Below are 114,747 nucleotides of genomic sequence, written 5' to 3'. Positions count from 1 at the left end.
CGGGTCGAGGCCCAGGGTCGCGCGCGGGCCGGCCGGAGCGGCCAGCAGCAGGTCGTGCAGGTTGTGTGCGAACACGTTGATCGCTTCGGTTTCGGCGCCATCGCGCAGCTCGCCCAGCAGGTCGGTTTCCAGGTGGGTGTAGAGCTTGACCTTCCAGGTCCAGCGCACCACTTCACCGAGCCATTTGTCCGCCGGGCGGTTCTGGTTCTGGATGCCGAACTGCTGGCCGATCATGCCTTCGCACGGGTGCATCGTGCCGGGCAGCTCATCGCCGACTTTCAGAGCGGAGCTGAGAATGCCTTCGTTGCGGCCACGGAAAATCGCCAGGGCGCGGTGCGACGGCATGCTTTTCAGCGGCTCGTCGTGTTCGAAATAATCACGGAACTTGGCGCCTTCCTCTTCCTTGCCAGCGATGACGCGGGCACTGAGGATCGCTTCCTGTTTGAGGAAATTACGCAGTTTTTCCAACAGGCTGGCGTCTTCGGCGAAGCGCTCCATGAGGATGTACTTGGCGCCTTCCAGCGCAGCCTTTACATCGGCCACGCCTTTTTCGGCGTCGACGAAGCGCGCGGCTTCGGTTTCCGGCGACAGGTTCGGGTCGTTGAACAAGCCGTCGGCCAGTTCGCCGAGGCCGGCTTCGAGGGCGATCTGGCCCTTGGTGCGGCGCTTCTGCTTGTACGGCAGGTACAAGTCTTCGAGACGGGTCTTGGTGTCGGCGAGCTTGATGTCGCGCTCAAGGGCAGGGGTGAGTTTGCCTTGCTCCTCGATGCTGGCGAGGATGCTGATGCGCCGTTCGTCGAGTTCTCGCAGGTAGCGCAGGCGCTCTTCCAGATGACGCAACTGGGTGTCATCGAGGCTGCCGGTGACTTCTTTCCGGTAACGGGCGATAAAGGGAACGGTAGAACCTTCATCGAGTAGCGCGACGGCCGCTTCGACCTGTTGTGGGCGTACGCCGAGTTCCTCGGCGATGCGGCTGTTGATGCTGTCCATAAAACCACCTGACATAGTATGAAAGCAGGCTCGCAGGCACGCAGATAATGGCCTGGAGGCTGATTGAGCGGCTGGAAAATTGCCGCTGCCTGGATCAAGAAGCTGCCCATTGACCCGTGAAATCGAACAGTTACTGCACAGGGCCGGAAAAAATACCGGCCACTTACGGTAACGATTCAGACGTTGCCTGGCGCAAAACGCCGCGCATTATAACCAGCGTTCTGTCATTCGGGGGCGTTGCAGGCTGTAGGCATAAACCCCGGTTTTCTGGCAGTGAAGGAAAAATCTGCTAACAATGCACACGGTGCGTATAACGACAGCTACGCCATAATGCGCGCCGAGCTAAAAGGAGCATCCAATGAGCAGCACTGCACAAACGGCTGAAGGCGAAAAAATTCTTATCGTTGATGACGATCCGGGGCTGAGCAGCCTGCTGGAGCGTTTCTTCGTCAGCAAGGGCTACCGTGCCCGTACCGTTCCGAACACCGAGCAGATGGACCGTCTGCTGGCGCGTGAAGTGTTCAATCTGGTCGTTCTCGACCTGATGCTGCCGGGCGAAGACGGCCTGACCGCGTGCCGCCGTCTGCGCAGCGCGAATAACCAGATTCCGATCATCATGCTCACCGCCAAGGGCGATGAGCTGAGCCGTATCAAGGGGCTTGAACTGGGCGCCGACGATTACCTGGCCAAGCCGTTCAACCCCGACGAGCTGATGGCGCGGGTCAAAGCGGTGTTGCGCCGTCAGGCCGCACCGGTTCCGGGCGCGCCGGGCAGTGAAGACGAAAACGTCACCTTCGGTGATTACGTGTTGTCGCTGGCGACCCGCGAGCTCAAGCGTGGCGATGAAGTGCACATGCTCACCACCGGTGAGTTCGCGGTACTCAAGGCGCTGGTGATGAACGCGCGTCAGCCGCTGACCCGCGACAAGCTGATGAACCTCGCCCGTGGTCGTGAATGGGATGCGCTGGAGCGTTCCATCGACGTGCAGATCTCGCGTCTGCGCCGGATGATCGAACCCGATCCGTCGAAACCGCGCTACATCCAGACCGTCTGGGGCGTGGGTTACGTGTTCGTACCGGATGGCACCGCCACCAAGTGATCGGTGATTTGTAGGAGCGGGTCTGCAAGGCTCTGGTCGCACGGCCATTGCCACAGACTCGCAATCCGCAATATGCGAGCATTGCTCGCTCCTGCAAGTGTGTAGCGGTTAAAGATGAAAACCCCCGTCTGGTTCCCCCAAAGTTTTTTCTCCCGCACCCTCTGGCTGGTGCTGATCGTCGTGCTGTTTTCCAAGGCGCTGACCCTGGTTTATCTGTTGATGAACGAGGACGTGCTGGTGGACCGCCAATACAGCCATGGTGTCGCTCTGACGCTGCGCGCCTATTGGGCCGCCGACGAAGAGAACCGCGCAAAAATTGCCGATGCCGCGACCCTGATTCGTGTGGTCGGCGCCGGTGTGCCGGAAGGCGAGCAGCACTGGCCGTACAGCGAAATCTACCAACGTCAGATGCAGGCGGAACTGGGTGCCGACACCGAGGTGCGTTTGCGCATGCACTCGCCGCCGGCACTGTGGGTGAGGGCGCCGAGTCTGGGCGATGGCTGGCTGAAAGTGCCGTTGTATCCGCATCCGCTGCGCGGCCAGAAAATCTGGAACGTGCTCGGCTGGTTCCTCGCCATCGGCCTGTTGTCGACGGCATCGGCATGGATCTTCGTCAGCCAGCTCAACCAGCCGTTGAAGCGCCTGGTGTATGCCGCGCGGCAACTCGGCCAGGGCCGCAGCGTGCGTTTGCCGATCAGCGACACGCCGAGCGAAATGACCGAGGTTTATCGCGCCTTCAACCAGATGGCCGAGGACGTCGAACAGGCCGGGCGTGAGCGCGAGCTGATGCTGGCGGGGGTTTCTCACGACTTGCGTACACCGCTGACGCGCTTGCGCCTGTCGCTGGAACTGATGGGCGATCACACCGACCTCACCGACGACATGGTCCGCGACATCGAAGACATGGACGCGATTCTCGACCAGTTCCTCGCGTTCATCCGCGATGGTCGTGATGAGTCAGTGGAGGAGGTCGACCTCAGCGATCTGGTGCGCGAAGTCGCCGCGCCGTACAACCAGAACGAAGAGAAAGTGCGCCTGCGCCTGGAACCGATCCAGCCGTTTCCGCTGCGTCGAGTGTCGATGAAACGCCTGCTCAACAACCTGATCGGCAACGCCTTGAACCATGCCGGCACCGGTGTTGAGGTCGCGGCTTATGTGTCCGGAGATACCAGCGCGCCGTATGTGGTTCTGAGCGTGATGGACCGTGGCGCGGGGATTGATCCGTCCGAGCTTGAGGCAATCTTCAATCCGTTTACCCGAGGTGATCGGGCTCGCGGTGGCAAAGGCACCGGGCTGGGGCTGGCGATCGTGAAAAGGATTGCGGCGATGCATGGCGGCAATGTCGAATTGCGCAACCGCTCCGGGGGGGGACTGGAGGCGCGGGTGAGATTGCCGTTGGGATTGATGTTGCCGAGAGATGCGGTGTAACGGCGGAAAAAAAGATCGCAGCCTGCGGCAGCTCCTACACGAAATGCATTCCCCTGTAAGAGCTGCCGAAGGCTGCGATCTTTTGCTTTTAACCTTTGCCCTTGGTGCGAGTCATATTCGGCCCGCCATTCTTTTCCAGATGCTCGATGATGATCCCGGCGACATTCTTGCCAGTGGTGGTTTCGATGCCTTCCAGTCCCGGCGACGAGTTCACTTCCATCACCAGCGGCCCGTGATTCGAGCGCAGGATATCCACACCTGCCACCGCCAGCCCCATGACCTTGGCCGCGCGCAATGCGGTCATGCGCTCTTCCGGTGTGATCTTGATCAGGCTGGCGCTGCCGCCGCGATGCAGGTTGGAACGAAATTCCCCCGGTTTGGCCTGGCGCTTCATTGCCGCGATCACCTTGTCGCCGACCACGAAGCAGCGGATATCCGCGCCGCCGGCTTCCTTGATGTATTCCTGAACCATGATGTTCTGCTTCAGGCCCATGAATGCCTCGATCACCGACTCTGCCGCCGTCGCGGTTTCGCACAGCACCACGCCGATGCCCTGAGTGCCTTCCAGTACCTTGATCACCAGCGGTGCGCCGTTGACCATGGCGATCAGGTCGGGAATATCGTCCGGCGAGTGGGCAAAACCGGTGACCGGCAAACCGATGCCGCGCCGCGACAGCAGCTGCAGTGAACGCAATTTGTCCCGCGAACGGGCAATGGCCACCGACTCGTTGAGCGGGAACACGCCCATCATTTCGAACTGACGCAACACCGCGCAGCCGTAGAACGTCACCGACGCGCCGATCCGCGGGATCACCGCGTCGAAACCTTCCAGCGGTTTGCCGCGGTAGTGGATCTGCGGCTTGTGGCTGGCAATGTTCATGTAGGCGCGCAAGGTGTCGATCACCACCATTTCATGCCCGCGCTCGATTCCGGCTTCGACCAGACGGCGGGTGGAATACAGACGCGGATTACGCGACAGCACAGCGATCTTCATGCAACACCTGTGGAGGAGGTAGATACCGGGAACACCGGCTTGTCTTGTACATATTTGATGCCCGGATTGACCACCAACTGGCCATCGATCAGGGCTTTGGAACCGAGCAACAGGCGATAGCGCATGGACTTGCGGCAGGCGAGGGTGAACTCCACCGGCCAGACCCGATCGCCCAGGGCCAGCGTGGTGCTGATCACATAGCGCACTTGCGCATGGCCGTTGGAGCTCTTGATGGTTTTGCGCGTGACCAGTGGCGCTTCGCAGCGCCGGTGACGCAACTGCACCACGGTGCCGAGATGCGCGGTAAAGCGCACCCATTTCTCGCCGTCGCGTTCGAACGGTTCGATATCGGTGGCGTGCAGGCTGGAGGTGCTGGCGCCGGTGTCGATTTTTGCGCGCAGGCCCGCGACTCCCAGGCCCGGGAGCGCCACCCACTCGCGCAGACCGACAACGGTCAAATGATCAAATGTCTTCAAAGAAAAAAACCAAGGGTTAACGCTTCCAGGCCTCGTCCGGCACCTGGGCCAACGCTTTGAATGCAGGTCTGGCGAACCAGTAGCCCTGCATCAGGAATATTCCACAGTCCGCGAGGAAATCCCGTTCTCCGGCGCTTTCTATGCCTTCGGCAATGACTGTAACGTCCAACTCCGTACACATTGTGACAATCCCCCGTACGATCACCTGACGGACACGGTCCTGGTCAACATCGCGGATCAGCGCCATGTCGAGTTTGATCAGGTCCGGTTGGAAATCAGCCAGCAGATTGAGCCCCGAATAACCGGCACCGAAATCGTCGATGGCGGTCTTGAAGCCGAATTCGCGGTATTCACGCAGAATATTGGTCAAATGGCGATAATTATCTACGTGCTCGATTTCCAGGGTTTCGAAAATCAGTCGGTCGATCGGAAAGTTGTGTTTGCGTGCGGCCTCCAGTGTGCTGCGAATGCATAGCTCTGGACGGTAGACGGCGTTGGGCAAAAAGTTGATCGACAAGTGTGTCTGCATATTAAGGCTCGCCGCGCCTTCGATGGCGCGGGTCCGGTAGAGCTGGTCGAAACGGTAGCGGTTGTCTTCTGTAACCTGATTTAACACCGACAGTGCACCTTCCCCGGCCACGCCTCTTACCAGCGCTTCGTGGGCAAATACCGATTGATCGCGCAGGTCGACAATCGGCTGGTAGGCGAAGGCAAAATCGAAGTCCAGCGGCTCGCTCTGCTGGCAGCCCTGGCAACCGCCCTTGGGTGAGGTCAACGAAGTTGGAAATTTAGTCACGCGGTCACTCCAGGCCGGTCAGGCGGCGAAGATCACAGTCTATCTGGAGGGCCGAGTTCTTGCGCCCGACAGAAACGGTAGTACAGTTCCGACTACTGGCTGAGCGAGGAATTCATATGGGACAGAAGCAGGAGGAGGACGACAAGGTCCGTCTCGATAAATGGCTATGGGCAGCGCGTTTCTACAAGACCCGTGCATTGGCCAAAGCCGCCATTGAAAGTGGCAAGGTGCATTGCCGTGGCGAGCGCTGCAAACCGGGCAAGGAGCCGCGCATCGGTGATGAGTTCGAGATTCGTACCGGCTTCGAAGTGCGCACGGTGAGGGTCGAAGCATTGTCGATCGTGCGTCGTGGCGCGCCCGAGGCGCAGGCCTTGTATGCCGAGACCGAAGCGAGTATTGCCAAGCGTGAAGCAGCTGCGGCGATGCGCAAGGCGGGATCGTTGGGCGTGAGCACCGATGGCAAACCGAGCAAGAAACAGCGGCGGGATCTGTTCAAGTTTCGCGGTAGCAGCAACGAAGATTGAAACGTTGTGCCGGCCTCTTCGCGAGCAGGCTCGCTGCCACATTTGATCAAGTCGTCTGTGGCAGCGAGCCTGCTCGCGAATCGAGTACGACGCGGTATCAGGCGCTACGCACCACACTCATCCGCGACACCATCGGCAGCCTGCCCAGCAACGCGAAAATCGGCGCGGTCAGCTTCAACCAGAGGTTCGACGCGTGCCAGGCGAACGGTGTGTAGTAACCCCAGCCCAACGCCCACACCGCCAGCAGCAAGCCGCCGATGTAGTCGTCCTGACCCCAATGCGCGCCGGCCACCAGACGCGGCAGCATGAACAACACTGCCAGACCCCATACTGTTAGAAATTGTCCGACGGTGCGGCTGAACACGCCCATGAACAATGCCCAGATCAACAGCACTGAGGCATGATCACCGGGGAAACTCTGGCCGGAACGGTCCTTCAGCTCCCAGGTTTTTTCCAGGTGCGGAAAGTAATCGCTGATGTGCACGGCGCCCTCAAGCACCATTGACGGGCTGCTGTGCTGCCAGCCCATGTGATCGGCGAATTTGGAAAACAGCGCGCGGATCACCACCATCAGCAGCAGGATCGAGAAAAAGCCGAAGAACGCGCGACGCACGTCGATCGCCCTGAAGACCCAGTCGCCCTTGATCAGCAGCGTCAGCAGAATCAGTCCGACGACGATGTCGAACGGGCGCAGACTTGCAATTGCCCAGATGTGGAGCCATATCGGGTTGCTGGCCAGCGGCGCATTCAGCGAGCGGAACAGCCACTCGTCGAAAATCACACACAGCATCTGGCCGGTAGGCCATAACCAGAAAGCCAGTAGCGCCAACGGCACTACGTTACACAGAACCAGCCGGCCGAGGTTCCACCTTGATTGGAACAAACCCGGATTGTTCATAAAATGCCTCCCATGGCGAAAAAGCGCCGGCACCAAAAAAAGTGCCAGCAAGCGCAAATTTTCACGTTTTGTAATCATTTTGTCATCACATTCAGATACCCAGACCTATGACCGACCTAGCGGATACCGATTTCACTCAACGCTTCATCTTCGATGACAGCGACACTCGCGGCGAACTGGTAGCGCTGGAGCGCAGCTACGCCGAAGTCCTCGCCAAACACCCGTACCCGGAACCTGTCGCGCAGTTGCTCGGCGAACTGATGGCGGCCGCGTCGTTGCTGGTCGGCACGCTCAAGTTCGATGGCTTGCTGATTTTGCAGGCACGCTCGGAAGGGCCGATTCCGCTGCTGATGATCGAGTGCTCCAGCGAGCGTGAGATCCGTGGCCTGGCGCGTTACAACGCCGAGCAGATCGCCGCAGACGCCACCCTCAGCGATCTGATGCCGAACGGCGTTCTGGCCCTGACCGTCGACCCGACTGTCGGCCAGCGCTATCAGGGCATTGTCGATCTCGACGGCGAAACACTGTCGGACTGTTTCACCAACTATTTCGTCATGTCGCAGCAGGTTGGCACCCGCTTCAAGCTGTTCGCCGACGGTCGTCGTGCGCGCGGCATGCTGCTGCAACAACTCCCCGCCGATCGTTTGAAAGACGAAGAGGATCGCGCCGCCAGCTGGCAGCACCTCACCGCGTTGGCCAGCACTCTGAGCGCCGATGAGCTGCTGAGCCTGGACAACGAAACCGTCCTGCATCGCCTGTACCACGAAGAACAAGTGCGCCTGTTCGATGTGCAGCATTTGCGCTTCAGTTGCAGTTGCTCGCGGGAACGCTCCGGCAATGCGCTGGTCAGTCTTGGGCTGGACGATGCGCTGGCGCTGGCCGCCGAGCAGGGCGGTAAAGTCGAGATCGATTGCCAGTTCTGCAATCAGCAGTACCTGTTCGACGCGGCCGATATTGCTCAATTGTTCGCTGGCGCGGGCGTCGATACGCCGTCAGATACCCGTCACTAAAACGGTTCAGCGCAGGTAAATTCACTGCGGAATGACGGAATATCGCCGTTACGACGGGAGGACCCTACTCTTTTTGGGCTTTTCTGGCATAATCCGGCCCACTTTTTTCGCGGTAGTAGTGCACGACTTTCTACTACAAAACGTTTGGAGCACACTCGGCCACTGGCCGACGGGGAACCTCATGACGCAAGCCAATAACGCCGTGTACACCGATCTGAGTGTTGATGATCTGGTAAAAGAAGCCCTGAATCGCGGTGAAGGCGAGCTTGCCGATACCGGCGCTCTGGTTGTTCGCACCGGTCACCGCACCGGCCGTTCGCCAGTCGACCGTTTCATCGTTGAAGAGCCTTCCACCCAGGCTGCTATCGCCTGGGGCCCGATCAACCGCAAGTTCCCGGCCGACAAGTTCGATGCCCTGTGGGCTCGCGTCGAGGCCTTCAACAACGCGCAAGAGCACTTCGTTTCCCACGTGCATGTAGGCGCGGCGGAAGATCACTACCTAGCCGTGAAAATGACCACGCAGACTGCCTGGCAGAACCTGTTCGGTCGTTGCCTGTTCATCAACCCGGCCCAGTACAACCCGGCTGGCCGTGAAGAATGGCAAGTGCTCAACGTCGCCAACTTCGAGTGCGTGCCTGAGCGTGACGGCACCAACTCCGATGGTTGCGTGATCATCAACTTCGCGCAGAAGAAAGTGCTGATCGCCGGCATGCGTTACGCCGGCGAGATGAAGAAAGCCATGTTCTCGGTGCAGAACTTCCTGCTGCCGGCCGCTGACGTGCTGCCAATGCACTGCGCTGCCAACATCGGCGAAGACGGCGACGTGACCCTGTTCTTCGGTCTGTCGGGCACCGGTAAAACCACCCTCTCGGCCGACGAAAGCCGTTACCTGATCGGTGACGACGAACACGGCTGGGGCGAAGGCGTGGTGTTCAATATCGAAGGCGGTTGCTATGCCAAGTGCATCGACCTCTCCGAGAAGAACGAGCCGGTCATCTGGAAAGCCATCAAGCACGGTGCGGTGCTGGAGAACGTCGTTATCGACGACGCCAAGCACGCCGACTACGCCGATGTCAGCCTGACCCAGAACAGCCGCGCCGCCTACCCGCTGGAGCACGTTGCCAAGCGCTCCGAGAAGAACCTGGGTGGCGAGCCAAACGCGGTGATCTTCCTGACCTGCGACCTGACCGGCGTACTGCCGCCAGTGTCGATCCTCAACGAAGAACAAGCGGCCTACCACTTCCTGTCCGGCTACACCGCACTGGTGGGCTCGACTGAAATGGGTTCGGGCAGCGGCATCAAGTCGACCTTCTCCACCTGCTTCGGCGCACCGTTCTTCCCGCGTCCGGCGGGTGAATACGCCGAACTGCTGATCAAGCGCATCCGCGGTTTCGGCTCCAAGGTCTACCTGGTCAACACCGGCTGGACCGGCGGCGGCTACGGCGTCGGCCAACGCTTCAACATCCCGACCACCCGCGCGGTGATCGCAGCGATCCAGAGCGGCGCGCTGATCGGTGCAGCCACCGAACACCTCGACACCATCAACCTCGACGTGCCTCTGGCCGTCCCGGGCGTCGACACTAACCTGCTCAACCCACGCAACACCTGGGCTGACAAGGCTGCGTACGACGAGGCCGCCAAAGCATTGGCCGGTCTGTTCATCGAGAACTTCAAGAAGTTCGAAGTGAGCGACGCGATCAAGGCGGCTGGGCCGAAGTTGTAAGTAGTGGTTTGCAGTGAATAAAAAACCGCCCTTTGGGGCGGTTTTTTCATGGGCGAAGATTTGGGTAAGCTCATCTCAACGGCGATTCGTCACTTGCCGTGTAGCAGTATTCATTCATTTTTGGCGTGATACGGCCAGAGTAATGCCACTTAACATTACTGCAAAATGATCCTCTAGCTAAGGCCATTGCCGCCGTGCATGCATGACACGCAGCACTTCCACCCGGTCTTTTTTGATTGCGTAGACGATGACGTAGTTGGCGGCCGCAACGATTTCACGTGTTCCGAGGACCCTGCCCTTTCGGTACAAGGTTGGGCGCTGTCTTGCTATTTCCCCTTTTGATTCGAACATTTCATCGAGATCCGCAGCAGCGTCTGGGTTGTCCTGACCGATTCGATCCATTATCCGGTCACGGTCAGCAAGCGCTTCCGGGCGCCAGACCAACTTCATCAGCGCCCTCGTTGACGCAGGGCATCACGCTTGGCGGCGAATATTCGGCGAGCATCTTCATCGCTGATACTTGGCCTTGGATCATCGATGCTGATCTGCACCTGTCGCTTGAACCATTCCTCATAAGCGGCCGCTTCATGGGCTTGTTTCAATGCTTCAGAGCGATCCGGCCGGGCGTAGGTTTTCAGTTGCAACGGGTCATAACCGGAGGCATCCACGTTGAACTGGCTGATGCCCAAGCCCTGCAGATAGGTCACCAGCGTCTCCAGCTTCTTGAACAGGCGCGCCTGACCACTGCGTTGTGCTGTCAGTGCGCATTTACGGCTGCCTTGCCGAATCTCGACCGACCAGCCTCCTGGTTTCGCGACGATGATTGTGCCGCTCACAGAACCGTTTTCGACCAAGCGAAGGAGGGTGCTGTGATCGATGATTTCGGTGCTGGTCATAGATGCGAGCCCTTCGATGAGTAATGGCTCCCATCGTACGCAATCAATAGTAGTTTGCAAAATTTGACTCCTGATGTTGGATACGCCGTGTGCAGCGATGATGTTTCGTTTGTTGCTGGGCCGGGGCTTTCGGACTTGCAGCAGGTCGCAGCCGTCCTGTGTCAGCGGATACAGAGCGTGGGTGATGTGGGTGTCGCTGACCAAAGCAGCGACACCCATGACTATAGGTTCGCACCACCACCTCGTGATAGCCGACAAGGCATCGCGTGAAGTAGGAATGGGACGAACAGAGCGCCAGACGTTGCTACCGATTCTTCAACGCCTTTCAACGCAGATGCTGGTAACCGGAAATATCCAGCAGGCTTGTGGTCAGTCCGGTTGCAGGGCGGTAGATCGTGCCTTTGACTGCTGAAAACGGCACGCCTTTGCTGCCCAGCGAGACATAGCGCTCGCCTTTGTCCAGTTCGGTGAAATAGGTGTATGACTGGCTGTGCATCTTCTTGTAGCGGGCTTCGTCGCTGACGATGGCGCCGGTGAGGCGGCGCAGGTCGGTATCGCTCAGGTTGAGCGTTTTGCTCAGTGGCACGCCCCAGCGCTTGAGGCAGGTTTCCGCCAGATGGCGAACGATGCGGCCGGGCTCGACCAGCGCGTTGAGGTCGCCGCTGCCGCTCGGCTCGCCGCCGAGCGCCGTGGCGTTGCCAGCAAGGGTGGCGTGGCGACCGGCCATTGGATAGATCGAAGTCCTGGTGCCGGTGGCGGTTTGCGGGATCACGCAGCTGAAGCCTTTTGAGCGCTCGTCGCGGGCATAGAAGGCGACGTATTCCTTGACGTTGGATTGAAGTTTGACGCGGTTTTCCTGGAAGTTGCCAGTTCCCGGGACTGGATCAATCGCAAAGATATTCACCGGAATATGTTTGAGGGCAGCGTCCCTGGACATTGCATTGGCAAGCATATGACAACTGATACCGCCACGGCTCCAGCCGAGCAGATTGACGCGCGTCGGAATAACGCCGTCCTTGCGGAAAGTCTTGATGATCTGTTCCTGCAACTTCTGTTGCGTGATACTCCGGTCGCCATAGTTATACTGGCGCCAGAACCAGGAACCTTCCTCTTTTACATCTTCAATAGGAATACCTGCCGCTTTCAGACGGTTATATTCTGCCTCGGTAAGTTGTTTACGCTGCCAATCGCATTTGCCTTTGATGATATTCAACGCGTGCTGCACGTTTTCATCCCAGCCTTTGCCGAACAGCGTGCCGGACAAGCCGTATTCAGAGGTCTTGGTGAACAGGTCGTCGGCTTGCAGATTGCCGCTGCCAGGGCCGTCGACGACGATCCACTCGGCAAATTCGCGTCCGCTGTGGTGTGCAGCGAGCGTAGAAACGATTTCGCCGTCCCAGAAGTTTTTATGTTTGTCATCAAATTTGTTGGAGCCGGTGCCGCAGAAAAAGATTGTTAAAGTTGTCATTTCGTTGCTCTTGCTTATGTATAAGAGCAGTCAAGTTAGTTTTAGGCGGTGTTAAAAATAAAGGGCGTTGTTGTGTCTGCGTTTGTAATGTGAAGTTTGTTATATATATGTGGCTGAGTTTTTCGAAAGTATGTCGAGGCGCTTTGATTGTTAAACGCTTGGTTTTCGCTTCCCATGTATCATTCAGTATCGATTCAACCCCGACCTTTTCTCGACTCGCTGCAATCGCCCGCTAGGCTTTGGGCATGGCAGCAGTCAAAGGAGTGACAGTAAATGCACCACACCCTGGAACAGGTTTTTGGTTATCCACAGTTTCGCCCCGGTCAGGAGGCCGCTGTCAGCGCGGTGCTGGCGGGGCGCTCCGCGGCGGCAATCTTTCCCACCGGCTCCGGCAAATCGCTTTGCTATCAGCTGCCTGCGCTTTTACTGCCACACCTGACATTGGTGGTTTCGCCGTTGCTGGCGTTGATGCAGGATCAACTGGCGTTTCTCAAGCGCCACGGTATCTCCGCAGGCAGTATCGATTCGGCGCAGAGCCGCGAGGATGCCAACGACGTCATGGCCCGTGCGCGTTCGGGGGAATTGAAGATTCTGATGATCTCCGTCGAACGCCTGAAAAATGAGCGCTTCCGCAATTTTCTGCAGCAGGTGCCGATCTCGTTGCTGGTAGTCGACGAGGCGCACTGCATTTCCGAATGGGGCCACAACTTTCGGCCGGACTACCTGAAATTGCCGGACTACCAACGTCAGTTCAACATCCCGCAGGCCTTGCTGCTCACCGCCACGGCGACACCAAAAGTCATCGCCGACATGCAGGCCAAATTCGCCATATCTCCTGACGATGTAGTGACCACCGGTTTCTATCGGCCCAACCTCAACCTGCTGGTCGAGCCTGTACGCGGTCAGGACAAGCGCCGGCGTCTGGTCGAATGGATGAGCGAGCGTCCCGGGCAACCGAGCATTGTCTACGTGACGTTGCAGAAGACCGCCGAGCACATCGCCGAGCATCTTCAACGCAACGGAATTCAGGCCGAGGCATACCACGCAGGTTTGCCCCACGATCAGCGTGAAGACATTCAACGTCGCTTCATGGCCGGGCAGTCCAATTGCATTGTCGCCACCATTGCCTTCGGCATGGGCATCGACAAGAGCGACATCCGTAACGTCGTGCATTTCGATCTGCCCAAATCCATCGAAAACTACAGCCAGGAAATCGGCCGCGCCGGACGCGACGGACAGCCCTCCGACTGCCTGGTACTAGCGAATCGCGACAGCCTCAATGTGCTGGAGAACTTCGTCTACGGCGATACGCCCGAGCGTGATGGCATTCGTTATGTGCTCGATGAACTCAAAGCCTCGGTCCCGGAAGGGCAATGGGAGTTTCTGCTTGGGCCATTGGCGGATCAGAGCAACATTCGCTCGTTGCCGTTGAAGACTCTGCTGGTGCAGCTGGAACTGCGAGGCCTGATCGCGCCGCGCTACGCTTATTACGCTGAATACCGCTTCAAATATCTGCTTGAGCCTGAAGCATTGCTCCAGCGCTTCGAAGGCGAGCGCAGGGATTTCGTTGCGGCGATCATCAGAACGTCCGCGCGAGCGCGCACCTGGGCCACGGTGGATTTCGAGGCGATGTACTCGCAGTATTCTGCCGAGCGCAATCGCGTGGTGACAGCGTTGGATTATTTTCAGGAGAAGGGCTGGGTCGAGCTTGAAAGCAAGCAAATGACCGAGGTCTACAGCCTGCTGCACAGTGATTTCGCCAGCGATGCCCTGAGTGCGGAGCTGCACGAGTATTTCACCCGCCACGAACAGACTGAAGTGGCGCGGATTCACGCCATGCTTGAGGTGTTCGCCACCGAACGCTGCCTGGGTTATCGCCTGGCCGAGTATTTCGGTGACCACAATGCCCCTGAACATTGCGGGCATTGTTCGGTATGTCACGGCCAGATCGCGCGGTTGCCGGAGCCGCCGCCGTTGCCAGCACTTGTGGATAAAAACTTCGCGCAATTGTGTGGTGAATTTATCCACAGGCATGAGCAGCACACAGGCAGCCTTCCGACGGCCGAACGCCTCACACGGTTCCTGTGCGGAATCAGCGTGCCGTTGTTCACCAAACTCAAGGCGCGGGCGATTCCGGGTTTTGCTGCGTTGGAAGAGTATCCCTACGCAAAGGTCCGCGAGTGGGCGGACAGTCACTTGCTCGATTAAGCAGAGAGTCTGTGGGCGCTGCATCCATCCGCTGAATGTCGATCATCACGCTAATAAACTTCAAAAACCGCCGTTGCCTGACTAAGGTTGGAATCTGTCTTCGGGCCACTCACAAGAGAACAACATGAGCCAGACAAGCTTCGAGATTCAGCAGGCTGCCGTGATCGGCGCGGGCACCATGGGCCGTGGCATCGTCATGTGCCTGGCCAGTGCCGGCGTGAACGTGCAATGGGTGGATAACAATCCGCAGATGCTTGAGCAGGCGCTGACGACGGTCGCGCAAACTTATGCACACAACGTGCACCAGGGCCGCATTGATCAGGCCGAGGCGGATGCGCGAATGGCTCGCGTATCTGCAGCGGCGGATTACGCGGCGATCCGCAACGTCGATCTGGTGATCGAAGCGGTGTACGAGAACCTTGAACTGAAGCAGAAGATCTTTCGCGAGCTTGATGGCCTGCTCAAGCCTGAGGCGCTGCTGGCGAGCAACACCTCGGCGCTGGACATCGACGCCATCGCGGCTGCGACCCGGCGCCCGGCACAGGTACTGGGTCTGCATTTCTTCAGCCCCGCGCACATCATGAAGCTGCTGGAAATCGTGCGCGGTGCGCAGACCTCGCCAGCGGTGCTGGAGGCCGCGCTGGCACTCGGCAAGCGCATGGGCAAGGTCAGCGTGTTGTCCGGCAACTGCCACGGTTTTATCGGCAACCGCATGCTGCATCCGTATGTACTCGAAGCGCGCAAGATGCTCCTCGAAGGTGCATATCCACAGCAGGTGGATGCCGCGCTGCAAGGTTTCGGCTTCGCAATGGGGCCGTTTCGCATGTACGACGTGGTCGGCATCGATCTGGAATGGCGTGCTCGGCAGTTAGCTGGCAAGGGGCAGGATGCGCCCGAGGTTCAGGTGGATAACCGCCTGTGTGAGATGGGCCGGTTCGGGCAGAAGTCCGGCAACGGCTACTATCACTATGAGCCGGGCAGTCGCCAGGCCGAGCATGATCCCGAAGTGGACGCGCTGGTGCTGCGAGTCAGCGAAAAACTGGGTTTCCAGCGTCGCGACATCGGTCCTGAAGAAATCCTTGAGCGCTGTTTGCTGGCGCTGGTCAACGAAGGCGCGAAAATTCTGCAGGAAGGCATTGCCGGCTCGGCCCACGACATCGATCTGGTGTACTTGAACGGCTATGGTTTTCCAGCGGATAAGGGTGGGCCGATGGCGTGGGCGGATCAGCAGGGGCTAGCGGATATCCATCAGCGCTTGCTGGCGCTGGAGACGCGGCAGGGCGATCAGTGGAAGCCGGCGCGGTTGATTGGCGAACTGGCGGCGCAGGGGAAGGGGTTTGCTGATCGTTGACACCGGTCGGTTGTGCTGACGCCTTCGCGAGCAGGCTCGCTCCCACAGGTAAAGTGTTCATCAACACGATCAAATTAAATGAAGAGAATGCGAGAACCCTGCATGAATCAACGCTCCGACTACCCCCACTTCCAGCCCATTACCACACGCTGGCACGACAACGACGCCTACGGTCACGTCAACAACGTTACCTACTACAGCTTCTTCGACACGGCGGTGAACACTTATCTGATTCAGGTCGGTGGCCTGGATATTCATGACGGCGAAGTGGTGGGATTCGTGGTCAGTTCCGCCTGCGATTACTTTGCCTCGATCGCTTTCCCCGATCTGATCGAGATCGGACTGCGTGTCGGCAAGCTGGGCAACAGTTCGGTGCAATACGAACTGGCTGTGTTCAAGGTCGGCGAAAGCGAGGCGTGTGCGGCGGGGCGGTTCGTGCATGTGTTTGTCGATCGGTCGAGCAATCAGCCGGTGCCGATTCCGGCAGGTTTGCGTGGAGCGCTGGAGCGGCTGGTGGTCTAGACGCGCAAAAAAAATCGCAGCTAAAAAGCTGCGATTTTTTGTTCAAGCCTTCGCCTTAGTGGTGGCGATAGTACTTGTGATGCTTGCGGTGGCCATAGGCATGGCCGCGACCTGGATGACCACGGTCGCGGTAGTAGCGACGGTCATCATGGCGACGGTCATAGCGACGATCATCGTCGTCACTCTTGTTGCCCATGTAGTTACCCAGCGCGCCACCTGCACCGCCACCAGCGGCGGAGCCGATCAGGCTGCCGGTGGTGCCGCCGAGACTGCGGCCAACCACGTTACCGCCGGCTGCACCCAGTGCACCACCAATGGCTGCTTCGCCACGGCTGCGCTTGTCGGCGCCGACCGCACTACCACCCGCGCCGCCCAGGGCTGCGCCGATAGTGGAACCTGTATTGCCGCCTAACGATTGACCGACGACCGAGCCAAGAACCCCGCCCAATGCGCCGCCCACACCTGCTTCGGTGGTGCCTCCGGCAGAAGCGAAGCCACTGACCAGGCCAAGGGACAACAAGAGAATCGAGGAGAACTTCATAGAGGATGAGCCTCAAAGGGATGACGGCGCCGATCCTGAAGCTCTGCAATGGGCGTGACAATCAAAATCCGACGAATAACACGACTTGTATACAATATTGCAAGTTACTGTTTTTTCACCGGAACTTAACCGATTTTCGCCGGTCTTTAGCTACTTCGGACAGGCCGTTTTCATGCAAAAACGGCCTTTTTTGTGGGCGGTCGAAAATCTTTGCCACGGCATATCTGTTGACAGGTCGATGGCTTTCGCGAGCAGGCTCGCTCCCACATTTGAAATGCATTCCAAGTGTGGGAGCGAGCCTGCTCGCGAAGAGGTCATTCCAAGCGCCGGGTCAAGCCGACTTGGCCATGATCAACCCCGTCTCACTCGCCGCTTCCAGCCGGATCGCAATGAACTTGGACGTCGGCGTGTGGCTGCCATCACCCGTACTTTCCAGCGGCACCAGCGGATTGACCTCCGGATAGTACGCCGCCGCCTGCCCCGCAGGAATATCGAACGCCAACAATGTAAAACCTTTCACCCGACGCTCGCGACCATCGTCCCAGATCGACACGATGTCGGCCTTCTGCCCTGGACGGAAGCCCAGGCGAATGATGTCGGCCTCGTTGGCAAACAGCACGTCACGCTGGCCCTTCACGCCGCGATAACGGTCGTCGAGACCATAGATCGTCGTGTTGTACTGATCGTGGGAGCGCATTGATTGCAGGATCAGATCCGGCACCTGCCCGGTGGCGCGGGTGCGTTCGTGAACCAGATCTTTCGGCAACTGGTTGGCGCGGAAATTGGCACGGCCCGACGGCGTGTTCCACTTGCGAACGCCAGCCGAGTTGCCCAGATAGAAGCCGCCCGGGTTTTTGATCTTGTCGTTGAAGTCTTTGAAACTCGGGATGGTGTCGGCGATCAGTTCGCGAATGCGCCCGTAATCGGCCACCAGCCAGTTCCAGTCGACCGGTTGGCTGCCCAGCGTCGCGGTAGCGATGCCGGCAATGATCGACGGTTCCGAGCGCATCTGGTTCGACAGCGGCTGCAACTGGCCGTTGGACGCGTGGACCATGCTGAACGAGTCTTCCACGGTGACCGCTTGCGGGCCTTCGGTCTGGATATCGATGTCGGTACGGCCCAGGCACGGCAGGATCAGCGCGTCTTTGCCGTGAGCGAGGTGGCTGCGGTTGAGTTTGGTGCTGATCTGCACGGTCAGGTCACAGTTGCTCAGCGCTTCGAAGGTGCGCGAGCTGTCCGGCGTGGCCTGGGCAAAGTTGCCGCCCAAGCCGATGAATACCTTGGCGCGACCTTCGGCCATCGCATGAATCGCCTCGACCACGTTGTGGCCATTGTGGCGTGGCACCTTGAACTGGAAGCGACGCTCCAGCGAGTCGAGGAACGCCACCGGTGGACGCTCGTTGATGCCCATGGTGCGGTCGCCCTGCACGTTGCTGTGACCACGCACCGGGCACAGACCGGCGCCAGGTTTGCCGATATTGCCGCGCAGCAGCATCAGGTTGGCGATTTCCTGAATGGTCGGCACCGAATGACGGTGCTGGGTGATGCCCATGGCCCAGCACATGATCACGTTCTTGCCTTTGGCGTACATGCGCGCGGCTTGCTCGATCTCGACCAGCGTCAGGCCGGACTGCTCGACGATCTGTTCCCACGAGGTGTCGTCGACAGTGGCGAGGTACTCCAGCACATTGGCGCTGTGGGCATTGAGGAAATCATGGTCGAACACCGCCGGCTCGCCTGCCTTCTGCGCATCACGTTCCCATTGCAGAAGGAACTTGGCCATGCCGCGCAGCACTGCCATGTCGCCGCCGAGGGCCGGGCGGAAGTACGCGGTGTTGGTCGGCTTGTCGCCGTTGGTGAGCATTTCGATCGGGTGCTGGGGATGCTGGAAGCGCTCCAGACCGCGCTCTTTCAGCGGGTTGATGCATACCACTTGGGCGCCGCGTTTCACCGCTTCACGCAACGGTTCGAGCATGCGCGGATGGTTGGTACCGGGGTTCTGGCCCCAGACGAAAATCGCGTCGGCGTGTTCGAAGTCGTCGAAGGTCACCGTGCCTTTGCCGACCCCGACACTCTGCGCCAACGCCACGCCGCTGGCCTCGTGGCACATGTTCGAGCAGTCAGGAAAATTGTTGGAGCCGTAAGCCCGCACGAACAGCTGATACAGATACGCCGCTTCGTTGCTGGCGCGTCCCGAGGTGTAGAACTCGGCCTGATCCGGGCTCGGCAGATTGCGCAGGTGCTTGCCGATCAGAGCGAAGGCATCTTCCCAACTGATCGGCTTGTAGCGATCGGACTCGGCGTCGTAGACCATCGGCTCGGTCAGGCGGCCCTGATATTCCAGCCAGTAATCGCTCTGCTCCAGCAGAGAAGTGACGCTGTGCTTGGCGAAAAACTTCGCATCGACGCGACGCTTGGTCGCTTCCCAGTTCACCGCTTTGGCACCGTTCTCGCAGAACTTGACCATGCCGCTCTCCGGCGAATCACCCCAGGCGCAACCCGGGCAGTCGAAGCCGCCATTCTGGTTGGTCTTGAGCATCATGCGCAGGTTTTTCAGGGCGTTGTCGCTGGTCAGCCACGCCTGGGCCACACTGATCAGGGCGCCCCAGCCGCCAGCGGCACCTTTGTAAGGCTTGTAGCGCGGGACAGGTTTCTGGTCGGCTTGATGATGTTGGCTCACGCTTGATTCTCCATCGCGGGGCTGTACACCCGCGGCGCACTTTTCTGCGGCAGGTGGATGAGATTGAGGTTGTGGCGCCGGGCCCATTGCACGGCAAGGCCGGTAGGCGCCGACAGGCTGACCAGGGTCTGGATGCCGGCACGCAAGACTTTCTGGATCAATTCGAGGCTGCAACGGCTGGTGACAATCGCCAAGCCGCCTTCGGTGGAAATCTTCTGGCGGATCAACCCGCCGATAAGCTTATCGAGCGCGTTATGGCGGCCGATGTCTTCACGACCGAGCAGCAATTCGCCGCTGGCATTCATGAACACCGCAGCATGCACCGCGCCGCAGTGCTGGCCGAGCGGCTGGAACGCGCCGATGCGCTGGCGCAAACCGTCGAGCCATTCGATCGGTGGCAAGGCTGCGCCCGCCAACACTTTGAGCTCAGGCAGCGCCTGTTCGACGGCTTCGACGCCGCACAGTCCGCAGCCGCTGGTGCCGGCCAACTGCCGACGCTGCTGTTTGAGGTTCCAGAATGCGCGATTGGCGATGGTCACTTGCGCGTATTGCGCCGAGCCTGCGCCTGTCAGTTGCAGATCGTAGATATCGCTGGCGTCTTCGATGATGCCGCTGCCGAGGCTGAAACCGACGATGAAATCTTCGAGGTCGGTCGGTGTAACCAGCATCACTGCCTGGCTGATGCCGTTGTAGGCGATCGCCAACGCGACTTCCTCGGCCAGCGCGGTGCTGGCCGATGCCTCAAAGGGTAGATCGCTGTAGCTGTAGGTCTGGCTGGCGGCAGGCGCGGGCGTTTCAATTGCTGGCGCCGCGCAGGCTGGGCGCTTGGCGTTCATGGCATCACCGACGGTTTGATCTAGGTCAAGACTAGGCGCGGCAAGTTGTCGCGTCTAATCGCTATTACCGATCTACCGATAGATGCCGTCGATCAAGCGTCTTTTGACGATTTCTGATAAAGCGCGAAACAGGCTTCTGCCAGCGCTGAACGCGGCGCGCCACGGCGCATGATCAGCCCCAGTGGCGCGAGGGTGTGGGCATTTTCGATCGGTTGCAGACGCAGGTGATCAGCAAGGGTTTCCGCGCCGCCATCAAGCGGCATGATCGCGCAGCAAAAACCGCCGTGTACTGCTTGCAGCAGTTGATGCACGGCGTCGGTTTGCAACAGCGGTTGCGGGGTCAGGCCACGGCTGTGGAAGTTGTGGTCGATGGACTGGCGAAAATGCATGCCGCTGGTGAGCATGCACAGCGGCAGTTCGATCAGCGACTCCCAGCTCAGGGGTTCTTCGCCGAAGTTGAACGAGCGCTCGTCATAGAGCAGGCCCATGCGCGTCTCGTTGAAGGCCAGCGAATCGAAGCGCTCGCTGTCCAGACGCTCCAGATACGACACGCCAATGTCGATGCGGTTGTTCGCCAGGTGTTCGAGCACTTGCTCGGAGCTCAGCGACGACAGCTCGAAGCGCAAGTCCGGGTGCGCCGCGTGCAGTCGTTGCATCAGCGGCAAGGGATCGAAGCTCGACAGCGGCACCACCCCCAGGCGCAGCGTACCGATCAGGTTGCCGCGACAGGCCGCCGCTTCCGCCTGCAAGCCGTCGTAAGCTGCCAGCACCGTACGCGCCCACGCCAGCACGCGTTCGCCCGGTGCGGTGAAGCCTTCGAAGCGCTGGCCGCGATTGACCAATGGCAGGTCGAGTTCTTCTTCGAGGCTGCGCAAGCGCATCGACAGGGTCGGCTGGGTGATGTGGCAGCGCGCGGCGGCCTGGCCGAAATGGCGGGTTTCGTCGAGGGCGATGAGGAATTTCAGTTGCTTGATGTCCATCTTCGCTCCGGGCGGTTGGCGGGGTGTGGCGATTCTACCGCCTGCGGCGCGGCAGCGTCATTGGTCGGACCGGAACCGGGTTTGGCTGGGGTGGTCTAGGCTTGGACGACTGACCCTTTATTACATGGAGTGAATGCGATGAGCCTGTTCAGTTTTTTGAAAGAAGCCGGTGAAAAGATTCTCGATGCACTGACGCCGGACAAGGCCGAGGCCAACAGCGCAGCGCTGACCAAGCACGTGCAGGAAGCGCTGACCGGTATCGATACGTCGAAGATCCAGGTCAAGGTTGAAGGCGAGAAGGTCATCGCCACGGGTGAAGCGGCGAGTCAGGAAGAGAAAGAGAAGATTCTCTTGGCCCTGGGTAACGTCGCCGGCGTGAGTGGCGTGGACGATCAGATCACCGTGACGGGTGGCGTTGCCGCCGCCGCAAAATTTGTCACGGTCGAGAAGGGCGACACGCTGAGTGCGATTTCCAAGCGCGTGTATGGCGACGCCAACCAGTACAACAAGATTTTCGAGGCCAACAAACCTCAGCTCAAACATCCAGACAAGATCTACCCGGGACAAGTACTGCGTATTCCTGAATAACACTCGAAAGCGCTTTCGCGAGCAGGCTCGCTCCCACATTTGAAACGCATTTCAGTGTGGGAGCGAGCCTGCTCGCGATGGCAGCAACGCGACGTCAAAGCCCTGCAATCAAATCGCGGTAGTCCTCGACTGCGGCAAACTCCGCCGTGTCCTTCGGCCCTTTGCGGCTGTCCGGTTCTTTCACCGCCAGCAAGTGCGCCACGCCAAAATCCCGTGCACTGCGCAGGATCGGCAAGGTGTCGTCGATAAACAGGCTGCGCGCCGGATCAAAACCGATGTCCGCCTGCAAGGCATCCCAGAACTGCGGGTTCTCCTTGGGATAACCATAGTCATGCGAGCTGATCAGCCGCTCGAAGTAAGGCGCGAGTTCGATCCGTTCCAGTTTCAACGACAGCGAATCGCGGTGCGCATTGGTGATCATGATCACCCGTTTTCCTGCGCGTTTGATTGCATCGAGAAAGGTATCGGCATCGGCGCGCAGGGCGATCAAGTGGGCGGTTTCCTGTTTCAGTTCACGCACCGACAATTTCAGTTCCGCGCTCCAGAAATCCAGGCAGTACCACTGCAACTGGCCGGCGTGGCGCTCGAACAGCGGCTGCAACTCCAGCTCGGCCATTGCCCGGCTGATGCCGTGCACTTCGGCGTAGCGCTGAGGCAGGTGCTCGAGCCAGAAATGATTGTCGAAGTGCAGATCCAGCAGCGTGCCGTCCATGTCGAGCAGGACGGTATCGATGTCGGACCACGGTAAAGAAGGCATGGCAACGTCTCGAACGGTGAAAAGATATCCGACGCAAACAATCGGGAAAGCCGCGTTATAGTAGCGCGTTCACGCCAAGGAGCTTTGCATGCGCCAGAAACCCACCGTACTTGCCCGCGAGATCGTCGCCACCAGTCGCCTGTTTCGCGTCGAAGAACTCAAGCTGCGATTTTCCAATGGCGTGGAGCGCACTTACGAGCGTCTGGTCGGCAAGGGTGCGGGCTACGGCGCGGTGATGATCGTCGCGATGCTTGATGCCGAACACGCAGTGTTGATCGAGGAATACTGCGGCGGCACCGACGAATACGAACTGTCTCTGCCCAAAGGCCTGATCGAGCCGGGCGAAGATGTGCTGGCGGCGGCCGAGCGGGAACTCAAGGAAGAGGCCGGTTATGGCGCGCGTCAACTGGAGCATCTGACCGAGCTGTCGCTGTCGCCCGGTTACATGAGCCAGAAAATCCAAGTGGTGCTGGCCACCGACCTGTATGAAGAGCGGCTGGAGGGTGATGAGCCGGAGCCGATGCGGGTCGACAAGGTCAACCTTCGCGAACTGTCGGCGCTGGCGCAGAATCCGCAATTTTCCGAGGGCCGCGCCTTGGCGGCGCTGTATCTGACCCGTGACCTGCTGAGCCAGCGCGGGGTATTCAGCTATGAGTGAGACGTCGATGAATTTTCCCCATCCGCTGATGGCACCTGTGGTTGCGCTGGCTTTACAGGCTGGCGAGGCGATTCTGCCGTTCTGGCGTGCCGGCGTCGAAGTCACCGCCAAGTCCGATGATTCGCCGGTGACGGCCGCCGACCTGGCTGCGCATCACCTTATCGTTGCCGGGCTGACGGCGCTGGATCCGAGCATTCCGGTGCTCTCGGAAGAGGACGCCGATATCCCGCAGAGCGTGCGCGCCGGTTGGCAGCGCTGGTGGCTGGTGGATCCGCTGGACGGTACCAAGGAGTTCATCAGCGGTAGCGAAGAATTCACAGTGAACATCGCGCTGATCGAAAATGGCCGGGTGGTGTTTGGCGTGGTGACGATGCCGACCAACGGACGCTTTTACGTCGGTGGCGCCGGATTCGGTGCCTGGCGTGGTGACAAGGACGCAACGCCAGTGGCGATACAGGTGCGCGATGTGCCTGCGCCGGGCGAGGCGTTTACCGTGGTGGCCAGCCGTCGCCACTCAAGTCCCGAGCAAGAGCGTTTGCTGGCCGGGTTGAGCGCCAGTCTTGGTGAGCTGCAACTGGCCAATATCGGCAGCTCCTTGAAGTTTTGCCTGCTGGCCGAAGGTGCTGCCGATTGCTATCCGCGACTGGCGCCGACTTCGCAGTGGGACACGGCGGCGGCGCAGGGCGTGCTGGAAGGGGCGGGGGGCGAGGTGCTGGATTTGAAGGGTGAAGCGTTCAGTTACCCTGCGCGGGAATCGCTGTTGAATGAGTTCTTTCTGGCGCTGCCGGCGAAGGCTGCGTGGCGCGGACGGTTGTTGGAGTTGGCCCGAGGCTAACTGCCTGATCCGCAATTCCCCTCACCCCAGCCCTCTCCCCCAGGAGAGGGAGCCGACCGAGTTGTCTGGCGCTATGCATCGACCTGGAGAATCGAGTCGATTGTGGATTCGGCGAAGCAGGTTCAGGTCGACGTAAATCTGTAGCATCCCCGTATCGGTTCCCTCTCCCTCGGGAGAGGGCTAGGGTGAGGGGCTGTTGATCTTCAACGGTGCAAAACGTACTGCCCGGTAAATCTCACCGCCTCATCCTCACTTCCGGCATTCAGTATCCGCGTATCCAGCGTCAGCCGCGCCCGTCCATATCGCCGATACATCGCTACGAACCGTTTCCAGACTGCCGCATCCGGCGCCGGGCAGATCGCCACGGCGTCCCCGGTCACCGGCAGCGGATAACTGATCTGCCCTTCCTGAATGACAATGTGTCCTTCGGTAATCCCTTCTTCCTGCAAACGTAGATGCAACCAGCCCCAACCGGCCAGCACCGCGCCGCAGTAAAGGCTGCCGCCAAACATGGTGCTCTTGTGATTGACGTTGGGCGCGAGCGGCAGGTGCAGGCTCAGTTGCTGCTCACGCCACTCGAGCACTTTGAGGCCCATCTCGGCGGTCAGTGGAATGTCGTGATGCAGAACCGTTTGCAGATAGTCGCTTTCGCTGCTCATTCGTTGTCTTCCCCGTGGCTGCTGTCGCCGAAATTCAGACCATGTTTGCGCAGCTTGTCATGCAGGGTCTTGCGCGGAATACCCAAGGCTTCGGCGAGGCTGCGCACCGAGCTGTGCGAGCGCGCCAGTTCAGCGGCTATCAACGATTTCTCGAAGTTTTCCACTTGCTCGCTGAGGCCGCCGCTGACCACTTCTACCGGCGTGCCACCGCTGCCATCCGCGCTGTTGTCCAGTGCCAGTTCAAGCCCGAGGGCGAAGCGTTCGGCGGCATTTTGCAGTTCACGTACATTGCCCGGCCAGGTGTGGCGAAGCAGCAGGGCGCGGTGTGCCGGTTGCAGCTCGTGGGGGGGCAAGCCGTGACGGGCGCTGGCTTCATCGGCGTAATGCTGGAACAGCACCAGTGCGTCTTCGCCCCTTTCGCGCAGTGGCGGGATGCGCAGCGGCGCGACATTGAGGCGGTAATACAAGTCGGCGCGGAAGCGACCCTGATCCGCCGCTTGGCGCAGATCTTCCTTGGTCGCGGCGATGACGCGGATGTCCAGCGGGATCAACTGATTGCCGCCCAGACGCTCGACGACGCGCTCCTGCAGCATGCGCAGCAGTTTCACTTGCACGTCCATGCTCATGCTTTCGATTTCGTCGAGGAACAGCGTGCCGCCGTTGGCGAATTCGAATTTGCCGATGCGGCGTTTCTGCGCGCCGGTGAAAGCGCCGGGTTCGTGACCGAACAGTTCGCTTTCCACCACCGATTCCGCCAGCGCGCCGGCGTTGATCGCCACGAACGGGCCGTTGCGACGGCTCGACAAATCGTGCAGCGCGCGGGCCACCACCTCTTTGCCGGCACCGGTTTCGCCGAGGATCAGCACGTCAGCCTTGGTCGCCGCCAGCGCACCGATCTGCTCACGCAGACGCAGCATCGGCGTCGAATGGCCGACCAGTCGCGCGCTCAATTCGTTGCGGTCGCTCAAGGCCAGACGCAGGCTGCGGTTGTCCAGCACCAGCCGCCGTAGCGCGAGGGCGCGACGGACGCTGTCGAGCAGCGCATCGCTGGCAAAGGGTTTTTCCAGAAAATCGTAAGCGCCGGCGCGCATCGCCTGCACCGCCAGCGGTACGTCGCCATGGCCGGTGATCAGCAGCACCGGCAACTCCGGATCCTGTGCATGCAACTCGCTCAACAGTTCGAGGCCGTCCATGCCCGGCATGCGGATGTCGCTGACCACCACCCCCGGCCAGTCACGCTCCAGTTGCGCGGCCAGGCCCTTGGCTTCGGACAGCGGCAGGATTTTCAGGCCGGCCAGGTCCAGGGTCTGGCCGAGGGCCTGGCGCAAGTGCGGATCGTCGTCGATCAACACTACCTGGATGCGATTGTCGATGGTCATGCACTTCTATCCTCGGAAGGTTGCAGGCTGACTCCGGGCGCGCCGGCGCGCAGGCGCAGGGTGATCAGGGCGCCGCCTTGCTTGTGGTTGGCGAACGACAGCTCGCCACCAAATGCGCGCATCAGCGTTTCACAAATGGCCAGTCCCAGACCCAGACCCTGTGTGCGGGTCTTGGTGGTGTAAAAGGGCTCGCTGGCGCGGCCAAGGGCCTCCATGCAGAACCCGGGGCCGTTGTCGCGAATGTACAGATTGACGCCGTCGGCGGTGGCTTCGGCACTCAGCCACAACTTACGCGGCGGACCTTTTTCGGTGAGCGCATCGAGGGCGTTGGCCAGCAGATTGCCCAGCACCTGACGCAAGCGGGTTTCGCCGGCCTCGACCCACAGCGTGGCTGCGGGCAAGTCGCGGATCAGTTCGACTTCCATGCTGCGCCGACGTTTGGCCAGCAATGCCAGCGCATCGTCCAGCGCCGGTTGCAGGGCAACGCTTTCCGGTGCGTGGCGATCACGGCGGGCGAAGGCGCGCAGGTGGGCGATGATCGAGGCCATGCGCCCGGTCAGTTCGCTGATCAGCTTGAGGTTGCCGCGCGCATCCTCGGTGCGCTGATGATCGAGCAGCACTTCGGCGTTTTCCGCATAGCTGCGAATCGCCGCCAGCGGCTGATTGAGTTCGTGACTGATGCTTGCCGACATTGTCCCCAGCGCCGACAGTTTGCCGGCCTGGACCAGATCGTCCTGGGCGCGTACCAGCTCCTGCTGCGCATGCTCACGCTCGAGCACTTCCTGTTTCAAACGCCGGTTGAGGCCTTCCAGATCGCTGGTACGTTCAGCCACCCGGCCTTCCAGTTCGCGGCGCGCCTTGGCCTCGAAGGCGATGCGCTCCAGATAATGCCGGCGACGTTGCATCATCAAACCCACCAGCAGCATCACCACCAACAGCGTGGCGCCGCCGATCGCGACCACCGTGCGCACCGGACGATCGATCAGCGTGCGCGGCGCGAGAATGCTGACGCTCCAGCCGGTTTCGGCGATGTCGTGGGTCTGGGTCAGCCAGGCGTCGGCGCTCAGGTTCAGCGGCCGCGGTTCACGGGTCGGGTAGGGCTGGATCGCGGTGATCGCGGCGCGCTCGGCATCGCTCAATGCACGGGTGGAGCGGAAACGCCATTCCGGGCGCGACGTCAGGATGACCACGCCGTTATGGTCGGTCACCAGCAATTGTTCCGGGGTTTTGCCCCACAGGCTTTCGGTATGGTCGAGGTCGACCTTGATCACCAGCACGCCGATGATTTTCTCGCCGTTGCGCACAGCAGCGGCGAAGAAGTAGCCGCGTTTGGCGGAAGTGGTGCCGAGGCCGAAGAAGCGTCCGAGGCGCCCGGCCATGGCTTCGCTGAAATATGGGCGGAAGGCGAAGTTGCGGCCGACGAAGCTGTCGCGTTTGTCCCAGTTCGACGCCGCCAGCGTCTGGCCGGATGTGTCCATCAGGTACATCACTTCAGCGCCGGTCTGCGCGGCGATGTTTTTCAGCAAGCGATTGGCGTTGCCTTGGGTCACGCCGTCGTCCGGCGCACCGAGCACCGCGCGCAGGGCCGGCAGGTCGCCGAGAATCTGCGGCAACACTTCATAGCGATGCAGGGTGCCGAGCAGGTTGGCCACGTACAGATCGAGGGTCTGGCGATTCTGCCCGGCGAGTTCGCTGCGGTAATAGCGCTCGGCAAGATGTTCCAGCGGCCACAGTAGCGGCGCCAGGCACAGGGCCAACAGTGCGAGGCTGCGCCAGCGAGGTCTGCGGGGGAGCGGTGGTTTCATGTGCCGGATACGCCTGTAGGGACAGGCGCATTATGCCCGGCCTCAGGCGAAGACGTCAGCGTCCTTGAGCAGCGCGGCCGCCTGGTCCTTGGCCGACAGCTTCGGCGCTTCGTCCAGTTGCCAGTCGATGCCCAGCGCCGGGTCGTCCCAACGAATGCTGCGTTCGGAGGTCGGGTCGTAATAGTTGGTGGTCTTGTAGAGGAACTCTGCGAACTCGCTCAGCACCACGAAACCGTGAGCGAAACCTTCCGGTACCCACAGCTGGCGATGGTTTTCCGCCGACAGGCGCACCGCCACCGATTTACCGAAATGCGGCGAGCTGCGACGGATGTCCACCGCCACGTCGAGCACCTCACCTGCGGTCACACGGACCAGTTTGCCCTGGGTGTTCTGCAACTGGTAATGCAGGCCACGCAGCACGCCTTTTTGCGAGCGCGAATGGTTGTCCTGCACAAACTGCGTTTCCAGACCGGTAGCGTCCTGAAACGCCTTGGCATTGAAACTCTCGTAGAAAAAACCGCGCTCGTCGCCGAACACCTTGGGTTCGATGATCAGAACACCGGGCAGATCGGTGGTGATGACATTCATGAGGATTTCCATAGACAGGTGTGAATGGCCGACATTCTTGCGCAAAGCGCTGCGGGGCGCGAGTGTTGGGTTTGAAATGGAGCGTTCATTGAAGCCGGGGGTTGCGTAACCGCCAAGGCAATGGCGATATAAGCGCCTAATAAAATTTCAGGGGTCGTTTCATGCCGCTCGCCACGTTGATTCATCGCGCCAGTTTGCCAGGTCCGCAGGTTTCAGAGGCGCAGGCGCTGCAATGGCTGGCCGAATATTACGGGTTCAGCGGCACGTTGCAGGCGCTGGGCAGCCAGCAGGATCTGAATTATCGCGTCGACAGCGCGCGTGGACGCTTCGTGCTGAAAGTCTGTCGTGGCGATTACGCCCTAGTGGAGCTGCAAGCCCAGCATGCGGGCCTCAAGTATCTGGCCGAGCACTCGGCGATCAAGGTGCCGCGCGTCATTGCAGCCAATAACGGTGCCGATCTGTTGTCGTTGCAAGCCAATGGCGAAACGGTGCATGTGCGGTTGCTCGAGTACATCGACGGGCAGCCGTTGACCGATTTCGATCATCTTGGCCAGGACGTGGTCGCCGGGTTTGGCCGACTCTGTGGCGAGATGGATCTGGCCCTGGCAGGTTTCGATCACCCGGGTCTTGAACGCACCTTGCAGTGGGACGCGCGTCACGCCAACGCTTTGATCAGTCATCTGTTGCCGGTGATCACCGACGCGCAGCAGCGTGCGGCGATCAGCGCTGCCGCCGAGCAGGCCGAGCGCCGTTTGCAGCCGTTGCTGGACAAACTGCCGGTGCAGGCGATTCACATGGATATCACCGATGACAACGTCGTCTGGGCGCGCGATGCCCGGCGGCATTGGCAGTTGCAGGGTGTGATCGACTTCGGTGATCTGGTGCGCACCTGGCGTATTACCGATCTGTCGGTGACCTGTGCGGCTTTGCTGCATCACGCCGATGGCGATCCGTTTGTCATCCTGCCGGCGGTCCAGGCGTATCACGCGGTCAATCCGTTGCAGTACGCTGAGCTGCAAGCGCTGTGGCCATTGATCGTGGCCCGGGCGGCGGTGCTGGTGCTCAGTGGCGAGCAACAGGTGAGCATCGACCCCACCAATACGTATAGCCGCGACAATCTCAGTCACGAGTGGGAAATCTTTCGCGTCGCGACATCGGTGCCACAGGCGCTGATGGAAGCGGCGATTCTCACAGCCGTGGGACAGACCGTGCCAGAGGCCGAAAACACAGAATTTGCACCGTTGTTGCCAGGGCTGGTCGGGCGTGAATTTGCGCTGATCGATCTGGGCGTGTTGAGCCCGCACTTCGAGGCGGGCAATTGGGAGCAGCAGGGCATTGATCAGCGCTTGCTGACAGAGGCCGCAGCGGTGCACGGGCTGGCGGCGACGCGTTATGGCCAGTACCGCTTGTCACGTACCCGCCCGGACAGTGCGACTGAACCGGATACGTTCCCGTTGCATGTCGAATTGCGTGTGCCGACCGGAACCGAAGTGCAAGCACCGTTCGCCGGCATTCTGAAGCAAGCGGCAAACGGTGCGCTGCAACTCGATGGCCCACAGTTCAGCGTTCGCCTGTGGGGCGTGACGCCTGTTCTTGAACATGGGGTGGCAGTTGATAGAGGCCAGAAACTCGGTGAAGTCACTGGGCCGCTGATTGTGCAGATGTGCCGAGAAGCAGAGCTCGACGCGCCGCTGTTCTGCACGCCGTCCCGTGCATCGGCGTGGCAAGCGTTGTGCCCGTCACCGGCGATGCTGCTCGGGCTGGCCTGCGACGCCGAGCCTGAGCTGGACGCGAAAACCCTGCTCGAACGCCGCGATGCCAGTTTTGCCCGCACGCAAAAACACTATTACGTTGACCCGCCGCGTATTGAACGCGGCTGGCGCAATCACCTGATTGATATGCACGGCCGATCCTATCTGGACATGCTCAATAATGTCGCGGTGCTCGGCCACGGCCACCCTCGGATGGCGGCGGTCGCGGCGCGGCAGTGGTCGTTGCTCAATACCAATTCGCGTTTCAACTACGCGGCGGTCGCCGAGTTTTCCGAGCGCTTGCTGAAGCTGGCGCCGAAGGGCATGGATCGCGTGTTCCTGGTCAACAGCGGCAGTGAGGCCAATGACCTGGCGATTCGTCTGGCCTGGGCCTACAGCGGCGGGCGCGACATGATCAGCGTGCTCGAGGCGTATCACGGCTGGACGATCGGTGCCGATGCGGTATCGACGTCGATTGCCGACAACCCGAAAGCGCTGGAAAGTCGCCCGGACTGGGTGCACCCAGTGCCGGCGCCGAACACGTATCGCGGCGAATTCCGTGGCGCCGATTCGGCGCCGGATTACGTGCGCAGCGTCGAGCATCATCTGCAAAAACTGGCCGAGCAAAAGCGGCAACTGGCCGGTTTCATCTGCGAGCCGGTCTACGGTAATGCCGGGGGTATTTCTTTACCGCCGGGCTATTTGCCGCAGGTGTATGAAAAGGTCCGCGCGCAGGGCGGGGTGTGCATCGCTGACGAAGTGCAGGTCGGTTATGGGCGCATGGGCCATTTTTTCTGGGGCTTCGAAGAGCAGGGCGTGGTGCCGGACATCATCACCATGGCCAAGGGCATGGGTAACGGTCAGCCACTTGGCGCGGTGATCACTCGCCGGGAAATCGCCGAGGCGCTGGAGGCCGAAGGCTATTTCTTCTCGTCGGCGGGCGGCAGTCCGGTCAGTTGCCAGATCGGCATGGCGGTGCTGGATGTGATGGAGGAAGAAAAGCTCTGGGAAAACGCCCAAGTCGTCGGCGGCCACTTCAAGGCGCGCCTGGAAGCGTTGATCGATAAACATCCGCTGGTCGGCGCGGTGCACGGCTCCGGGTTTTATCTCGGGCTGGAACTGATCCGCAATCGGCAGACGCTGGAGCCGGCGACCGCCGAAACTGCGTTCCTGTGTGATCGCTTGCGTGAGCTGGGGATTTTCATGCAGCCGACCGGCGACGATTTGAACATTCTCAAGATCAAGCCACCGATGGTGACGTCGCGCCAAAGCGTGGATTTCTTTGTCGATATGCTGGATCGGGTGTTGAGCGAAGGACTGTAAGCAAGGCACATCCCCTGTGGGAGCGAGCCTGCTCGCGAAAGCTGCGTATCAGTCGCCACATGCGGTGACTGACACAGCGCATTCGCGAGCAGGCTTGCTCCCACATTTTTTTGGTTTGAAGTTCGATTTGTATCGATTTAATTGGCGTTGAAACAGAGATATTCCTTCTTTACAGCTTTTAAAGCCGATATTTATCGGTTATAAAGTCGCCATTGCTCCGGCATGGTGATCTCTTGTCCGGTGCGCGCGTTTTCTTTTCGGTCGAATTCTTCGACTGTCAAAGCACTAGCCCGGAGATGATTCATGAGCCGTATCGTTACCGTCGCCGCCACGCAGATGGCCTGTTCGTGGGACCTGGAAGCCAACCTCGAAACCGCTGAAAGACTGGTCCGTGAAGCCGCCGCCAAAGGCGCGCAGATCATCCTCATCCAGGAACTGTTCGAGGCACCGTACTTCTGCCAGAAGCCCAATCCGGACTACCTGCAACTGGCGACGACGGTTGAAGAGAACGTCGCCATCAAGCATTTCCGGAAAATTGCCAAAGAGCTACAAGTGGTGCTGCCGATCAGCTTCTACGAACTGGCCGGGCGTGCACGCTTCAACAGCATCGCGATCATCGACGCCGACGGCAGCAACCTCGGGATTTATCGTAAAAGCCACATTCCGGACGGCCCGGGCTATCACGAGAAGTATTACTTCAACCCGGGCGACACCGGCTTCAAGGTGTGGAATACCCGTTACGCGAAAATCGGCGTCGGCATCTGCTGGGACCAGTGGTTCCCGGAAGCGGCGCGCAGCATGGCCCTGCAAGGCGCGGAAATTCTCTTTTATCCAACCGCGATCGGCAGCGAGCCGCACGACAAGACCATCTCTTCACGCGATCACTGGCAGCGAGTGCAGCAGGGCCATGCCGGCGCCAACCTGATGCCGCTGATCGCCAGCAACCGCATCGGCAACGAAGAACAGGACGGCTACGACATCACCTTCTATGGCTCTTCGTTCATCGCCAATCAGTTCGGCGAAAAAGTGCAGGAGCTGAATAAAACCGAAGAAGGTATTCTTGTGCACACGTTCAACCTCGACGAGCTGGAACATATTCGCAGCGCGTGGGGTTCATTCCGCGACCGCCGGCCGAATCTGTACGGCGCGTTGAAAACCCTCGACGGTTCCCTGGAGTCCTGATGACCACATTGAAAAGTACCCCACGCGCCGATGGCTTCTACATGCCGGCCGAGTGGGCGCCACAGACCCAGACCTGGATGATCTGGCCCGAGCGCCCGGACAACTGGCGTCTGGGCGGCAAACCGGCGCAGGCCGCGCACGCCGCCGTGGCCAAAGCCATCGCCCGTTTCGAGCCGGTCACGGTTGCCGTCTCCGCCGGCCAATACGAAAACGCCCGCGCGCGCCTCGATGTGCCGAATATCCGCGTGGTGGAGATGTCCAGCGACGACGCCTGGGTTCGCGACAGCGGCCCGACCTTCGTGATCAATAACCATGGCGAAGTGCGCGGTGTGAACTGGGATTTCAACGCCTGGGGTGGTTTCGATGGCGGCCTGTATGCACCGTGGAACCGCGATTCGCAGGTCGGCGGCAAGATCCTCGAGATCGAGCGCAGCCCGCGTTACCGCACCGAAGGTTTCGTGCTCGAAGGCGGTTCGATTCATGTCGACGGCGAAGGCACGCTGATCACCACCGAAGAATGCCTGCTCAACCGCAATCGCAACCCGCACCTGAGCCGCGAAGAAATCGAAGCCGTACTCAGCGACAATCTGTCTGTGGACAAGATCATCTGGTTGCCGGATGGCTTGTTCAACGATGAAACTGACGGCCATGTGGATAACTTCTGCTGCTACGTGCGTCCGGGCGAAGTGCTGCTGGCGTGGACCGATGATCCGCAGGATCCGAACTACCCGCGCTGCCAGGCCGCAATGAAAGTGCTGCAAAGCAGCACCGACGCCAAGGGCCGCCCGTTCACGGTGCACAAAATGCCGATTCCGGGGCCGCTGTACGCGACCGAAGAAGAGTGTGCCGGCGTCGATGCGGTGGACGGTTCGCAGGAGCGCAATCCTTCCGTGCGTCTGGCTGGTTCCTACGTGAACTTCCTGATCGTCAACGGCGGTATCATCGCGCCGAGCTTCGACGACCCGATGGATGCCCCGGCCAGGGAAATCCTGCAGAAGCTGTTTCCGCAGCACGAAGTCGTGATGGTGCCGGGCCGTGAACTGTTACTGGGTGGCGGCAATATTCACTGCCTTACCCAACAGCAGCCAGCGCCGTACAAAGAGTGAGTTGAGTCGTAACAGCTTGAGTTGATTCACAAATCAGCCAGGCAATGATTAGCTCGCTCAGCATCAAAGCAAGCCCGCGGCCCGTCAGGACCGCGGGCTTGTTTGTATCCGCCGGTCGACATTCAGGTCGCCTTGGCATACCTCTTGTATTGCTCCTGATGCACTAGGGAGGGCGGGGAACTTCAACAGTTCTGTCACAAACCTTGGATAACGTAGCCGCTCACGAACGGGGAGAGAGCGCTGAAATGAACGCCGAAGTGAACGTAATCAGCGAGCGGACTGTGCATCCCATGGCCGTCAACGGCGAATCGCTCCAGCTTGTCGCGCACTGGTTGAAGTCCAATGGAACGCGTCAGATCAGACAACCTGATCCGCGCCGGATGATGATCGAGCGTTACCCCGCTGGCCTGTTCAGCGAGGCCGAGCTGGAAGCCTTGTGGGATGTGATGGAAGGATAAGAACAATAGGGATTGGTAAAAGCGCTGCCGGGATGGCGGCGCTTTTTTTGTCTGATTTTTATCCACAGGTATTCAAAAGTGGGAGCGAGCCTGCTCGCGAAGGCGTCAGCACTGCCAATGACTTTGTTGACTGATCCAGCGCTTCGCGAGCAGGCTCGCTCCCACAGTTCAAACTCCCTGATTAATCCGTTTTTTCTGCAACCGCCCAGCAAAAAAATTACGTTTCTTAGACGTTTTTCGCCTATTTAAAGACGATTCTTGAAATTGACACACAGTTCAGGGCGCGGCTACGATTCGGCCCAACGCCTGTGGCTAACCGCCATGACTCAAAATAAGGAGCAGGCCCGCCATGACGTTAACGTCGGCGGGCTTTTTTGTTTCGGGGTGAATACAAGAGTGCAGAAAGCGCCGTTTCAGCCGTTCGACACAGCGCGTTTCAACCCGTAATAAGGAAAACAAAATGTTGAACAAGCGAATCAGTCTGATCGCACTGGGGATGTTGAGTGCTACACAGGCCATGGCTAACGACCAGGCCGAATCCAAGGGTTTCGTTGAAGACAGCAGCCTGAAAGTACTGTTGCGCAACGCCTACATCAATCGTGATTACAAAGACGGTAACAAGGACAAGGCCGAATGGGGCCAAGCGGCCATCGGTACGTTCTCGTCGGGCTTCACTCAAGGCACCGTAGGTGTCGGCGTGGACGCTTTCGGTCTGTACGCATTGCGCCTGGACGGCGGCAAGGGCCGTAGCGGCGCCGGCGGCATCGACTTCTTCAAACAGGAAAATGACGGTCGTGCGAACCACGACATCGCCAAGGGCGGCGCAGCGGTCAAATTCCGTGTTTCCAACACCGTGTTGACCTATGGCGACCAGATGCCGGCCCTGCCGGTGCTGAGCTACGACAACGTGCGTCTGCTGCCGGAAAGCTATACCGGTACTTTGATCACCTCCCGTGAGATCCAAGGCCTGGAATTGAACGCCGGCCGATTCACCGCCGAGTCGCGCAAAAGCGATGAGGGCCGTGACAGCGGCGGTCTGAAGTCGATCAACGTGTTGGGCGGCAGCTATCAGTTCACCGAACACTTCAAAGGCGCGCTGTATGCGTCCGACGTTGAAGACGTCTTGAAGAAACAGTACGTGAACGCCAACTATGTGATTCCGTTCAACAAGGATCAGTCCCTGACCCTGGACTTCAACGGCTATCGCACCAAGCTGGACAGCTCGTACGTACGCGAAAACACCGTGCCGGGCGAAAGCATCGTCACTGGTCGCGACAACAAGATCTGGAGCCTGGCAGCCACCTTCGCCACCGGCCCGCACTCGTTCACCGTGGCGCATCAGCGTTCCACTGGCGACAGCAACCTGGGCTACGCCTATGGCGGCTACCAGAAAGACCAGGGCCGTGTCGGCGACGGTGGCAACTCCATCTACCTGGCCAACTCCTACTGGTCTGACTTCAACGCCGAAGACGAACGCAGCTGGCAGCTGGGTTACGGCCTGGATTTTGGTTCGTTCGGCGTTCCGGGTCTGAGCTACAACTTCGCTTACGTGCGCGGCGACAACATCACCACGTCTACCAGCGAAGGCGGCACCGAGCGTGAGATCTTCAACCAGTTCAAGTACGTCGTGCAAAGTGGCCCGGCCAAAGACCTGAGCGTGAAGTTGCGCAGTTCGATCCTGCGCGTGTCGCAGAAATCCAGCGAGTACAACGTCAGCGGTAACGAACTGCGTGTATTCGTGGACTATCCGATCAACATCTTCTGATGATCGATCCGCTGTAAGAAAAATGAGAAAACCCCGATTCGTTCGGGGTTTTTTTTTCGCCGGTTTTTCAGCGCAAACCGTAAATAACCGGTGTTTTTGTCATGTAAAAGTCGTTTTTCAAGCGCTGCAGATTTCGTTTCAAGCAGTGCTTCAAATGCCTGAAATTCTTTCTCATGGACGCAAATTCTCCACCCAATAGATTAGGGCGTTCAACGCAGCGGAGAATTTGGTAATGATCGTTTTGAACAGAGAAGTGGGCGAATCGCTACGGCGCGACAAGTTTGTCAACGTCCAGGGTGGTGACTTCAATCTCTACGGTCATTTTGCCGACTTCGTCAGACTGACCAAAAGTTGGGAAAATATGGAGCCTGACAGCTACTACGGTCAGGCCGAAGCCGGCATGCGTTACCGTCGTTACAGCGACTTTGAATACAACCCGAAAACCCGTGAGCTCAAGCAACTTGAGCATCGCGCTTACGTGCAATCGAAAGAGAACAACGCTTACGTCGGTGGCGTGGTGCGCCACTTCCAGGACTTTTCCGAAGAAGTGATCTCTTCGCCAGTGATGCGCAGCCTGATCGACACCGATTTTGAAGTGTACAAAAGTGTGCTGCCGGAAGAGTTGCACGATGAAATCTGGCAGTGCCAGATCCATCAGATCCGCATCGAGATCAAACCCGGCAAACAGCTGGAAATCACCCCTGAAGGCATTCATTGCGACGGCTATCCGTTCAGCGGCGTGCACTTCTGGGGGCGCAATAATGTCGAGGGCGCTGAGAGTCGTTTGTATGACATTCATCAGCAACAGCTGGCGGCGACCACCTACGAGGAAATTCTCGATACCACCTATTTCCTTGATCGCGACATGCGCCATTACGTGACCCCGGCGCGCAACACCCACACCCATGCCATGGCGTACCGGCAGATTCTGGCGATTTCCTTCTCGCGGCCCGGGACCGCTTTCGACATTGTTCGCTAATCAGATCACCCCAATCGACGGCGTCGAGTGCTCGACGCCAGTGGTACTGCGCCGCGCCACCGCCAAGGATGCGCAACGCATGGAGCGCTTCTTCCGTCAGTTCGATGAAGTGTCGTTCTGCGAATGGCAGGACGCCAAATGCCTGCGCGGCGTGTTGATCCAGAAAACCACCACGGCGTATCTGGCTTTCGATGTCGAGGGCGAGATCGTCGGCGCGGTACTCGGCGGCATGCTCGGCAGTCGCGGCACGATCAACCATCTGGCCGTGAGCCCGCGCTACCGCAGCCAGGGCGTGGGCCAGCGTCTGGTCGAAGCAGCGTCGTCCGACATGAAACGGGTCGGGGTGCTGCGGATGTTTCTGTTCGTCGACGATGCTAACCTCGCGGGCAAGCGATTCTGGACTGCCCAGGGTTTTTGCGAGCCTCATGGCGAAAGAACATTTGAGAGGGATCTATGAATGAAAGGTCCGGCAGCGCGCCGCTGATGGCGACTCATCAGCCGTCGCGCACGTTTGCCGAAGCCAGCCCGGTGGTCGCCGGGTATTTCACCGTGTCGTTTGTCTTCGGGCTGATGGCGGTCAATGCCGGTCTGCCGATGTGGCTGCCAGTGGCGATGTGCTTGTTCGTCTATGCCGGCGCCTCGCAGTTCGCTGCGCTGGCGCTGATCTCCAGCGGCGCATCGCTGACCACCATTGTGCTGACCACGTTTCTGATCAATGCGCGGCACATGCTGATGTCGGTGTACATGGCCAAAGCCCTGCGTGCATTGGGCTTGAGCCGCATGGAGCGTTGGGCTTACGCCGGTGGCCTGACGGATGAATCCTTCGCCTTTCACAGCGTCAAGCTCGGTACAGGCGCACCGGTCAACGTGCGTTACCTGATCGGTTTCAATCTGTTCTGCCACACCTCGTGGGTGCTCGGCGGTTTGCTCGGTGCGGTCTGCGCGCAGTACGCGGCGCACTTGATCAAATATCAGCTCGATTACGCGCTGACGGCGATGATGCTCTACGTGCTGGTCTCGCTGTGCAACACGCGTAACAAACTGATTGCGGCCGCTGCTGCCGTGGTCTGCATGGGCGCACTGAGCCTGATCGGCAGTTCGCCCTTCAACGTATTTATCGCCACGTTTGTGGGCTGCGGAGTGGGTGTATGCCTGACCAAACGTTCCTGATTCTGGTGGTGGTGCTGATGATGGCGGTGACCTTCCTGCCGCGCGCATTGCCGCTGCAGATCAACACCGAACACTGGCCGCCGTTCGTGGCGCGGGCGCTGGAATATCTGCCGGTGGCGATCGTCGCTGCGATCAGCCTCACACCCCTGTTGATCAAGGATCGGCAGATCCAGCTCGATCGCCCGGAATTCTATGCTGCAATTCCGACGTTGCTATGTGCGTATTTCAGCAAAAACCTCTTTCTCAGTGTGGCGGTGGGGACGGCTGCGTACATTGCGCTCGGCTCGTTCATGTAGCGGCAGATCAACGACATCGTTCAGCGCCTGATGCGACAACTCCGGGTTGTTTACCGCCAGGCGTACTTCGAGGAAATCCTCGAAACCGGGAAAAATCGTCAGACCGTTCTTCTGCGCCGCTTCACGCGAGACCATGCCGACCGCATCCATCTGCGTGATCAACGACAGCGTCAGGGTTTCGCTGCAGGAATAGACCATGCGCTGGCCGTTCTCGTGATTGCCCAGTCCGGCGTCGAGAAAGCGCAGAAAACTGTGGGAATACGGACAATCTTCCGCAGGACGCACCTGAAACTTGTTGCCCAGCAAGGTCAGCGGATCGTTTTCCTGACCGCAATGCGCACCGACCACCTGCACCTGAACCTCCGGCAGGACGATGCTCGGCAGCCCCGGCCGCTGCGGGCCGATCAGCACGGCAAGGTCGAAATCTTCGTTCTTCAGCTTGCTGAGATTTTCCATCGACTCGGCGTAGCTGAACTCCATCTGATAATCGGGAAACACCTCGATCAGGCGTCCGATCATGCGCCGGTTGAAATCAGGCGACAGGGTGTTGTTCAACGCCACCTTCAACGTGCGCTGCCCGGGCACCTTCAGCGCCTCGACCTTTTCTTCCATCTGTCGCGTGGCGATCAACACTTTGTCGATGTAAGGCGTGAGCTCCGTGCCTTGCGGCGTCAGCGTCAGGCCCTTGTTGGAACGGCGAAACAAGCGGAAACCGAACTGCTCTTCGACCTTGTTCAACTGTGCGGCCAACGCCTGCACGGTCAGGCACGAATGCTCGGCTGCGGCCGACAACGAGCCGGTCTGCACGATGCGCATGAGGTTGCGTAAGGTTCTGCTATCCATGGGTAATGCCCTCTGAAGTGGGCTGGGTATTGTTGTGTACGAAACGACCGAAACGGCGCCATATGCCGGCTATATTCCTGCACCTGAGCATAGTTGTCGCGGATTTAGTAGCGAATTGATTTCCCCGCCGATGGCTGGAGGCTGACAGAGGATCGGGGTTTTTGGTGGGATGGGGGTGATGGAGATCAAAAAATGTGTGCAAGCAGTATGGATTTTTCAGTCTGCACGGTTGTTCATCAGTGTATTAATTTTGAGTAAATGTACAGATATGTACTAACCTCAAGGCATGATGATTTCTCTGGAGGCGGCCAAATGCCAACTTCATCTACTGCGTTAAACCCACGCGAACAACTCGACGCCCCCGAAGCCGGCCGCGTTGCGCTGAAGTTCTTCTTCAACCTCATGGAGCACTGGGGCTGCAATGCCGAGCAACAACGCACCCTGCTCGGAGGAGTCGGCAACACCACGTTCTATAAATACAAACACCTGCCAAACATACGCCTGCCCCATGACACCCTCGAGCGCATCTCTTACCTGATGGGTATTCACAAGGCGTTGAGCATCATCTTCAGCAATAGCCGCGAGCGCGCCTACGATTGGGTCAGCAGCCCCAACACGGCGGCACCGTTCAATGGCAAAACCGCCCTGGATTACATGCTGGCAGGCCGGGTGGTCGATATCGCCGATGTGCGCCGCTACCTCGACGGAGTGCGCGGTTGAAAGCGCCGGCGCCGGTGGATGTGCCATGGCCGCGGGCGTATCGCATCGTCAACAGCAGCTTCCCGCCGATTGCACTGTTCGAAGACGTCCTCGACCCCGAGGACCTCGAAGTTGCCTACGCCATCGAAGCACTGACCAATGATCGGCTGGTCGAACAGGCCGGCGTCCTTGCCCGCGTACGTCCCGAAGATCGCCTGTCCGGCCCCGGTTCCAGCCCGGTGATGGCCGCGTTCACTCACGTCGGCAAACGCAGCCGTTTCAGTGACGGCACCTTCGGCGTCTATTACGCCGCCAGCAGCCAGAGTGCGGCCATCGCTGAAACCTGTTTTCATCAGGAACGCTTTCTCGCGGCGACCCGGGAAGCCGATCTCGAATTGACCATGCGTACTTACATCAATCAGGTGATCAAGCCGCTGCATGACGTTCGCCATGGCTTTGATCATCTGCATCAGCCTGATCCTGAAGCCTATGGCCCATCACAACTGTTCGCGCAACGACTGCGCGACGCCGAGTCGTGGGGCTTGCTCTATAACAGCGTGCGGTTGCCCGGGCATGAGTGCGTTGCGGCGTTTCGGCCGCCGGCGGTATCGATTCCGAAGCAGGGCAAGCATTTGCGCTATGTCTGGAGCGCAAGTGAGGGCAGAATTTCGTTTGTATTCGAGATCAGTCAGGTCTGAATTATCGCTTTGACTTCGTCGAGCGTTGTGACGGGAATGACGCTGGATGGAATTCGCGAAGAGGGCGACAAGTTGTAAACGGCAAATTTACTGTCGATGACTTTGTCGGACATGAGTTTCAGAGATGGAAGAATTCTGGAATGAAAATGCTGGTCCAGCCCGCACGGGGAGATAGAGCTTCCATCAGTCTCGTAAAAACGCCCGGCCGACTGGTTCATATCCGCTCCCACCAAAATCACCTTTGAAAAGCCTGCGTGATAGGCAAGTTGGAGTGCGAGATACAAGACTGTGCGGGCATCAAAAAAACCATGGGCCAGGTTTTTGCTGAACCCGATACTGCGGTTTCGGCTACCCCAAACAGCTCGATTACGTACCAGATCCTGGTTGTTGCGAAGTAGCCATTCAGTCAGGGTTGGTTTGGGCGCTTTCTTCAGAAGATAGAGATCACCTGTCGGTTCAACGGCCAGTTCCTGGGCCTGGCGAGCCCAGAGAGCTACTCGCTGACTGGTGCGCATCGCATAGGCAAACAAGTCAGGCTGTTGTAGCGAAAAACTGGTGTCGGTGCATGCGTAGAAGAACGGCTTGATGCCTGTTCCCATGAACATGGATATCGCGCCGTTCACCGTGATCATCGGGATATCGGCAAACTGTTCAATGGGAAAGTCCTTCGCGGAGTTACCCGACGCGATAATGAATACAGCGCCTTGAGCAATGTTTCGACAGTCAGAAAAGTCCCTGATTTGCGATCGTGCGCAGCCGTTTGGCGTTTCTGATGTTGAGTTCATCGATGGTCTCTTGGTCCATGTCATGCATTCAGTCCGTTGTGCTGACGTGATGAAGCGAGATGACTCTTCTATAGCGCCGCGCTTTGTAAGTGAGTGTTGCGCTCGGCGTTAGTTCCCGTTTGGCTGCTGGGCAGCCGAGGCGTTGGCCAAGAACGCTCCAGTGGCTGGCGGGTTATCTGGATAGATGCAGGAGGGAAGTCGGTTATGTCCGCGCATCAAGGGATCTTGAGGAAGGCCGGCATGTTTTCGGCAGGCCTGAAATGCAAAAAGCCCTCGCATCAACGAGGGCTTCGAATGGCGGTTTGCATCAATGCCTGTCTGGTGGCGCATCCATTACTTTCACCACATCATCGATCAGTGCCTTGCTTGGCTCCTGCAGATACTGCGAGGCATAAGCGCGGACGTTGCAGGATTGGGAGCAGGGGCGCAGGTAACCGACGGGTGCAGCGCAGACTCTCTTGCGGGTCGCAAGTCAGCATCCTGAGGCGTTGCGGGATTTGCATCCTGCCTGATCCCCATAGTTGACTTCTTGGCTGACTCAGAAACAACAAAGCCCCTGCATTTCTGCAAGGGCTTTGTTTTGTATGGTGCCGGCACCAGGAGTCGAAGCAGATCCTAGTAAATTGATTTATAAATAATTTTATTTGGTATGGCTATCCTCTTATCCCTATTTCTACCCTTTTGATTTGAAATGCCGATGAGGGCGCATGGGCTAAGAGATAGGCTGTCTAGAATTGAAGCGCGTTAGTTCATAAATCAAAAAATTTGACTTAGTGTTTATAGCTGACGGTGTAGCAAAAAGTGTTGAGGGGCAGAATGGATGTGGCTCCGATCCGACGGCATTTGAATGCGAGCTCATAAATCAGTGATTAAAACGGATTTAGGTCTGAGTTGCAAGGCGGCATAGTTAAGGCGCTTTCGTCAGATGGTGGTTTTGAGTATTGGGGCATGGAGTAGTTACAATATGACCTTCAATATCGAAGGTTTAACAACTGGACAGGAGAACCTGTGAGGTTCAGCTTGTTGATACATCTGCACTTAGCGCTTTTGAGTGGCTCAATACTACTCTGCACCTGGATCTTTCGCATGGCTCTTCAGGATGGAGCCATAGGTGATTGATGTGAATTTCACCTGCTGCGCTGCTTGTACCTGGCAATACGAAGGCCCGCCTATGAGTTGACTGGCAGACAATATCTCCCAATGCGCTGTTTGGCAGGGGTGCAAGCTTGCCACTTGAACCAAGCTCACTACTGAGTGCTGGATCTGCCAGAGCAGCAGCAAGTCCGTCTGGTAAAACGCATATGTTGCGTACGTAACCAACCATCATTGCGCGGTCAACAGCCCATGCATAGTCACCATTTACGAAGCGGATGAGTCCGGCTCGGCAGTACGTACTTGGTACTGGGTGGGTAGAATCGACAGGTTTGCACTCTATGAAAATTGCAGTTGGGACAGAGTTGTTGGAGGGGATCTGACCCTTGATGGGGCGAAATGTAAGGTCAGGTTGCTTGTCCAAGTGCTCGCCATCAAAACTCCGGATGTTGCCCTCTCGAACTGGGGTTTGAAGCAGAGATAATCCGGGAATCGCATCATCGTCTGCGGCATCTAATTCACCGAGGATCATATATAGTTTTTCAGTGATTTCATCTTCGGTGGAATGACAAATTGAGAAGTTACCCTCTCGGACTTCGTCTAGAAGATACTGCCATGCTAAAGATATCGCATTCTGGACAACGACTATGAGTGCTGTCGGAATTGCTTTTGGCAATTGGTCAGCAGGTGCTCTGCACCTGGCACGGGTCATCAGGCCGCTCATCGCTTGGATCGCTCCTCCAGCAATGCTCCGTGCTGCCAAATAATATCTGAAGCAAGAAGGCGAGCTTGAGTCTGGGTCCAGTAGCGATATCTATCTAATAAGCCAATAGTTATTGAGGCCTTTTGCTCGTCAATGATTGTCAATCGGCTAACTGCGAGATTATCTGCTTGCTCTATCCAATCTGATGGCAGGGTGGCTAAACTTTCTTCACCTAGAGAAATTGATATAAACTTCCAAGGGAGCTTTGTTTTATTTGGTAGAAATTTTACGCTGACTTTTTTATCGTTGGTTCCTAGCACATTGGCCAACTCATTCTCTACTCGAGTGCAAAAAAGTTTTCCCTGCTCAGCAGAAGCTGGAGTGAGAGCAATTTTCTTTGAAATTGGGAATGGAGATCGTGTGGACAAAGTGTCTCTGATCACCTCGGCATCACGTTTCCCAAGTCCGTATAGCATTAGCACAGCTTTATCGAGTTCTTCCCAATTTGGCTGATCTATAGTCAAATTAGACGCAGCGCTTTCAATCGAAGCACGTACAGCGTGGGACAAATTTTCTGGAGGGACAAATGGAAACTCCTCCACATCTCGAACTTGGAGGGCCTCTCGTTCCAGGCCAAATTTCCCGCTCGCCATCAGGGTGAAGTATTCAAAAACTTGGCTATGGATCAAAACCAAGAGATATTGAGTCAGAAATTCGCCTTGTTCATGACCAGCGGCCGAGAAGCCATAATAGGACTCTGAGTAGGCGAGGTCTGTGTCAGATATTAAAGCTCTCCCCCGCGATCGGTCTGCTCGATTGCCCTCTCGGACCAGTACGAGTGGTGCACGATAAATTTCGGGCTGACGAGGCCGATGCAACCCGCTGGGTTGATAGGAAGGCAGTTCCAGCGTTTTAACAACAAAAGGGTGTCTTGAATAATGTGCGCCTATGTTAGGAAGATCCTTTAGGAAGGCGTCATCGTTTGAGCGGCTAGCAACCTGGTAGCCTTGACTGGAGTATAGGCCGCACTCGGAACTCCAATATTCCCCGATAGTGATCTTTGTATATTCGCGTATGCGCCGGATGATAGAGACATCCAGTGTTGATCCACGGTATAGAGTTTTGATGAGGTCAGGCTGTTCAGCAGCCAAGCTCAGCGAAACAGGTTCCGCATCATTTGCATCAATACGCATACGCCCTTTTGCATTGAGCTCAGGGTCCTCATCTGGGCTAACTAAAATAAACTGGTCGTCTATTTCGGCCAGCCGATTATCCGCAAATAATAGGCAAAAGGGCTGATCTACGTTTGGCCAAACTCTACTTTGTCGAAGGGATGCACCGTTAAGTATTCCTGTGACAGCCAGAGAATTGAAAATGGCCTTGCGAGCGGCGAAGCCTGCCGGGGACATCTTGAACAGCCAGCGTCCTGCTAGGGCAAGGGCTATCCGACCCCCGGGTTTAGCCCAGTCCATCGCTCCCCAAACGAAGGGGAGGTCGGGGACACGATCTGGGTTCCGATATTTTTGAGCAATGTCAACTAACCCACGACGCAGAGCAATCTCTCGGCAGCGCTCGGTGAAGATATGATCAACTTCTTTGTAAGCAGGCGTAAGGCTAGTCCAAGGCGGGTTGCCAACGACAAGGTCAAATGCACCCCGGTAAATTTCTGGTACATGTTTCCCAAGACTACCAGCCATCGGCCTTATGGTTAAAGTGTCAGCCTCCGGATCGGCGACATCAATTAGAACCCGGCCCTCTAGTTTCTCAAAGGTTAGCGCTTCTACTGGAGTAGGGGCGGGATCGAGCTCGAGTGCAGTTAGATAAAGAGCTAGGGCCGCGAGGGTTCTCGCGTGAGTATTTATGTCGAATCCGACTAACTGGTTGTTAAGTATTTCCCTCAGCACACGGCGGTCTGGGCGCGAGCCTGTCTCAGCAAAACGCTTTTCAGCTAGTTGACGGAAAGCCGCTACTAGGAAAACACCAGCTCCACATGCAGGATCCAGAACTCGTGCATGAGATCCCTTGCTATGGCCGTATAGAGCTTCCGCGACCATGTACTCGGCGATGTGTGACGGTGTGTAGTACACACTTGTATTGCGTCTAGCCTCAGCATCAAAGCGGTACATCAGTTCTTCGTAGGTTTCGCTGAGTAGTCCTACAGGAACGTGATCGAAATCCAGATCCCCCCAATTTAACGGTATTTGAGAGGCGCCAGGTCCGATAGGTAGGTCTAGCCCTAGGATTGCCTCAAGGGGGCGAACAGTCCTATTACCGAGTCGCTGTATTAGATCTCTGAAGTACTCAGGGTAGTTACGGGTAGGGAGCTTCAGAATATCGCCGTTGAATATCCGATCTAGCCACGCATTTGTCTCAGCGAGACTCTCCGCACTACTAAAACATGCCTCAAGGGACCGAGCGTTCAGAGATATATGAGGTAAATGGCGCTCATCAATGATTTTCCTTCCCATGAGGTAACGGAAAAAAAGAGCCCGTCCAGTGAGCGCAATGCTTTCATCAGTTGTAAGGCCGAGGTCTTTTAGCTCTTGTCCTGCGTCTGTCATAAGCCCAAACAGCACATCTCGCAAGAGAATGCGGGAGGGCGTCGCTAGGTCCTCGCCTTGCGCAAGCCTTGGTAGCACGCTGATGGATTCTGGTTGTTCGACGCAGAAGATGGTCGGCTCAAGGTCAGGTGTTGGTCGTAGATCGGTCGAATAAATATCCAGTCTGCCAGGAGACAGGATGCCAAGCCAGGCAGGGTCGCCACGCATTGCCAGCTTTCGGCGAAGCTCAGCAATTTTTTCAATGGACTTGCGAGGGCCGGACAGACGAGTTGCGTCAATTACATACAGAAGAGGTTGCGACTGTTCCTCGACGATAGTATCGACCATCGGCATGCCGCCGTGACGTACAAGATCGACATAGCGCAGTACGCGAGGATCATCTACCTGAGAAAGCTCAACGCAGTCGGCAGTTCTAGCGCCAAATTCGACCAAGCGCTCGGAAGTGCTCATCGGATTTTGGCCGACATGCTACCGACCAATGCCAGTTGACGCTGCGGGGGGGCAACTCCGAGAAACACACTGATCCGTTCACGCTCTTCAGCTAGGTCGAGGACCAAGCCAGGTTCGCTAATCGTGGTAGAGGGCAGGCTATATACCGAACCATCTTTGAGTCTGATGAAGACCAGATCGTCCGTGCCGATTACTTTGGGCTCAATCAAATACCTGTGAATGCCAGCAGAGAGTTTAGACAACTCACGGCTTTTGATTCCGTAAATATCTTCTAACTTTTGCAATGTCGCCATGGTTAGAAGGTCGGCTACATTGAATCGACGGGCGCTTCTTTCGGATGTTTCGATCAACGAAAATGGCGGCAGCCGAGTCCAGGCATGCACACGCGAACGGCAAATCCCGCCCAGTGCTTGGCAGATGTCCTTGACTGTGAAGGAGATTGCGCCGGTCACAACTGCCTCAAAAAAAAACAAATCTGTTTGGATTCTAAGACAGATTGATCAGATTTCATAGAGAAGAATCCCCTAACCATCTGATGAATAGACTCTCTTGTATTTTCCTCAGCGCTCACTAGCCGCATGTCTACGCGCCGAGGTTTCGTAGAGTTCGCATTCTTAGACGCAGTGGTCGAGTTCAGGCAGCTCACCGACTGATTGCAATACGTTCTCTCTGGGTAGCTCCGGCGCTGGACCATCCCAGACACACACCTCGGATGCCCGCTCTAGGTTGATAGCTAAGTTCTCCTAACGTCTGAACTGCCAGGGTTTCCCTAAGCGAAGAGCGAGCAAGTTCATGGTCAGTTGATAGTAATAGCGTGTCGATTCCGCGTGATGATTGACGTGCTGATTTAGAAACCAGTCAAGATGCTTTTGCTGCCATGCCCATGGATTATCTTGCTCCCCGCGTTCAGCGATTGCTGATTGGATAGCCTTCGCCTGACGTAGGTGGCGTTGGCGTGGGGTATGAGATTCAGTCAGGACGCCGGCCAGGAACAGCTCCATATCGAATGTCTTACTCATGCTCGGGCCCCGATGTAAGCCGAAACTACATCGATACGACCGTGCCCCAGCTCATAGCTGATTTGTGCTCGGGCCTCCTGATCGAGGTGTCTGTCGAGCGGGTAGCAACTGCCGCCATTGATGGGCGCAAGATGCTGGGTGATTTGCTCATAGCGTTCGCACGCATAGGTCGCCCGCAATTCGTGGAAACCCTTGAGGTTGTGCGTGTGGAGAATCTCCCGTGCGGGGCGAACGATTACTTGTTGGAAGTCGAGGTAGCGTTCATTCGCTGCAAGCAGGTTGCGGCTACCGTCAGGCGAGACTTGAAGGGCGAATGCCAGTGCGTCGCGGATGTGATCGTCCACCGTTATCCATCGAGGGGCCGAGGACCCCGAGCGGCCACCTTTGGTGCCGTCTTGGATGTTGATTCTCCCGAGTTGCTCGGCTTCCCGTAGCAGCCGAGGAAGGTCGGCCAAAATCGCCTCGCGTAAGCGCATGCCGGTGGCTCGCGCTAACTGAGCGATGGCGGCGGCGCGTGGCATTTGGTGTTCGCAGAGTACGTCGACTATCCGTTTCACATGTTCGCGGTCTTGGCCTTGCGGTACCGAGCGACGAACACTGGTGCGCCGCATTCCCAGCGCCTTGCTCGGACTCCGCACTTTCACATACGGATCACCGCGAAGCGCGGCCATGGTTCGGTTCACGCTGGACAACCGATTTTGCGCGGTGGCGATGCAGATAGCGCCTTGTTCAACCTGCTGACGTAGATGTCCTGCGTAATCCAGTAAGGTCTGCCGATCAATCTTCCGCGAATCGTTAAAGCCAGGCCCATTCTCCGACTGACACCCGCGTACAAACGCTTGCCAGCGATCACTGTGCGCCTTGACCGTTCCGTAGTGTCCGCCGCCGAACATGTCTTTCAATGCCTGCGGCCCGGCATAGCTCAGTTGTCGACCCTATCCAAAATTGCGCCCATCCCGTCTACCTACCAGTGCCATGATCAAGCTCATTTTAAAGCCAAAACTCTTCAAGCTTTCCCCACGTCATCCCGCCATGGATGTTGAGTGTTATCAGGGATCAAGGCCCCTGCGACCTGTGAGGGTTGTCCACTAACGCGGGACTGGCGGCTCCTTACGACCGGGAGCTTGGGCATCTCATGATCTGGCCTCCTGATCACCTCCGAAGAGGTGGGCGGGTGGAGGCTGCACTGGCTGACGAAACCGGTGCCGCGAGATCCTGAGTCAGGTGAAGGCAGGGATGCGATGACCGGGGCATGCCTGACTGTCAGTCAGGTGCAGTCCATTCCTTGGGCTGCGGCATCATCACCTGCATCGCTGTTGCTGGTGACTTCGGTGTTTGTCACGCCGATTGTCACGAGGGGGAATGCCGCAAAGCCTTGTACGAGTTGGGCTGCAGCAGCGGTAGGAGCGCCCGTCTCTTTCCGGGAGAAAGAGACGGGCGCAGGTTGGCGCACGGGAATGGCCAAGCGGATAGGTTGCTGCAGGGCAGCTATGAAAGGGAATGAGTTGCCGCAGTGGGCACACTGGTAAAAGTAGGCATCCATCACATCGCTGTGACCGTGCGAGCCGCCGGACGCTAATCGCACTTTGGGAGAACCACCACGGTGTGGTGTAGCCTTAAAGGTTCTGGCTACCTGGGGTTGCTGTCAACGACAGCGCTTTGCCCGATCTTTTCTACGCCTGTGGTTAATCCGGACTAGGGCTCGAATTTTTTGGGAGTTCTGCGGTTCTATCTGAAATCATCCACCGTTAGCAATCTGTGGTTTATGCATCAAATTTTGGATCAGGCAAGCGTTCGCTCCTGACACTTTCACGGGTGCAATGGCGAAAAAAACAAGACGTCTGGCTTTCCTTACTCCAAACACCATTGCGATTGCCGTTTCCAGTCATCTGGAAATCCCATAAGTTTCAAATCACCCGGTTCCCTCTGGTCCATTATTTCGGCCAAGTGAAATTTCCACTGGCTGTCTGGACTGATCAAATCGGTTAAATACGCCAGCATCGTTAGCACTATATATAGCCGCTGCTTGGGTTGAGGCCGGTCGCCAGGAGCATTTTGGATGATCCATTCTTTAGGTAAGGATGGTCGAATCGAGAGCTCCCGGTTCCATATTCGTGAGTGGTGGGCGCAGCAGTTTCGAATGAAGGTCAGAGTGTGGAGCCAGGAGGCCAGTACTTCGAAGGGGAGATTGAATCTGCTCGCGATCGCTTTCTTGTCAACACTTTTGCCTATGGCATTGAACATCGTGGATACCGTCCCAAGGCTAAGCTCTTCCAGAACAGCCCAAGCGGGCGGCAACTCGGGATGGGAATAGGTTGATCCGTAGAATCGAAAATAGTTATCGCGCATGCGATTTTCAATTCGCTGCTGCTGGACCTGATCAGCTCGGCTGCTCTTTTTTATACGATCAATCTCACGTCCCAGTTTGTTGCGCTCCTTGCCCAGTTGATCGCGCAGGGGCCGCAATAAATCGCCGTGTGAATATGAAGAAGAGAAGATTGACGCGTCAGCTATCCAGTCAGGCCCGTACTTAGGGCTCATGTGATTGCTGATAGTCGCTCGTATGGCGACTTCGACACGTTCGATAGCATCCATGGTTATGCGTCGCAACGAGCCATCGAAGCGGTAGATGTCGACGACTGCTTTCAGAGTGCTACCAGGTTTGAAGGTGTGTTCAGGGTTTGTTTCCTGAAAAGGGCGCATGTAGGGGCTCAAGCGAAACAGCGTGACCACTTCCAGGAAACGCATGGCGCGCTCGTCATTTGCGACTTGCAGGCCTCGTTGCTTTAGCAGTTCCAATTGCTGTTCTACGCTGAGGGCCGGCTTGTCGAAGGGCCTCATGTAGTTTTCTCCAGGCAAAAAAAACCCGCACGATTTGAGCTTGCTGACTGGGTCAACCTAGGCTTGGCGGGTGTGTTGGGGTGCATTATAGGTAGGTGCAAGAGCCCGTCAATGTTGGGCTGATGTGAAATTGTAACGGGTCCAGGCACGCGGGCAGAGTAGGGGGCTGCTGGTTGAGATAAGGCGTCGTTTGTTTTGTCGCAGCGATGCGGACCTCCTAGTGAGCTCCAAGCGCCAGAAACAACAAAGCCCCTGCATTTCTGCAGGGGCTTTGTTTTGTATGGTGCCGGCACCAGGAGTCGAACCCGGGACCTACTGATTACAAGTCAGTTGCTCTACCAACTGAGCTATACCGGCGTGTGGGCGACGATTATAGCGATTGGGTAGATCCTGTAAACCCCTGAATTCAGACTATTTTTGCATTCCGGAAAAATCAGGCCCTACGCAAATTAATGCGCAGCTTTTGTACCTCAAGCGCAGTAAGGCATTTATGCAGGGCGTACGGTTGAGTCTGGGCTTTCGAGACCCTGCAGTTATTCACTCGGCCAGCCCAATATTCGCCGGTTATGTCGTTTTGATTGGCAGCTTATGCACAACTGAGAGGCGCGAGCACTGCTTGGGCGAGTTTTTGTGAAGCCATTCTCATCTTGTTCGCAAATCCCTGTTTTACCGGTTTTTATTTATGTGAACAAAAAATGACCAGTGTTGTTAAGTCGACGAAACAGGCGCAGATATTGGATCCACGGAAAATCCATCAACAGAGTTATCCACAGGTTGTGATGTTTTCAGCGCGTTCGGCGAGCAGCAGTAAGTTACGCGGTGTGAGTGAGGTGTCGCAAAAGGTGCCGAGGCGTGCGACGTATCCCTGTTCTGCGAGGAAAAGCGCCCGATCCAGATTCAGCCAAAGCTCCAGCGGTCGTCGGAACAAACCGCGAAGCAATTCGAGGTTGCGCACTTCGGCCAACCGCCGCCAACCGGCGGCTTCGAGTGTCGACCAGTCTGGCAAGCCGACTGTGGATAACTCCTTCAGTGCTGCCAGATCGAGACAATAGTCCGCAAACGGTTTATCCAGCCAGGCGCTGGGCAGGGAGGGCGTTGGCAGGTATTCATCGACGCCGCGCACTTGCCGTTGCAGCAGGTCGAAAGCCAGGCGACGAGCCATCGAGGTGTCGCGCTGACGTCGGACGCGCGCACCGGCGGTGACGGTTTCGCTCATCGGCAGCGACAGATCTTCCAGCGAGAGCTGTAGAAGCGATGCCGATCCTGCGCAGGACAAGGCGTGATATTCGTTGCGACTGATGCGGTTGTAGCAGCAGGGCGCAATCGCCATTTGCTGGCAACCTGCGGCACTGGCCAGTTGCATCAAGCGCACATGAAGATCACCGCACGCGTGGAGGGCGATGGGGGTGTGCGCGGCGTTCAATACGGCTGGGGCATCCGCCGCGAGCACATCCTGTTCGACATGCAAAGCGTGCAGATGATGACGCTGACTCAAGGCCTGACCGCTGGCGACCAGCACCGGATCGTATTCAACGCAAGTCAATTGTTGCCCGGCACCCAACAGGCGCCGTCCCAGATGCCCTTTGCCGGAGCACCAGTCCAGCCAATGCGTCGGCTGCGAGGCAAAGGATAGGCGACCGGCAAACGCCTCGATCTGCTGCCACTTGCGCCCAGGCACATCGACATTCAAGCGATGCCCGGCAGCTTCAAGCGCACGCCCCGGCAACCCACCGACCGCACTCAACTCTGCCGACAACTTCGCCAATGAAGCGAACGGCTCTGGCGCATCGACAAGATCAGCAGGATGGTTATGCGCGCGTTCTGCATCTTCCAGCGATCGCCCGCGTAGCCACGCAGACAGTTCGGGATAAGAAGCTTCCCAGGCAAGCAAAAGATGGGTGAACGGACGTGGTTTCCACAGCGCCTGATGCTTAATCAAGAAAGCATCCAGCGCGGTGAAGCGGGCGAGTAGAGCCTCGCCCGTCAGCACGTGGGAAGTATCAGCGGCCTTGGCAGGCATCGACGCGCAGCCAGCGCTCCAGCAGCTTGAAGCCGCGTACCAGCACGTAAGCCATGACCAGATAGAACACACCGGCGGCGAAGAAGATCTCAACCGGCAGATAAGTGCGGGCGATGATCGTGCGGGCCATGCCGGTCAGTTCCAGCAGGGTCACGGTGCTGGCCAGAGCGCTGGCCTTAAGCATCAGGATCACCTCGTTGCTATAGGCCGGCAGGCCGATGCGCGCGGCACGGGGCAGGATGATGTAGAACATCGCTTTGGGCCTGGACATGCCCAAGGCCCGCGCAGCTTCGATTTCACCGTGTGGAATTGCCTGAATGGCTCCACGCAGAATTTCGGCGATGTACGCCGCCGTATGCAGTGTCATGGTCACGGTCGCGCACCAGAACGGATCGCGCAGGTACGGCCACAAAGCGCTTTCACGCACCGCGTCGAACTGCGCCAGGCCGTAATAGACCAGGAACAGCTGCACCAGCAGCGGTGTGCCGCGGAAAAAGAAGATGTAGGCGTAGGGCAGCGAACGCACGTACCAACGCTTCGAAGAGCGCGCGATGCCCAGCGGAATGGCGAGCAGCAGGCCGGCGATGACCGCGATGGCGACCAGTTCCAGCGTCAGCGTCGCGCCCTGTGCCAGTTTCGGCAGCCACTTGATGATGACTTCCCAGTTCATTGCGCGCTCCTCGCAAAGCCGCGGGCGGCGCGTTTTTCCAGCAAGTGCATGCCGGTCATCGCCAGCACCGTCAGGCCGAGGTACATGATTGCCGCGACCATATAGAAGGTGAACGGTTGTTTCGACACGGTCACACCGATCTGCGCGTGACGCATGATTTCTTCCAGACCGATGACCGATACCAGCGCGGTGTCTTTCATCAGGATCATGAACAGGTTGCCCAGGCCAGGCAGGGCGATGCGCCACATCTGCGGCATGATCAACCGGGTGAAAATCCGCCACTTCGACAGGCCCAGGGCCTGGCCGGCTTCACGGTGGCCCTTGGGGATGGCCAGCAGGGCGCCACGAAACACTTCCGTGGCGTACGCACCGAAGCACAGGCCCAGTGCGATCACACCGGCGGCAAAGGCGTTGAGTTGCAGGTCGGGGTTGCCGAAGTACTCACCGAGGGTACGCATCAGGTTGACCGTACCGAAGTAGATCAACAGCACCCAGAGCAATTCCGGGACGCCGCGCACCAGCGTCGAATAGGTACCGCCAAGCCATTGCAGCGGCTTGTACGGGGAAGTCTTGGCCAAGGCGCCGAGCAGGCCGAGCACTAGGCCCAAGCACAGGGCGGTGAGGGCCAGTTGGACGGTCATCAGCGCACCAGCGGCGAGCGCCGGGCCGAATCCGTAGAGGTCGATAATCATGGGTTTCTGTTCAAATTGCGGCAGGCAAAGTCGGGAGCCGGCGCCGCTTGATCACGGCGCCGGTCCCACAGGTCAGATCAATAGATGCTGAACGGGAAGTACTTGTCGTTGATTTTCTTGTAGGTACCGTCAGCGACGATTTCCTTCAGAGCGGCGTTCAGCTTGTTGCGCAGTTCGTTGTCACCCTTGCGCACGGCGATACCGATCTTGTCGCTTTCCACTACCGGGTCGCCCTTGAACTCGTAGTTCTTGCCGGCGTCGGTTTTCAGCCAGTCATAGTTGGCGTACTTGTCGGCGAGGATCGCGTCGACACGACCGGAGGTCAGGTCGAGGTAGGCGTTTTCCTGGGTGTCGTAGAGGCTGACCTTGATGTCGTCACCGTAGGTGTCTTCCAGCCAGGTGCCGGCCAGCGTTGCGCGCTGGGTGCCGATGGTCTTGCCCTTGAGCGAGTCCTTGTCGGTTTTGAAGTCGACGTTTTTCGGCGCGATGAACTGCAATTTGTTCGAGTAGTACGGGTCGGTGAAGTCCACCGCGGCTTTGCGCTCTTCGGTGATCGACAGCGAGGAGATCAGGAAGTCGAACTTCTCGGCGTTCAGCGCCGGAATGATGCCGTCCCAGTCAGAGGTGACGACGGAGCATTCGGCTTTCATCTTCGCGCACAGGGCGTCGCCGATTTCCTTGTCGAAGCCGACCACCTGGCCGCTGGCGTCTTTATTGTTGAACGGCGGGTAGGCCGCTTCGATGCCCATCTTCAGGGTTTCAGCCATGGCACCGGCGGTGAACGCGAGGGTGACGGCGGCGGCCAGGAAGACCTTTTTGAAATTCTGCATGCATGTTGCTCCGTTAGCGGTTGCTGGACATGAATTGTTTGCAGCGCGCCGAAAGCGGGTTGTCGAACACCTGCTGTGGCGATCCTTGCTCTTCTATAAGGCCCTGATGAAGGAACACCACTTCGCTGGAGACCTGGCGGGCGAAGCCCATTTCGTGGGTCACGAGCAGCATGGTGCGGCCTTCTTCGGCCAATGCGCGGATGACACTAAGTACTTCCTGAACCATTTCCGGGTCAAGTGCGGAGGTGGGTTCGTCGAACAGGATCACCTTCGGCTGCATTGCCAGCGTGCGGGCGATGGCGGCGCGTTGTTGCTGGCCGCCGGACAATTGCGCCGGATAGGCGTGGCGCTTGTCAGCGATGCCGACCTTGGCGAGCAACGCTTCGGCGACTTCGATGGCCTCGGCCTTGCTCTGGCCGAGCACGCGGCGCGGGGCCTCGATGACGTTGTCGAGCACGCTCATGTGTGGCCACAGATTAAAGTTTTGAAATACAAAACCAATCTCCGAGCGCAGGCGATTGATCTGTTTGCCGTCGGCGGCGACCAGTTCGCCGTTCTTCGCGGCCTTGAGCTTGAGTTCTTCACCGGCCACGAGGATCTGGCCCTGATGCGGATTTTCCAACAGGTTGATGCAGCGCAGGAACGTGGACTTGCCGGAACCGGAAGAGCCGAGGATCGAGATCACGTCGCCGTCGCGGGCGGTCAGCGAGATGCCTTTGAGCACCTCCAGCTGTCCGTAGCGTTTGTGCAAGTTGCGGATTTCAAGCGCGGGCGTGGCCTCAGCCATGTGCGTTCCTCATATATGTTGCGCTCCTGCTGTTGGCGGGCCTTCCTGGCGAGGCGGCCAAGCTAGCATAGCGTTTCAATGGCAGCCAACAGCGCTACGAGCGGTAAACGGGTGGCATGTGGCGGGTTGTCGCATCGGCGCAGCAGACTGTCGCCCCATCAACAACCGAACGGGTGTCTGATCGTGCAAACCCGTGGGTGCCGCGTAAAAAAAGGCGCGATGTTGCCAGCTTTGGCGGGGTGTTGGAAGCGCTATCCGGCCGAACGTTCCTTATTCGCTCTTTTTCTGTGCGCCGCACACTTTTTCTGTGTGTTTCTGGTGCGCGGATTCGTCTTGAAAGTGAGTCGCCGGGTAACGTTCTGGCGAATAGCCATTAAACTCAATGACTTGCATCGGATGCCGGAGCCCCCGGCACTCAAGGACTTGAAACATTTTGGCGCAAATATTGCGTGCAGAATAAGGAACAGGCCGTTGGATTCTTTTTACGAGAAAGAATTTACAGACGCGCCGGACGCACTCGCTTTCCTTGCAAAGGTAGTCTCTATGAGCAGTACCCCAAGCTCCACTGGCCTCGAACAGGGGCTCAAACCGCGTCATGTGACCATGTTGTCGATCGCCGGTGTGATCGGCGCCGGTCTGTTCGTCGGCTCCGGCCACGCCATTGCTGCCGCCGGCCCGGCCGTGCTGCTGGCTTACGCCGCCGCCGGTACGTTAGTGGTGTTGGTGATGCGCATGCTCGGCGAAATGGCCGTGGCTTCGCCGGACACCGGTTCGTTCTCGACTTACGCTGACCGCGCGATCGGTCACTGGGCCGGTTTCACCATCGGCTGGTTGTACTGGTGGTTTTGGGTGCTGGTGATTCCGCTGGAAGCCAACGCCGCCGCAACCATCCTGCACGCGTGGTTTCCGGGCGTGGACATCTGGGCTTTCGCTCTGGTCATCACCATGCTGCTGACCGTGACCAACCTGTTCAGCGTGAAGAACTACGGCGAGTTCGAGTTCTGGTTCGCCCTGATCAAAGTGCTGGCGATCATCGGCTTCATCGGCCTCGGTCTGGCGGCGATTTTCGGCTTCCTGCCGACCAGCCAGGTCAGTGGCGTTTCGCACCTGTTCGACAGCGGCGGCTTTCTGCCCAATGGCATGGGTGCTGTGCTGGGCGCGATCCTGACCACCATGTTCTCGTTCATGGGTACCGAAATCGTCACCATCGCAGCGGCGGAATCGAAAGACCCTGGCAAGCAGATTTCCAAAGCGACCAACTCGGTGATCTGGCGGATCGGCCTGTTTTATCTGGTTTCGATTTTCATCGTGGTGGCGCTGGTGCCGTGGAACGATCCTACCCTGGCCAACCTCGGTTCCTACCAGACCGTACTTGAGCGCATGGGCATTCCCAACGCCAAGATGATCGTCGACATCGTCGTACTGGTGGCGGTGACCAGTTGCCTGAACTCGGCGCTGTACACCTCGTCGCGCATGCTGTTCTCCCTCGGCAAGCGCGGCGATGCCCCGGCCATGTCGACCCGCACCAACAAGAGCGGCACGCCTTACTGGGCGGTGATGCTGTCCACCGGCGCTGCGTTCCTCTGCACCTTCGCCAACTATGTGGCTCCGGCCGCGGTGTTTGAATTCCTCTTGGCCAGCTCCGGCGCCATCGCCCTGCTGGTATACCTGGTGATCGCCTTCTCGCAACTGCGCATGCGCAAGCAGCGCATGGCGCGCGGCGAGAAAATCGTCTTCAGCATGTGGCTGTTCCCGGGTCTGACCTGGGCGGTAATCATCTTCATCGTCGCCGCGCTGACCATCATGCTGTTCCAGGAAGCCCACCGCGTGGAAATCCTCGCCACCGGTCTGCTGAGCCTGATGGTGGTGGCTGCCGGTCTGCTGGTATCACGCCGTCGCAAGCTGGAGAAGCGTGGTGCGGCGGTGTTGAACTGATCCGCAACCAGTAATGCAAAACGGCCGCTGTCAGGGATGACTAGCGGCCGTTTTTGTTTCTGAGCTTTCCAGTCAGGTTAAACCCAGTCCTCGATTCGCAAACCGGAAACGCGTTGAAACTCCCGTACGTTGTTCGTCACTACAATGAGTCCAAGTGAGCGTGCGTGGCCAGCGATCATTTGGTCGTATGGCCCGATCGGCGTTCCAGCCTTCGCGAGTTCAGATCGAACCATCCCGGCCTGTGCGGCTGCGTCGTTATCGAAAGGCAAGACATCCAGTCGCGCGACAAATCCTTCAACAATTGCCAGATTTTTCTCCGGGGCCGCCGACTTTTCAGCACCGTAAATAAGCTCCATAAGCGTGATAGCGCTGATGCACAACTGCCCGGAATGTCGATTAAAGGCTTCCCGGACAATTTGTGGTTTGTTCTTGATGGTGAAGATGCAGATATTTGTATCCAGCATGTACTTGATCATCAGAACGACTCGCGCTCCTGTTCAGTGGGTTGCTCACGGTTAGCCATGAAATCAGGGCTGACGCTGTCGCCATCAAACCAACTATCCCAGCTTTCTCCAGCAGGCGTAATGACGCGTGTTCTGCCAATCGCGATGACTTCCACTCGTTTAACGTCGCCGGGCATCGCAACTGCCTTTGGCAGTCGGACTGCCTGACTTCTGTTGCTCATGAAAATTGTGGTCTGCTCCATATTCGGGCTCCCGGGTCTGTTCCTGTGATTAGCTCAGGATAAATCGTGCTGGGGATATGTCAATGGGATATACATCGTCACCGGACAAAGAGTAGCTAGGCCATCCAAACAAAAACGGCCGCTGTCAGGGATGACTAGCGGCCGTTTTTTGTTTCTGAGAAGGGCTTATTCGCTCTTGTCTTCCTGGGTCTCTACCGACTTCCCATAAGCATCCAGCGCCACCCCGAAATCCGTAATGAACTGCGGCTCGCTAAGCCAGGCCTGGGCCTGTTCGATGGTCATGCCGTCGGCCCACATGCGGTAGTCGATGAGCATGTCGGCAGCCAGGTGGGTGGCGGCCATGCCTTCGTTGTCGGCGTTTTCCATGTCGAGCAGTTCAGGATGGTCGACGATGATGAAGGCCAGTTCGCGCAGCAGGGTCAGCAGCATTTCGTTGCGGCTGACGGCTTCGGCATCGCGCATTTTGCTGAACATTGCCAGGGTGTATTCCGGGATCGGCTCGGCGAGGTGGCCGAGGTCTTCGTCCTGATCCAGCGGTTTGCGCCCGACCATACGGATCTGCTTGGCTTTGGCCTTGGCGCGTTTGGCGCGTTTCTGTTGCTTGTTCAGGGATGCCATGGGAGCTCAGTTCTTCTGTTGGGTTTGTGCAGCGATCGCGTCGGATGCCGCTACATAGTCAGCCTGGAAGGCCGGGGATTCGATCCACGCCAGTGCGCCAGCCTCGTCGGTTTCCTGCGACCACTGGCGATACTCGATCAGCGCGGCGAGGATGAAATCCATCGCGCCTTCCTCACCTTCCTGCTCATAGACCAGTTCCAGCAGCGGATCTTCAAGGAACGCGGTGCACATGGCCTGTTGGCTGATCTTCTCGGCGTCGATCATTTTCTTGAACAGCTCGGTCAGGTCCACCGATTCGAAATCGATGCGGTCGTCGTTCGGGTCGAGCTCGACCGGCGCTTCGGCACGCTTGGTGCGGTTCTGCTTGGCCTTGGCTTTGGCCCGGGTGGCGCGTTTTTGCTGCTTGTTGGCGGAGGCCATGATGTGTTCCGTCGTGCGTTGAGAGGGGCTCAGCTGCGTGGCACTTGTCGGCCGGGTGTATCGGCGGCCAGTGCGCCGGTCTGCAGCCAAGTCAGAGCAATGGGCCATAGTGTGGCTTGGTATGCGCTGCGAAAAAAGCCGAAATGTCCGACTTGTCGTTCGCCGATGTCCTGCGGCGCAATGCGCAGATGGGTTTTTGCCGCGTTGCTGAAGTAGCCGAGCAGGCGTTCGATCGCCGGGATCGTGCCGTAAGGATCATCGCTGAGGCTGATGGCCAGAGTCTGCGCGCGGACCTTGGCGAACGGCGGGGCGCCCGCCTTTTTCATCAGTGCGCGACCGCTTGGGCGTTGCTCGTAACGCGCGGTGGGTGTGCTCCAGTCGCAAACTACGCCGGTTGGCGTGTCCTCCAGCCAACCCAGCCGTTTGCCGGGGAAATAGCCGCAGAGCAGCGTCATCAAAGGCATGACCACATGCCACTTGCCGAACATCCGCCAGCGATGTTGAGGCGCGTAATCGCGCCAGTAAGCGAACTGCGCACCGACACTTACCAATCGTCGGATCACGTTGCCCGACTCGGCCAGGCCCGCCGCGCATCCGCCGAAACTATGGGCGACCACATCGATTGGCTGACCGGGAAACTCCCGCTGCGCCCGTTTGAGCATCGCTTCGAAATCCAGCGCGCCCCAGTCGGTCCACGAGGCGCGCAGCCCTTTGATCGATTCGCTGCGTGATTCGCCAATGCCCCGGTAGTCGTAGGTCATCACGTCGAAGCCGTGACTGAACAGATAGGCTGCGAACCTTGAGTAATGGCGACAGCGCACCGAGGTGGCGGCGTTGATGATGACCACCGGGCGCTGTGGATCGGGCGAACTGTGGCGCCAGGTGAATCCGCCGAGTGCGTAGCCGTCGTCGGCAGTTTCCTTGAAGGACGTGCCTTCAGCTGCAGTCAAAACTGGTTGGCTCAACTCTGCGTCTTCCAACTCGAATGGGGGCTTGCTGCCTATGGCGCTTGACCTCGGCGGTTAGGTGCCAACCATAGTCGCCGCGCTGATCAAGAACAATCCGGCCGGTTCATTCACTGGATTGAATGAGCATGCGTTCTTCGATCAACGCCTGTTCGCGGTTGAGTTCAGCACCTAACTCTTCTTCGCTCGGCAGTATCGTCTTGTAGCTGCTGGCGAACAGTTGCTCATTGCCTTTGAGCATGGAATAGCGCGCCACCGAGTCATTGCTTTCCGCGCTCAGAATGATACCGACGGTTGGCTTGTCACCTTCGCTGCGCTTGAGCTCGTCGTACATGCGCACATACATGTCCATCTGCCCGACATCGCGGGCGCTGAGCTTGCCGCGTTTCAGGTCGATGATCACGAAGCACTTGAGCAGGTAGTTGTAGAACACCAGATCGATATAGAGGTCGACGCCGTCAGTGCTGATGCGTTGTTGGCGGGCGACAAAGGAAAAGCCTTTGCCAAGTTCAAGCAGAAAGCTTTGCAAGTGATCGATGAGGGCTTGTTCGAGTCCGCTTTCCCTGACTTTGCCTGCCGAGGGCAGACCGAGGAATTCGAGCATGACCGGATCGCGAATGAATTCCCGCGGATTGCATTTCATCGCGTCGATGTTGGTCGTGGCTTCCTCGACCACCTCGGCTTTGTCCTGACTCATCAGCAGGCGCTCGTAGTAGAGCGTCAGGATCTGACGATCAAGGGCGCGGCTTGACCAGTTGAGGTCGGCGCATTCGTTCATGTACCACAGGCGCGCTTTCTCGCTTTCGACCCGCAGTAGCCGGCGGTAGTGGGTCCAGCTCAATTCGGGACGCAGTGCGTCTCGAATTGGAAATTTTTGATAAAACAGGCGCATCTTCCACAAATTGGTTTCATCAAACCCTTTCCCGAATTGCCCGGTCAGATCCTTAGCCAGTAGGCCAATCAATTTTTTCCCATATCCCGCACGTTGGGCTCCCTGTTGTTCAAACTCGACGATATGCCGGCCGATTTGCCAACAAGTCTGCACCTGAATCGTATCGACCGCGCGTAGCACTTTTTGCCGCGCCTGGCGAATCAGTTCGCCCAGTTCGCCCAGCAGTGAATCGATTTTATGGTCTTGCGTATCAGCAGGTTTGAGCTGGCTCATCGGGTCTTCCGCATTCTGGAAACAGAGACGCAAGCATGCCGGGGAAGGCGGCGCAGGTATGTCGGGCGAACCTGCGAGTTCGGAAGGAAGGGCGGGACAGGCGTTGCAGGACTTTGCCACCGGAAGGCGCGTAACAGGGTAAATATCCGTAGTCCATTTCGTACTTTTTGCCCAGTCAATCGCCGCAGAGTTGGCGGCGCTGCGGTGAGCGATCTGGTGTTGCGCTGGAATGAAAGGAACAGGCAGGTAAGAGGCTGCTTCAAAAAAGCGCCCCAGTTGCATCATCGCGAGCGCTTGCCCTTCGGCCTCTGCTCACGCATCCGCCCTTTGCGATAAATCCACAGCCCGAACACACCGATGGCCAACATGAACGCGGTCCAGAAGCTCTGCCAAACGAACTCGAACCAGTATCGCCGAGGTTGCAGTGCCAAGGTGTAGGTGCTGCGCGGTCCACGATTGTTGGTGGTGATGGAACCGCTGATCCAGCTTTCGATAAGCATGTAGATCGACAGACACACGGCAAAGGCGATCAGCACTCCCGCGAGCACCGTCAGCCAGAATGTCCAACGGCTCGGGCGATACGGCGGGGGATGCGGCAAGCGAATACGGGTTCTTTTCTGATTCATAAGCAGGGCTCGCGCAAGCCGGTCAGGAAACTGCCAGCTCTTGCAGCTGTTCAGTCGGCATCTGCCGCGGGCTCGTCGGGCGTGCGGCAAGGTGGGCGCATTCGGCGATCACCTTGAGAATGCCGATCACCGCCGGCGTCAGCGCAGTGCCAAGGCAGATGCGCACGCCTGTGGAAGCCTGGCCGTCGGCGAAAAAGATGCCGCTGCCAGCCACGTGGCAACCGCGCTCCGTGGCCAGTTGCTGCAGCGCCGGCATGTCGGCGTTTGCAGGCATTTCGATCCAGTGGATGAAGCCGCCGCGCGGGGGCACATAGACGGTCCCGAGCGGGAAATCCGTGCGCACCATCGTTTCGACAAAACTCGCCAGCGAAGAGAGTTGCGACCTCAATCTGGCGCAGTGCTCGTCCATGTAGCCACGGCCGATGAATTCATTGAGAACATTTTGCGCCAGGCTGGAAACGGCCAGGTTGCGCGAAAACATCTGCGCGAGGATGGCATTGCGGTATTTGCCGGCCAGACACCAGCCGACTCGATAACCCGGCGCGATGGTTTTCGAAAAGGACGAGCAATAGATCGTCTGGCCGCTGCTGTCGTAGCTCTTGAGGGCGCGCGGTCGATCAGCTTCGGGCACCAGGTCGAAGAAGATGTCGTCTTCGATGATCGGCACATCCGCTTCCCGGGCGATCCTTGAAAGTCGCGCGCGCGCTTCGTCGGGCATGATGAAACCACGCGGATTCTGCAGCGTCGGGTTGAGAAAGATCACCGCGACCTTTTTTTGCTTCAGGGCTTCTTCCAGATGATCGACATCCAGGCCTGTGCGGCCGTGGGTGCGGATCGGCAAGGCGCGCATGCCCAGGCGTTCGATGGTCTGCAGGATGCCGTAATAAGTCGGGGTTTCGATGGCTACGGTAGCGCCTTTCGACGCGACGGCTTCGAGGGCCAGTTCGAGAGCGATGGTGTCGCCCGACGTCACCAGAATATCGTCCGGTCCGCAGACTACACCGCGGGTCAGCATCAGCCCGGCGATGCGCCGTCGCAGCGCCGGCAGTCCGGGTGGCGCGACCAGACCGCTCAGCGCGTTGTCAGTCCTGGCGGCCAACACCGAGAGGCATTTGTTGAGCAACACGTTGGGCGTGAGATCGCTGTGCAGAACCGCCGAATTCAGCGATGCGGTAGTGCGCGACGCCGCTTCGGAGAGCATCGCGACCACCGCATGATTGACGTTGACGGTGACACTGGAAAAGTCGAAAGCGCCGGACGGTTTTGCCCGTCCTGATGCCGAGACGAAGTAGCCGACGCGCGGCACCGTCGAGACGTAGGCGTCGGCCTCGAGATCGGCCAGCGCCCGCTGCACCGTGGTGATGCTGGTCTCGAACATCCGCGCCAGAACGCGGATTGACGGCAGTTTCGCTTCGGCCGCCAGGTCACCGCTGTCGATCTGGCGAATAATCCAGTCCTTGACTATCCGCCAGCGCTTGTCCGGCAAATCAAACCTGTCCATAAGTTCTCTGTGATGATTCGAAACAATTCACAGAAAGTAGAGCAAAACGATCCCCGTTGCAGCAACTATGACGATGTTCAGCGCCACCAGACCGAAGGCGAAGCGGATCAGGCTGTTTTCTTCGTGGCGGTTGGCCCCGGCAAGTCCGGTGATCAACGACAGAATCGACAGCGAGCCAAGTGCGCCATGTCCGGCGGCGCTGTTGACCATTGCCGCCAGCCACGCCCCGTGTTCGCTGCTCAGCGCGGCAATGGACGGCATCACCAGCGTGTTGCCGCCGACGTTGGAGCCGGTGACATAACCGGCAATCCCTGCCAGTAGAGCGATCGTCGGCGCCAGCGAAATACCCGACATGGATTGCAACGCGCTTTGCGCTTCGACGAGGAATCCGGCGTTGACCATCACCTGGGACAGCAGCAGGAACAGGAAGATTGTCGTGACCGGAAACTTCGCGCGGTTCAACAGCGCTTGCCAGGGAAAACCGGCGCCTGCGGTTTGCCTGAACGCCATCAGCAACGTCACGATCAGCAGCGCCAGCCCGGGAGACGCCAGCGGCTTCCACGAAACGTGTTCGCCCCTGACGACCCATAGACCATCCCAGCCCGACAGCACGAACAATCCGCGCGACGCCACAATCACTCCCAGCAAGGCCAGATAAGGCCATGCCGCGCTCGGCCAGCGCACCAGTTTTTTCCGTTGCGCCCAGGAGATGCCCAGGCCAACGCAAGCCACGGCCAGCCCGGCCAGCACACCGGAAACTTCCGGGCCGAGCCACAGGTTGACGCCAAACAGCACGGCAACGAACAGGGCAGTCACGACAAGCAGCCCCAGCCACGCTGTCATCTTGCGGATGCCGGCCTGCCACAAGGCCAGCGACGCCAGGCAGAGGAACACTGGCGCGCTGATCAGCGCCGAATGGCTGCCGAGGGTTTGCGCCGGCAAATGCGCCAGCAGGGCACCGATCACCGTTGCCAGACCCAGTGTGCCCCACGGCATGATGACCATGCCGGCGAGGGCAATTTTCATCCCCGATTGGCGAGTGAAAAGCCCCATCAGCAGCGGCACCGTGGCGATCAGCGAAACGCCGAAGCCGGTCATCGCTTCCAGCAGCGGCGCCAGGCCAAGCACGATGAAAATCACCTGCGCCGGGGGTGTCCAGCCGAGTTCCTTGACCCATGCGCCGATGGCCTGCGGTGCACCGCCGCGCTCGACCAGAATGACGAAGGCCAGCCCCGGGACGATGACGCACGCGGTGCTGAGAAACAGGATCGTGGTGTCTTGAAAAATCGCCGAGGAGATGGCCGCTGACACCGGCCCGGCAGCGCCCAGAGCCCACAGCACCAGCACCAGTACCACACCGGCCAGCGCCGCTTGTACTGGTGGACGCCGGAGGATCAGGATCAGCGCGATCACCAGCGCGATCGGTGACATTTGCAGCAATAGAGAGCTCATAGCGTTTTCCTTGGCCTAGTCGTGCGTCTGTCCGCTGTACTCGGTCGCCCGCATGGACGCGCGCTGACAGAACGTCTGATACCACTCGCTCAGGCGTGCCTGCGCCGAGAAGTCCGAGAGTTGACGGAAAGCGATCCAGTCCAGGGCCGTCGCCAAGGCGATGTGGCCGACGGTGATCGGGCCATTGAGGTCGACATGCTCTTCGATGAAGCGATACGCCTCCTTGAGTTTGTAAGCCTGGCCGTCCGCGTACGCCGCATAGCGCAAAGCCTCGGGGCGCCGCTCGACTTCCCAGCGCAGCTTGATGCCGACGTCGCACATGCCCTGCGCCAATGCCTGCAGGCGCAGCGCCTTGTAGCGCTCGGGGCCGCTTGCCGGGATGAATTTTCCACCACCGCTCAGGTCATCGAGGTATTCGCAAATCACGATTGAATCAAACAGTGCGCTGTCGTCGGGCAGCATCAGCACCGGCACTTTACCCAAGGGGTTGGCCTGGTAAATGGTCGCGTTCGGTGAAGTCGGGCTGGTCTCGTGATGTATCACCTCAAGGCTCGATGCGATGCCAAGTTCGTGAGCCAGCACCAGTACCTTGCGGGCGTACGGCGAATGCGTCTGATAGTAGAGTTTCATGCGCGAGTTCCTGTCTCAAGGATGGCGGTGGCGACTCGATGGGCGTCCATGAACAGCCGCGAAGGTGCGCCCGCCGAAGTGACGTAGTGGTTGTAATAACAAGAGCCTTCGGCGAGCGGTCCCAGCACCCAGATGTCATGCACCGCTTCGCCGCTGTTCGACCTCGGGTTGCACGCCGCGTCGACATCGATGCCGTCGATGCCCGGCACATCGGTGCGCGGGCGGATTAGGCCCAGACGCACGAGGTCGCGCACCGGCGGGCAGTCGCTGTGGGCGACGCCGCTGCTTTGGACGTAACCGGCGACGCGCTTGAAGTGTTCGATAGCCGGGCGTGAGCCCGGCTTGAGGAAGGTCAGCAAACCGGCGTCACACAGCGCGAGCAGATCGGCGTGGCGCTCCTTCTGCGGGCCGGCGACCAGACGATTGATCGCCTTGTGCCAGCGGCCATAGAACTGCCGATGCGAATCTTCGGTGAGCCCGTCGAAATCCACCGCCTCACGCAGCCGGTCACGCAAGTCGCGCCAGACTTCGATGGCGGCTTTGATCGGCGACGTGCCTCGCCCCAGGCGTGCTTCATGCAAGTCGGCTTCGAGGGTGTCGTAAATCCACGCGTGATAGTTGTACGGCGTCACGCTGTCGGGCAGTGCGTGGCAGATCAGCTCCAGCGGATTGATTGCCCCGGAAATCGCTTCGAACTCGCGCAGCAAAGCTTCGCAGGCGACAACACCTGCTGGGCCGGCAACGCTGACGGTTCTGAGCTGCTCAAGCAGCTGTTGTGGCGCTGAAGGTTTATGCAGAACGGCGACCGCAGCGGCACGCATCTCCAGCAGCATCAGCGGCAGAATGTCCCGTTCGAAATCCAGCCGGCGGTTGTGCGCGTTGAGCCGCAACGACTCGATACGCTCGCTCGTCAGCAGCACAGCGGTGTGGCGCCGGCAGCCAATCAAGCCGTTGGGGCGAGTACGAAAAGGCAGCCCGTCCCGCGACTGAATGAAGATCACCGGCTCCTGACCCGAAGGCTGGTAAGTGTGACTGCCATCGGCCATGGGTTTGTAGATCCCCCCTCTGCCAGCCGTCAGCGCCGCCAGGGTGTCCATGGCGCCCAGGCCCAACCCTTCGATCAATACCGTTTCGCCGGGCTCGACGGTGGTGAGGCTGCCGGGCAGCGGATAGACGTTATCGACCCGGTTCTGCCCCGCCAGGCGCAGACGCCCGGTGTGGCCAACGGTCAGCACCAGACGATCCACCGTCACCGCAGCGCCGTCGGCGGTTAGCAGAAGGTATTGCTGATTCTCGTTGCGCTCGACCGCCGTGACCTGATGCCGATGCAGATTGACCGTTACCCAGGCGGGTGCGGTCGTGAGGATCCGCGTGAAGGCGTCGGCCAGATAAGCGCCGAGCAGGTGCCGTGGCAGAAAATCCTCCGGCTCGACGTCGCGACCGTCGGCGGCGAGCAGGCCGCTCTCGGGGTCAACCTTGACGCGCCGTGCTCGGCACCACGCGAGAAAGTCCGGCCCTGGCCGTTCCCGGGCGTCGGTCAGATCACCGAACGCTGCTGCGTCGGGAAATACCCCGAGCTGACCGGCGACGGTGTTGAGCAACAGGTAGTCCGGTTGATCGGGCCAGTGCGCGCCGCTGCCGAGCACGTTGGGCTCGAAGATGTCGATGAACACCGGTTGTTGCGGGCGTTCCTCGGCGCGGCTCAACAGGCGCTCGAATACCGACAATCCGCGCGAACCGCAGCCGATCAGGCCGATGTGCACAGGCGCCTTCACCATCTGCGCTCCTCGCCAAAAAATGACGGGATGGCAATTGCCGTACCGGCCGCCACCGCAATGTCGTGGATCATCCGGCCAATCGCGAGATCGAGAATGCCCATGCCGAATGGCGAATAGATCAGCGGTTTGTCCTGGGCGACATGCAGGTCACCGCGAATCAGCTGCGCCACTGTGCCTGTGACAAAGTCGCGATGGCCGTATTGCTGCTCGGCCAGATGCGGTGAGGTATTGGCCTTCAGGCAATGGGTGACGTCGTCGAAGTAGTTGTAACTTTCCTCGATGATTTCGGCGCCGATATCCCGCAGCGAGATGTTCAGAACAATCTGCCCCGGGCGGAACGTGCCCTGGCCTTTTACGTACGGCTCGCCCGCGCTGGTGGCGAACACCACGATGTCGGCAGTCAGCGCTTCTTCGAGCGACAGCAGGCGTACATCCGGCAGGCCCAGTTGTTCACCAAATTCCGCGAGGGCTTGCGCCGATTCCGCGTTGAGATCGTGAATGCCCACACTGTCGAAGGACCAGTCGTCCGCGACGAAAGTCTCGAGGATATTTCTTGAGATTACCCCGCCACCAATGATCGAAAGTGTCGCCGCGTGGCGGTTCTGGCCATTCAGCCACCAGGCACCCAAGACTGCCGACGCTGCCGTGCGCACGGCACTGATCAGCGCACCTTCGAGCAGCGCGTAGGGGTAACCGGTATCGGGATCGTTGAGAATCAGCACCGCAGATGCGCGCGGAATGCCCGACTTGATGTTATCGGGATAACTGGCAATCCACTTGATCCCGGAGACGGATTGATCGCCCTCGCTGTCGACGATGGCCGCCGGCAGCGCAATGATCCGGTTCGCCGGTTGCGCAGGGAAACGCAGGAAATAACTGTCGGGGTTAACGGTTTCGCCACGCTCGTGGGTCAGGTAGGTCTGCGCCACCATGTCGATGGTTGCATGCCGCAGCCCGTTGAGGATGTCTTTGACGACAGCGCCGGGGATGACGTGGAACGGCTGGATCAGATTCTGTGTGGTCATGAGGATTACGCCGAGAGTGCCAGAGCGATTTCAGGGAAAAGGGGCTGCAGTGCGGTTGCGCCGATCCGCTGGGTGACCCAGTCGTCGGAATAGATGGTTTCGAGATAGCGCTCACCCATGTCGGGGGAGATCGCCACCACGACATCGTCGGGCCGGATATGCGGCGCCCACTGGCGGATGCCGGCGAGCACAGTGCCGGTGGAGCCGCCGAAGAGCAGGCCGTAGCGTTGCGCCAGCCAACGGCAGACCTTGATCGTCTGTTCCTCGGGAATCGACAGGAAGTCGTGAATGCCCGACGACTCGAATATCTCCGGCAGGCGGCTGGTGCCGAGCCCCGGAATATGGCGCGTGCCGCCCGGCAGGCCGAACGTCACCGAGGCGACAGTATCGACAGCAATGACTTTGGTCTGCGGATGATGTTCGGCGAAGTAGTTCTTGCAGCCCATCAGCGTGCCGGTGGTACCCGCGCCGACGAACAGGTAATCCACCTGGGGAAACTTGCGCGCGATGGACCTGGCAGTCGCTTGATAGTGGGCGAGGGGGTTGGTCGGATTCTTGTACTGGTTGAGCCAGATGTAGTCGGCATTGTCAGCGACCAGTTGTTCGATCAGGCGAATCCGCGAATTCAGGTAACCGCCGTTCTCGTCACGCTGATCGACCATGAGCATTTGCGCGCCAAGGGCGTGAATCAGCTTGCGGTTCGGCGCGGAAATATTCGGGTCGATCACGCAAACGAACTGGTAACCCTTGGCAGCGCAGACCATGGCCAGCGCAACGCCGAGATTGCCCGATGAGGATTCGATAAGGCGGGTCTTGTGGTTGATCAGTCCGCGGACTTCAAGATCAGTGATCAGCGCGTGCGCGGTCTTCAGCTTGATGGAGCCGGCGGGATTCAGTCCTTCGATTTTCAGCTGGATCGTTGCGCTGCAAAGATCGCCGATCTGCACATAACTGTCTTCATTGATGAGTTGCTTGATCATACGTCGTCCGTTTCGCTCTTTTGCCGGGCGCACGGGGGAGCCAGCATTCATCCTGGAATGTTTGAAAAGCACTAACTGCAGTTCGCCTGTGGGTTGGGTTCAGATTTTTTTGCTGGACAGGAAGTGACCTTGCGGGCGACGCCGATCGATTCAAAAAATCAGGTTTTGCGCTCTGAGGGCTACAGGAGTCCAGAGTGTTGCGGGGCGCAAAGTAGAGCCAGTCATTGGCTCGCCAAGGCTTGCGCAAAGTATTGGCGAAACGCCATCTGCGCGGAGAGATACAGATTTCGGGTTTTTTCCAGTACAGCTGGAATGCAGGGGTGTATCGAAGGGGGAAGAGGGGAGGTGGATCAAATCGCAGGCATAAAAAAACCCTGAATCTTGCGATTCAGGGTTTTCGGTATTTGGTGCCCAGAGACGGAATCGAACCGCCGACACGGGGATTTTCAATCCCCTGCTCTACCGACTGAGCTATCTGGGCAACGGGGCGCATTAAAAGGGTTTTTCGGATTTACGTCAACGACTTTTTGAAAATTTCTTAAATTAATTCCGTCGCTTACGAAATCTGCGGGTTATTCGGCCGGCGGCACGTAGCCTTCGGCCTTGGCGTATTCCTCGCCGGAGAAGTACTTGTCCATTTCGCCCTGCAGGTATTTGCGATCTTCGGCGTTCATCATGTTCAGGCGCTTTTCGTTGATCAGCAGGGTCTGGTGTTTCTGCCAGTCGGCCCAGGCCTTGGCCGAGACGTGGTCGAAAATGTCCTGGCCCTTGGCACCCGGGAAAGGGGCGCGTTCCAGCGCGGGCAGTTCTTCTTTGTACTTGCGGCACATTACGGTGCGGGTCATGGCGATTCTCCTGCATTCAAGACGGCGGCCGCGCGTTCGAGCAAGGTCTTGACCGGGGCAGCAAGGCCCAGGCGCGGCGGGGTGGCGAGGTTATACCAGAGCCAGTCGGCCTCGGCCACGTGATGGCTGGCTTCCTGCACCTGAACCAGCCACGGTTCGATGGACAACTGGAAATGGCTGAAGGTGTGAACCAGGCTCGGCAGTGCTTGCTGCTGGCCCATGGTCAGCGAGTGCTGATCGGCCAGATGTTGCAGGTCTTCCAGATCATCCAGCTCCGGCAGGCTCCACAAACCGCCCCACAGTCCCGTCGACGGGCGGCGATAAAGCAGAATCGCACCTTCGCCGTTGGCCAGCATTGGCATCAGCGTGCGTTTCTGCGGGATCGCCTTGCGCGGCTTGGGAATCGGATAACGGGTTTCCAGGCCAAGCATGTGCGCTTCACAGCCACGCTTGAGCGGGCACAGCAGACAGCTCGGCTTGCTGCGCGTGCAGAGTGTCGCGCCAAGATCCATCATCGCCTGGGTGTAGGCGTTGACCCGATCGTGTGGTGTAAAGCGCTCGGCGTTGGCCCACAGCTGCTTGGCGACTTTCGGTTCGCCGGGGTAGCCCTCTTGCGCGGTGAAGCGCGCCAGTACGCGTTTGACGTTGCCGTCGAGGATTGGCGCACGCAGGCCCATGCTGATGCTGGCGATCGCCCCGGCGGTGGACAGGCCGATGCCTGGCAGCTCGGTGAGTTTTTCCACGTCGCGCGGGAATTCGCCAGCGTACTGGCTGACGACGATCTTCGCGGTCTTCTGCAGATTGCGTGCGCGAGTGTAGTAACCCAACCCGGTCCACAGGTGCAGCACCTCGTCTTCCGGCGCTGCGGCCAGCGCTTCGACTGTTGGCAGCGCCGCCATGAAACGCTCGAAATAGTTGAGCACGGTGCTGACCTGAGTCTGCTGCAACATGATCTCGGACACCCAGACCCGGTACGGATTGATGTCCTGCTGCCATGGCAAATCGTGGCGGCCATGGCGGTCGAACCACTCCAGCACCGCCGTGGAAAATTGCTCTGCTGTCATCGCTTGAACAGCCCCTTCAACGCGTCTTTCAATTCCGGGCTGACTTTATCGCCCAGTTTTTCGTCGATTTTCTCGCTGAGCTTGTTGCCAGCCATCTTGCTGGCCACCTGACCGAGACGGTCATTGTCGACGCGGCAGGCCTTGGCGCCCAGTTCCAGCGGGCCACGGCAGCGCAGCGGCCACTCGATGCCGACGAATTTTTCGCCGACCTGACAGGCCGGGTCGGGCATGGCGCTGGTGTCGCCCTCGACGATGATGCCGACGCGGTAGTCCATGCCGAGCACGCGCAGGTCGATGTCGCCGTCACCGTTGACGGTCATGCCGGGGATGCGCACTTTCAGGTCGGGGTTGCTGGCGACGCCGTTGCGCACGGTCAGGTTGCCCTTGAGCTCTTCGAACGGCGTGTCCTTGCCCCGTGGCTCGCCGCTGAGGGATTTGCGATTGAGGGTGGCGATGCCTTTGCACAATTGCTGTTCAAGGTTGGCGTTGAGCAGCACGCCGTTGTTGATGACGAAACTGGCGTTGCCGTTCAGCGTATCGATCAGCGCCTGCTGGCTGTTGCCGCTGCCGGTGAGGCTGCTGGTCAGCGTTACCAGACCTTTGACCGGCGGATTCTTGCCTTGGCTTTCGATGATTTTTTCCGCCGGCACGCGGTTGAGCCGGGTCTGCAGGTTGAGCACCGGCGCGCTTGGGCGCACGTCGAGTGTGCCGTTGGCGACGAAGCCGCCGTTGTACAGATCACCGCTCAGGTTAGTCAGCGTCAGCAAGCCGCCCTGGCCGGTGGCTTTGAGCGCGGCGTTCTGGATCGGCAGTTTGTCGAGGGTCAGTTGGCCGAAGGTCAGGTCGGCATCGACGTCGAGTTTGGCCAGGCGTTCGACCGGCAGCAGACGCTCGGTGCTCCAGGCGGTTTTGCTCGGTTTGTCCGGCAGCGGCGTGGTGCCTGCGACGGCGCCAGCCTCGGTGCTGGCGACTTCGGCCTGACGGGTTTGCGTGGCGTTGTTGGCCTGAGCCGATTTCGGTGGCAGGTAGCGGTCGACGTTGAACGTGTCGGCCTTGAGAATCGCGCGCAGCGATTGTTTGGCGAAGTCCTCGATGGCGATGCGGCCGCTGAAGCTGCTGTCATCGAGTTTCAGGTTGATGTTGTCGAACGACAGGCTGGTCGGAGTGGCCGCAACGCGGCTGACCAGTTCGACCTTGCTCAGGCTGCCTTCGCCCATCGCCGGCAATGTCTGGCCGATGCTGTCGACGAATTTCGCCAGATCGAACTGAGCAATGGAGATGCCGCCGCTGATCTGTGGCGTCTTGTCGAGGTCGTTGGCTTTCAACTCGCCCAGGGCGCGCAACTGGTTGGCGGAAATTTTGATGCCGGTCCATTCGGCGACGTTCGCTGCTTTATCCAGCAATAACTGGCCTTGCGCGGAGAAGGTCATGGTCTTGCCTTGCAGCGGATCGCCAGCGAGTTCGCCGGTCAGCTTCAGGTCTTCGAACTTGTAGCGCTGCAAGGCGCGCTCGAAGCGCAGCTCGCCGTTGAGCTCGGTGCGCACGCGCAGCACCGGTTGGTTGGTGCCAAGGAACGCGGTGGCTTTCACCGGGATATTGGTCGAATCGTGTACCGGGCCGGTGCTCAGTTGAATGCTTTCGGCACTGAACTGCTTGCCGGTCAGCTCATCGGTGTATTCAACGCGGGCGTTGTTGACGGTCAGGCTGTCGATGTCGAGGCGGATCGGTTGCGCCGGTTTTTCCACGGCGACGGTCGGCTCGCTGGCGGTCGCGCCCGGTGTGGCGGGTGGAGTCGAGCCCGGCGCCACAGGCACCTTGCCGATGTCTTCCCAATTGCCGTGGCCGTTCTTGTCGCGGTTCAGGCGCAGGTTGAGGCCTTCGACGCGCACGTCGCTCATCTGCACTTCGCGGCGCAACAACGGCAGCACGCGCACGGACAGGCCGAGCATCTGCAAGTCGGCAAACGGTTCGGCAGGCTTGGCCAGGGTGGCGACGCTGGCTTCGTGCAGTTCCAGACCAAGCCACGGGAACAGGCTCCAGCCGATATCGCCATTGAGCGTCAGCTCGATGTGGGCCTTGTCGCGGGCTATCTGGCGGATCTCGTCTTTGTAGTCGTTGGGATCGAAGAGGTGGGTCAGGGCAAAACCTGCCGCCACAATGATCAGCAACAGCCCGAGAAGTACCAGACCCAGGATTTTGCCGAACGCTTTCATGGGCGAGTCCTTGTAGTTAGTCGAATTGGTCATATGGCCGGGGAGTATAGCGCTGCCGGCACCCGGTTCGGTGTGGCGTCATCTGCCGAGGGTCGGCGGCGGCACCTGCAACTTCACCACAGGGCCTGCGCTTGAGGATGCCCGGCGGGCGCCAGTGGGTGCAATCCGGCCCCCGCTTGCGACGCCATTTTTTGCGCTTGGTTCACCAGTCGTTCAGTCACGCCCAGGCGACGGGTAACTTTTCACACGCATAAATGGGACAAGTAGCAAACGGCGTGGTGCCTTTGCAGACGCGGGGTTGGCAGCTTCCCGAGTCGTACGAGAACAGATGACTTGAAAAAAGGTGATATCAGTTTGGTTTTTCTGTCACCTGAGAATGGTAACCTTCGCCAGTTCGTCCGCCCGTCTGCGACTTAACGTCGCGCCTTCAAGGAGCTTCACCTTAAAAAAACGGTCATGCCTGCGTGCATAAGGCCGAGGGTGAGCAGTGGCTGGCGAACCATACTAACAATTGGGGGATACACAATGAGCACGAGCATCACGGCGGACGGCCTCAAAGCCGACCAGCCTGCGTTCCTGTCCAAGGAACGCATCATCGCCAAGCCCGGTTTCAACCGCTGGCTGGTTCCACCGGCCGCTTTGGCCATTCACCTGTGCATCGGCATGGCCTACGGTTTCTCGGTGTTCTGGTTGCCGCTGTCCAAGGCACTTGGCGTTACCGCGCCGGTGGCTTGCGCGCCGGACATGAGCTTCATCGCACAGGTATTTTCGTCGAACTGCGACTGGCCGATCTCCATGCTCGGCTGGATCTACACGCTGTTCTTCATCTTCCTCGGCTGCTCGGCAGCGATCTGGGGTGGCTGGCTGGAGCACGCCGGTCCTCGTAAAGCGGGCGTGGTCTCGGCCTTGTGCTGGTGCGGCGGTCTGCTGATTTCCGCGCTGGGTATCTATACCCACCAGATCTGGCTGATGTGGATCGGCTCCGGCGTGATCGGCGGTATCGGTCTGGGCCTGGGCTATATCTCGCCGGTGTCGACCCTGATCAAGTGGTTCCCGGACAAGCGCGGCATGGCGACCGGCATGGCGATCATGGGCTTCGGTGGCGGCGCGATGGTCGGTGCACCACTGGCGACTGCACTGATGAGCCACTTCGCATCGCCAGAAGGCGTGGGCGTATGGCAGAGCTTCGTGGCCATGGCGGCCATTTACTTCGTGTTCATGATCGGTGGCGCACTGTCCTACCGCGTGCCGCCAACCGGCTGGAAACCTGAAGGCTGGACCGCTCCGGCGAAGAAAGCTTCCAACGCGATGATCACCAACCGTCACGTCCACGTGAACGTAGCGTGGAAAACCCCGCAATTCCGTCTGGTCTGGCTGGTGCTGTGCCTGAACGTGTCGGCGGGTATCGGTATCCTCGGCATGGCTTCGCCACTGTTGCAGGAAGTGTTCGGCGGCAAACTGCTGGGCGTCGATGTACCGTTCGGTCAGCTCGACGCTGGCCAACTGGCCTCGATCGCGGCGATCGCAGCGGGCTTCACCGGTCTGCTGAGCCTGTTCAACATCGGTGGCCGCTTCTTCTGGGCTTCGTTCTCGGACTACCTGGGGCGCAAGAACACTTACTTCGTGTTCTTCGCGCTGGGTTTTGCCCTGTACGCGCTGATTCCGAACATGGGCCATCTGGGCAACGTTGCGCTGTTCGTGGCGGCGTTCTGCATCATCCTGTCGATGTACGGCGGTGGTTTTGCCACCGTTCCGGCGTATCTGGCCGACCTGTTCGGTACACAGATGGTCGGTGCGATCCACGGTCGTCTGCTGACTGCCTGGGCGGCTGCCGGCGTGCTCGGTCCGGTGCTGGTGAACTACCTGCGTGAGTATCAGTTGAGCATCGGCGTGGAACGCGCTGCCGCTTACGACATCACCCTGTACATCCTCGCCGGCCTGCTGGTGCTGGGCTTCCTGTGCAATCTGATGGTCCGTCCGGTGGCCGACAAGTACTTCATGACCGACGCCGAACTGGCTGCCGAACAGGCACTGGGCCACGACAAGGGTGCTGATGCCAGCACCGTTCTGGAGTGGAAAGCGGCGCCGGGCACCAAGCCTCTGGCGATCGCTGCCTGGCTGGTGGTGGGTATTCCGCTGGCGTGGGGTGTGTGGGTGACCCTGCAGAAGACGGCGGTACTGTTTCACTAAGGTGTTAGCTGAATAAACACCGAACCTGTGGGAGCGAGCCTGCTCGCGAAGACGGAGCACCAGTCAACATCAATGTTGGCTGGCGTGCCGCATTCGCGAGCAGGCTCGCTCCCACATTTGTTTATGGCATGCCTGTACTGGCTTGTATGGACATGTCTACCCGCGACAGCCGGGCGTTCTATCCGTCAGGCATCTCACCTCTCGTGTTTCTGTTTGCCTCCTGCGTGCCTATAATGGCTGCCTTTTTCGCCCAATGATTTTGCGGAGCTGGTGATGGCCGAACGTAAGGCGTCTGTCGAGCGCGACACTCTGGAAACCCAGATCAAAGCCTCGATCAACCTTGATGGCACCGGAAAGGCCCGATTCGATATCGGTGTACCTTTTCTTGAGCACATGCTGGACCAGATCGCCCGTCACGGGCTGATCGACCTGGATATTGTCAGCAAGGGCGACCTGCATATCGACGACCACCATACGGTGGAAGACGTCGGTATCACCCTCGGCCAGGCGTTTGCCAAAGCCATCGGCGACAAAAAAGGCATCCGTCGCTACGGCCATGCCTACGTGCCGCTCGATGAAGCGCTGTCGCGCGTGGTGATCGATTTCTCCGGTCGCCCGGGCCTGCAGATGCACGTGCCGTACACCCGCGCTACCGTCGGCGGTTTCGACGTTGACCTGTTCCAGGAGTTTTTCCAGGGCTTCGTCAACCACGCGCTGGTCAGCGTGCACATCGACAACCTGCGCGGCACCAACACCCACCACCAGATCGAAACCGTGTTCAAGGCTTTCGGCCGCGCACTGCGCATGGCCGTCGAGCTGGACGAGCGCATGGCCGGGCAAATGCCGTCGACCAAAGGCGTTCTGTAATGCAGACGGTTGCAGTTATCGACTACGGCATGGGCAATCTGCACTCGGTGGCCAAGGCTCTTGAGCACGTCGGCGCCGGCAAGGTGCTGATCACCAGCGATGCGAACGTGATTCGCGAAGCCGATCGCGTGGTTTTCCCGGGCGTTGGCGCGATTCGCGATTGCATGGCGGAGATCCGTCGCCTCGGCTTCGACTCGCTGGTCCGTGAGGTCAGCCAGGATCGGCCGTTCCTCGGCATCTGTGTCGGCATGCAAGCCCTGCTCGATACCAGCGAAGAGAACGCCGGCGTCGACTGCATCGGCCTGTTTCCGGGCGCGGTGAAATTCTTCGGCAAGGATCTGCACGAAGATGGCGAGCACCTGAAGGTCCCGCACATGGGCTGGAACGAGGTGAAGCAGAACATCAGTCACCCGCTGTGGCATGACATCCCGGATCTGGCGCGTTTCTACTTCGTGCACAGCTATTACATCGCCGCCGCCAACGCGCGGCAGGTGGTGGGCAGCGGTCATTACGGTGTCGATTTTGCCGCAGCGCTGGCCGATGGCTCGCGTTTCGCCGTGCAGTTCCACCCGGAGAAAAGCCATACCCACGGCCTGCAACTGCTGCAGAACTTCGCTGCGTGGGACGGTCGCTGGTAAATGGCTGTCAAGAAATCCAGACCGCCGATTCTGACCCTCACTCCCGAGCAGGAGAGCGAGGCCAGTCGCAAGATTCAGCGGTTCATGGAAGACCGTTTCGAACTGGATCTGGGTTCGTTCGAGGCGGCGGAAATTCTTGAGCTGTTTACCCGCGAGATTGCTCCGCACTATTACAACAGGGCGATTTTCGATGTGCAGACCCACCTCAAGGAACGGTTTGAAAGCATCGAAAGCGACCTGTGGGCGCTCGAGAAAAACTGATTCCCGAGCCAAGCTGAACATTCCAATTTTAAGGTTTGCCAGATGCTGATTATTCCCGCTATCGATCTCAAAGACGGTGCCTGCGTACGTCTGCGCCAGGGCCGCATGGAAGATTCCACGGTGTTCTCCGATGACCCGGTGAGCATGGCTGCCAAGTGGGTAGAGGGCGGTTGCCGCCGTCTGCATCTGGTCGACCTCAACGGCGCGTTCGAAGGCCAGCCGGTCAACGGCGAAGTGGTCACCGCGATCGCCAAGCGCTACCCGACCCTGCCGATCCAGATCGGTGGCGGCATCCGTTCCCTGGAAACCATTGAGCATTACGTCAAGGCCGGCGTCAGCTACGTGATCATCGGCACCAAAGCCGTAAAAGATCCGGCGTTCGTTGCTGAAGCCTGCCGTGCGTTTCCGGGCAAGATCATTGTCGGTCTGGATGCCAAAGACGGTTTCGTCGCCACCGACGGCTGGGCTGAGATCAGCACCGTGCAGGTCATTGACCTGGCCAAGCAGTTCGAAGCCGACGGCGTGTCCTCGATCGTTTATACCGACATCGCCAAAGACGGCATGATGCAGGGCTGCAACGTACCGTTCACCGCTGCGCTGGCCGCTGCCACCAGGATTCCGGTGATCGCTTCCGGCGGCATCCATAACCTGGGTGACATCAAGTCGCTGCTCGACGCCAAGGCACCGGGCATCATCGGCGCGATTACCGGCCGGGCGATCTACGAAGGCACTCTCGACGTCGCCGAAGCGCAAGCTTTCTGCGATTCGTACCAAGGCTGAGGACTGACCATGGCGCTGGCCAAACGCATCATCCCTTGCCTGGACGTGGACAACGGCCGGGTCGTCAAAGGTGTGAAGTTCGAGAACATCCGCGACGCCGGTGACCCGGTGGAAATCGCCCGTCGCTACGACGAGCAGGGCGCCGACGAGATTACCTTTCTCGACATCACCGCCAGCGTCGATGGTCGTGACACTACGCTGCATACCGTCGAGCGCATGGCCAGCCAGGTGTTCATTCCGCTGACCGTCGGCGGTGGTGTGCGTACCGTGCAGGACATCCGCAACCTGCTCAATGCCGGTGCGGACAAGGTGTCGATCAACACCGCTGCCGTGTTCAACCCCGAGTTCGTCGGCGAAGCCGCGCAGCATTTCGGCTCGCAGTGCATCGTCGTTGCCATCGACGCCAAGAAAGTCTCCGGTGCCGGCGAAACCCCGCGCTGGGAAATCTTCACCCACGGCGGGCGCAAGCCGACCGGCCTCGACGCGGTCGAGTGGGCGAAGAAAATGGAAGGCCTCGGTGCTGGCGAAATCCTCCTGACCAGCATGGATCAGGACGGCATGAAAAACGGCTTCGACCTCGGCGTGACCCGCGCCATCAGCGACGCGCTGGGCATTCCGGTGATCGCTTCCGGTGGCGTCGGCAATTTGCAGCATCTGGCCGACGGCATTCTCGAAGGCCATGCCAGTGCGGTGCTGGCGGCAAGTATTTTCCACTTCGGCGAATACACCGTGCAGGAAGCCAAGGCCTACATGTCGCATCGCGGCATCGTCATGCGCTAAAGCGTACAGGCCAGTGGACAGCATGGCGCGCCCAAGGCACTCTTGGGCACGCCATGGATTCCGGTAGCCCGACATGATCAAACGCCTGCTTGTTGTTCTCGCCAGCGCCTCGTTGTTGTTCATCAGCAATGCCCGGGCCGAAACCAGTCCCGACACCGATCTGGTGCTGCTCACCGAGAACTTCCCGCCGTACAACATGGCGAAGAACGGCAAGAATTTCGCCCAGGGCGACAACATCAACGGCATTGCCACGGACATCGTTCGCGAGATGTTCCAGCGCGCCGGCCTCACTTACAGCCTGACTCTGCGTTTCCCCTGGGAGCGTGTCTACAAACTCGCCCTGGAGAATCCCGGCTACGGGGCCTTCGTCATGGCGCGCCTGCCCGATCGCGAAAGACTGTTCAAATGGGTCGGCCCGATCGGCCCGGATGACTGGATTCTGCTGGCCAAGGCTGACAGCAAGATCACCCTCGAGACCCTCAACGACGCGCGCAAATACAAGATCGGCGCCTACAAGGGTGACGCGATTGCCGAGACACTCACCAAGCAAGGCCTCAAACCAGTGGTGGTGCTGCGCGATCAGGACAACGCTAAAAAGCTGCTCAATGGCCAGATCGATCTGTGGGCCACGGGTGATCCTGCCGGCCGTTATCTGGCACGGCAGGATGGCGTGACCGGTCTGAAGACCGTGCTGCGCTTCAACAGCGCCGAGTTGTACCTGGCGCTGAACAAGGATGTTTCCGATGAGGTGGTCAACAGGCTACAGACCGCGCTGGATCAGTTGCGCAAGGAAGGCGTGGTCGATGAAATCATGGCGCGCTATCTGTAACGGCTGACTCCTCTGGCTCTGGCAGGGAGGCGCTGATTTCGCCCTCGGTCGCAGGCGCAAGCACAGTCTGATCTTCGACCGCCTCTGGCTCCGAAGCGACGATGATTGCAGGCTCGGTGGGTGCGTACTGGCTGATGTGCAGGCTATTGCCATCGGTGTAGCTGAAACCTTCCGTCACTGACGTACCGTCTGCGCGCACCAGGCTGTATTCGCTCTGCGCCAGATAAGCCGCCACGGAGCGGTTTTTGTCCACCACCGCAATCACTTCGATGGTCGCTGTATTGAGCCATTCATTCGAATGCAGTTCGCATTGGGTGAAATCGTGGCCCAGCCGTGCGGAAAACATCAGCGCGCCGTGCTGACGGGTTTGCCATTGGGCGCCGAATTCGATGGATGTGGTCTGGGTGAAAGTACGCAAGCCGCCAGTACGCTGGGCACGAGGCGCGTTCCATCTGAATATCTGGCTGTCGTTGCCACTGTTGCGTGCGTGACCGACGAGGATGTAGCGATCCTTGCGTTCAAGCAGATAGAAGGGCGAGTGACGCCATTGCTCAGCGGCGGTGTAACGCGGATCGTTGACCGTGAACCAGGGGAGGCTGGCGGTGTAAGTCGCATCGTCCGTTGCCTCTACAGGTGTTGGCGTCTCGCCGCACAGCACCGGTGGCGATGGGCGTGTAGACATCTGCAGGCCGATCTGCAAGCGCAAGCAGTAGACCGGGAAACTGGCCGGTCGGGTGTAGTCACTCAGGCTGAAAAAACTGCCCGATGCCAAGTAGACTTCGCCCGGCAAAGCGGCTGGAGGAACGGCGCTCCAGGTGCTGACGCGCTGTCGGGCCTTGCTGCCCTTGTCGTCCCAGAGCAGATCGGTGGTATTCGACGCGATCACCAGGTCTTCGCGAACGCAGCGCACCGCGTTGAGCGACGGTTTTTCATGATCGTTCGAGCACACCGACCCCAGCGCTACGTAGCCTGCGGGAGCTAGCGGTCGCCAGATCGACAGATCTCTTTTCGAGCCTGATCCGGAGTCCTTCCAGACCAGCTCGTAATCATCGGGACGTCGCAGTGCCCTGCCTTTGGTGGGGTCAGTGCTGGCAATGTCTGCCTCACAAACAACCGCGACCACGCGTTCACCGTTGATGTTGCCAACGCCTCTGGTGACGAAGTCGCCCAAGGGGAAATAACCGGGCAGCGCGTCGGGAGCCGGGGTCGGGCGCCAGAACGACGCGGGTCTGGCCGACAAACCGGTGGTATCCCAGATGCGCAGAAATTCTGTTGTGAAGTTGATCAGCAGGTTATCGATGCGGATCGGTTCAGTCCGTCCAACGGGCGGGACAATCGGGGCATTGCTTGTCATGGGCACTCCTGATAGTTGAAAGCGACTCAAAGGAGCCGCGACCTGTTGCAGGTCTCACTATCCGGAAGGGGGAGGGTCGTTCGGTGGTAACTATGTATTGCAACGTGATCGGGTTTTACCGGTAAACGCCGTCCTTGCCATGCCCGGCCATGGCGCGGTTGCTGCGCACGCTGATCATCTGCCTGATATCGATCCAGTCGATGCCTTGCGCTTTGAGTCTGGGTAATTCGCGCTCCAGCACCGCCAGGGTCTGCGGATACGGATGGCCGATCATCACCGCTGAGCCCTGTTTGTGCGCCAGGGTGATCGCGGTCTGCAACTGATTGGCAATGGCCGCTTCGGTGCGCTCATCATCGAGAAACACGTCTCTGGAAACGCTGGCCAGATCGATTTTCTGCGCCTGCTGCGCAGCGACCGTTTGAGCGCTGGTGCGGCTGTCGACGAAGAACTTGTGCCGACGCTGCAATTCGCCCATCAACCACGCCATGGCCGCAGGCTGCGCGGTCATGCGGCTGCCCATGTGATTGTTGATGCCGGCGGTGAACGGGACTTTTTCAAACGCGGCATTCAGGCGTTTCTGCAGCTCTTCGATGGGCAGCTCGGGGTGCCAGGCGTACGGCCCGGTGGCCGGATCCATGGGCATGTGCAGGATGACGATCTTGCCGGCGCGATGGGCTTCGCGGGCAAATTCGGTGGCGTGGGGGGTGTCGGGCATGATCGCCGCCGTGACCGGGCCGGGCAGGGCGAGCACGCGACGATCCCGGGGCAGGTTCTGCCCCAGGTCATCGATGATCAATGTCAGGTAGGCTTTGTGCGGCGAGGAGCTGGCGGACTCTGCTTGGGCAAAGCCCGCCAGACAGCACAACAGGACGCAGAGTGCGCGGAGCAACATCCTCAGCGGCCGGAGGTGATGCTCAGGCCTTTGAGCAGGCTCAGGGCCTGGGCCAGCTGGTAATCGTCATCCTGCGGCATCGCTTTGGCCTTGCCGCCGGAACCGCTCGGTTTGTCGGCGCCGCCGTTGCCGTTGCCCAAATGACCTTGCAGATCGGCTTCCTTGAAGTATTCGCTGTCGGCTTCGTTGGTGATCTTCGCGCGGCGCACTTCGATGTCCGGCACGATGCCCTGAGCCTGGATCGAGCGGCCGTTCGGCGTGAAGTACAGCGCGGTGGTGATCTTCAGCGCGCGGTCGTTGTTCAGCGGCAGCACGGTCTGCACCGAACCCTTGCCGAAACTGGTGGTGCCCATGACCACGGCACGCTTCTGGTCCTGCAGGGCGCCGGCGACGATTTCCGAAGCCGAGGCACTGCCACCGTTGATCAGCACGACCATCGGCACCGCTTCGCTTTCGTCCTTGCCGGTGGCGGAGAAGCGCAATTCGGAGTTGGCAATGCGGCCCTTGGTGTAGACGATCAGGCCTTTGGTGATGAAGTGGTCGACCACTTCCACTGCCGATTGCAGTACGCCGCCCGGATTGTTGCGCAGGTCGAGAATGATGCCGTTGAGCTTCTTGCCGTTGTCCTTGCGCAGTTTGGCCAGAGCCTTGGAGACTTCTTCGCCGGTCTTGACCTGGAACTGGGTGATGCGGATGTAGCCGTAGCCCGATTCCAGCAGTTGCGCCTTGACGCTTTTCACCTGAATCACTGCACGGGCCAGGGTCACGTCGAACGGTGTGCCGCCATCGCGAACCAGGGTCAGGGTGATTTTCTGGCCGATCTTGCCGCGCATCTTGTCGACGGCTTCGGTCATGGTCTGGCCGCGGGTTGGCTGGCCGTTGATCTTGACGATGAAGTCGCCAGCCTGAATGCCGGCCTTCGACGCCGGGGTGTCGTCGATCGGCGAGACAACCTTGATGAAGCCGTCTTCGGCGCCGACTTCGATGCCCAGGCCGCCGAATTCACCGCTGGTGCTTTCCTGCAATTCGGTGAAGTCTTCCGGGCCAAGGTAGGCCGAATGCGGATCGAGGTTGCTGAGCATGCCCTTGATCGCGTTTTCCAGCAGGGTCTTGTCGTCCACAGGTTCGACGTACGCGGCTTTGATCCGGTCCATGACCTCGGCGAAGGTGCGCAGCTCTTCCAGCGGCAACGGCGCCTTGGCGGTCGCGGCAGTGCCTGCCGGAGCGACGGTCGGGGCCGGTTGCGCGGCGAACGCCAGAGGCGCGCCGATCACCAGGGCGATCGTCAGGGCCAGCGAGGTAAGGCGGGACAAATGCAGCATGTCGAACGAACTCCTGAATTAGATGGTGCGCTTATCCTTGCGCACGACACCATTGCGCCGGATCACTCGGGTGACCCTGCTGACGAATTGCGAAATACAGCGCTGGCGTGTCCTGACCGCCACTGTTACCGACAGTGGAAATCGACTCGCCAGCCTTGACCACATCACCCGCCGACTTGAGCAGCGTCTGGTTGTGGCCGTAAAGACTCAGAAAACCGTTGCCGTGATCGAGAATTACCAGCAAACCGGCACCGCGCAGCCAGTCGGCAAACACCACGCGCCCACCGTGTACGGCGTGCACCTGGCTGCCGGCGGAAGCGCTGATCATCACGCCATCCCACTTGGTGCGGGCGTCGTCGCCACGGCTTTCACCGAAGCGCGCGAGTAATCGACCATCAACCGGCCACGGAAGTTTTCCCCGGGTTGCAGCAAAAGGCCCGCCAAACGTTTCGCCGCTGCTCGATACCAGCGCGCCGGGGCTTGATCTGGCGGGTTTTCGTGGGGCGTCGCTGTTATCAGCCTGCGCCTCACGCAAACGCTTTTTTTCCGCTTCCTGCTGGGCGATCAGCGCTTTCTGCCGCGCTTCTTCTGCCTCACGAGCCTGACGGGCCAGGGTTTCTTCAATGGTTTTAAGGACTTTAGACAGGTCTGCCTGATCCTGCTCGCGGGCGGCGAGTTTCTGGTCGCGGGCCTTGACGTCGTCATTGAGTCTGGCGAGAACCTGCTGGCGCTCCTTGCGGACTTTCTCGAGTGCTTCGCGCTGAGTGTCGAGGTCGCTTTTCTGCACCAGCAACTGCGCTTGCTGCAGGCCGATGTCTTTTTCGACATTGGCCAACTGGCGCAGGGTTTCGTTGAAGTTCTTCAACTGCTCCAGGCGTGCCTGGCTCAGGTAGTCGTAATAGGTGAGGGTGCGGGCGAACTTCTCGGGGTTCTGCTGATTGAGCAGCAGCTTGAGGTATTCCTGGCGGCCGTTCTGGTACGCCGCTCGGGCCTGAATGGCGATCAGTCGCTGCTGTTCAGTGCGCGCGCTCTGGAGTTTTTTTTTCTCTGCATCGAGCCGCTGTAGCTCGGATTCGCTTTTCTGCAGTTCTTTCTGCAGCGCGTCGACCTGCTTCTGCAGCTTGCCCATCTCGGTTTCAGTGCCCTTGAGCTCTTTCTGCACGCCGGACTTTTCTTCCTGCAGCTTGCCCAAGAGTTTTTTCAGCTCGGCGATATCCTGACGCGTGGCGTCCAACTGCTGTTGGGTTTGCGCGCGCTCGTCGGCGAAGGCCGGCTGGAGCAGACAGGTCAGAGCAAGGGCGATCAGGACGCGAAGCATAGGGGCGGGCGGCACCAGGGTAAGGGACGGCCTAGTATGCCCGCCCGAGGCTGCAAAAAAAACGCCCAATTGGGGCTGTGTGATAACTGGCCAGAAAAACACTGCACACCAATGCAGGAGTGACCTGTGGCGAGGGGATTTATCCCCGTTCGGCTGCGCAGCAGTCGTAAAACCAGCACATGCGGTGTACCAGAGACACCGTGGTGTTCGATTTCAGGGCGGCTGCGTCACCCAGCGGGGCGGTGCGACGGTTCGCTAAATCCCCTCGCCACAAAGTCATTTGCAACAGGTTTCGCCGTTTTCTGGATTCGCGTTACACCAGGATCGAAGTCCCGGTCATCTCCGCCGGTTTTTCCAGACCCAGCAGCATCAGCATGGTCGGCGCTACGTCCGCCAGCACGCCGCCTTCGCGCACTTTCAGGTCGCGTTTGCCGACGTAGATGAACGGCACCGGCTCGGTGGTGTGCGCGGTGTGCGCCTGACCGGTGGATTCATCGGCCATTTGCTCGACGTTGCCGTGGTCAGCGGTGATCAGTGCTTCGCCGCCGACCTTTTCCAGCGCCTCGACGATGCGACCGACGCAGGTGTCGAGGCACTCGACCGCCTTGACCGCCGCGTCGAAGACACCGCTGTGGCCGACCATGTCGCCGTTGGCGTAGTTGACCACGATCACGTCGTAGCGCTGGTTTTCGATGGCGTCGACGATACGGTCAGTGACTTCCGGGGCGCTCATTTCCGGCTGCAAGTCATAAGTCGCGACTTTCGGCGACGGGATCAGGATGCGCTCTTCGCCCGGGAACGGTTCTTCACGACCGCCGGAGAAGAAGAAGGTCACGTGGGCGTATTTTTCGGTTTCAGCGATGCGCAGCTGGGTCTTGCCGTTTTTCGCCAGATAATCACCAAGAACGTTTTCCAGGCTGCCGGCAGCGAAGGCCGACGGTGCCGGAATGCTTGCGGCGTACTGGGTCAGCATGACGAAACCGGCCAGTTTTGGCTGGCGGGCGCGCGCAAATTCCTTGAAATCGTCTTCGACGAACACGCGGGTCAGCTCGCGGGCGCGGTCGGCACGGAAGTTCATGAACACCACGGCGTCGCCGTCTTCAACTTTTACCGGATCACCGATGGAAGTGGCTTTGACGAATTCGTCGCTCTCGCCACGGGCGTAAGCGGCTTCCAGACCTTCCTGCGCGGTGGCGGCGTTGAATTCGCCGTTGCCGTCGACGATCAGGTTGTAGGCCTGGGCGACGCGATCCCAACGGTTGTCACGGTCCATGGCGAAATAGCGGCCGATGATGCTGGCGATCCGGCCTTTGCCGAGGGCCTGGAAAGTCGCGTCGAGCAGTTCGATCGACGAAGCGGCGCTTTTCGGCGGCGTGTCGCGGCCATCGAGGAAGGCGTGCAGGTAGATTTTTTCAGCGCCGCGCTTGAAGGCCAGTTCGGCCATGGCGATCAGGTGATCCTGGTGGCTGTGCACGCCGCCATCGGACAGCAGGCCCATGAAATGCACGGCTTTTCCGGCGGCCACGGCTTTATCCACAGCGGCGCAGATGGTGGGGTTTTCGAAGAATTCGCCGTCGCGGATCGCTTTGGTCACACGGGTGAAGTCCTGATACACCACGCGCCCGGCGCCGAGGTTCATGTGGCCGACTTCGGAGTTGCCCATCTGGCCGTCCGGCAGGCCGACGTCCATGCCGCTGCCCGAAATCAAGCCGTTCGGCACCGTGGCCCACAGACGATCCAGCACAGGTTTCTTCGCCGCGAACACGGCATTGGATTCGGGGCTGTCGCTGTGACCGAAGCCGTCGAGAATCATCAGGACCAAAGGTTTGGGCGTAGTCGTCATGGAATCCACTCGTGGCTGATAAAGAAGAGGGCGATGGAAAACGGAGTTGGAGTTTAAAGCGAAGTTCCGACCGCGTCACCGCCGGACGGGGTTTGGCCGACCATAGTGGCTGTGTATACTGGCCGACATTTTAACGCCCTGGAACCTCCTTCGATGGTTGCTCACCTGATTGAATTTGCCACTAACCACTACATTCTTGTCGGTATCTTCGTCGTACTTCTGGCTCTGTTGCTGGCGCACACGATGCAGGGCGGCGGCAAGAGCCTGAGCACCGGCGAGCTGACCGCACTGGTCAATAAAGACGCAGGCGTGGTGGTGGACATCCGTCCGGCCAAGGATTATGCCGCTGGCCACATCGTCGGCGCGGTGAACATCCCGCAAGACAAACTGGCCGCCCGCGTCGGCGAGCTGGAAAAACACAAGGCCAAGACCATCATTCTGGTCGACGCCCTCGGTCAGACCGCCGGTACTCACGCCCGCGAGCTGATGAAGTCCGGCTTCACCGCCGCCAAGCTGTCCGGCGGGATTTCCAGCTGGAAAGGCGACAACCTGCCGCTGGTGAAATGACATGAGCGAAGTCATCGTCTACTCCAGCGATTACTGCCCTTACTGCTCGCGCGCCAAGCATCTGCTCGCCAGCAAAGGCGTGGCCTTCGAAGAGATCAAGGTCGATGGCAAGCCGCAGCTGCGTGCCGAAATGACCAAAAAGGCCGGGCGCACGTCCGTGCCGCAGATCTGGATCGGCGCAAAGCACATCGGCGGTTGCGATGATTTATACGCCCTGGAACGCGCCGGCAAACTCGACGCGCTGCTCAAGGGCTGAACGGCTGCACCCACGTACAGCACTCCCTAAAAGACCCAAGATCGATAAGGATCTGAGATGACTGACCAACAGAACACTGCAGCCAGCGAAGAAGAAACCGCACCGCAATTTTCCTTGCAGCGCATCTACGTACGCGACCTGTCCTTCGAAGCCCCGAAAAGCCCGGCGATCTTCCGCCAGCAGTGGGATCCGGCGGTCGGTCTGGATCTGAACACTCGCCAGAAAGCGCTGGAAGGCGATTTCTACGAAGTGGTGCTGACTCTTTCCGTCACCGTGAAAAACGGTGAAGAAGTGGCCTTCATCGCTGAAGTGCAACAGGCCGGTATCTTCCTGATCAAGAATCTGGACGCGGCTTCGATGAGCCACACCCTCGGTGCATTCTGCCCGAACATCCTGTTCCCGTACGCCCGCGAAACCCTGGACAGCCTGGTCACCCGCGGTTCGTTCCCGGCGCTGATGCTGGCCCCGGTGAACTTCGACGCCCTGTACGCGCAAGAGCTGCAGCGCATGCAGGAAAGCGGCGAGACCCCGACCGTTCAGTAAGACGGTTCAGCAATACCCCATGTGGGAGCGAGCCTGCTCGCGAAAGCGGTCTGTCAGACACATCAATGTTGACTGACACTCCGTAATCGCGAGCAGGCTCGCTCCCACATTTGTTTTGCGGCGTTATTTGAAGTCGTTCTGCCGCCACGCTTCGTACACGGCGACCGCCACGGTGTTGGACAGGTTCAGGCTGCGGCAGCCTTCGCGCATCGGCAGGCGCAGGCGCTGTTCGGCGGGCAGGGCGTCGAGCACGTCCGCTGGCAGGCCACGGCTTTCCGGGCCGAACAGAAACGCATCGCCGGGCACGAACGCGGCATCATGGAACGGCCGCGAACCCTTGGTGGTGAAGGCGAACACGCGGGGGTTGCCCAGACTTTCCAGACAACTGGCCAAGTCAGCGTGACGCTGCAACGTGGCATATTCGTGGTAGTCGAGACCGGCACGGCGCAGGCGCTTGTCGTCCATCTCGAAACCCAGTGGTTCGATCAAATGCAGGTGGCAGCCGCTGTTGGCGCACAGCCTGATAACGTTGCCGGTGTTCGGCGGAATTTCTGGTTGAAAAAGGATGACGTGAAACATGCACGGCTCCGAAGGTAAAGATGAGCGGCATTCTACGCCGCCTGTGGACAACCGTTCGAAACTATTCCCGCGAGTCATCGGCTCGCTGGCGATTGTCGGCTTGATGATCGGCTTGATGATCGGCCGGCTGACCACGCCGGATCCGAGCGTGCTGGAGCAGGTCGAGGTGACCGATGGCGGCCTGGTGGTGTGGTTCAACAATGAGCCGAAGCTGCACGGCGAGATTATCGACGGCACCGTCGCGCTGCTGTTTCAGGCCGAAGGTCGGCCGCAGAAGGGCCAGCTCAGGCTCAACGGCAAGGACGTCAACTGGCGCACGCGCAAAAGCGATGGAGGGTTATTGCTGACGGTGCTGGCAGCGCGCCCGTTGCAGGGCGACTGGGTCGGCAGCGAGGTCGATGATCGCTGGCGGCTGGAGATCCGCTTGAGCGAGCCCTAGGGGCAAGTCCTCATCACTGGGGCGCGCTCCGACACTGTTTGAGGTCGTTTCCCACTGCGGCCGTCTCCCTTTCCCATCTCCAGCACGTGCTCGTGCACGCTATCGTTTGCCCCTTCAAACGGCAGGATGCCGAAACCCGTCGTCCCCTTGCAGGAATGCAGGGGGCGTCTTTTTCAAGGATGAAAATATGCCAGTCAAACCCCCTCGCGGTGGCGGTACCCACGTGGACGCCTCGGGCAGCCCGCATCGGTCTGCGGACGTGGACACTTCGCTTCCCGGCCACTTGGGTCGCACAGGCGTCGATGTGGATATTGCTCAGCACCATTTGCTGCCGCGCGCCGGATCATCCACCGACGCCACCCTGGATGCCGTGCCCCCCGCCGCGGCCGTTGTAGTTCGCGCAATCGCGGAGGGTATTGGCCCTACCGCCACTCAGCCTTCGCTGGACAATTACGTCACCAACGCCCGAGCGATACTTCCACAGGTCAACAGCGAAGGTTTGCGGGTGATCAGTCGGCGAACCTACGCAGACCTGGCCAACGGTGACCTGGTGCCTGTCGCCGTGGATCCTGCGACGGGTTTGTACCGAGCCCGGCGTCCAAGCGAGTTGCTCCCTTCCGGCCCGGTGATGCTGCGCGATGTGGACAGCGGACTTTGGTATGCGCGTGAAGTCGCGGAGCCAACTACCCGGGAACAGATCCGCACCTACCTTCCCGACGCGACCGACGAGGACGCGGATGCCTTCATCGCCCGGTTTGATGACAAGGACGTGGCAGAGCTTGAGCTCAAGCATATCCAGCTTGGGCTTGCGCTATTGGACTCGACGCGTTTTGACCTGCCGATCAGTCGAGGTTCCATTTCATCGGACAACGAGTTTCATGAGGCGCGAAATATGTGGGCGACGTTTCGCCAGTTGTACCGATGGCAAGGCCAGCCCGAGCAGCGCGTCTACCGTGATGGGCGGCTCGTGGGCTTCAAGCTGGAAATCGATCTGACGATTTGGCCAGTTGCAAAGCCGCTTTCCTTGAAGTTCGGCTCAGTGGTTTCTCTGACTTTAAGAGGCCGTGGCCGGCTGGACCCAGACGTGTTTTGCGCACAATTTCCCAACCTTGAAAGTCTGACGATTACCAGTCAGGAAATCGGAGTGCAAGGCCGGTTTCAAGGATGGGACGTGATTAATTGGGTGCATTCAAAATTCAGTCTGGATTCGCGCTTTGCCGAGCAATTGAAAAGATTCCCGCGTCTGCAAAGGCTGCACTTGCAGGACTGTGAATTGACGTCTGACTTTTCCGTACGAGGCCTTGCCAAGCTACATGAGCTATGGCTTTGCAACACGTTCGAGGCCCCGGTGAACAGCCTGGACATGCAGATGCGGCATCAGGAGCAAGTCACCTTTTTGCAAGTGGCAGCTGACCTCAGAGGGATGACTGAACTGCGAGTGCTGGATCTGAGCCGCACCGGAATACACCTGCTGCCTTCCGGTCTTGAAGCCATCGACGTGGCGTCGAAGCTTGAAGTGTTGAGACTGGGGGGCAATCCGCTTGCGGACAGCCTTTCACTCGAAAACATGACCGCACTGCAGGAGCTGGATCTTTCCAATACACGATTGCAAAGATTTCCCGAGGGCATTACCGACAGGATTCCCGCAAAAGAATTGAATCTTGCGGACAATCACATCAGGTCGATTCCCGAATCCGTGGAGCTCAGAGCGGGCTTCAATCTCATCGGCAATCCGATCACGGACCCGGCCTCGCTACGGCGGTTGATACGAGCACGTGCCGAGACAGGCACCGATATCTGGCTTGGGCAGGAAAGCAGCGATGGGTCTGCCGATCTCTGGCTACGCAATGTGCCACAGGACCAGATAGCGGAAAAACAAGCGCTGTGGGACAGGCATAACGCCGCAATGCCACTGGCAGTGACCGGCATTCTTCGTCGGCTGAGTCGAACGCCCGAGTTTCACGTCGAACGCCCGCTGCTGCAGCGGCGCGTGTGGTGGTTTCTGGAAATGTATGACAGGGCCGACGTCACCGAGCGGGCCAGGCTCGACGCCATTCTTCATACGGAAACGAGTCCCGGGAGGATGCTGGACCGGCTGGAGAGTGAAATCCGCAGCTATGACGCAGGGCGACAGAATCAACCGCTGCACCCTCTGCCCAAGCGTCCCAAGTTCGAATAGGCGCAGAACGCATTGCGGTGTAAAAGCGGGAATCCCTGACCTGCCTGTATCAGGGTTCCCAAAAGCATGGGCTTCGCTTGCGGCGTCAGCCCGGTGTAAAGAGGGAACCCCCGGCCTGCCTGTACCAAGGATCCCAAAAGGGTAGGCTCGCCGCTTTGTGCTGTGAGCCCGGTGTAAAGAGGGGAATCCCCGGCCTGCCTGTACCAAGGTCCCCGAAACGGGTGGTGAAACGAATCACCTGAGATAGGTATTGCAGGGTGCGTGCCAGGTTTAAATTTGCTGAAACAAAAAACGCTTTGGGAACGCGAAAGCCCCGGAATACGGGGCTTTCGCTTATTTGAAGTCTGGAATTTTCAGCACTTTGCAACTGGGCGATGAGCATCGGGCTCTGCGCGATCCCGGGTCATCGTGCATTGATGCGGTGCATGCTGGCGCAAAAAGCTTCGTCGGAACGCCGCCCGGTGCAGGCTCGCTCCCACAGAGGAGCGTATTTCAATTGTGGGAGCGAGCCTGCTCGCGAATGGGTTCAACGGAGAACCGGAGACTTAACCCTCTTCCCCCTCATCATCATCCCCACCATCAACCTTCATCCCCAGTTCCTTGATCTTGCGCGTCAGGGTATTGCGCCCCCAACCCAGCAGCACCGCCGCATCACGCCGACGTCCTGCGGTGTGCTTCAAAGCAGTCTCGATCATGATCCGCTCGAACGCCGGCACTGCGCTGTCGAGCAGGCTCGACTGGCCACGGGCCAGGGCCTGATCGGCCCACTGGCGCAGGGCCTGTTCCCAGTTGGTCACTGGCGCCGAATCCTGCGGCAGGTTGAGCAGTTCCGGTGGCAAGTCACTGATGTGCACTTCACGGCCGGAGGCCATGACGGTGATCCAGCGGCAGGTGTTCTCCAGCTGGCGCACGTTGCCCGGCCACGGCAGGTTTTTCAGGTATTCCTCGGTTTCGCTTTTCAGCAGCTTCGGCTCGACCGCCAGTTCCTGCGCGGCGCGGCTGAGGAAGTGCCGGGCCAGGGTCGGGATGTCTTCGCGACGATCCGACAGGCGCGGGATGTGGATGCGGATCACGTTGAGGCGGTGGAACAAGTCCTCACGGAATTTGCCGGCGTGAACGAGAGTTTCCAGATTCTGGTGGGTCGCGGCGATGATGCGTACATCGACCTTGACCGGCACATGGCCGCCGACGCGATAGAACTCGCCATCGGCCAGCACGCGTAGCAGGCGAGTCTGGGTGTCCGCCGGCATGTCGCCGATTTCATCGAGGAACAGCGTGCCGCCGTCCGCTTGTTCAAAGCGACCGCGACGCAGGTTTGCCGCGCCGGTGAACGCGCCTTTCTCGTGGCCGAACAGTTCCGATTCCATCAGATCCTTGGGAATCGCCGCCATGTTCAGGGCAATGAACGGCGAAGCCGCGCGTGGGCTGTGGCGGTGCAGGGCGTGGGCGACCAGTTCTTTACCGGTACCGGATTCGCCGTTGATCAGCACGGTGATGTTGGAGTGGCTCAGGCGCCCGATGGCGCGAAACACTTCCTGCATCGCCGGCGCTTCGCCGATGATTTCCGGGGTGCGGGTCAGGGCTGGCACAACCTCCAGGCCTTGCTGTTCCTGGGCATGCTGGTTGGCGCGTTTGACCAGCGATACCGCCTCATCGACGTCGAAAGGCTTGGGCAGGTACTCGAAAGCACCGCCCTGATAGGAGGCGACAGCGCTGTCCAGATCGGAGTGAGCGGTCATGATGATGACCGGCAGCCGTGGGTGCTGTTCGCGAATCCGCGCCAGCAGATCCAGGCCACTGGCGCCCGGCATGCGGATATCGGAGATGATCACGTCCGGCTGCTGCCGGGCCAGACGACTCATCACGCCATCGGCGCTGTCGAAGCTCTGGGTGGTCATGCCTTCCTGCTGCAAGGCCTTTTCCAGGACCCAACGGATAGAACGGTCGTCATCGACGATCCACACGGTTTCACTACGGCTCATGTCGATGTGGCTCCTTGTTCCAGTGGCAGGAAGATCGAGAAGGTGGTGTGGCCTGGATGGCTCTCACACTCGATCAGGCCCTGGTGCTGACTGATGATGTTCTGGGTAATGGCCAGGCCCAGCCCGGTACCGTCCGGGCGGCCGCTGACCATGGGAAAGAAAATGGTTTCCTGCAGTTCCGCCGGGATGCCCGGGCCGTTGTCGATGATCTCGATCTTGGTCACCAGACGATGGCGGATGTGGCCGATGGTGAACTGGCGCATGGCGCGGGTGCGCAGGCTGATGCGGCCCAGACGCAGCTCGTTCTGGCTGCTGATGGCCTGCATCGCGTTGCGCACGATGTTCAGCACCGCCTGAATCATTTGCTCGCGGTCGATCAGGACGTCGGGAATGCTCGGGTCGTAATCACGCACCAGGGTGATGCAGCCCTGGCTTTCGGCCTCGACCAGATGGCAGACGCGTTCGAGCACTTCGTGGACGTTGCACATGGCCAGCGACGGCAGTTTGTTCGAGCCGAGCATGCGATCGACCAGGTTGCGCAGGCGGTCGGCCTCTTCGATGATCACATTGGTGTAATCGCGCAGGCTGTCTTCCGGTAGCTCGCGGGCGAGCAATTGCGCCGCGCCACGGATGCCGCCGAGGGGGTTCTTGATCTCGTGGGCGAGGCCGCGCACCAGCATCTTGCTGGTTTCCTGCTTGGACAGCTGGGCCTCTTCCTTGGTGATCCGCAACAGGCGATCACGCGGGTGCACTTCAAGCAAAAGCAAAGTCTCGCCGTTGCTGAGGATTGGCGTGACCGCATAATCCACGGTCAGCGTCTGGCCGGTGAGGGCGGTGAGCATCGCTTCACGCTTGGTGAAAGGGTGCGCCTGCTCCACCGCCTGACGCAGGGAATTGAGCGCCTCGGGGGATTCGGTGAACAGCTCGCTGATGAACTGGCCGTGACTGCGCTGACCGCTGACCGCCAACAGCATTTCCGCCGCCGGGTTCATGTACTCCAAGCGCAGCTCGGCGTCGAGCAGGATGGTCGCCGTGGTCAGGTTGTCGAGCAGCAAACGGTGAATAGCGTCGCTTATGGTCATCTGGACCCCTTTTGGAGCAAGGCGTGCGCGAGAACAAAGCGCTGATGTCGGGAAAATGCAAAAACCAAACCAAGGCTCCGAAAAGAAGCGTTTGAGCCCTGAAACAGGCGTTTGACGCGCGTTTGTATGGCACGAAGCCAGCTCAAACGGGAAGTTTCGAACCAAAATGGGTTGGGTTGTGGGCGAGATGCAGTTTAGTGCACCAATAGAGTGCGCGCGGCTGGTGGGGTTAAAAGAAGCGCAGGAATGGATTTTTCGGCTCTTCAGGTTTGTCCTTGAGCGGACATTCCGGGCGCACGCCGTAATCGTCGGCGACACAGGGTTTGACCTGACGTTTCTGCGCCAGGGAAATGCGCAGCATGTGGAACGGCTGATTGGCGGTGCGTTCCACGGTACGCCCGGCGGCGTCGAGGATTTCGATCGAAAGGCTGTGGCTGCCGCGATCGATATTGCTCAGCGCAAATACCGGGCTGACGCCGGGCTCGCCAGTGGCCTTGCCATCCAGCAGCAAGCGATAACGATGGCCGCTTTGCAGGCCGGGCTCGCTGGTGACGCTGACGATCAGCTCGCCGGCGCTGTTGCGCAAAGTAGCATCGGGCTCCGGGATCAGAATGCGCAGCATGTCGTAGCGAAAGGGCGTTGGTTCGGCGGATTTTTTCGCTGTGGTGATCGGCGCTGCGGTGTTGGCAGGGACCGCCATGCGATTGCTCGTCGCGATCGGCACTCGCTTGGCGTTGGCGCGTGGCTGGTCGGTATAGACGCGGTTGCCCTGCGCGTCGACATAGGTAAAGACCTCCGCCAAGGTGTACGTCGACATCAGCGCCAGAATGAGTGCCAGCCCCGCGCGGATCATGGTCTATGCACCCGTTGCACGGTGAAGACGGCTGGCGGGCTCTGCTGAACGACGCTTTGGCCGTCGATCACTTGCACGGCCAGGCGATGCTCGCCGCGATCGATGTTGACCAGTTGCAGAACCGGCACGTTGCTCGGCTGGCCATAGGGCCGGTCGTCGAGTAGCAGCCTTAATTGATGCGGCGGTTGCAGGCGCGGTTTGATCAGGACATTGACCGTAAAGGTGCCGTTATTGGCGCGCAGGGCCTCGTCAGTGGGCAGACCGGCGAGTTCGAGGATTTCATAGGCGTTGCGCGCTGGTTGCGGTGCTTCGGGGCTGGGTGATTGCGGCGCGCTCGGCGCTCGTGGCTCGACCCGATTGAGCGGCGGCAGCTCGACCGGTTGCGCCTGCACGCCGTCCGGCGGCTGATTGCTGTACGCCGTGTTGCCGTTGGCGTCGGTGTACTTGTAGATCTGCGCGGCGGCGGGCAGGGCGATCAGCAGCAGAATGTAGAGAAACGTGCGACCCATGAAATCGACCGGGGTTGGAAACGATGGGTAGCAGCATAGGTCAGGTGCGGCGGTTGGCCAAAACCGTTAATAACTGGAATTGAAAAGACTGGTAGCCAAAACACGGATCGTTCCCATGCGGAGCGTGGGAACGATCAATGACCCACCGCTTTCGCGAGCAGGCTCGCTCCCGCAGGGTAAATGAACTGCGCCGGGCAATAAAAAAGGCCTCCCGAAGGAGGCCTCTTTTGTCACGCCACTTTACGCAGCGCTACCGGATCAGCAGCTGTAGTACAGCTCATATTCCAGTGGGTGCACGAAGGTGCGAACCTTGATTTCTTCTTCCGATTTCAGCGCGATGTAAGCATCGATGAAGTCGTCGGAGAACACGCCGCCCTTGGTCAGGAACGCGCGGCCCTTGTCCAGCTCTTCCAGGGCTTCTTTCAGGCTGCCGCAAACCTGTGGAATCTCTTTCGCCTCTTCAGGCGGCAGGTCGTACAGGTTCTTGTCGGCAGCATCGCCTGGGTGGATCTTGTTCTGGATACCGTCCAGACCGGCCATCAGCAGCGCTGCGAAAGCCAGGTACGGGTTGGCAGCCGGATCCGGGAAGCGTGCTTCGATACGGCGGGCTTTCGGGCTCGACACGTAAGGAATACGGATCGAAGCGGAACGGTTGCGCGCCGAGTAGGCCAGCATTACCGGCGCTTCGAAGCCTGGCACCAGACGCTTGTAGGAGTTGGTCGCCGGGTTGGTGAAGCCGTTCAGAGCCTTACCGTGCTTGATGATGCCGCCGATGAAGTACAGAGCGGTATCGGACAGGCCGGCATAGCCTTCACCTGCGAAGGTGTTCTTGCCGTCTTTCCAGATCGACATGTGTACGTGCATGCCCGAACCGTTGTCGCCGTACAGTGGCTTCGGCATGAAGGTCGCGGTGCGGCCGTAAGCGTCAGCAACGTTGTGCACAACGTATTTCAGGGTCTGAACTTCGTCAGCTTTCTTGACCAGGGTGTTGAACTTGACGCCGATTTCGTTCTGGCCGGCAGTCGCCACTTCGTGGTGGTGAACTTCAACCGACTGACCCATTTCTTCCAGTGCGTTGCACATGGCAGTACGGATTTCGTGGTCGTGGTCGAACGGTGGAACCGGGAAGTAGCCGCCTTTCACGCCTGGACGGTGACCCTTGTTGCCGCCTTCGATGTCCTGGTCGGACATCCACGAACCTTGTTCGGAGTAGATCTTGAACATCGAGCCGGAGATGTCCGACTTGAATTTCACCGAGTCAAAGATGAAGAACTCAGGCTCTGGACCGGCGAATACGGTGTCACCGATACCGGTAGCTTTCAGGTGCTCTTCGGCGCGCTTGGCGATCGCACGTGGGTCGCGATCGTAGCCCTGCATGCTCGAAGGCTCGATGATGTCGCACACCAGAATCAGGGTTGGGTCTTCGGTGAACGGATCGAGTACGGCAGTTTCATCGACCGGCATCAGGATCATGTCGGAGGCTTCGATGCCTTTCCAGCCGGAGATGGAGGAACCGTCGAACATCTTGCCGACTTCGAAGAAGTCGTCATCCAGCGCATCGCGAGCCGGCATGGTCACGTGGTGCTGAGTGCCTTTGGTGTCCGTGAAGCGCAGATCAATCCACTTGACGTCATGATCTTTGATGAGTTGAACCGACTTCGACATAGTGTCCTCCGGGTGAATTAGGGCGGGTAGTGGATGCCCTTAATAATGGTGATGCCGGCGCGAATACTCTGCCAAGGCAACCTGCCTCACAAGGGAGCAAATTGCATGCCAGTGCCCCAGCATGGGTTTTTTGCCCCAAATTCACGCTTATTAAGGCGTGCGAGGTACTGAATCGACAAATCCCGCCCCTTAATGTTGCGTTTAAATTCAGAAATGACCTGTTTTGGTGCAAGCAAAACCTTCTGCACATTAACTGGTTAAACCTTGAGCAATTTCCGCTATAATCCGCGCCCCCCTTTTTCGGCTGGCCGTTCGCGCGCTGTTTTCATGAAACTAATCGTAAAAGTCTTCCCCGAGATCACCATCAAAAGCCGACCTGTCCGGACGAAATTCATCCGCCAGTTGGCCAAGAACATCCGCACCGTGCTCCGTGACCTGGACCCGGCCGTGGTGGTGAACGGCGTGTGGGACAATCTCGAGCTGGAAACCCGCGTTACCGACCCCAAAGCCTTGAAAGAGATGGGCGAGCGCCTGACCTGCATGCCGGGGATCGCGCACTTCCTGCAGATCGACGAGTACCCGCTGGGCGATTTCGACGACATCACCGAAAAATGCAAACAGCACTACGGCGATGCACTGGCCGGGAAGATTTTCTCGGTGCGCTGCAAGCGCGCAGGCAAGCATGCCTTCAGCTCGATGGACGTGGAAAAATACGTCGGCAGCAAGCTGCGTCGTGAGTGCGGTGCGGCCGGAATCGACCTTAAAGCACCGCAAATCGAAGTCCGTATCGAAGTTCGCGACAAACGGTTGTTCGTGATTCACAGCCAGCACAACGGCATCGGCGGCTACCCGCTCGGCGCGTTGGAGCAGACGCTGGTATTGATGTCCGGCGGCTTTGATTCGACCGTGGCGGCTTACCAGATCATGCGTCGCGGCCTGATGGCGCACTTCTGCTTCTTCAATCTCGGCGGGCGTGCCCACGAATTGGGCGTGATGGAAGTCGCGCACTTCATCTGGAAGAAGTACGGCAGCTCGCAACGCGTGCTATTTGTCAGTGTGCCGTTCGAGGAAGTGCTGGGCGAAATTCTCGGCAAAGTCGATAACAGTCATATGGGCGTGGTTTTGAAGCGTATGATGTTGCGCGCCTCGTCCGAGATCGCCGAACGCCTGCACATCGATGCACTGGTGACCGGTGAAGCGATCTCCCAGGTGTCGAGCCAGACGCTGCCGAACCTGTCGGTGATCGACTGCGTGACCGACAAGCTGGTGCTGCGGCCGCTGATCGTCGCGCACAAGCAGGACATCATCGACACCGCCAACGAGATCGGCACCGCCGATTTCGCCCGGCACATGCCGGAATATTGCGGCGTGATTTCGGTCAACCCCAAGACTGCCGCCAAGCGTGGCCGGGTTGAGCACGAAGAGAAAGAATTCGACATGGCGGTACTCGAGCGTGCGCTCGCCAACGCCAAACTGGTGCCGATCGATCGGGTAATCGACGAGTTGGGCCAGGATTTGCAAATTGAAGAAGTCAGCGAAGCGCTGGCCGGTCAGATCGTGATCGACATCCGCCACCCGGATGCCGCCGAGGATGACCCGCTGGAGCTCGCCGGCATAGAGGTACAGACGATGCCGTTCTATGCAGTGAACGCACGTTTCAAGGAACTGGACCCTACTCGCCAGTACCTGCTGTATTGCGACAAAGGCGTGATGAGTCGCCTGCATGCCCACCATTTGCTCAGTGAGGGGCATGCCAATGTGCGCGTTTATCGACCGAGCTAAGTGCCCGGGGCTGTTTGCCTGTGGCCTGCGTCACCGGCCCCCCGACACCGCCGTCAAGCTGTAACGGCCATGCCGGACACTACTGCTAATCGCTGCCATGACTTGTCAGCAAACCGAATCCTCTGATCGAGATACACAAGTGATCGAAAATCTACGCAACATCGCCATCATTGCCCACGTTGACCACGGTAAAACCACCCTGGTAGACAAACTCCTGCGTCAATCCGGCACCCTGGAGCGCAACGAGCTCAACGACGAGCGCGTGATGGACTCCAACGACCAGGAAAAAGAGCGCGGTATTACCATTCTGGCGAAGAACACCGCCATCAACTGGAACGGCTACCACATCAACATCGTGGACACCCCGGGCCACGCCGACTTCGGCGGCGAAGTTGAACGCGTAATGTCGATGGTCGACTCCGTTCTGCTGCTGGTTGACGCTCAAGACGGCCCTATGCCGCAAACCCGTTTCGTGACCAAGAAGGCTTTCGAAGCCGGCCTGCGTCCAATCGTGGTGATCAACAAGGTTGACCGTCCAGGCGCACGTCCGGACTGGGTTCTGGACCAGATCTTCGACCTGTTCGACAACCTCGGTGCGACCGAAGAACAACTGGACTTCCAGGTTGTTTACGCTTCGGCCCTGAACGGTATTGCCGGTCTGGACCACACCGCCATGGCGGAAGATATGACTCCGCTGTACCAGGCGGTAGTCGACCACGTTCCGCCTCCGGCCGTTGACCGTGACGGTCCGTTCCAGATGCAGATCTCCGCTCTGGACTACAACAGCTTCCTGGGTGTTATCGGTGTTGGCCGTATCGCTCGCGGTCGCGTCAAGCCGAACACCCCGGTTGTCGCTATCAGCGCCGACGGCAAGCGTCGCAACGGTCGTATCCTGAAGCTGATGGGTCACCACGGTCTGCACCGCATCGACGTTGACGAAGCAGCAGCCGGCGACATCGTCTGCATCAGCGGCTTCGACGAGCTGTTCATCTCCGACACTCTGTGCGACATCAACACCGTCGAGGCGATGAAGCCGCTGACCGTTGACGAGCCAACCGTTTCCATGACCTTCCAGGTAAACGACTCGCCATTCTGCGGTAAAGAAGGCAAGTTCGTGACCTCCCGTAACATCAAGGATCGTCTGGACAAAGAGCTGCTGTACAACGTTGCACTGCGCGTTGAAGAAGGCGACTCGGCTGACAAGTTCAAGGTTTCCGGCCGTGGTGAGCTGCACCTCTCGGTACTGATCGAAACCATGCGTCGCGAAGGCTTCGAGCTGGCCCTGGGCCGTCCTGAAGTGATCATCCGTGAAGTTGACGGCGTGAAGCAGGAACCGTTCGAAAACGTCACCATCGACATCCCTGAAGAATCCCAGGGCAAGGTCATGGAAGAGATGGGTCTGCGTAAGGGCGACCTGAGCAACATGGTGCCGGATGGCAAGGGCCGTGTTCGTCTGGAATACAACATCCCTGCTCGCGGTCTGATCGGTTTCCGTAACCAGTTCCTGACCCTGACCAACGGTGCTGGCATCCTGACCTCGATCTTCGACCGTTACGCTCCAGTGAAGTCGGGCCACATGTCCGGCCGTCAGAACGGCGTTCTGGTTTCGGTTGAAACCGGCAAGGCTCTGACCTACTCGCTGGAAACCCTGCAGGCTCGTGGCAAGCTGTTCGTAGAACACGGCCAGGAGATCTACAACGGTCAGATCGTTGGTCAGAACAGCCGCGACAACGACCTGGGTGTCAACCCAACCAAAGGCAAGAAGCTCGACAACATGCGTGCTTCGGGTAAAGACGAAACCATCGCTCTGGTCCCACCTGTTCGCTTCACCCTGGAACAGGCTCTGGAATACATCCAGGAAGACGAGCTGTGCGAAGTTACGCCTAAGTCGATCCGTCTTCGCAAGAAGATCCTCGACGAAAGCGAGCGTACCCGCGCTGCGAAGAAAGCCAAGGCGTAATTCAGCCCTGGAATAAAAAACGCCCCCGGTCGCGAGACCGGGGGCGTTTTTGTTTGTCTGGGGTTTAGGCGATCTTTGTGCTGGCCTCATCGCTGGCAAGCCAGCTCCCACAGGGTTTTGTGGGCGTATTGATCGTTCCTACGCTCTGCGTGGGAATGCCTCAACGGACGCTCCGCGTTCGGCTTCAGGAGTGACGCGGAGCGTCCCGGGCTGCATTCCCACGCAGAGCGTGGGAACGATCAGGCGCGATCAAAATTTGTCGATGGCCCGGAAATTCTGCACCCGCTCGACTTCTTTCGGCTTATAAGCGCAATACCCCGGCCGCGGGCCGATCTTCGGGTGGTTGCGGCAGGTGTCCGGGCGCTTGTCATAAATGGTGCACAGGCGGGTTTTACGATCCAGGTAATAGCAGTCGTTGTTGCTCATGCGCTGCAGGGTGAAGATTCCCGACTTCTGATTGAAGCGCTCGACCAGACCTTCCTTTTGCAGGCGCTTGGCGATGTTCTTTGGCGGATCGCCCAGTTCGAACTCGTCGACCACACCGATGCGCACCAGATCCTTGATCTTCACTTCGACGGGCAGCGTGCAGCAGCTGGACATGCACGAGCCGCACATCGGTGCCGAATATTTGGCCCACGTATCGAGACGATCAATCTCGGCGGCGGCGATCAGGTTGGGCTTCATCATCGGGAGTTACCAGGCGTGTATGCATCAGGGCGCGCGATCATACCGGGAGCGGTGGAATTTTGAACAACCTTTCGCCGGATATTTTCGCAGCGGCCGCATTTTGCCCGACAGGACGGCACGGCCCCTGCATTCATTGGCTCATCCGCCAGGGTTATGTCGCACTGGCGCACAGTCCGGGCAAATACTGCCGAACCAGAGCCGTTAGCGCCGGTCAGACCGTCTAGGCTCAGAAAATTCCCGCTCGCTCGAGGTCCTGTTGATGACTCAAGAACCACTAGTTCGCGAAGCAGAGGTGGCCGCATTCCGCGACGCCGTCCTGACCAAACTCACCTACGCCGTGGGCAAAGACCCCGATCACGCCTTCGACCATGACTGGTTCGAAGCCATCGCCCTGGCTGCGCGTGATCACATGGTCGAACACTGGATGGACCACACCCGACAGATCTATCGCAAAGGCCAGAAGCGCGTTTATTACCTCTCGCTGGAATTTCTCATCGGCCGTTTGCTCTACGACAGCCTGAGCAACCTCGGCCTGCTCGACGTCGCCCGTGAAGCGCTGACCGAACTGGGCGTCGATCTGGAACGCATTCGTCTGCTGGAGCCCGACGCGGCGCTCGGCAACGGCGGCCTCGGTCGTCTCGCGGCGTGTTTCATGGAGAGCATGTCGACCCTCGGCATCGCCGGCCATGGCTATGGCATTCGTTATGAACACGGCTTGTTCCGTCAGGCGATTGTCGATGGCTGGCAACAGGAGCAGACCGAACACTGGCTGGATTTCGGCAACCCTTGGGAATTCGAACGGCCGGAAGTGGCCTACCCGATCGGCTTCGGCGGCAGCGTCGAAACCGTCACCGATGCCTCCGGCAAGACTCGTCAGGTCTGGTCGCCGGCGGAAACCGTGCGCGCCATTGCTTATGACACGCCGGTGGTCGGCTGGCGCGGAGCGAGCGTCAACACTCTGCGCCTGTGGCGTGCCCGCGCCATGGAAGACCTGCACCTGGAACGCTTCAACGCCGGTGACCACTTGGGCGCCGTGGCGGAAGTGGCCCGCGCCGAGAGTATCTCTCGCGTCCTTTATCCGGCCGACAGCACCGAAGCCGGGCAAGAACTGCGCCTGCGTCAGGAATACTTCTTTGTCGCCGCTTCGCTGCAGGATCTGCTGCGCCGTCACCGCAACATGCACACCTCGGTGCTGACCCTCGGTGATCACGCGGCGATCCAGCTAAACGACACTCACCCCTCGATTGCAGTGGCCGAGCTGATGCGCCAACTGGTCGACGTCTACGACGTCGCGTGGGACGCAGCATGGCAAGTCACTGTCGACACGCTGTCATACACCAACCACACGCTGCTGCCGGAAGCGCTGGAAACCTGGCCGGTCGGGCTGATGGAACGCATGCTGCCACGGCACATGCAGATCATTTATCTGATCAACGCGCAGCACATCGACTCGCTGCGGGCCAAGGGCATTCACGACTTCGACGTGTTGCGCGCGGTGTCGCTGATCGAAGAAGACAACGGCCGCCGGGTGCGCATGGGCAACCTCGCGTTCCTCGGTTCGCACAGCGTCAACGGCGTGTCCGGTCTGCATACGCAACTGATGCGCAAAACCGTATTCGCCGAACTGCACAAGCTCTACCCTGAGCGGATCAACAACAAAACCAACGGCATCACCTTCCGCCGCTGGCTGTATCAGGCCAACCCGGAACTGACTTCGATGCTGGTCGATGCCCTCGGCCCGGACCTGCTCGATCACCCTGAAGAGCGCCTGCTCGAACTCGAGCCGTTCGCCGAGAAAACCGCGTTCCGCAAAGCCTTCGCCGAGCAGCGTTTGCACAGCAAGAAGGCGCTGGCCTATCTGATTCACGAGCGCCTGGGGATCGCGGTCAACCCGGCGGCGATGTTCGACGTGCAGGTCAAACGTATCCACGAATACAAGCGTCAGTTGCTCAACCTGATGCACACCGTGGCGTTGTATCAGGCGATTCGTGCCGAGCCGGAAGTCGACTGGGTGCCACGGGTGAAGATCTTCGCCGGTAAAGCGGCGGCGAGTTACCACCAGGCCAAGCTAATCATCAAACTTACCAACGACATCGCTCGGGTGGTGAACAACGATCCGACCGTGCGTGGCCTGCTGAAAGTGGTGTTCCTGCCCAACTACAACGTCAGCCTGGCCGAGAGCATCATCCCGGCGGCGGACTTGTCCGAGCAGATTTCCACCGCCGGTTTCGAGGCGTCGGGCACCAGTAACATGAAGTTCGGCCTCAACGGCGCGCTGACCATCGGCACCCTCGACGGTGCCAACGTGGAAATGTGCGAGCGCATCGGTGCCGAGCACATGTTCATCTTTGGTCTCAGCGCGCAGCAGGTTGAGGCGCGTAAACAGAACCACGAGTTCAGCGCCGTACCCGACATCGCCGCCTCCCATCGTTTGAACGATGTGCTGCAAGCGATTCGCAGCGGTGTGTTCTCGCCGGACGATACCTCGCGTTATACCGGCCTGATCGACTCGTTGATCGACTATGACCGCTTCCTGGTCTGCGCCGACTTCGACTCCTATTGGGAAGCGCAGAAGCGCGTCGACGCGCACTGGCATGACTCGCAGAACTGGTGGCGTTCGGCGGTGCTCAATACCTCGCGGATGGGCTGGTTCTCTTCCGACCGGACGATTCGCGAGTACGCCACGGATATCTGGAAAGCGCTGGAGTAACTTTCCCCGACAAATCTGCGCAAGGCCCAGCGTTTGTTGGGCCGGATCGATATACTGAGCGCCGGTTAATAGGCATCAATCACCGCCGTACCCTGTGGGAGCGAGCCTGCTCGCGAAGCGATCGTCGACTTAAACAGAAATGTTGGCTGACAATCCGCCTTCGCGAGCAGGCTGGCTCCCACACGGTTTGTGCCTAGACTGAAGCCATCGCCGGACTCGCCCCGCCCCGGGGCTGCTTAGGGATATCGACCATGCAATGGATGTTCATGTTGATCGGGCTGGTGCTCGGTGGACTGCTCGACGAGTCGTTGAGTGGCGCGCTGTTGGGTGCGCTGCTGGGGCTGGTCATCGGCCAGGCGCTGCGCATCGCGCGCCTTGGCTCGCAGGCGGCGGAGCAACAGCGTCAACTCGAGCAGGTGCGCGAAGCCTTGCAAGGCGTGGCTCAGCGGCTGTTTGTGCTGGAGGGTTCGCCCTCGCATGCGCCCGCGCCGTCACCTGAAGCCGAGCCAGTCGCCGCACCCGTCGACGTGGCTGAGCAGGCTGCCCCGACCCCTGAACTGATCTGGGAACTGCCCCCCGAAGTCGAACCGATCTCCACCGTCGCCCGCGAAACCAGCCAACCGTTGCCGGCGGATGTCTGGCGCGCCGAACCGGCTCCTGCGGCACCGCCACAAAAACCCGCCGAACCCCGTGGCCCGAACCTGATCGAACGCGGCATCAGCGCTGCGCGCAACTGGCTGTTTGGCGGCAATACAGTGCTGCGCGTCGGTGTGGTGCTGCTGTTTTTCGGTCTGGCATTTTTACTGCGTTACGCCACCGAAGGCATGGTGGTGCCGATCGAGTTGCGTTACGCCGGCGTCGCGGCAGCGGCGTTGGCTCTGCTTGCGCTGGGCTGGTGGTTGCGCCGACGCAACAGCAACTATGCATTGATGCTGCAAGGCACCGGGATCGCGGTGTTGTACCTGACGGTGTTTGCGGCGATGCGTCTGCATCCGTTGCTTGATCCGTCCGCTGCACTCGGTTTGCTGGTCGCGGTGACGGTGTTCTCGGCCATTCTGGCGATTACCCAGGACGCGCTGGGGTTGGCCGCAGCGGCGGCACTCGGTGGTTTCGCCGCGCCGATTCTGACTTCTACCGGGGAAGGCAATCACGTCGCACTGTTCAGTTATTTCGCCTTGCTCAACGCAGGCATTCTCGCCATCGCCTGGTTCAAGGCCTGGCGCCTGCTCAACCTGATCGGTTTCGTCGGCACCTTCGGTATCGGTTTCGCCTGGGGCCTGCGTTCCTACACGCCGGAACTGCTGTGGAGCACCGAGCCGTTCCTGATTGTGTTTTTCCTCATGTACCTCGCCATCGGCCTGCTGTTCGCCCGGCGCAAATTGCGCGACCTGCAGGATGCTCCGGCGGAGGCTGATCGCGAGGCGCTGCTGCAATGGTCTGCACGCAAGGGTGATTACGTCGACGGCACCCTGCTGTTCGGCCCGCCGATCATTGGCTTCGGTTTGCAGTTTGCGTTGGTCCAGCACCTCGAATTCGCGGCGGCGTTCAGTGCGTTGGCGCTGGGCATGATCTATATGGCGCTGGCCAAAGTTTTGATGGGCGGGCGCGCGATGCTGCTGGGCGAAACCTGCCTGGCGCTGGGAGTGATTTTCGCCAGCCTGGCGATTCCGCTGGGGCTCGATGCGCGCTGGACTTCTGCGGCGTGGGCCGTGGAAGGCGCGGGAATTTTCTGGCTTGGCTTGCGTCAGCATCGACCGTTTGCCCGGGCCTTTGCCTTACTGCTGCAACTGGGTTCGGCACTGGCGTTTCTCAGCCAGTTGCAGCCCGGCGAGAGCAGCCTGCTCGACGGCGCACCGCTGGGCGCGCTGATGCTTGGCGCCGCGCTGCTGTTCAGTTTCTTCCAACTGCGCAAGGCTACGCCCGAGCAGACATTGCCGTGGGAAAGGCAAGGCCTGCCAGTGCTGGCGTGTCTGGGCCTGACGTTCCTGTATCTGCTGGCGCCGTTGTTCCTGTTCATCCAGGGCACGGCGATCAGTTGGGCGTTGGCCGGTTTGGCAACGTTGTTTGTCGGCTTGCGGATTCAATCACGCACATTCCTGTTCACCGCATTCGCCGTGCAGTTGCTGGGCGGCGCGTTGTTCCTGCTGCGCCTGCAAACGGCCGGCGAAGATTCGACGGCGGTGTTCAGCGCTGGCTGGAGCGGTTTGCTCAGTGCGTCCTTGATCGGTCTGGCCTTGATTGGCGGCATGCTGCTGGCGGCGCGGGACGAGATGGTGCGCGGCGATGTGCGCCTGCTGCGTGGCTTGTCGGTGGTGCTGCTGGCCGGGCTGGTACTGATCAATCTGGCGGTGCTGTTCGTGCTGCCGTGGCAAACCGCGAGCGCGGTGTGGGCGGCCAGCGGCTTGCTGATCATCTGGCTGAGCCTGTACCTGCAACAGCGTCTGAGTTTCGTTTTCGGGCTGCTGTTGCAGGTGGTCGGCGGCGCGGCGTTTCTGCTCGCCGGCCCCGAATGGCTCGGGCCGTTGTCTAGCGAAGGATTGCAACCATTGGCCCATGGCGGCTTCTGGACACCGCTGGTGCTGGGGCTGGCCGCGCTGATCGGTGCGTGGCGCTTGCAATTGGGCAACCATGCCACGGCTTTTGATGCCTTGAGTTTGCAGCGCTTGTCGCAAGTGCTGCTGGTCTGGGGCGCCGGTTGGTGGACGCTGGCGTGGGTCAGCGAAATCCTGCGTTTCGCCTCGCCGAACCTGCAAGGCACATTGTTGCTGCTGGTCGCTGCGATCAGTGTGGCGCTGTGGACGATTTTGTCACTGCGCTTGAAATGGCCGGCGCTGGGGTTGCTCTGCACCTTACTGATTCCGGCGGCGGCGCTGGTTTTGCTCGGCGCTTGGCATTCGCGCTACCACCCGGCCGCCGACTTCGGCTGGCTGGCGTGGCCGGCGCTGTTCGCGGTGCACTTCTTCAGCCTGCGCCGCTTGGCGTCGATGTTGCCGGCGCGCGCATTGAGCGTGGCCCATGTGCTCGGTTGCTGGCTGCTGATTGGCGTGCTGGCGCTGGAGTTGCGTTACGGCCTGCTGCTGTTGTCCGAGCAATACAATGCCTGGCGCTGGTTGGGTTGGGCGATTCTGCCGAGCCTCTATCTGTTGCTGATGGCTGCTCCCCGTACGTGGCCTTGGCCGGTGGCCGCGTTTGCCCGCGAGTACCGCTTATATGCAGCGGCACCGCTGGCGGTGTTGATGCTGGCGTGGTTCTGGCTGGCCAATGGTGTCAGCGATGGCAATGCCGAGCCGTTGCCTTACGTGCCGCTGCTCAACCCATTGGAGCTGGGGCTGCTGTTTGCGCTGTTCGGCGTTTATGTCTGGTCGCGCAGCGCCGTTGCGCAGTTGTCGATCCGTCAGGATCATGCCGACCACGCCACGCAACTGATCGCCGGGGTTTCGCTGTTCGCCTTCTGCACCGCGCTGGTCACCCGCGCGGCGCATCACTGGGCCGGCATCCCGTTCGAGCTTGATCAACTGCTCGCGTCAATGCTGGTGCAGGCCGGCCTGTCGATCGTCTGGACGTTGATGGCGCTGGGGCTGATGATCGGCGGCCATCTGCGCCATCGCCGCGAAGTGTGGCTGATCGGCGCGGCGCTGATTGCGCTGGTGGTGGCCAAACTGATTTTTGTCGAACTGAGCAACCGTGGCGGTCTCGCCCGGATCGTCTCGTTTATCGGTGTCGGCGTATTGCTGCTGGTGGTCGGCTACTTCGCGCCGCTGCCACCCAAACGCGTCGAGGCCGAACCGGCGGCGGACAAACCCGCGCCGGATACCGAAGGAGTTGCATCTTGAGTCGCATGCTGAATCTGGGGTGGTTGGCGCTGGGCGTGGTGATAGTCGCTGGCGCTCAGGAAAAACCGGCGGACTTCGCCACGCAAGTGCCGTTGACGGTGAGCGGCAATGGCCCGTGGTATCGCCTCGACCTGCCGCTGAGCGCGCAATTGCAGGCGCGCCAGACCGATCTCAGCGACCTGCGTGTGTTCAACGCCGCCGGCGAAGCGCAGGCCTACGCCTTGGCTCGCGAATCGGCGCAGACCCGCGACGACGGCAAGCTGCACGAGGTCAAATGGTTCCCGCTGTACAACGCCGCCGACGCCAGCGAGCGCGCGCCGAATGTGCGCGTCCAGTCGACCACCAACGGCACCCTGGTCGAAGTGCAACCGTCCTCGCAACTGGAGGCGGGCGAAGAAGTGCTGCGCGGCTGGCTGCTCGATGCCAGTGCGATAAAGGCACCGTTGCAGCAGTTGATCCTCGACTGGACCAGCGAGCGCGACGGTTTCCAGCGTTTCAGTATCGAGGCCAGCGACGATCTGCAGCACTGGCAGTCATGGGGCGAGGGCCAGGTGGCGCGGCTGACCTTTTCCGATGAGCGCATCGAACAGCACGAAGTGACCCTGCCGGGGCAGACCGCGCGCTATGTGCGCTTGCTGTGGGAGTCGCCGGGCTCGGCGCCCGTCCTGACGTCGGCGCAATTGAAAAGCAGCGACCCGCGCAACCTGCCGCTGCCTTTGGTGTGGTCGCCCAGCGTGGCCGGCAACAGCAGCAAATCCGGGGAATACATCTGGCAGCTGCCGATGGGGCTGAATGTCGAGCGGGTGCAGGTTGAGCTGAAACAGCCGAACAGTCTGGCGCCGGTCACGTTGGCCGGCCGGCGCGAGAGCAACTTGCCATGGCAGCCACTGAGCAGCGGTTTGCTGTATCGCCTGAGCCAGAACAATCAGGACGTGGTGCAGAACGAAATCCCGCTGTCCGGGCAGACCGTGCAGCAACTCAAGCTGACCGTGGATGAGCGCGGCGGCGGTCTGGGTGAGCAGGCGCCGGACCTGAAATATGCGGTGCGCGCCACGCAAGTGATCTTCCTCGCCCGGGGCGAAGGGCCGTACAGCCTGGCCTTGGGCAATGCCACGGTGAAAACGGCGAACCTGCCGCTGGCAACGTTGATTCCGGATTTCAAGCCAGAAAAGCTGGCGAGCCTGGGCAAGGCGACGGTGCAGGACGAAGCAGTGGCCACGCAAACCTCAACGGCGACGACGGCTGCGGTGGCCGGGACTAACTGGAAGAAGTTCGGCTTGTGGGCGGTGTTGCTGCTCAGTGTGGTGTTTCTCGGAGCGATGGCGTTCAGCCTGTTGCGCAAGCCGCCTGCCAATACCTGAGCATGGCGGCGCTGCGCGCCATTCGCTGGCAAGCGAGCTCCCACAGTGATCTCGGTCGTTCACATATTTTGTGTACACCACACATCCTGTAGGAGCTGGCTCGCCAGCGATGGCGGCCGGTCAAACAACAAAAATTCATCAGACTGCCGCTATCACTCAACCACCACCCGCCCCATTTCCAACTACGCTCAACCCTACACCTGAACTCTCCACCGACAATCACGTCTCATGCAGGCAAATACACCCAGGCGCACGTTAGCCGGCGTCTTCGCTCGCTAGGTTTTCAGACTCCCTGTAAACTGCGCGGGTTTTCCGCCCCCCATTCCACCGGAGCCGTCCATGTCCCGCGTTACCTTGAGTCGCTATTTGATTGAGCAGACCCGCAGCAACAACACTCCTGCCGATCTGCGCTTTTTGATCGAAGTGGTAGCGCGTGCCTGCAAGGAGATCAGCCACGCCGTGTCCAAAGGCGCCCTGGGTGGTGTTCTGGGCAGCATGGGCACCGAGAACGTGCAAGGCGAAGTGCAGAAGAAGCTCGACGTGATCTCTAACGAGATCCTCCTCGAAGCCAACGAATGGGGCGGTCACCTGGCCGGCATGGCGTCCGAAGAAATGGACAACGCCTACCAGATCCCGGGCAAATACCCGAAAGGCGCATACCTGCTGGTCTTCGACCCACTGGACGGCTCGTCGAACATCGACATCAATGCCCCGGTCGGCACGATCTTCTCGGTACTGCGTTGCCCGAACGAGTACCTGAGCCAGAACGAGCCGCTGAACGAAAAAGCCTTCCTGCAGCCAGGCACCCAGCAAGTGGCCGCCGGCTACGCCATCTACGGCCCGCAGACCATGCTGGTGCTGACCCTGGGCGACGGCGTCAAAGGCTTCACCCTCGATCGCGAAATGGGCAGCTTCGTCCTGACTCACGAAGACATCACCATCCCGGAAACCACCCAGGAATTCGCCATCAACATGTCCAACCAGCGTCACTGGGAAGCCCCGGTGCAGCGCTATGTCGGCGAGCTGCTGGCCGGTGAAGAAGGCCCGTTGAAGAAGAACTACAACATGCGTTGGGTCGCGGCGATGGTTGCCGACGTCCACCGCATCCTGACCCGTGGCGGTCTGTTCATGTACCCGCGCGACAGCCGCGAGCCGTCGAAACCGGGCAAGCTGCGCCTGATGTATGAAGCCAACCCGATGTCGTTCCTTGTCGAACAAGCCGGCGGCGCGTCCACCGACGGTCACCAGCGCATTCTCGACATTCAGCCGGAAGGCCTGCACCAGCGCGTTGCAGTGTTCCTCGGTTCGAAAGAAGAAGTCGCCCGCGCTACGGCCTACCACAAGGAATAAACCATGCACGCGCCCTGGCAGCCGTTGCTCGACTGGTGGTTCGGACACGCCGAATCAGCCAGCGAAGTAGCGGCTGAAAAGGGCAAGTTGTGGTTCGGCAAGCGAAACAGCCAAGACCTCGAAGCGCAGACGCGTTTCGGGGTCTTTGTCGATCAGGCCCTGGCCGGCGAATTGACCGAGTGGACGCAATGTCCCGAAGGTTGGCTGGCGGTGGTGCTGTTGCTTGATCAACTGCCACGCATGATCTATCGCGACACCCCCAAAGCATTTTCCGGTGATCTGCTTGCGCAGAAGCTTGTCGCGCAAGGCGTTGCGGCGGATTTTGATCGGCAGTTGAAACCGATTCAGCGGGTATTCATTTATCTGGTATTCGAACACTGCGAAAACCTCGCAGTGCAGAATGAGGCTGTTTCCAGATTTATCGAGCTGGTGGCTGAACAGCCGGAAACGGAGCGGGCCGTGTTTGCCGATAACCTGGACTATGCCGAGCGGCATCAGAAGGTGATTGCCCGATTTGGCAGGTTTCCGCATCGCAATGCGGTGTTGGGGCGGGAGTCTACGGCTGAAGAGTTGGTATTTCTTTCCGAACCTGGATCACGGTTCTAGTTTGCTGGGCTGGATCCAGTTCATCTAGCGCAAGAAATACGTCTTCAGCGTTTGTATAGTTTCCGCGATCGATTTCCTCGCTACCCAGCGCAAGGATTGCCAATAATGTGATTTGATCTGGATGAACCCCGTTGTGTTTCTTGTTCATCTGGCAAATTCCCGATGTTTATATTGAAGACATTCTGCGTGATGCGGGCCGCCTTCGCGAGCAGGCTCGCTCCCACAGGATCTGGTGGTGCACTCAAATTGTGTAACCACCGGAGATCCCTTTGGGAGCGAGCCTGCTCGCGAAGAGGCCTGAGGCTGCAGCTTAGATCCTGAAGCTGCCGACCAGATGCTTCAACCGCGCCGCCTGCTGCTCAAGATCCGAACAGGCGCGCAACGTCGCCTGCAAGTTCTCTACCCCTTCCTGATTCAGCGTGTTGATCTCGTTGATATCAACGTTGATCGACTCGACCACGGCGGTCTGTTCTTCGGTCGCGGTGGCCACCGACTGGTTCATGCCGTCGATTTCGCCGATGCGCTGGGTCACGCTGCCCAGACGCTCGCCGGCCTGGTTGGCGATGCCGACGCTGCTTTCGCTCTCGCGCTGGCTCTCGGTCATGATGGTTACTGCCTGACGTGCGCCGACCTGCAGCTCTTCGATCATCTTCTGCACTTGCTGCGCCGAATCCTGGGTGCGGTGCGCGAGGTTGCGCACCTCGTCGGCGACCACGGCGAAACCGCGTCCGGCTTCACCGGCGCGCGCGGCTTCGATTGCGGCGTTGAGTGCGAGCAGGTTGGTCTGCTGGGAGATGCTGGTGATCACTTCGAGAATCTGACCGATGTTCACCGTGTTGCTGTTCAGCGTTTCGATATTGCCGCAGGAATCGCTGATCTTCGCCGACAGTTGTTGCATGGCGTGGATGGTTTTATCCACCACCTGCTGGCCGTCGACCGCGAGGCTGCGCGCATCGCTGGAATGCTGCGAGGCGAGGGCGGCGTTCTGGGCGATTTCCTGAGCGGCGGCGCCGAGCTGATTGATCGCGGCGGCGACACTGTTGGTGCGGCTGGCCTGCTGGTCGGAGTTGTACATCGACGAGTTCGAGGCAGCGACCACCCGCAGGGCGACTTCGTTGACCTGGCCGGTAGCCGAGGACACTTCGCGGATCGACGTATGAATGCGTTCGACGAAGCGGTTGAACGAAGTGCCCAGCGCGCCGAATTCATCATTGCCGTGAATCACCAGACGTTTGGTCAGATCGCCTTCGCCTTCAGCGATGTCATGCATCGCACGGCCCATGGTCAGCAGCGGTTGCATCAGCACGCGAATCAGCATGCCGAGCAGGCCGATAATGATCAGCACCGCGATGACCATGGCGATCAGTGCCGAGGTGCGGAATTCGCTGAGCATCGAGAACGCGGTGTCTTTGTCGAGCACCAGTGCCACGTACCAGTCAGCCGATGGCACGCCGTTGACGTGGGTGAATGAGATCAACTGGGTCTTGCCGTCGAACTCGACTTCTTTCAGGCCCGGGCTGACTTTGGGCGCACCGTTCGGATAAGCCTCGGCCAGTGTTTTGAGCACCAGCTTGCTGTCCGGGTGAATCAGGATCTTGCCTTCGGCGCTGACGATGAACGCATGACCGTGGCCGCCGAAGTTCAGCGAGTTGATGATCGCGCTGACGCTGGTCAGATCGATGTCGGCACCGGCGACGCCGAGCATTTGGCCCTGACGCTGCACCGGGGTGGCAACGGTGATCACCAGTTTGCCCGACGAAGCGGCGATGTACGGTTCGGTGACGATGGTTTGTTGTGCGCTGTTGGCCGCTTTGTACCAGCCGCGCGCGCGTGGATCGTAGTCCGGCGCACGGTTGCCGGCCGGCACCGAGAACATCACGCCGTCAGCACCGCCAAAATAGCTGAGCTGGAAATTGCCGGTGTAGGCGGGCAGGTCAATGATGCGCTTGAGGCTGGCGGGCGCATTGCCATCGACGGCGACTTGCTGCGACAGCGATTGCAGCAGTTGGATGCGGCTTTCCAGCCAGGTCTGAATGTTGCTGGTGGTCAGGCTGCCCAGTTCCTGCATGGTCGCTTCGGTGCTGCTGCTCAAGGCCTGACGCTGGCGATAGTCGTTGAAGAAGATGAAACAGGCGAACGCAACGGCCACCACAAGGGCAGCAGCCAGCAGAATCTTGTGGCTGAATTTCATGTTTCTGGTCATCGAATGAACTACCGCGAAGGGGCTGGTCAGGAAAGGGCGGCAATTTGCCATAATCGGCAGCGTTGCGCTGCTCTTATTTCGACCGCGCCGCGCCAAAGATTAGGCGCTTGCGGGGAAAGTCGACGAAATGCTCGTCGGCTTCACAAAGTTTTTGATTTACCGGCAAAAGCCGGACGGGCGGGCTGATAAATAGGCGTTCGGTCACGGAACCAGATGACACTTTTCTCTTCTAAGCTTCTGGTTGGCACCATGCCATCCCCCCTCGTTCCAGGAGTTTCACCATGTCGCTGCGATCTATCGCCCTGCTGTCGTTTTGCGTGCTGTTGGCCGCATGCAGCAAGGTCAATCAGGAAAACTACTCCAAGCTCTCGGCCGGCATGGCCAAGTCCGAAGTGGAAACCCTTCTCGGCAAGCCCACTGATTGCTCGGGCGCGCTCGGTATGTCCAGCTGCACCTGGGGCGACAAGAACAGCTTTATCAGCGTGCAATACGCCGGTGACAAAGTGCTGATGTTTTCCGGCCAAGGCCTGAAGTAAACCGGGGCTTCGCGCCCACGGAGAAAAAAATGAAGCGGTTATTGCTGATCCTTTTTGCTGGCCTGGTACTGGCTGGCTGCGCCACTTCCGGCGTCGACCCGTTGGCGCCCAAGACCGTCAACAGCGTCAATCTCAAGCGTTATCAGGGCACCTGGTATGAACTGGCACGCTTGCCGATGTACTTCCAGCGCCACTGCGCGCAATCCGAAGCCCATTACACCCTCAAGCCTGACGGTAATGTCGGCGTGCTCAACCGTTGCCTGACCCCGGAGTGGCAGTGGGAAGAAGCCAAGGGCACGGCTTATCCACAAGTGCCGGGCAAGACCGACAAGCTCTGGGTCGAATTCGATAACTGGTTCTCGCGCCTGGTGCCGGGTGTGGCGAAGGGCGAGTACTGGGTGTTGTACGTCAGCGACGATTACAAGACCGCCATCGTCGGCGATCCGAGTCGCAAGTACCTGTGGCTGCTGTCACGCACACCGACCGTCAACGGTGTAGTGCGTGAAGAATTGCTGAGCAAGGCGCGTCAGCAGGGTTACGACACCACACGCCTGATCTGGCGGGCGTCGGATCGGCAGATGGCCAAGACGTCCAATTAAGAGCGAAAAGATCGCGCAGGACCCGGGTGAAGGCTCGGGCGCTGTGCTCTTCGCCGGCAT

104 protein-coding genes, 2 tRNA genes and 2 pseudogenes (1 of these 108 cut by a window edge) are annotated in these 114,747 nt (G+C 59.4%); 45 read left to right on the top strand and 63 right to left on the bottom strand.

The features are described 5' to 3' along the window. Positions 1–990, bottom strand: the start of a protein-coding gene (locus D8U70_RS13575; protein ID WP_110644785.1) for a Tex family protein. Its footprint begins 1,335 nt before the window's first position; the window shows 990 of its 2,325 coding nt (coding positions 1–990); the start codon lies at positions 988–990; the stop codon falls past the left edge of the window. A 358-nt stretch (positions 991–1,348) separates the two neighbouring features. Here D8U70_RS13575 and ompR point away from each other — a divergent pair, with 358 nt between their 5' ends. Both ompR and D8U70_RS13565 read left to right on the top strand, forming a co-directional pair. Next, positions 1,349–2,089: a two-component system response regulator OmpR gene (gene ompR, locus D8U70_RS13570; protein ID WP_016772186.1), complete on the top strand. Its 741-nt coding sequence runs from the start codon at positions 1,349–1,351 to the stop codon at positions 2,087–2,089. Between the two features lie 114 nt (positions 2,090–2,203). Then, the gene (locus D8U70_RS13565; protein ID WP_016770645.1) at positions 2,204–3,517 is read left to right on the top strand and encodes an ATP-binding protein; all 1,314 of its coding nucleotides are present in this window, start codon (positions 2,204–2,206) and stop codon (positions 3,515–3,517) included. Positions 3,518–3,605: 88 nt separating this feature from the next. Here the strand turns inward: D8U70_RS13565 and rimK are convergent, their stop codons facing one another. From rimK to D8U70_RS13550, 3 genes are read right to left on the bottom strand one after another with little or no spacing between them, the layout of a single operon-like run. Next, positions 3,606–4,511 (bottom strand): 30S ribosomal protein S6--L-glutamate ligase, encoded by a 906-nt coding sequence (rimK, locus tag D8U70_RS13560; RefSeq protein WP_024011184.1) that lies wholly within the window; start codon positions 4,509–4,511, stop codon positions 3,606–3,608. Continuing rightward, a complete protein-coding gene (locus D8U70_RS13555; protein ID WP_172667902.1) occupies positions 4,508–4,969 on the bottom strand; it encodes an ATP-dependent zinc protease in 462 nt (153 codons plus the stop codon). Before D8U70_RS13555 ends, rimK begins: the two co-directional genes overlap by 4 nt. A gap of 34 nt (positions 4,970–5,003) precedes the next feature. Then, on the bottom strand, positions 5,004–5,783 hold the full coding sequence (locus tag D8U70_RS13550) for an EAL domain-containing protein (RefSeq protein ID WP_130929078.1): 780 nt from the start codon (positions 5,781–5,783) through the stop codon (positions 5,004–5,006). A gap of 116 nt (positions 5,784–5,899) precedes the next feature. Here D8U70_RS13550 and D8U70_RS13545 point away from each other — a divergent pair, with 116 nt between their 5' ends. Continuing rightward, positions 5,900–6,307 carry a S4 domain-containing protein gene (locus tag D8U70_RS13545; RefSeq protein WP_130929077.1) on the top strand — a complete coding sequence of 136 codons (408 nt, stop codon included), beginning with the start codon at positions 5,900–5,902 and terminating at the stop codon, positions 6,305–6,307. 97 nt (positions 6,308–6,404) lie between these two features. Here D8U70_RS13545 and D8U70_RS13540 read toward each other — a convergent pair whose 3' ends face one another. Beyond that, on the bottom strand, positions 6,405–7,205 hold the full coding sequence (locus D8U70_RS13540) for a phosphatase PAP2 family protein (RefSeq protein ID WP_122751826.1): 801 nt from the start codon (positions 7,203–7,205) through the stop codon (positions 6,405–6,407). 107 nt (positions 7,206–7,312) lie between these two features. Here D8U70_RS13540 and hslO point away from each other — a divergent pair, with 107 nt between their 5' ends. Both hslO and D8U70_RS13530 read left to right on the top strand, forming a co-directional pair. Next, on the top strand, positions 7,313–8,215 hold the full coding sequence (gene hslO / locus D8U70_RS13535) for an Hsp33 family molecular chaperone HslO (RefSeq protein WP_073471522.1): 903 nt from the start codon (positions 7,313–7,315) through the stop codon (positions 8,213–8,215). A gap of 181 nt (positions 8,216–8,396) precedes the next feature. Continuing rightward, positions 8,397–9,938 carry a phosphoenolpyruvate carboxykinase gene (locus D8U70_RS13530; RefSeq protein ID WP_016772179.1) on the top strand — a complete coding sequence of 514 codons (1,542 nt, stop codon included), beginning with the start codon at positions 8,397–8,399 and terminating at the stop codon, positions 9,936–9,938. A gap of 177 nt (positions 9,939–10,115) precedes the next feature. Here the strand turns inward: D8U70_RS13530 and D8U70_RS13525 are convergent, their stop codons facing one another. From D8U70_RS13525 to D8U70_RS13515, 3 genes are all read right to left on the bottom strand, one after another. Then, complete coding sequence (locus tag D8U70_RS13525) at positions 10,116–10,388, bottom strand: type II toxin-antitoxin system mRNA interferase toxin, RelE/StbE family (RefSeq protein WP_073471523.1); 273 nt, start codon at positions 10,386–10,388, stop codon at positions 10,116–10,118. Further along, on the bottom strand, positions 10,388–10,834 hold the full coding sequence (locus D8U70_RS13520) for a hypothetical protein (RefSeq protein ID WP_071174073.1): 447 nt from the start codon (positions 10,832–10,834) through the stop codon (positions 10,388–10,390). The genes D8U70_RS13525 and D8U70_RS13520 overlap by 1 nt, the downstream gene beginning before the upstream one ends. Before the next feature lie 325 nt (positions 10,835–11,159). Beyond that, positions 11,160–12,302 carry a hypothetical protein gene (locus tag D8U70_RS13515; RefSeq protein ID WP_130929076.1) on the bottom strand — a complete coding sequence of 381 codons (1,143 nt, stop codon included), beginning with the start codon at positions 12,300–12,302 and terminating at the stop codon, positions 11,160–11,162. Between the two features lie 273 nt (positions 12,303–12,575). Between D8U70_RS13515 and D8U70_RS13510 the strand changes: the two genes are divergently transcribed. From D8U70_RS13510 to D8U70_RS13500, 3 genes are all read left to right on the top strand, one after another. Beyond that, positions 12,576–14,510, top strand: a complete 1,935-nt coding sequence (locus tag D8U70_RS13510; RefSeq protein WP_130929075.1) for an ATP-dependent DNA helicase RecQ — start codon at positions 12,576–12,578, stop codon at positions 14,508–14,510. Positions 14,511–14,634: 124 nt separating this feature from the next. Continuing rightward, on the top strand, positions 14,635–15,861 hold the full coding sequence (locus D8U70_RS13505; RefSeq protein WP_130929074.1) for a 3-hydroxyacyl-CoA dehydrogenase: 1,227 nt from the start codon (positions 14,635–14,637) through the stop codon (positions 15,859–15,861). 102 nt (positions 15,862–15,963) lie between these two features. Further along, a complete protein-coding gene (locus tag D8U70_RS13500) occupies positions 15,964–16,383 on the top strand; it encodes a thioesterase family protein (protein ID WP_130929073.1) in 420 nt (139 codons plus the stop codon). 55 nt (positions 16,384–16,438) lie between these two features. Here D8U70_RS13500 and D8U70_RS13495 read toward each other — a convergent pair whose 3' ends face one another. The 4 genes from D8U70_RS13495 to D8U70_RS13480 form a co-directional block, all read right to left on the bottom strand. Continuing rightward, positions 16,439–16,924: a glycine zipper domain-containing protein gene (locus D8U70_RS13495; protein ID WP_039756448.1), complete on the bottom strand. Its 486-nt coding sequence runs from the start codon at positions 16,922–16,924 to the stop codon at positions 16,439–16,441. Between the two features lie 331 nt (positions 16,925–17,255). Beyond that, positions 17,256–19,604: an FdhF/YdeP family oxidoreductase gene (locus tag D8U70_RS13490; protein ID WP_130929072.1), complete on the bottom strand. Its 2,349-nt coding sequence runs from the start codon at positions 19,602–19,604 to the stop codon at positions 17,256–17,258. Continuing rightward, entirely contained in the window at positions 19,601–20,440 is an 840-nt protein-coding gene (gene fdhD / locus D8U70_RS13485) for a formate dehydrogenase accessory sulfurtransferase FdhD (RefSeq protein WP_073471528.1), read from the bottom strand. The genes D8U70_RS13490 and fdhD overlap by 4 nt, the downstream gene beginning before the upstream one ends. Positions 20,441–20,532: 92 nt before the next feature. Beyond that, the gene (locus tag D8U70_RS13480) at positions 20,533–21,420 is read right to left on the bottom strand and encodes a LysR family transcriptional regulator (protein ID WP_024011190.1); all 888 of its coding nucleotides are present in this window, start codon (positions 21,418–21,420) and stop codon (positions 20,533–20,535) included. 138 nt (positions 21,421–21,558) lie between these two features. Between D8U70_RS13480 and lysM the strand changes: the two genes are divergently transcribed. Next, positions 21,559–22,008 carry a peptidoglycan-binding protein LysM gene (gene lysM, locus D8U70_RS13475; protein ID WP_016772168.1) on the top strand — a complete coding sequence of 150 codons (450 nt, stop codon included), beginning with the start codon at positions 21,559–21,561 and terminating at the stop codon, positions 22,006–22,008. 94 nt (positions 22,009–22,102) lie between these two features. Here lysM and yrfG read toward each other — a convergent pair whose 3' ends face one another. Then, positions 22,103–22,765, bottom strand: coding sequence for a GMP/IMP nucleotidase (gene yrfG, locus D8U70_RS13470; RefSeq protein WP_130929071.1), 663 nt, complete (start codon positions 22,763–22,765; stop codon positions 22,103–22,105). Between the two features lie 88 nt (positions 22,766–22,853). On the opposite strand from yrfG, the gene nudE reads away from it, so the two are divergent. Both nudE and cysQ read left to right on the top strand, forming a co-directional pair. Then, a complete protein-coding gene (gene nudE, locus D8U70_RS13465; protein ID WP_016772166.1) occupies positions 22,854–23,423 on the top strand; it encodes an ADP compounds hydrolase NudE in 570 nt (189 codons plus the stop codon). Between the two features lie 7 nt (positions 23,424–23,430). Then, positions 23,431–24,258, top strand: a complete 828-nt coding sequence (gene cysQ / locus D8U70_RS13460; RefSeq protein WP_130929070.1) for a 3'(2'),5'-bisphosphate nucleotidase CysQ — start codon at positions 23,431–23,433, stop codon at positions 24,256–24,258. Positions 24,259–24,461: 203 nt separating this feature from the next. On the opposite strand, the gene D8U70_RS13455 is transcribed toward cysQ, so the two are convergent. The 4 genes from D8U70_RS13455 to rfbC are packed head-to-tail and all read right to left on the bottom strand — an operon-like array spanning position 24,462 to position 28,689. Beyond that, positions 24,462–24,917, bottom strand: coding sequence for a thioesterase domain-containing protein (locus tag D8U70_RS13455; protein ID WP_130929069.1), 456 nt, complete (start codon positions 24,915–24,917; stop codon positions 24,462–24,464). Beyond that, positions 24,914–26,296, bottom strand: coding sequence for a sigma-54 dependent transcriptional regulator (locus D8U70_RS13450; protein ID WP_016772163.1), 1,383 nt, complete (start codon positions 26,294–26,296; stop codon positions 24,914–24,916). Before D8U70_RS13450 ends, D8U70_RS13455 begins: the two co-directional genes overlap by 4 nt. Then, complete coding sequence (locus D8U70_RS13445; protein WP_073471532.1) at positions 26,293–28,101, bottom strand: ATP-binding protein; 1,809 nt, start codon at positions 28,099–28,101, stop codon at positions 26,293–26,295. Before D8U70_RS13445 ends, D8U70_RS13450 begins: the two co-directional genes overlap by 4 nt. Positions 28,102–28,143: 42 nt before the next feature. Continuing rightward, positions 28,144–28,689: a dTDP-4-dehydrorhamnose 3,5-epimerase gene (rfbC, locus tag D8U70_RS13440; protein WP_110644793.1), complete on the bottom strand. Its 546-nt coding sequence runs from the start codon at positions 28,687–28,689 to the stop codon at positions 28,144–28,146. Positions 28,690–28,850: 161 nt separating this feature from the next. Between rfbC and D8U70_RS13435 the strand changes: the two genes are divergently transcribed. The 9 genes from D8U70_RS13435 (at position 28,851) to D8U70_RS13395 (ending at position 38,719) form a co-directional block, all read left to right on the top strand. Beyond that, positions 28,851–31,763, top strand: coding sequence for an aminotransferase (locus D8U70_RS13435; RefSeq protein ID WP_130929068.1), 2,913 nt, complete (start codon positions 28,851–28,853; stop codon positions 31,761–31,763). Between the two features lie 303 nt (positions 31,764–32,066). Continuing rightward, positions 32,067–32,945: an N-carbamoylputrescine amidase gene (aguB, locus tag D8U70_RS13430; RefSeq protein ID WP_016772158.1), complete on the top strand. Its 879-nt coding sequence runs from the start codon at positions 32,067–32,069 to the stop codon at positions 32,943–32,945. Continuing rightward, on the top strand, positions 32,945–34,051 hold the full coding sequence (gene aguA, locus D8U70_RS13425) for an agmatine deiminase (RefSeq protein WP_130929067.1): 1,107 nt from the start codon (positions 32,945–32,947) through the stop codon (positions 34,049–34,051). Before aguB ends, aguA begins: the two co-directional genes overlap by 1 nt. A gap of 245 nt (positions 34,052–34,296) precedes the next feature. Beyond that, positions 34,297–34,509, top strand: coding sequence for a hypothetical protein (locus tag D8U70_RS13420; RefSeq protein ID WP_016772156.1), 213 nt, complete (start codon positions 34,297–34,299; stop codon positions 34,507–34,509). Between the two features lie 460 nt (positions 34,510–34,969). Beyond that, on the top strand, positions 34,970–36,274 hold the full coding sequence (locus tag D8U70_RS13415) for an OprD family porin (RefSeq protein WP_056787155.1): 1,305 nt from the start codon (positions 34,970–34,972) through the stop codon (positions 36,272–36,274). A 232-nt stretch (positions 36,275–36,506) separates the two neighbouring features. Continuing rightward, complete coding sequence (locus D8U70_RS13410; RefSeq protein ID WP_016772154.1) at positions 36,507–37,253, top strand: 2OG-Fe dioxygenase family protein; 747 nt, start codon at positions 36,507–36,509, stop codon at positions 37,251–37,253. Between the two features lie 79 nt (positions 37,254–37,332). Beyond that, positions 37,333–37,710, top strand: a complete 378-nt coding sequence (locus D8U70_RS13405; protein WP_003220700.1) for a GNAT family N-acetyltransferase — start codon at positions 37,333–37,335, stop codon at positions 37,708–37,710. After that, on the top strand, positions 37,707–38,423 hold the full coding sequence (locus tag D8U70_RS13400; RefSeq protein ID WP_016772152.1) for an AzlC family ABC transporter permease: 717 nt from the start codon (positions 37,707–37,709) through the stop codon (positions 38,421–38,423). Before D8U70_RS13405 ends, D8U70_RS13400 begins: the two co-directional genes overlap by 4 nt. Further along, entirely contained in the window at positions 38,402–38,719 is a 318-nt protein-coding gene (locus D8U70_RS13395; protein ID WP_024011198.1) for an AzlD domain-containing protein, read from the top strand. Before D8U70_RS13400 ends, D8U70_RS13395 begins: the two co-directional genes overlap by 22 nt. Here D8U70_RS13395 and D8U70_RS13390 read toward each other — a convergent pair. Beyond that, positions 38,636–39,562: a LysR family transcriptional regulator gene (locus D8U70_RS13390; RefSeq protein ID WP_122611119.1), complete on the bottom strand. Its 927-nt coding sequence runs from the start codon at positions 39,560–39,562 to the stop codon at positions 38,636–38,638. The two genes, D8U70_RS13395 and D8U70_RS13390, sit on opposite strands and share 84 nt — an antisense overlap. Positions 39,563–39,874: 312 nt before the next feature. Between D8U70_RS13390 and D8U70_RS13385 the strand changes: the two genes are divergently transcribed. Further along, positions 39,875–40,282 (top strand): MbcA/ParS/Xre antitoxin family protein, encoded by a 408-nt coding sequence (locus D8U70_RS13385; protein WP_073471541.1) that lies wholly within the window; start codon positions 39,875–39,877, stop codon positions 40,280–40,282. Next, the gene (locus D8U70_RS13380) at positions 40,279–40,959 is read left to right on the top strand and encodes an RES family NAD+ phosphorylase (protein WP_073471542.1); all 681 of its coding nucleotides are present in this window, start codon (positions 40,279–40,281) and stop codon (positions 40,957–40,959) included. Before D8U70_RS13385 ends, D8U70_RS13380 begins: the two co-directional genes overlap by 4 nt. Here the strand turns inward: D8U70_RS13380 and D8U70_RS13375 are convergent. Further along, positions 40,950–41,768 (bottom strand): lipopolysaccharide biosynthesis protein, encoded by an 819-nt coding sequence (locus D8U70_RS13375; RefSeq protein ID WP_130929066.1) that lies wholly within the window; start codon positions 41,766–41,768, stop codon positions 40,950–40,952. The two genes, D8U70_RS13380 and D8U70_RS13375, sit on opposite strands and share 10 nt — an antisense overlap. A 283-nt stretch (positions 41,769–42,051) precedes the next feature. Beyond that, positions 42,052–42,123, bottom strand: coding sequence for a hypothetical protein (locus D8U70_RS28015; RefSeq protein ID WP_238537212.1), 72 nt, complete (start codon positions 42,121–42,123; stop codon positions 42,052–42,054). 19 nt (positions 42,124–42,142) lie between these two features. Between D8U70_RS28015 and D8U70_RS28010 the strand changes: the two are divergent. After that, positions 42,143–42,256: pseudogene (locus D8U70_RS28010) on the top strand (transcriptional regulator); the annotation flags it as partial. A 503-nt stretch (positions 42,257–42,759) separates the two neighbouring features. Here D8U70_RS28010 and D8U70_RS13360 read toward each other — a convergent pair. From D8U70_RS13360 to D8U70_RS13300, 12 genes are all read right to left on the bottom strand, one after another. After that, positions 42,760–43,560 carry a hypothetical protein gene (locus tag D8U70_RS13360; RefSeq protein ID WP_130929065.1) on the bottom strand — a complete coding sequence of 267 codons (801 nt, stop codon included), beginning with the start codon at positions 43,558–43,560 and terminating at the stop codon, positions 42,760–42,762. Further along, complete coding sequence (locus D8U70_RS13355; protein WP_130929064.1) at positions 43,557–46,550, bottom strand: N-6 DNA methylase; 2,994 nt, start codon at positions 46,548–46,550, stop codon at positions 43,557–43,559. Before D8U70_RS13355 ends, D8U70_RS13360 begins: the two co-directional genes overlap by 4 nt. Beyond that, complete coding sequence (locus tag D8U70_RS13350; RefSeq protein WP_130929063.1) at positions 46,547–47,002, bottom strand: DNA-binding protein; 456 nt, start codon at positions 47,000–47,002, stop codon at positions 46,547–46,549. Before D8U70_RS13350 ends, D8U70_RS13355 begins: the two co-directional genes overlap by 4 nt. A 291-nt stretch (positions 47,003–47,293) precedes the next feature. Continuing rightward, positions 47,294–47,569: a hypothetical protein gene (locus D8U70_RS13345; protein WP_130929062.1), complete on the bottom strand. Its 276-nt coding sequence runs from the start codon at positions 47,567–47,569 to the stop codon at positions 47,294–47,296. Next, on the bottom strand, positions 47,566–48,495 hold the full coding sequence (locus tag D8U70_RS13340; RefSeq protein ID WP_241664662.1) for an integrase domain-containing protein: 930 nt from the start codon (positions 48,493–48,495) through the stop codon (positions 47,566–47,568). Before D8U70_RS13340 ends, D8U70_RS13345 begins: the two co-directional genes overlap by 4 nt. 925 nt (positions 48,496–49,420) lie before the next feature. After that, the gene (locus tag D8U70_RS13330) at positions 49,421–50,410 is read right to left on the bottom strand and encodes an Abi family protein (protein ID WP_130929060.1); all 990 of its coding nucleotides are present in this window, start codon (positions 50,408–50,410) and stop codon (positions 49,421–49,423) included. A 281-nt stretch (positions 50,411–50,691) separates the two neighbouring features. Next, positions 50,692–50,767 (bottom strand) — tRNA-Thr (locus D8U70_RS13325). Between the two features lie 406 nt (positions 50,768–51,173). After that, entirely contained in the window at positions 51,174–52,430 is a 1,257-nt protein-coding gene (locus D8U70_RS13320; RefSeq protein ID WP_130929059.1) for a methyltransferase, read from the bottom strand. Next, positions 52,411–53,100 carry an ABC transporter permease gene (locus D8U70_RS13315; RefSeq protein WP_073471551.1) on the bottom strand — a complete coding sequence of 230 codons (690 nt, stop codon included), beginning with the start codon at positions 53,098–53,100 and terminating at the stop codon, positions 52,411–52,413. Before D8U70_RS13315 ends, D8U70_RS13320 begins: the two co-directional genes overlap by 20 nt. Beyond that, entirely contained in the window at positions 53,097–53,792 is a 696-nt protein-coding gene (locus D8U70_RS13310) for an ABC transporter permease (protein ID WP_024011207.1), read from the bottom strand. Before D8U70_RS13310 ends, D8U70_RS13315 begins: the two co-directional genes overlap by 4 nt. 77 nt (positions 53,793–53,869) lie before the next feature. Further along, positions 53,870–54,622 carry an ABC transporter substrate-binding protein gene (locus D8U70_RS13305; protein ID WP_130929058.1) on the bottom strand — a complete coding sequence of 251 codons (753 nt, stop codon included), beginning with the start codon at positions 54,620–54,622 and terminating at the stop codon, positions 53,870–53,872. Positions 54,623–54,635: 13 nt separating this feature from the next. After that, positions 54,636–55,409: an ABC transporter ATP-binding protein gene (locus D8U70_RS13300; RefSeq protein ID WP_024011209.1), complete on the bottom strand. Its 774-nt coding sequence runs from the start codon at positions 55,407–55,409 to the stop codon at positions 54,636–54,638. Positions 55,410–55,952: 543 nt separating this feature from the next. Here D8U70_RS13300 and gabP point away from each other — a divergent pair. Then, positions 55,953–57,344: a GABA permease gene (gene gabP / locus D8U70_RS13295; RefSeq protein ID WP_130929057.1), complete on the top strand. Its 1,392-nt coding sequence runs from the start codon at positions 55,953–55,955 to the stop codon at positions 57,342–57,344. Positions 57,345–57,421: 77 nt separating this feature from the next. On the opposite strand, the gene vapC is transcribed toward gabP, so the two are convergent. From vapC to D8U70_RS27995, 18 genes and pseudogenes are all read right to left on the bottom strand, one after another. Beyond that, positions 57,422–57,820: a tRNA(fMet)-specific endonuclease VapC gene (vapC, locus tag D8U70_RS13290; RefSeq protein WP_016772140.1), complete on the bottom strand. Its 399-nt coding sequence runs from the start codon at positions 57,818–57,820 to the stop codon at positions 57,422–57,424. Further along, a complete protein-coding gene (gene vapB / locus D8U70_RS13285) occupies positions 57,820–58,050 on the bottom strand; it encodes a type II toxin-antitoxin system VapB family antitoxin (RefSeq protein ID WP_024011210.1) in 231 nt (76 codons plus the stop codon). Before vapB ends, vapC begins: the two co-directional genes overlap by 1 nt. A 165-nt stretch (positions 58,051–58,215) precedes the next feature. After that, a complete protein-coding gene (locus D8U70_RS13280; protein WP_041477513.1) occupies positions 58,216–58,668 on the bottom strand; it encodes a hypothetical protein in 453 nt (150 codons plus the stop codon). Between the two features lie 6 nt (positions 58,669–58,674). After that, positions 58,675–59,088, bottom strand: coding sequence for a hypothetical protein (locus D8U70_RS13275; protein WP_016772137.1), 414 nt, complete (start codon positions 59,086–59,088; stop codon positions 58,675–58,677). A 29-nt stretch (positions 59,089–59,117) separates the two neighbouring features. Then, positions 59,118–60,053: an alpha/beta fold hydrolase gene (locus D8U70_RS13270; protein ID WP_241664661.1), complete on the bottom strand. Its 936-nt coding sequence runs from the start codon at positions 60,051–60,053 to the stop codon at positions 59,118–59,120. A gap of 106 nt (positions 60,054–60,159) precedes the next feature. Next, positions 60,160–61,218, bottom strand: a complete 1,059-nt coding sequence (locus D8U70_RS13265) for a PDDEXK nuclease domain-containing protein (protein WP_130929111.1) — start codon at positions 61,216–61,218, stop codon at positions 60,160–60,162. A 281-nt stretch (positions 61,219–61,499) separates the two neighbouring features. Then, positions 61,500–61,844: a hypothetical protein gene (locus tag D8U70_RS13260; protein WP_073471556.1), complete on the bottom strand. Its 345-nt coding sequence runs from the start codon at positions 61,842–61,844 to the stop codon at positions 61,500–61,502. Between the two features lie 22 nt (positions 61,845–61,866). Next, on the bottom strand, positions 61,867–63,345 hold the full coding sequence (locus tag D8U70_RS13255; RefSeq protein WP_073471557.1) for a PLP-dependent aminotransferase family protein: 1,479 nt from the start codon (positions 63,343–63,345) through the stop codon (positions 61,867–61,869). A gap of 27 nt (positions 63,346–63,372) precedes the next feature. Further along, a complete protein-coding gene (locus D8U70_RS13250; protein WP_130929055.1) occupies positions 63,373–64,797 on the bottom strand; it encodes an L-lactate permease in 1,425 nt (474 codons plus the stop codon). Between the two features lie 15 nt (positions 64,798–64,812). Next, positions 64,813–65,427, bottom strand: coding sequence for a glutathione S-transferase (locus D8U70_RS13245; protein WP_110644805.1), 615 nt, complete (start codon positions 65,425–65,427; stop codon positions 64,813–64,815). Beyond that, positions 65,424–67,205 (bottom strand): FAD/NAD(P)-binding domain-containing protein, encoded by a 1,782-nt coding sequence (locus D8U70_RS13240; RefSeq protein ID WP_130929054.1) that lies wholly within the window; start codon positions 67,203–67,205, stop codon positions 65,424–65,426. The genes D8U70_RS13245 and D8U70_RS13240 overlap by 4 nt, the downstream gene beginning before the upstream one ends. Next, positions 67,199–68,230, bottom strand: coding sequence for a 2,3-diaminopropionate biosynthesis protein SbnB (gene sbnB / locus D8U70_RS28005; protein ID WP_241664660.1), 1,032 nt, complete (start codon positions 68,228–68,230; stop codon positions 67,199–67,201). The genes D8U70_RS13240 and sbnB overlap by 7 nt, the downstream gene beginning before the upstream one ends. 5 nt (positions 68,231–68,235) lie before the next feature. Next, positions 68,236–69,210 (bottom strand): 2,3-diaminopropionate biosynthesis protein SbnA, encoded by a 975-nt coding sequence (gene sbnA, locus D8U70_RS28000; RefSeq protein ID WP_241664659.1) that lies wholly within the window; start codon positions 69,208–69,210, stop codon positions 68,236–68,238. Positions 69,211–69,615: 405 nt separating this feature from the next. After that, a tRNA-Phe gene (locus D8U70_RS13230) sits at positions 69,616–69,691 on the bottom strand. A gap of 91 nt (positions 69,692–69,782) precedes the next feature. Beyond that, entirely contained in the window at positions 69,783–70,055 is a 273-nt protein-coding gene (locus D8U70_RS13225; RefSeq protein ID WP_016772129.1) for an oxidative damage protection protein, read from the bottom strand. After that, positions 70,052–71,119, bottom strand: a complete 1,068-nt coding sequence (gene mutY, locus D8U70_RS13220; RefSeq protein ID WP_039756580.1) for an A/G-specific adenine glycosylase — start codon at positions 71,117–71,119, stop codon at positions 70,052–70,054. Before mutY ends, D8U70_RS13225 begins: the two co-directional genes overlap by 4 nt. After that, the gene (locus D8U70_RS13215) at positions 71,116–73,332 is read right to left on the bottom strand and encodes an AsmA family protein (RefSeq protein WP_130929053.1); all 2,217 of its coding nucleotides are present in this window, start codon (positions 73,330–73,332) and stop codon (positions 71,116–71,118) included. Before D8U70_RS13215 ends, mutY begins: the two co-directional genes overlap by 4 nt. A 78-nt stretch (positions 73,333–73,410) precedes the next feature. Beyond that, positions 73,411–73,625 (bottom strand): annotated as a pseudogene (locus D8U70_RS27995) (acetyl-CoA sensor PanZ family protein); the annotation flags it as partial. Positions 73,626–73,857: 232 nt separating this feature from the next. On the opposite strand from D8U70_RS27995, the gene D8U70_RS13205 reads away from it, so the two are divergent. The 7 genes from D8U70_RS13205 (at position 73,858) to D8U70_RS13170 (ending at position 79,677) form a co-directional block, all read left to right on the top strand. Further along, positions 73,858–75,522: an OFA family MFS transporter gene (locus D8U70_RS13205; protein WP_016772126.1), complete on the top strand. Its 1,665-nt coding sequence runs from the start codon at positions 73,858–73,860 to the stop codon at positions 75,520–75,522. A gap of 273 nt (positions 75,523–75,795) precedes the next feature. Beyond that, positions 75,796–76,389: an imidazoleglycerol-phosphate dehydratase HisB gene (hisB, locus tag D8U70_RS13195; RefSeq protein ID WP_130929052.1), complete on the top strand. Its 594-nt coding sequence runs from the start codon at positions 75,796–75,798 to the stop codon at positions 76,387–76,389. Then, positions 76,389–77,027: an imidazole glycerol phosphate synthase subunit HisH gene (gene hisH / locus D8U70_RS13190; RefSeq protein ID WP_016772124.1), complete on the top strand. Its 639-nt coding sequence runs from the start codon at positions 76,389–76,391 to the stop codon at positions 77,025–77,027. The genes hisB and hisH overlap by 1 nt, the downstream gene beginning before the upstream one ends. Then, positions 77,028–77,288 (top strand): DUF2164 domain-containing protein, encoded by a 261-nt coding sequence (locus D8U70_RS13185; protein WP_122705184.1) that lies wholly within the window; start codon positions 77,028–77,030, stop codon positions 77,286–77,288. It abuts the gene before it with no gap. Positions 77,289–77,330: 42 nt separating this feature from the next. Then, positions 77,331–78,068 carry a 1-(5-phosphoribosyl)-5-[(5-phosphoribosylamino)methylideneamino]imidazole-4-carboxamide isomerase gene (gene hisA, locus D8U70_RS13180; RefSeq protein WP_056787231.1) on the top strand — a complete coding sequence of 246 codons (738 nt, stop codon included), beginning with the start codon at positions 77,331–77,333 and terminating at the stop codon, positions 78,066–78,068. Positions 78,069–78,077: 9 nt separating this feature from the next. Next, the gene (gene hisF, locus D8U70_RS13175) at positions 78,078–78,848 is read left to right on the top strand and encodes an imidazole glycerol phosphate synthase subunit HisF (RefSeq protein WP_130929051.1); all 771 of its coding nucleotides are present in this window, start codon (positions 78,078–78,080) and stop codon (positions 78,846–78,848) included. Between the two features lie 73 nt (positions 78,849–78,921). Further along, entirely contained in the window at positions 78,922–79,677 is a 756-nt protein-coding gene (locus tag D8U70_RS13170) for an ABC transporter substrate-binding protein (RefSeq protein ID WP_130929050.1), read from the top strand. Here the strand turns inward: D8U70_RS13170 and D8U70_RS13165 are convergent. The 5 genes from D8U70_RS13165 to gpmI form a co-directional block, all read right to left on the bottom strand. After that, positions 79,658–81,031 carry a Vps62-related protein gene (locus tag D8U70_RS13165; protein ID WP_130929049.1) on the bottom strand — a complete coding sequence of 458 codons (1,374 nt, stop codon included), beginning with the start codon at positions 81,029–81,031 and terminating at the stop codon, positions 79,658–79,660. The genes D8U70_RS13170 and D8U70_RS13165 overlap by 20 nt on opposite strands. Before the next feature lie 115 nt (positions 81,032–81,146). Beyond that, positions 81,147–81,923, bottom strand: a complete 777-nt coding sequence (locus D8U70_RS13160) for a divergent polysaccharide deacetylase family protein (protein WP_130929048.1) — start codon at positions 81,921–81,923, stop codon at positions 81,147–81,149. A gap of 2 nt (positions 81,924–81,925) precedes the next feature. Then, positions 81,926–83,245 (bottom strand): S41 family peptidase, encoded by a 1,320-nt coding sequence (locus D8U70_RS13155; RefSeq protein WP_039756590.1) that lies wholly within the window; start codon positions 83,243–83,245, stop codon positions 81,926–81,928. 31 nt (positions 83,246–83,276) lie between these two features. After that, on the bottom strand, positions 83,277–84,563 hold the full coding sequence (locus D8U70_RS13150; RefSeq protein ID WP_016772118.1) for a murein hydrolase activator EnvC: 1,287 nt from the start codon (positions 84,561–84,563) through the stop codon (positions 83,277–83,279). A 313-nt stretch (positions 84,564–84,876) separates the two neighbouring features. Further along, a complete protein-coding gene (gene gpmI, locus D8U70_RS13145; protein WP_130929047.1) occupies positions 84,877–86,406 on the bottom strand; it encodes a 2,3-bisphosphoglycerate-independent phosphoglycerate mutase in 1,530 nt (509 codons plus the stop codon). Positions 86,407–86,559: 153 nt separating this feature from the next. Between gpmI and D8U70_RS13140 the strand changes: the two genes are divergently transcribed. Genes D8U70_RS13140 through secB form a run of 3 tightly spaced genes read left to right on the top strand, consistent with a single transcriptional unit; the run spans position 86,560 to position 87,772 of the window. Continuing rightward, entirely contained in the window at positions 86,560–86,973 is a 414-nt protein-coding gene (locus tag D8U70_RS13140) for a rhodanese-like domain-containing protein (RefSeq protein WP_016772116.1), read from the top strand. 1 nt (position 86,974) lies between these two features. After that, positions 86,975–87,229: a glutaredoxin 3 gene (gene grxC / locus D8U70_RS13135; RefSeq protein WP_016772115.1), complete on the top strand. Its 255-nt coding sequence runs from the start codon at positions 86,975–86,977 to the stop codon at positions 87,227–87,229. Between the two features lie 57 nt (positions 87,230–87,286). After that, entirely contained in the window at positions 87,287–87,772 is a 486-nt protein-coding gene (secB, locus tag D8U70_RS13130; protein ID WP_016772114.1) for a protein-export chaperone SecB, read from the top strand. Between the two features lie 123 nt (positions 87,773–87,895). Here secB and D8U70_RS13125 read toward each other — a convergent pair whose 3' ends face one another. After that, positions 87,896–88,351: a tRNA (cytidine(34)-2'-O)-methyltransferase gene (locus D8U70_RS13125; protein ID WP_016772113.1), complete on the bottom strand. Its 456-nt coding sequence runs from the start codon at positions 88,349–88,351 to the stop codon at positions 87,896–87,898. On the opposite strand from D8U70_RS13125, the gene D8U70_RS13120 reads away from it, so the two are divergent. Together D8U70_RS13120 and D8U70_RS13115 are read left to right on the top strand one after the other, a co-directional pair. Then, positions 88,350–88,790, top strand: a complete 441-nt coding sequence (locus tag D8U70_RS13120; protein WP_071174114.1) for a hypothetical protein — start codon at positions 88,350–88,352, stop codon at positions 88,788–88,790. The two genes, D8U70_RS13125 and D8U70_RS13120, sit on opposite strands and share 2 nt — an antisense overlap. A 304-nt stretch (positions 88,791–89,094) precedes the next feature. Further along, entirely contained in the window at positions 89,095–90,969 is a 1,875-nt protein-coding gene (locus D8U70_RS13115; RefSeq protein WP_241664658.1) for a leucine-rich repeat domain-containing protein, read from the top strand. Between the two features lie 545 nt (positions 90,970–91,514). Here the strand turns inward: D8U70_RS13115 and ntrC are convergent. From ntrC to glnA, 5 genes are all read right to left on the bottom strand, one after another. Beyond that, positions 91,515–92,951, bottom strand: a complete 1,437-nt coding sequence (ntrC, locus tag D8U70_RS13110; RefSeq protein WP_016772108.1) for a nitrogen regulation protein NR(I) — start codon at positions 92,949–92,951, stop codon at positions 91,515–91,517. After that, positions 92,948–94,033 carry a nitrogen regulation protein NR(II) gene (glnL, locus tag D8U70_RS13105; RefSeq protein ID WP_016772107.1) on the bottom strand — a complete coding sequence of 362 codons (1,086 nt, stop codon included), beginning with the start codon at positions 94,031–94,033 and terminating at the stop codon, positions 92,948–92,950. The genes ntrC and glnL overlap by 4 nt, the downstream gene beginning before the upstream one ends. Before the next feature lie 229 nt (positions 94,034–94,262). Next, entirely contained in the window at positions 94,263–94,886 is a 624-nt protein-coding gene (locus tag D8U70_RS13100) for a DUF4124 domain-containing protein (RefSeq protein WP_130929046.1), read from the bottom strand. Then, positions 94,883–95,395, bottom strand: a complete 513-nt coding sequence (locus D8U70_RS13095) for a DUF4124 domain-containing protein (protein WP_130929045.1) — start codon at positions 95,393–95,395, stop codon at positions 94,883–94,885. The genes D8U70_RS13100 and D8U70_RS13095 overlap by 4 nt, the downstream gene beginning before the upstream one ends. Before the next feature lie 258 nt (positions 95,396–95,653). Then, entirely contained in the window at positions 95,654–97,060 is a 1,407-nt protein-coding gene (gene glnA / locus D8U70_RS13090) for a type I glutamate--ammonia ligase (protein WP_016772104.1), read from the bottom strand. Between the two features lie 327 nt (positions 97,061–97,387). Between glnA and thiI the strand changes: the two genes are divergently transcribed. Both thiI and typA read left to right on the top strand, forming a co-directional pair. Next, positions 97,388–98,842, top strand: a complete 1,455-nt coding sequence (gene thiI / locus D8U70_RS13080; protein WP_024011233.1) for a tRNA uracil 4-sulfurtransferase ThiI — start codon at positions 97,388–97,390, stop codon at positions 98,840–98,842. Between the two features lie 139 nt (positions 98,843–98,981). Further along, the gene (typA, locus tag D8U70_RS13075; RefSeq protein WP_016772102.1) at positions 98,982–100,802 is read left to right on the top strand and encodes a translational GTPase TypA; all 1,821 of its coding nucleotides are present in this window, start codon (positions 98,982–98,984) and stop codon (positions 100,800–100,802) included. Positions 100,803–101,051: 249 nt separating this feature from the next. Here typA and D8U70_RS13070 read toward each other — a convergent pair whose 3' ends face one another. Beyond that, a complete protein-coding gene (locus tag D8U70_RS13070) occupies positions 101,052–101,489 on the bottom strand; it encodes a YkgJ family cysteine cluster protein (RefSeq protein WP_016772101.1) in 438 nt (145 codons plus the stop codon). 259 nt (positions 101,490–101,748) lie between these two features. Between D8U70_RS13070 and D8U70_RS13065 the strand changes: the two genes are divergently transcribed. The 5 genes from D8U70_RS13065 to D8U70_RS13045 all read left to right on the top strand — a co-directional run bounded on the left by D8U70_RS13065 (position 101,749) and on the right by D8U70_RS13045 (position 111,349). Next, positions 101,749–104,199: a glycogen/starch/alpha-glucan phosphorylase gene (locus D8U70_RS13065; RefSeq protein ID WP_016772100.1), complete on the top strand. Its 2,451-nt coding sequence runs from the start codon at positions 101,749–101,751 to the stop codon at positions 104,197–104,199. 251 nt (positions 104,200–104,450) lie between these two features. Continuing rightward, positions 104,451–108,032, top strand: coding sequence for a DUF2339 domain-containing protein (locus tag D8U70_RS13060; protein WP_130929044.1), 3,582 nt, complete (start codon positions 104,451–104,453; stop codon positions 108,030–108,032). After that, positions 108,029–109,393 carry a DUF3999 domain-containing protein gene (locus D8U70_RS13055; protein WP_130929043.1) on the top strand — a complete coding sequence of 455 codons (1,365 nt, stop codon included), beginning with the start codon at positions 108,029–108,031 and terminating at the stop codon, positions 109,391–109,393. Before D8U70_RS13060 ends, D8U70_RS13055 begins: the two co-directional genes overlap by 4 nt. 339 nt (positions 109,394–109,732) lie before the next feature. Continuing rightward, positions 109,733–110,743 carry a class 1 fructose-bisphosphatase gene (locus tag D8U70_RS13050; RefSeq protein WP_016772098.1) on the top strand — a complete coding sequence of 337 codons (1,011 nt, stop codon included), beginning with the start codon at positions 109,733–109,735 and terminating at the stop codon, positions 110,741–110,743. Between the two features lie 3 nt (positions 110,744–110,746). Further along, positions 110,747–111,349 (top strand): DUF924 family protein, encoded by a 603-nt coding sequence (locus D8U70_RS13045; protein ID WP_130929042.1) that lies wholly within the window; start codon positions 110,747–110,749, stop codon positions 111,347–111,349. Between the two features lie 310 nt (positions 111,350–111,659). On the opposite strand, the gene D8U70_RS13035 is transcribed toward D8U70_RS13045, so the two are convergent. Beyond that, complete coding sequence (locus D8U70_RS13035) at positions 111,660–113,552, bottom strand: methyl-accepting chemotaxis protein (protein WP_206663048.1); 1,893 nt, start codon at positions 113,550–113,552, stop codon at positions 111,660–111,662. Between the two features lie 281 nt (positions 113,553–113,833). Between D8U70_RS13035 and D8U70_RS13030 the strand changes: the two genes are divergently transcribed. Then, positions 113,834–114,088, top strand: a complete 255-nt coding sequence (locus D8U70_RS13030; RefSeq protein WP_016772095.1) for a hypothetical protein — start codon at positions 113,834–113,836, stop codon at positions 114,086–114,088. A gap of 29 nt (positions 114,089–114,117) precedes the next feature. Beyond that, positions 114,118–114,687, top strand: a complete 570-nt coding sequence (locus D8U70_RS13025; RefSeq protein ID WP_016772094.1) for a lipocalin family protein — start codon at positions 114,118–114,120, stop codon at positions 114,685–114,687. The last annotated feature ends 60 nt before the right edge of the window (positions 114,688–114,747 follow it).

Source organism: Pseudomonas sp. Sample_20 (assembly GCF_004307585.1).
Lineage (GTDB): Bacteria > Pseudomonadota > Gammaproteobacteria > Pseudomonadales > Pseudomonadaceae > Aquipseudomonas > Aquipseudomonas atacamensis.
Note: the sequence above shows the minus strand (reverse complement) of the source record. Positions and strands in the feature narration are given on the sequence as shown.

Coding starts and splice junctions, on each gene's coding strand:
- cysQ (WP_130929070.1), top strand. CDS start 23,431: ATGAATTTTCCCCATCCGCTGATGGCACCTGTGGTTGCGCTGGCTTTA.
- D8U70_RS13165 (WP_130929049.1), bottom strand. CDS start 81,031: ATGACAAGCAATGCCCCGATTGTCCCGCCCGTTGGACGGACTGAACCG.
- rimK (WP_024011184.1), bottom strand. CDS start 4,511: ATGAAGATCGCTGTGCTGTCGCGTAATCCGCGTCTGTATTCCACCCGC.
- D8U70_RS13215 (WP_130929053.1), bottom strand. CDS start 73,332: ATGAAAGCGTTCGGCAAAATCCTGGGTCTGGTACTTCTCGGGCTGTTG.
- D8U70_RS13120 (WP_071174114.1), top strand. CDS start 88,350: ATGCACGGCTCCGAAGGTAAAGATGAGCGGCATTCTACGCCGCCTGTG.
- thiI (WP_024011233.1), top strand. CDS start 97,388: ATGAAACTAATCGTAAAAGTCTTCCCCGAGATCACCATCAAAAGCCGA.
- D8U70_RS13225 (WP_016772129.1), bottom strand. CDS start 70,055: ATGACCCGCACCGTAATGTGCCGCAAGTACAAAGAAGAACTGCCCGCG.
- D8U70_RS13395 (WP_024011198.1), top strand. CDS start 38,402: ATGCCTGACCAAACGTTCCTGATTCTGGTGGTGGTGCTGATGATGGCG.
- D8U70_RS13400 (WP_016772152.1), top strand. CDS start 37,707: ATGAATGAAAGGTCCGGCAGCGCGCCGCTGATGGCGACTCATCAGCCG.
- D8U70_RS13125 (WP_016772113.1), bottom strand. CDS start 88,351: ATGTTTCACGTCATCCTTTTTCAACCAGAAATTCCGCCGAACACCGGC.
- hisH (WP_016772124.1), top strand. CDS start 76,389: ATGCAGACGGTTGCAGTTATCGACTACGGCATGGGCAATCTGCACTCG.
- secB (WP_016772114.1), top strand. CDS start 87,287: ATGACTGACCAACAGAACACTGCAGCCAGCGAAGAAGAAACCGCACCG.
- D8U70_RS13435 (WP_130929068.1), top strand. CDS start 28,851: ATGCCGCTCGCCACGTTGATTCATCGCGCCAGTTTGCCAGGTCCGCAG.
- D8U70_RS13360 (WP_130929065.1), bottom strand. CDS start 43,560: ATGAGCGGCCTGATGACCCGTGCCAGGTGCAGAGCACCTGCTGACCAA.
- D8U70_RS13170 (WP_130929050.1), top strand. CDS start 78,922: ATGATCAAACGCCTGCTTGTTGTTCTCGCCAGCGCCTCGTTGTTGTTC.
- D8U70_RS13280 (WP_041477513.1), bottom strand. CDS start 58,668: ATGGCATCCCTGAACAAGCAACAGAAACGCGCCAAACGCGCCAAGGCC.
- D8U70_RS13345 (WP_130929062.1), bottom strand. CDS start 47,569: ATGAGTAAGACATTCGATATGGAGCTGTTCCTGGCCGGCGTCCTGACT.
- D8U70_RS13045 (WP_130929042.1), top strand. CDS start 110,747: ATGCACGCGCCCTGGCAGCCGTTGCTCGACTGGTGGTTCGGACACGCC.
- hisA (WP_056787231.1), top strand. CDS start 77,331: ATGCTGATTATTCCCGCTATCGATCTCAAAGACGGTGCCTGCGTACGT.
- D8U70_RS13390 (WP_122611119.1), bottom strand. CDS start 39,562: ATGGATAGCAGAACCTTACGCAACCTCATGCGCATCGTGCAGACCGGC.
- grxC (WP_016772115.1), top strand. CDS start 86,975: ATGAGCGAAGTCATCGTCTACTCCAGCGATTACTGCCCTTACTGCTCG.
- D8U70_RS13250 (WP_130929055.1), bottom strand. CDS start 64,797: ATGAGCTCTCTATTGCTGCAAATGTCACCGATCGCGCTGGTGATCGCG.
- D8U70_RS13155 (WP_039756590.1), bottom strand. CDS start 83,245: ATGCTGCATTTGTCCCGCCTTACCTCGCTGGCCCTGACGATCGCCCTG.
- D8U70_RS13100 (WP_130929046.1), bottom strand. CDS start 94,886: ATGATCCGCGCGGGGCTGGCACTCATTCTGGCGCTGATGTCGACGTAC.
- D8U70_RS13385 (WP_073471541.1), top strand. CDS start 39,875: ATGCCAACTTCATCTACTGCGTTAAACCCACGCGAACAACTCGACGCC.
- D8U70_RS13355 (WP_130929064.1), bottom strand. CDS start 46,550: ATGAGCACTTCCGAGCGCTTGGTCGAATTTGGCGCTAGAACTGCCGAC.
- D8U70_RS13310 (WP_024011207.1), bottom strand. CDS start 53,792: ATGATTATCGACCTCTACGGATTCGGCCCGGCGCTCGCCGCTGGTGCG.
- aguB (WP_016772158.1), top strand. CDS start 32,067: ATGAGCCGTATCGTTACCGTCGCCGCCACGCAGATGGCCTGTTCGTGG.
- glnL (WP_016772107.1), bottom strand. CDS start 94,033: ATGACCATAAGCGACGCTATTCACCGTTTGCTGCTCGACAACCTGACC.
- D8U70_RS13095 (WP_130929045.1), bottom strand. CDS start 95,395: ATGGGTCGCACGTTTCTCTACATTCTGCTGCTGATCGCCCTGCCCGCC.
- D8U70_RS13185 (WP_122705184.1), top strand. CDS start 77,028: ATGGCTGTCAAGAAATCCAGACCGCCGATTCTGACCCTCACTCCCGAG.
- D8U70_RS13525 (WP_073471523.1), bottom strand. CDS start 10,388: ATGAAGTTGGTCTGGCGCCCGGAAGCGCTTGCTGACCGTGACCGGATA.
- ntrC (WP_016772108.1), bottom strand. CDS start 92,951: ATGAGCCGTAGTGAAACCGTGTGGATCGTCGATGACGACCGTTCTATC.
- D8U70_RS13515 (WP_130929076.1), bottom strand. CDS start 12,302: ATGACAACTTTAACAATCTTTTTCTGCGGCACCGGCTCCAACAAATTT.
- D8U70_RS13505 (WP_130929074.1), top strand. CDS start 14,635: ATGAGCCAGACAAGCTTCGAGATTCAGCAGGCTGCCGTGATCGGCGCG.
- D8U70_RS13480 (WP_024011190.1), bottom strand. CDS start 21,420: ATGGACATCAAGCAACTGAAATTCCTCATCGCCCTCGACGAAACCCGC.
- D8U70_RS13330 (WP_130929060.1), bottom strand. CDS start 50,410: ATGAGGCCCTTCGACAAGCCGGCCCTCAGCGTAGAACAGCAATTGGAA.
- nudE (WP_016772166.1), top strand. CDS start 22,854: ATGCGCCAGAAACCCACCGTACTTGCCCGCGAGATCGTCGCCACCAGT.
- D8U70_RS13065 (WP_016772100.1), top strand. CDS start 101,749: ATGACTCAAGAACCACTAGTTCGCGAAGCAGAGGTGGCCGCATTCCGC.
- D8U70_RS13160 (WP_130929048.1), bottom strand. CDS start 81,923: ATGTTGCTCCGCGCACTCTGCGTCCTGTTGTGCTGTCTGGCGGGCTTT.
- lysM (WP_016772168.1), top strand. CDS start 21,559: ATGAGCCTGTTCAGTTTTTTGAAAGAAGCCGGTGAAAAGATTCTCGAT.
- aguA (WP_130929067.1), top strand. CDS start 32,945: ATGACCACATTGAAAAGTACCCCACGCGCCGATGGCTTCTACATGCCG.
- D8U70_RS13510 (WP_130929075.1), top strand. CDS start 12,576: ATGCACCACACCCTGGAACAGGTTTTTGGTTATCCACAGTTTCGCCCC.
- D8U70_RS13530 (WP_016772179.1), top strand. CDS start 8,397: ATGACGCAAGCCAATAACGCCGTGTACACCGATCTGAGTGTTGATGAT.
- vapB (WP_024011210.1), bottom strand. CDS start 58,050: ATGGAGCAGACCACAATTTTCATGAGCAACAGAAGTCAGGCAGTCCGA.
- D8U70_RS13140 (WP_016772116.1), top strand. CDS start 86,560: ATGGTTGCTCACCTGATTGAATTTGCCACTAACCACTACATTCTTGTC.
- D8U70_RS13070 (WP_016772101.1), bottom strand. CDS start 101,489: ATGATGAAGCCCAACCTGATCGCCGCCGCCGAGATTGATCGTCTCGAT.
- D8U70_RS13025 (WP_016772094.1), top strand. CDS start 114,118: ATGAAGCGGTTATTGCTGATCCTTTTTGCTGGCCTGGTACTGGCTGGC.
- D8U70_RS13375 (WP_130929066.1), bottom strand. CDS start 41,768: ATGACATGGACCAAGAGACCATCGATGAACTCAACATCAGAAACGCCA.
- D8U70_RS13260 (WP_073471556.1), bottom strand. CDS start 61,844: ATGAATCAGAAAAGAACCCGTATTCGCTTGCCGCATCCCCCGCCGTAT.
- D8U70_RS13520 (WP_071174073.1), bottom strand. CDS start 10,834: ATGACCAGCACCGAAATCATCGATCACAGCACCCTCCTTCGCTTGGTC.
- D8U70_RS13315 (WP_073471551.1), bottom strand. CDS start 53,100: ATGAACTGGGAAGTCATCATCAAGTGGCTGCCGAAACTGGCACAGGGC.
- ompR (WP_016772186.1), top strand. CDS start 1,349: ATGAGCAGCACTGCACAAACGGCTGAAGGCGAAAAAATTCTTATCGTT.
- D8U70_RS13255 (WP_073471557.1), bottom strand. CDS start 63,345: ATGGACAGGTTTGATTTGCCGGACAAGCGCTGGCGGATAGTCAAGGAC.
- fdhD (WP_073471528.1), bottom strand. CDS start 20,440: ATGAACGCCAAGCGCCCAGCCTGCGCGGCGCCAGCAATTGAAACGCCC.
- D8U70_RS13540 (WP_122751826.1), bottom strand. CDS start 7,205: ATGAACAATCCGGGTTTGTTCCAATCAAGGTGGAACCTCGGCCGGCTG.
- D8U70_RS13410 (WP_016772154.1), top strand. CDS start 36,507: ATGATCGTTTTGAACAGAGAAGTGGGCGAATCGCTACGGCGCGACAAG.
- D8U70_RS13035 (WP_206663048.1), bottom strand. CDS start 113,552: ATGACCAGAAACATGAAATTCAGCCACAAGATTCTGCTGGCTGCTGCC.
- D8U70_RS13450 (WP_016772163.1), bottom strand. CDS start 26,296: ATGACCATCGACAATCGCATCCAGGTAGTGTTGATCGACGACGATCCG.
- glnA (WP_016772104.1), bottom strand. CDS start 97,060: ATGTCGAAGTCGGTTCAACTCATCAAAGATCATGACGTCAAGTGGATT.
- hisB (WP_130929052.1), top strand. CDS start 75,796: ATGGCCGAACGTAAGGCGTCTGTCGAGCGCGACACTCTGGAAACCCAG.
- D8U70_RS13500 (WP_130929073.1), top strand. CDS start 15,964: ATGAATCAACGCTCCGACTACCCCCACTTCCAGCCCATTACCACACGC.
- D8U70_RS13420 (WP_016772156.1), top strand. CDS start 34,297: ATGAACGCCGAAGTGAACGTAATCAGCGAGCGGACTGTGCATCCCATG.
- rfbC (WP_110644793.1), bottom strand. CDS start 28,689: ATGAATGTCATCACCACCGATCTGCCCGGTGTTCTGATCATCGAACCC.
- D8U70_RS13030 (WP_016772095.1), top strand. CDS start 113,834: ATGTCGCTGCGATCTATCGCCCTGCTGTCGTTTTGCGTGCTGTTGGCC.
- D8U70_RS13240 (WP_130929054.1), bottom strand. CDS start 67,205: ATGGTGAAGGCGCCTGTGCACATCGGCCTGATCGGCTGCGGTTCGCGC.
- yrfG (WP_130929071.1), bottom strand. CDS start 22,765: ATGCCTTCTTTACCGTGGTCCGACATCGATACCGTCCTGCTCGACATG.
- D8U70_RS13405 (WP_003220700.1), top strand. CDS start 37,333: ATGGAGCGCTTCTTCCGTCAGTTCGATGAAGTGTCGTTCTGCGAATGG.
- D8U70_RS13265 (WP_130929111.1), bottom strand. CDS start 61,218: ATGAGCCAGCTCAAACCTGCTGATACGCAAGACCATAAAATCGATTCA.
- D8U70_RS13300 (WP_024011209.1), bottom strand. CDS start 55,409: ATGGCTGAGGCCACGCCCGCGCTTGAAATCCGCAACTTGCACAAACGC.
- D8U70_RS13150 (WP_016772118.1), bottom strand. CDS start 84,563: ATGCTTCGCGTCCTGATCGCCCTTGCTCTGACCTGTCTGCTCCAGCCG.
- sbnA (WP_241664659.1), bottom strand. CDS start 69,210: ATGATCAAGCAACTCATCAATGAAGACAGTTATGTGCAGATCGGCGAT.
- gabP (WP_130929057.1), top strand. CDS start 55,953: ATGAGCAGTACCCCAAGCTCCACTGGCCTCGAACAGGGGCTCAAACCG.
- D8U70_RS13205 (WP_016772126.1), top strand. CDS start 73,858: ATGAGCACGAGCATCACGGCGGACGGCCTCAAAGCCGACCAGCCTGCG.
- gpmI (WP_130929047.1), bottom strand. CDS start 86,406: ATGACGACTACGCCCAAACCTTTGGTCCTGATGATTCTCGACGGCTTC.
- hisF (WP_130929051.1), top strand. CDS start 78,078: ATGGCGCTGGCCAAACGCATCATCCCTTGCCTGGACGTGGACAACGGC.
- hslO (WP_073471522.1), top strand. CDS start 7,313: ATGACCGACCTAGCGGATACCGATTTCACTCAACGCTTCATCTTCGAT.
- D8U70_RS13245 (WP_110644805.1), bottom strand. CDS start 65,427: ATGAAACTCTACTATCAGACGCATTCGCCGTACGCCCGCAAGGTACTG.
- D8U70_RS13275 (WP_016772137.1), bottom strand. CDS start 59,088: ATGGCCTCCGCCAACAAGCAGCAAAAACGCGCCACCCGGGCCAAAGCC.
- sbnB (WP_241664660.1), bottom strand. CDS start 68,230: ATGACCACACAGAATCTGATCCAGCCGTTCCACGTCATCCCCGGCGCT.
- D8U70_RS13445 (WP_073471532.1), bottom strand. CDS start 28,101: ATGAAACCACCGCTCCCCCGCAGACCTCGCTGGCGCAGCCTCGCACTG.
- D8U70_RS13305 (WP_130929058.1), bottom strand. CDS start 54,622: ATGCAGAATTTCAAAAAGGTCTTCCTGGCCGCCGCCGTCACCCTCGCG.
- D8U70_RS13415 (WP_056787155.1), top strand. CDS start 34,970: ATGTTGAACAAGCGAATCAGTCTGATCGCACTGGGGATGTTGAGTGCT.
- D8U70_RS13455 (WP_130929069.1), bottom strand. CDS start 24,917: ATGAGCAGCGAAAGCGACTATCTGCAAACGGTTCTGCATCACGACATT.
- D8U70_RS13545 (WP_130929077.1), top strand. CDS start 5,900: ATGGGACAGAAGCAGGAGGAGGACGACAAGGTCCGTCTCGATAAATGG.
- D8U70_RS13565 (WP_016770645.1), top strand. CDS start 2,204: ATGAAAACCCCCGTCTGGTTCCCCCAAAGTTTTTTCTCCCGCACCCTC.
- mutY (WP_039756580.1), bottom strand. CDS start 71,119: ATGACAGCAGAGCAATTTTCCACGGCGGTGCTGGAGTGGTTCGACCGC.
- vapC (WP_016772140.1), bottom strand. CDS start 57,820: ATGATCAAGTACATGCTGGATACAAATATCTGCATCTTCACCATCAAG.
- D8U70_RS13320 (WP_130929059.1), bottom strand. CDS start 52,430: ATGCCTGCCAAGGCCGCTGATACTTCCCACGTGCTGACGGGCGAGGCT.
- D8U70_RS13060 (WP_130929044.1), top strand. CDS start 104,451: ATGCAATGGATGTTCATGTTGATCGGGCTGGTGCTCGGTGGACTGCTC.
- D8U70_RS13050 (WP_016772098.1), top strand. CDS start 109,733: ATGTCCCGCGTTACCTTGAGTCGCTATTTGATTGAGCAGACCCGCAGC.
- D8U70_RS13495 (WP_039756448.1), bottom strand. CDS start 16,924: ATGAAGTTCTCCTCGATTCTCTTGTTGTCCCTTGGCCTGGTCAGTGGC.